Source organism: Pseudonocardia sp. GCM10023141 (genome assembly GCF_042653605.1).
Genome location: NZ_JBHSIR010000017.1, coordinates 1 through 109,773 on the forward strand (window position 1 = coordinate 1; position 109,773 = coordinate 109,773).

115 protein-coding genes and 3 pseudogenes (1 of these 118 only partly in view) are annotated in these 109,773 nt (G+C 72.0%); 76 read left to right on the plus strand and 42 right to left on the minus strand.

Features of this window, described 5'->3' with window-relative positions; all coding sequences use genetic code 11:
- Window positions 1-70: 70 nt before the first annotated feature.
- A pseudogene (locus ACFPFQ_RS08475) lies at window positions 71-259 on the plus strand (integrase core domain-containing protein); the annotation flags it as partial.
- 399 nt (window positions 260-658) lie between these two features.
- On the opposite strand, the gene ACFPFQ_RS08480 reads toward ACFPFQ_RS08475, so the two are convergent.
- Window positions 659-1,426, minus strand: coding sequence for a TetR/AcrR family transcriptional regulator (locus ACFPFQ_RS08480; RefSeq protein WP_379616548.1), 768 nt, complete (start codon window positions 1,424-1,426; stop codon window positions 659-661).
- 87 nt (window positions 1,427-1,513) lie between these two features.
- Here ACFPFQ_RS08480 and ACFPFQ_RS08485 point away from each other — a divergent pair, with 87 nt between their 5' ends.
- A complete protein-coding gene (locus ACFPFQ_RS08485) occupies window positions 1,514-2,374 on the plus strand; it encodes an NmrA family NAD(P)-binding protein (RefSeq protein WP_379616550.1) in 861 nt (286 codons plus the stop codon).
- On the opposite strand, the gene ACFPFQ_RS08490 is transcribed toward ACFPFQ_RS08485, so the two are convergent.
- From ACFPFQ_RS08490 to ACFPFQ_RS08505, 4 genes and pseudogenes are all read right to left on the minus strand, one after another.
- The gene (locus tag ACFPFQ_RS08490; RefSeq protein WP_379616552.1) at window positions 2,361-2,936 is read right to left on the minus strand and encodes a GNAT family N-acetyltransferase; all 576 of its coding nucleotides are present in this window, start codon (window positions 2,934-2,936) and stop codon (window positions 2,361-2,363) included. The two genes, ACFPFQ_RS08485 and ACFPFQ_RS08490, sit on opposite strands and share 14 nt — an antisense overlap.
- A gap of 37 nt (window positions 2,937-2,973) precedes the next feature.
- Window positions 2,974-3,897 (minus strand): FAD-dependent monooxygenase, encoded by a 924-nt coding sequence (locus tag ACFPFQ_RS08495; protein WP_379616554.1) that lies wholly within the window; start codon window positions 3,895-3,897, stop codon window positions 2,974-2,976.
- Between the two features lie 59 nt (window positions 3,898-3,956).
- Window positions 3,957-4,670: a fumarylacetoacetate hydrolase family protein gene (locus ACFPFQ_RS08500; RefSeq protein WP_379616556.1), complete on the minus strand. Its 714-nt coding sequence runs from the start codon at window positions 4,668-4,670 to the stop codon at window positions 3,957-3,959.
- Window positions 4,667-5,284, minus strand: a pseudogene (locus tag ACFPFQ_RS08505) (cupin); the annotation flags it as partial. The pseudogene ACFPFQ_RS08505 and the gene ACFPFQ_RS08500, both read right to left, overlap by 4 nt.
- Before the next feature lie 282 nt (window positions 5,285-5,566).
- Here ACFPFQ_RS08505 and ACFPFQ_RS08510 point away from each other — a divergent pair.
- A complete protein-coding gene (locus tag ACFPFQ_RS08510; protein ID WP_379616558.1) occupies window positions 5,567-6,229 on the plus strand; it encodes an IclR family transcriptional regulator in 663 nt (220 codons plus the stop codon).
- Between the two features lie 37 nt (window positions 6,230-6,266).
- Here the strand turns inward: ACFPFQ_RS08510 and ACFPFQ_RS08515 are convergent, their stop codons facing one another.
- Together ACFPFQ_RS08515 and ACFPFQ_RS08520 are read right to left on the minus strand one after the other, a co-directional pair.
- Complete coding sequence (locus ACFPFQ_RS08515) at window positions 6,267-7,406, minus strand: serine hydrolase domain-containing protein (RefSeq protein WP_379616560.1); 1,140 nt, start codon at window positions 7,404-7,406, stop codon at window positions 6,267-6,269.
- A gap of 30 nt (window positions 7,407-7,436) precedes the next feature.
- Window positions 7,437-8,045 carry a QsdR family transcriptional regulator gene (locus ACFPFQ_RS08520; RefSeq protein WP_379616562.1) on the minus strand — a complete coding sequence of 203 codons (609 nt, stop codon included), beginning with the start codon at window positions 8,043-8,045 and terminating at the stop codon, window positions 7,437-7,439.
- A gap of 133 nt (window positions 8,046-8,178) precedes the next feature.
- On the opposite strand from ACFPFQ_RS08520, the gene proS reads away from it, so the two are divergent.
- The gene (proS, locus tag ACFPFQ_RS08525) at window positions 8,179-9,597 is read left to right on the plus strand and encodes a proline--tRNA ligase (protein WP_379616563.1); all 1,419 of its coding nucleotides are present in this window, start codon (window positions 8,179-8,181) and stop codon (window positions 9,595-9,597) included.
- An 18-nt stretch (window positions 9,598-9,615) separates the two neighbouring features.
- On the opposite strand, the gene ACFPFQ_RS08530 is transcribed toward proS, so the two are convergent.
- The 10 genes from ACFPFQ_RS08530 to ACFPFQ_RS08575 all read right to left on the minus strand — a co-directional run bounded on the left by ACFPFQ_RS08530 (window position 9,616) and on the right by ACFPFQ_RS08575 (window position 19,327).
- Window positions 9,616-10,854 (minus strand): ABC transporter substrate-binding protein, encoded by a 1,239-nt coding sequence (locus ACFPFQ_RS08530; RefSeq protein ID WP_379616565.1) that lies wholly within the window; start codon window positions 10,852-10,854, stop codon window positions 9,616-9,618.
- On the minus strand, window positions 10,854-11,912 hold the full coding sequence (locus ACFPFQ_RS08535) for a branched-chain amino acid ABC transporter permease (protein WP_379616567.1): 1,059 nt from the start codon (window positions 11,910-11,912) through the stop codon (window positions 10,854-10,856). The genes ACFPFQ_RS08530 and ACFPFQ_RS08535 overlap by 1 nt, the downstream gene beginning before the upstream one ends.
- Window positions 11,909-12,787 carry a branched-chain amino acid ABC transporter permease gene (locus ACFPFQ_RS08540; protein WP_379616569.1) on the minus strand — a complete coding sequence of 293 codons (879 nt, stop codon included), beginning with the start codon at window positions 12,785-12,787 and terminating at the stop codon, window positions 11,909-11,911. Before ACFPFQ_RS08540 ends, ACFPFQ_RS08535 begins: the two co-directional genes overlap by 4 nt.
- Before the next feature lie 11 nt (window positions 12,788-12,798).
- Window positions 12,799-13,509, minus strand: a complete 711-nt coding sequence (locus ACFPFQ_RS08545) for an ABC transporter ATP-binding protein (protein ID WP_379616571.1) — start codon at window positions 13,507-13,509, stop codon at window positions 12,799-12,801.
- On the minus strand, window positions 13,506-14,282 hold the full coding sequence (locus ACFPFQ_RS08550) for an ABC transporter ATP-binding protein (protein WP_379616573.1): 777 nt from the start codon (window positions 14,280-14,282) through the stop codon (window positions 13,506-13,508). The genes ACFPFQ_RS08545 and ACFPFQ_RS08550 overlap by 4 nt, the downstream gene beginning before the upstream one ends.
- Before the next feature lie 31 nt (window positions 14,283-14,313).
- Window positions 14,314-15,297 carry a PDR/VanB family oxidoreductase gene (locus ACFPFQ_RS08555; RefSeq protein WP_379616575.1) on the minus strand — a complete coding sequence of 328 codons (984 nt, stop codon included), beginning with the start codon at window positions 15,295-15,297 and terminating at the stop codon, window positions 14,314-14,316.
- On the minus strand, window positions 15,294-16,403 hold the full coding sequence (locus ACFPFQ_RS08560) for a Rieske 2Fe-2S domain-containing protein (protein ID WP_379616577.1): 1,110 nt from the start codon (window positions 16,401-16,403) through the stop codon (window positions 15,294-15,296). Before ACFPFQ_RS08560 ends, ACFPFQ_RS08555 begins: the two co-directional genes overlap by 4 nt.
- Window positions 16,404-16,416: 13 nt before the next feature.
- Window positions 16,417-17,472, minus strand: a complete 1,056-nt coding sequence (locus ACFPFQ_RS08565; protein WP_379616579.1) for a cupin domain-containing protein — start codon at window positions 17,470-17,472, stop codon at window positions 16,417-16,419.
- Window positions 17,469-18,683 (minus strand): FAD-dependent oxidoreductase, encoded by a 1,215-nt coding sequence (locus tag ACFPFQ_RS08570; protein ID WP_379616581.1) that lies wholly within the window; start codon window positions 18,681-18,683, stop codon window positions 17,469-17,471. Before ACFPFQ_RS08570 ends, ACFPFQ_RS08565 begins: the two co-directional genes overlap by 4 nt.
- A 158-nt stretch (window positions 18,684-18,841) precedes the next feature.
- Window positions 18,842-19,327 (minus strand): MarR family winged helix-turn-helix transcriptional regulator, encoded by a 486-nt coding sequence (locus ACFPFQ_RS08575; protein ID WP_379616583.1) that lies wholly within the window; start codon window positions 19,325-19,327, stop codon window positions 18,842-18,844.
- A 160-nt stretch (window positions 19,328-19,487) separates the two neighbouring features.
- Here ACFPFQ_RS08575 and ACFPFQ_RS08580 point away from each other — a divergent pair, with 160 nt between their 5' ends.
- On the plus strand, window positions 19,488-20,345 hold the full coding sequence (locus ACFPFQ_RS08580) for a fumarylacetoacetate hydrolase family protein (protein ID WP_379616585.1): 858 nt from the start codon (window positions 19,488-19,490) through the stop codon (window positions 20,343-20,345).
- A 2-nt stretch (window positions 20,346-20,347) separates the two neighbouring features.
- Window positions 20,348-21,427 carry a mandelate racemase/muconate lactonizing enzyme family protein gene (locus tag ACFPFQ_RS08585; protein WP_379616587.1) on the plus strand — a complete coding sequence of 360 codons (1,080 nt, stop codon included), beginning with the start codon at window positions 20,348-20,350 and terminating at the stop codon, window positions 21,425-21,427.
- A gap of 12 nt (window positions 21,428-21,439) precedes the next feature.
- Here the strand turns inward: ACFPFQ_RS08585 and ACFPFQ_RS08590 are convergent, their stop codons facing one another.
- Entirely contained in the window at window positions 21,440-22,342 is a 903-nt protein-coding gene (locus ACFPFQ_RS08590; RefSeq protein ID WP_379616589.1) for a LysR family transcriptional regulator, read from the minus strand.
- A gap of 82 nt (window positions 22,343-22,424) precedes the next feature.
- Between ACFPFQ_RS08590 and ACFPFQ_RS08595 the strand changes: the two genes are divergently transcribed.
- The 5 genes from ACFPFQ_RS08595 (at window position 22,425) to ACFPFQ_RS08615 (ending at window position 26,069) form a co-directional block, all read left to right on the plus strand.
- Window positions 22,425-23,201: a nitroreductase family protein gene (locus ACFPFQ_RS08595; protein WP_379616591.1), complete on the plus strand. Its 777-nt coding sequence runs from the start codon at window positions 22,425-22,427 to the stop codon at window positions 23,199-23,201.
- Between the two features lie 25 nt (window positions 23,202-23,226).
- Entirely contained in the window at window positions 23,227-24,483 is a 1,257-nt protein-coding gene (locus ACFPFQ_RS08600) for an FAD-dependent oxidoreductase (RefSeq protein WP_379616593.1), read from the plus strand.
- A 21-nt stretch (window positions 24,484-24,504) separates the two neighbouring features.
- Window positions 24,505-24,813 (plus strand): 4Fe-4S dicluster domain-containing protein, encoded by a 309-nt coding sequence (locus ACFPFQ_RS08605; protein ID WP_379616595.1) that lies wholly within the window; start codon window positions 24,505-24,507, stop codon window positions 24,811-24,813.
- A gap of 68 nt (window positions 24,814-24,881) precedes the next feature.
- The gene (locus tag ACFPFQ_RS08610; protein WP_379616597.1) at window positions 24,882-25,676 is read left to right on the plus strand and encodes a potassium channel family protein; all 795 of its coding nucleotides are present in this window, start codon (window positions 24,882-24,884) and stop codon (window positions 25,674-25,676) included.
- A 153-nt stretch (window positions 25,677-25,829) separates the two neighbouring features.
- On the plus strand, window positions 25,830-26,069 hold the full coding sequence (locus ACFPFQ_RS08615; RefSeq protein WP_379616598.1) for a hypothetical protein: 240 nt from the start codon (window positions 25,830-25,832) through the stop codon (window positions 26,067-26,069).
- Window positions 26,070-26,081: 12 nt separating this feature from the next.
- On the opposite strand, the gene ACFPFQ_RS08620 is transcribed toward ACFPFQ_RS08615, so the two are convergent.
- A complete protein-coding gene (locus ACFPFQ_RS08620) occupies window positions 26,082-26,474 on the minus strand; it encodes a PPOX class F420-dependent oxidoreductase (RefSeq protein WP_379616600.1) in 393 nt (130 codons plus the stop codon).
- 82 nt (window positions 26,475-26,556) lie between these two features.
- On the opposite strand from ACFPFQ_RS08620, the gene ACFPFQ_RS08625 reads away from it, so the two are divergent.
- From ACFPFQ_RS08625 to ACFPFQ_RS08650, 6 genes are all read left to right on the plus strand, one after another.
- The gene (locus ACFPFQ_RS08625; RefSeq protein WP_379616602.1) at window positions 26,557-27,051 is read left to right on the plus strand and encodes a DUF1648 domain-containing protein; all 495 of its coding nucleotides are present in this window, start codon (window positions 26,557-26,559) and stop codon (window positions 27,049-27,051) included.
- A 57-nt stretch (window positions 27,052-27,108) separates the two neighbouring features.
- Window positions 27,109-28,080 (plus strand): squalene cyclase, encoded by a 972-nt coding sequence (locus ACFPFQ_RS08630; RefSeq protein ID WP_379616604.1) that lies wholly within the window; start codon window positions 27,109-27,111, stop codon window positions 28,078-28,080.
- A 114-nt stretch (window positions 28,081-28,194) separates the two neighbouring features.
- The gene (locus ACFPFQ_RS08635; RefSeq protein ID WP_379616606.1) at window positions 28,195-28,563 is read left to right on the plus strand and encodes a dihydrofolate reductase family protein; all 369 of its coding nucleotides are present in this window, start codon (window positions 28,195-28,197) and stop codon (window positions 28,561-28,563) included.
- Window positions 28,564-28,606: 43 nt separating this feature from the next.
- Entirely contained in the window at window positions 28,607-28,846 is a 240-nt protein-coding gene (locus ACFPFQ_RS08640) for a hypothetical protein (RefSeq protein WP_379616608.1), read from the plus strand.
- Between the two features lie 56 nt (window positions 28,847-28,902).
- Window positions 28,903-30,024, plus strand: a complete 1,122-nt coding sequence (locus ACFPFQ_RS08645; RefSeq protein WP_379616610.1) for a TauD/TfdA family dioxygenase — start codon at window positions 28,903-28,905, stop codon at window positions 30,022-30,024.
- Complete coding sequence (locus ACFPFQ_RS08650; RefSeq protein WP_379616612.1) at window positions 30,021-30,578, plus strand: HD domain-containing protein; 558 nt, start codon at window positions 30,021-30,023, stop codon at window positions 30,576-30,578. The genes ACFPFQ_RS08645 and ACFPFQ_RS08650 overlap by 4 nt, the downstream gene beginning before the upstream one ends.
- On the opposite strand, the gene ACFPFQ_RS08655 is transcribed toward ACFPFQ_RS08650, so the two are convergent.
- The 4 genes from ACFPFQ_RS08655 to ACFPFQ_RS08670 form a co-directional block, all read right to left on the minus strand.
- The gene (locus ACFPFQ_RS08655; protein ID WP_379616614.1) at window positions 30,570-31,328 is read right to left on the minus strand and encodes a GntR family transcriptional regulator; all 759 of its coding nucleotides are present in this window, start codon (window positions 31,326-31,328) and stop codon (window positions 30,570-30,572) included. The two genes, ACFPFQ_RS08650 and ACFPFQ_RS08655, sit on opposite strands and share 9 nt — an antisense overlap.
- A gap of 57 nt (window positions 31,329-31,385) precedes the next feature.
- On the minus strand, window positions 31,386-32,072 hold the full coding sequence (locus ACFPFQ_RS08660) for an alpha/beta hydrolase (protein WP_379616616.1): 687 nt from the start codon (window positions 32,070-32,072) through the stop codon (window positions 31,386-31,388).
- Window positions 32,073-32,179: 107 nt separating this feature from the next.
- Complete coding sequence (locus ACFPFQ_RS08665; protein WP_379616618.1) at window positions 32,180-32,632, minus strand: SRPBCC family protein; 453 nt, start codon at window positions 32,630-32,632, stop codon at window positions 32,180-32,182.
- Window positions 32,629-32,955, minus strand: a complete 327-nt coding sequence (locus tag ACFPFQ_RS08670) for an ArsR/SmtB family transcription factor (protein ID WP_379616620.1) — start codon at window positions 32,953-32,955, stop codon at window positions 32,629-32,631. The genes ACFPFQ_RS08665 and ACFPFQ_RS08670 overlap by 4 nt, the downstream gene beginning before the upstream one ends.
- Window positions 32,956-33,090: 135 nt before the next feature.
- Here ACFPFQ_RS08670 and ACFPFQ_RS08675 point away from each other — a divergent pair, with 135 nt between their 5' ends.
- The 13 genes from ACFPFQ_RS08675 to serA all read left to right on the plus strand — a co-directional run bounded on the left by ACFPFQ_RS08675 (window position 33,091) and on the right by serA (window position 42,720).
- Complete coding sequence (locus ACFPFQ_RS08675) at window positions 33,091-34,104, plus strand: DJ-1/PfpI family protein (protein ID WP_379616622.1); 1,014 nt, start codon at window positions 33,091-33,093, stop codon at window positions 34,102-34,104.
- Entirely contained in the window at window positions 34,101-34,544 is a 444-nt protein-coding gene (locus ACFPFQ_RS08680; protein ID WP_379616624.1) for a nuclear transport factor 2 family protein, read from the plus strand. Before ACFPFQ_RS08675 ends, ACFPFQ_RS08680 begins: the two co-directional genes overlap by 4 nt.
- On the plus strand, window positions 34,541-35,008 hold the full coding sequence (locus ACFPFQ_RS08685) for a nuclear transport factor 2 family protein (RefSeq protein WP_379616626.1): 468 nt from the start codon (window positions 34,541-34,543) through the stop codon (window positions 35,006-35,008). The genes ACFPFQ_RS08680 and ACFPFQ_RS08685 overlap by 4 nt, the downstream gene beginning before the upstream one ends.
- A gap of 9 nt (window positions 35,009-35,017) precedes the next feature.
- Window positions 35,018-36,550 carry a toluene monooxygenase gene (locus ACFPFQ_RS08690; protein ID WP_379616628.1) on the plus strand — a complete coding sequence of 511 codons (1,533 nt, stop codon included), beginning with the start codon at window positions 35,018-35,020 and terminating at the stop codon, window positions 36,548-36,550.
- Window positions 36,550-36,822, plus strand: a complete 273-nt coding sequence (locus ACFPFQ_RS08695) for a toluene-4-monooxygenase system B family protein (RefSeq protein WP_379616630.1) — start codon at window positions 36,550-36,552, stop codon at window positions 36,820-36,822. Before ACFPFQ_RS08690 ends, ACFPFQ_RS08695 begins: the two co-directional genes overlap by 1 nt.
- Window positions 36,819-37,121, plus strand: coding sequence for an MmoB/DmpM family protein (locus ACFPFQ_RS08700; protein WP_379616632.1), 303 nt, complete (start codon window positions 36,819-36,821; stop codon window positions 37,119-37,121). Before ACFPFQ_RS08695 ends, ACFPFQ_RS08700 begins: the two co-directional genes overlap by 4 nt.
- Window positions 37,118-38,155 (plus strand): toluene hydroxylase, encoded by a 1,038-nt coding sequence (locus ACFPFQ_RS08705; protein ID WP_379616634.1) that lies wholly within the window; start codon window positions 37,118-37,120, stop codon window positions 38,153-38,155. Before ACFPFQ_RS08700 ends, ACFPFQ_RS08705 begins: the two co-directional genes overlap by 4 nt.
- Window positions 38,152-38,487: a Rieske (2Fe-2S) protein gene (locus tag ACFPFQ_RS08710; RefSeq protein WP_379616636.1), complete on the plus strand. Its 336-nt coding sequence runs from the start codon at window positions 38,152-38,154 to the stop codon at window positions 38,485-38,487. The genes ACFPFQ_RS08705 and ACFPFQ_RS08710 overlap by 4 nt, the downstream gene beginning before the upstream one ends.
- Window positions 38,484-39,698, plus strand: coding sequence for an NAD(P)/FAD-dependent oxidoreductase (locus tag ACFPFQ_RS08715; protein ID WP_379616638.1), 1,215 nt, complete (start codon window positions 38,484-38,486; stop codon window positions 39,696-39,698). Before ACFPFQ_RS08710 ends, ACFPFQ_RS08715 begins: the two co-directional genes overlap by 4 nt.
- Window positions 39,699-39,705: 7 nt before the next feature.
- Window positions 39,706-40,104, plus strand: coding sequence for an uL22 family ribosomal protein (locus ACFPFQ_RS08720; RefSeq protein ID WP_379616639.1), 399 nt, complete (start codon window positions 39,706-39,708; stop codon window positions 40,102-40,104).
- A complete protein-coding gene (locus tag ACFPFQ_RS08725; RefSeq protein ID WP_379616641.1) occupies window positions 40,101-40,409 on the plus strand; it encodes a metal-sulfur cluster assembly factor in 309 nt (102 codons plus the stop codon). The genes ACFPFQ_RS08720 and ACFPFQ_RS08725 overlap by 4 nt, the downstream gene beginning before the upstream one ends.
- 95 nt (window positions 40,410-40,504) lie before the next feature.
- Window positions 40,505-41,470: an AraC family transcriptional regulator gene (locus tag ACFPFQ_RS08730; protein WP_379616643.1), complete on the plus strand. Its 966-nt coding sequence runs from the start codon at window positions 40,505-40,507 to the stop codon at window positions 41,468-41,470.
- A gap of 50 nt (window positions 41,471-41,520) precedes the next feature.
- Window positions 41,521-42,720, plus strand: a complete 1,200-nt coding sequence (gene serA / locus ACFPFQ_RS08735) for a phosphoglycerate dehydrogenase (protein WP_379616645.1) — start codon at window positions 41,521-41,523, stop codon at window positions 42,718-42,720.
- Between the two features lie 103 nt (window positions 42,721-42,823).
- On the opposite strand, the gene ACFPFQ_RS08740 is transcribed toward serA, so the two are convergent.
- The 3 genes from ACFPFQ_RS08740 to ACFPFQ_RS08750 all read right to left on the minus strand — a co-directional run bounded on the left by ACFPFQ_RS08740 (window position 42,824) and on the right by ACFPFQ_RS08750 (window position 45,028).
- Entirely contained in the window at window positions 42,824-43,000 is a 177-nt protein-coding gene (locus ACFPFQ_RS08740) for a hypothetical protein (RefSeq protein ID WP_379616900.1), read from the minus strand.
- Window positions 42,915-44,024 (minus strand): DUF222 domain-containing protein, encoded by a 1,110-nt coding sequence (locus ACFPFQ_RS08745; RefSeq protein WP_379616647.1) that lies wholly within the window; start codon window positions 44,022-44,024, stop codon window positions 42,915-42,917. Before ACFPFQ_RS08745 ends, ACFPFQ_RS08740 begins: the two co-directional genes overlap by 86 nt.
- Before the next feature lie 245 nt (window positions 44,025-44,269).
- Window positions 44,270-45,028 carry a transposase gene (locus ACFPFQ_RS08750; protein ID WP_379616649.1) on the minus strand — a complete coding sequence of 253 codons (759 nt, stop codon included), beginning with the start codon at window positions 45,026-45,028 and terminating at the stop codon, window positions 44,270-44,272.
- A 520-nt stretch (window positions 45,029-45,548) separates the two neighbouring features.
- Between ACFPFQ_RS08750 and ACFPFQ_RS08755 the strand changes: the two genes are divergently transcribed.
- Window positions 45,549-47,036 carry a protein adenylyltransferase SelO gene (locus tag ACFPFQ_RS08755; protein ID WP_379616651.1) on the plus strand — a complete coding sequence of 496 codons (1,488 nt, stop codon included), beginning with the start codon at window positions 45,549-45,551 and terminating at the stop codon, window positions 47,034-47,036.
- A gap of 56 nt (window positions 47,037-47,092) precedes the next feature.
- On the opposite strand, the gene ligD is transcribed toward ACFPFQ_RS08755, so the two are convergent.
- Window positions 47,093-48,124 (minus strand): non-homologous end-joining DNA ligase, encoded by a 1,032-nt coding sequence (ligD, locus tag ACFPFQ_RS08760; protein WP_379616653.1) that lies wholly within the window; start codon window positions 48,122-48,124, stop codon window positions 47,093-47,095.
- 93 nt (window positions 48,125-48,217) lie between these two features.
- Between ligD and ACFPFQ_RS08765 the strand changes: the two genes are divergently transcribed.
- Window positions 48,218-49,084, plus strand: coding sequence for an alpha/beta fold hydrolase (locus ACFPFQ_RS08765; RefSeq protein WP_379616655.1), 867 nt, complete (start codon window positions 48,218-48,220; stop codon window positions 49,082-49,084).
- A 173-nt stretch (window positions 49,085-49,257) separates the two neighbouring features.
- A complete protein-coding gene (locus ACFPFQ_RS08770) occupies window positions 49,258-51,870 on the plus strand; it encodes a non-ribosomal peptide synthetase (RefSeq protein ID WP_379616657.1) in 2,613 nt (870 codons plus the stop codon).
- 114 nt (window positions 51,871-51,984) lie between these two features.
- Here the strand turns inward: ACFPFQ_RS08770 and ACFPFQ_RS48410 are convergent.
- The 3 genes and pseudogenes from ACFPFQ_RS48410 to ACFPFQ_RS08790 all read right to left on the minus strand — a co-directional run.
- Window positions 51,985-52,642, minus strand: a pseudogene (locus ACFPFQ_RS48410) (ATP-binding cassette domain-containing protein); the annotation flags it as partial.
- Window positions 52,643-53,287: 645 nt separating this feature from the next.
- Window positions 53,288-54,007 (minus strand): SDR family oxidoreductase, encoded by a 720-nt coding sequence (locus tag ACFPFQ_RS08785; RefSeq protein ID WP_379616663.1) that lies wholly within the window; start codon window positions 54,005-54,007, stop codon window positions 53,288-53,290.
- Window positions 54,008-54,042: 35 nt separating this feature from the next.
- Window positions 54,043-54,552, minus strand: a complete 510-nt coding sequence (locus tag ACFPFQ_RS08790) for an alpha/beta fold hydrolase (RefSeq protein WP_379616665.1) — start codon at window positions 54,550-54,552, stop codon at window positions 54,043-54,045.
- A 128-nt stretch (window positions 54,553-54,680) separates the two neighbouring features.
- Here ACFPFQ_RS08790 and ACFPFQ_RS08795 point away from each other — a divergent pair, with 128 nt between their 5' ends.
- Window positions 54,681-55,199 (plus strand): CGNR zinc finger domain-containing protein, encoded by a 519-nt coding sequence (locus tag ACFPFQ_RS08795; RefSeq protein ID WP_379616667.1) that lies wholly within the window; start codon window positions 54,681-54,683, stop codon window positions 55,197-55,199.
- Window positions 55,200-55,243: 44 nt separating this feature from the next.
- The gene (locus tag ACFPFQ_RS08800) at window positions 55,244-56,047 is read left to right on the plus strand and encodes an MOSC domain-containing protein (RefSeq protein WP_379616669.1); all 804 of its coding nucleotides are present in this window, start codon (window positions 55,244-55,246) and stop codon (window positions 56,045-56,047) included.
- Window positions 56,048-56,053: 6 nt separating this feature from the next.
- On the opposite strand, the gene ACFPFQ_RS08805 is transcribed toward ACFPFQ_RS08800, so the two are convergent.
- Window positions 56,054-56,554 (minus strand): MarR family winged helix-turn-helix transcriptional regulator, encoded by a 501-nt coding sequence (locus ACFPFQ_RS08805; protein WP_379616671.1) that lies wholly within the window; start codon window positions 56,552-56,554, stop codon window positions 56,054-56,056.
- Between the two features lie 110 nt (window positions 56,555-56,664).
- Between ACFPFQ_RS08805 and ACFPFQ_RS08810 the strand changes: the two genes are divergently transcribed.
- The gene (locus tag ACFPFQ_RS08810; RefSeq protein WP_379616902.1) at window positions 56,665-58,056 is read left to right on the plus strand and encodes an MFS transporter; all 1,392 of its coding nucleotides are present in this window, start codon (window positions 56,665-56,667) and stop codon (window positions 58,054-58,056) included.
- Here ACFPFQ_RS08810 and ACFPFQ_RS08815 read toward each other — a convergent pair.
- On the minus strand, window positions 57,986-59,776 hold the full coding sequence (locus tag ACFPFQ_RS08815; RefSeq protein ID WP_379616673.1) for a helix-turn-helix domain-containing protein: 1,791 nt from the start codon (window positions 59,774-59,776) through the stop codon (window positions 57,986-57,988). The two genes, ACFPFQ_RS08810 and ACFPFQ_RS08815, sit on opposite strands and share 71 nt — an antisense overlap.
- A 130-nt stretch (window positions 59,777-59,906) precedes the next feature.
- Here ACFPFQ_RS08815 and ACFPFQ_RS08820 point away from each other — a divergent pair, with 130 nt between their 5' ends.
- From ACFPFQ_RS08820 to ACFPFQ_RS08870, 11 genes are all read left to right on the plus strand, one after another.
- The gene (locus tag ACFPFQ_RS08820) at window positions 59,907-61,100 is read left to right on the plus strand and encodes a cytochrome P450 (protein ID WP_379616675.1); all 1,194 of its coding nucleotides are present in this window, start codon (window positions 59,907-59,909) and stop codon (window positions 61,098-61,100) included.
- A complete protein-coding gene (locus tag ACFPFQ_RS08825; protein WP_379616677.1) occupies window positions 61,097-61,840 on the plus strand; it encodes an SDR family NAD(P)-dependent oxidoreductase in 744 nt (247 codons plus the stop codon). The genes ACFPFQ_RS08820 and ACFPFQ_RS08825 overlap by 4 nt, the downstream gene beginning before the upstream one ends.
- Before the next feature lie 12 nt (window positions 61,841-61,852).
- Window positions 61,853-62,380, plus strand: a complete 528-nt coding sequence (locus tag ACFPFQ_RS08830; protein WP_379616679.1) for a cupin domain-containing protein — start codon at window positions 61,853-61,855, stop codon at window positions 62,378-62,380.
- Complete coding sequence (locus ACFPFQ_RS08835; protein WP_379616681.1) at window positions 62,380-63,333, plus strand: 2,3-dihydroxyphenylpropionate 1,2-dioxygenase; 954 nt, start codon at window positions 62,380-62,382, stop codon at window positions 63,331-63,333. The genes ACFPFQ_RS08830 and ACFPFQ_RS08835 overlap by 1 nt, the downstream gene beginning before the upstream one ends.
- A complete protein-coding gene (gene hpaB, locus ACFPFQ_RS08840) occupies window positions 63,330-64,814 on the plus strand; it encodes a 4-hydroxyphenylacetate 3-monooxygenase, oxygenase component (protein ID WP_379616683.1) in 1,485 nt (494 codons plus the stop codon). Before ACFPFQ_RS08835 ends, hpaB begins: the two co-directional genes overlap by 4 nt.
- On the plus strand, window positions 64,811-65,368 hold the full coding sequence (locus ACFPFQ_RS08845; protein WP_379616685.1) for a flavin reductase family protein: 558 nt from the start codon (window positions 64,811-64,813) through the stop codon (window positions 65,366-65,368). The genes hpaB and ACFPFQ_RS08845 overlap by 4 nt, the downstream gene beginning before the upstream one ends.
- Window positions 65,369-65,373: 5 nt before the next feature.
- Window positions 65,374-66,267 carry an alpha/beta fold hydrolase gene (locus ACFPFQ_RS08850; RefSeq protein WP_379616687.1) on the plus strand — a complete coding sequence of 298 codons (894 nt, stop codon included), beginning with the start codon at window positions 65,374-65,376 and terminating at the stop codon, window positions 66,265-66,267.
- A gap of 60 nt (window positions 66,268-66,327) precedes the next feature.
- Entirely contained in the window at window positions 66,328-66,759 is a 432-nt protein-coding gene (locus tag ACFPFQ_RS08855; RefSeq protein ID WP_379616689.1) for an SRPBCC domain-containing protein, read from the plus strand.
- A gap of 2 nt (window positions 66,760-66,761) precedes the next feature.
- Window positions 66,762-67,091, plus strand: a complete 330-nt coding sequence (locus ACFPFQ_RS08860; RefSeq protein WP_379616691.1) for an ArsR/SmtB family transcription factor — start codon at window positions 66,762-66,764, stop codon at window positions 67,089-67,091.
- A 30-nt stretch (window positions 67,092-67,121) separates the two neighbouring features.
- Entirely contained in the window at window positions 67,122-67,901 is a 780-nt protein-coding gene (locus tag ACFPFQ_RS08865; protein WP_379616693.1) for a DUF899 domain-containing protein, read from the plus strand.
- A 442-nt stretch (window positions 67,902-68,343) separates the two neighbouring features.
- Window positions 68,344-69,720 (plus strand): glycosyltransferase, encoded by a 1,377-nt coding sequence (locus ACFPFQ_RS08870; protein WP_379616695.1) that lies wholly within the window; start codon window positions 68,344-68,346, stop codon window positions 69,718-69,720.
- Between the two features lie 93 nt (window positions 69,721-69,813).
- Here ACFPFQ_RS08870 and ACFPFQ_RS08875 read toward each other — a convergent pair whose 3' ends face one another.
- The 3 genes from ACFPFQ_RS08875 to ACFPFQ_RS08885 all read right to left on the minus strand — a co-directional run bounded on the left by ACFPFQ_RS08875 (window position 69,814) and on the right by ACFPFQ_RS08885 (window position 73,626).
- Window positions 69,814-71,235: an MFS transporter gene (locus ACFPFQ_RS08875; protein ID WP_379616697.1), complete on the minus strand. Its 1,422-nt coding sequence runs from the start codon at window positions 71,233-71,235 to the stop codon at window positions 69,814-69,816.
- The gene (locus ACFPFQ_RS08880) at window positions 71,235-71,750 is read right to left on the minus strand and encodes a hypothetical protein (protein WP_379616699.1); all 516 of its coding nucleotides are present in this window, start codon (window positions 71,748-71,750) and stop codon (window positions 71,235-71,237) included. The genes ACFPFQ_RS08875 and ACFPFQ_RS08880 overlap by 1 nt, the downstream gene beginning before the upstream one ends.
- A gap of 433 nt (window positions 71,751-72,183) precedes the next feature.
- Complete coding sequence (locus ACFPFQ_RS08885) at window positions 72,184-73,626, minus strand: pyridoxal phosphate-dependent decarboxylase family protein (RefSeq protein WP_379616701.1); 1,443 nt, start codon at window positions 73,624-73,626, stop codon at window positions 72,184-72,186.
- Between the two features lie 127 nt (window positions 73,627-73,753).
- Here ACFPFQ_RS08885 and ACFPFQ_RS08890 point away from each other — a divergent pair, with 127 nt between their 5' ends.
- The gene (locus ACFPFQ_RS08890) at window positions 73,754-75,166 is read left to right on the plus strand and encodes an MFS transporter (protein ID WP_379616703.1); all 1,413 of its coding nucleotides are present in this window, start codon (window positions 73,754-73,756) and stop codon (window positions 75,164-75,166) included.
- On the opposite strand, the gene ACFPFQ_RS08895 is transcribed toward ACFPFQ_RS08890, so the two are convergent.
- Window positions 75,161-77,074, minus strand: coding sequence for an NAD(P)/FAD-dependent oxidoreductase (locus tag ACFPFQ_RS08895; RefSeq protein WP_379616705.1), 1,914 nt, complete (start codon window positions 77,072-77,074; stop codon window positions 75,161-75,163). The genes ACFPFQ_RS08890 and ACFPFQ_RS08895 overlap by 6 nt on opposite strands.
- A gap of 124 nt (window positions 77,075-77,198) precedes the next feature.
- On the opposite strand from ACFPFQ_RS08895, the gene ACFPFQ_RS08900 reads away from it, so the two are divergent.
- From ACFPFQ_RS08900 to ACFPFQ_RS08910, 3 genes are read left to right on the plus strand one after another with little or no spacing between them, the layout of a single operon-like run.
- On the plus strand, window positions 77,199-77,846 hold the full coding sequence (locus tag ACFPFQ_RS08900) for a nitroreductase family protein (protein WP_379616707.1): 648 nt from the start codon (window positions 77,199-77,201) through the stop codon (window positions 77,844-77,846).
- 53 nt (window positions 77,847-77,899) lie between these two features.
- Window positions 77,900-79,429, plus strand: a complete 1,530-nt coding sequence (locus ACFPFQ_RS08905; RefSeq protein ID WP_379616709.1) for a class I adenylate-forming enzyme family protein — start codon at window positions 77,900-77,902, stop codon at window positions 79,427-79,429.
- Window positions 79,426-80,040, plus strand: a complete 615-nt coding sequence (locus tag ACFPFQ_RS08910) for a TetR/AcrR family transcriptional regulator (RefSeq protein ID WP_379616711.1) — start codon at window positions 79,426-79,428, stop codon at window positions 80,038-80,040. Before ACFPFQ_RS08905 ends, ACFPFQ_RS08910 begins: the two co-directional genes overlap by 4 nt.
- 8 nt (window positions 80,041-80,048) lie before the next feature.
- On the opposite strand, the gene ACFPFQ_RS08915 is transcribed toward ACFPFQ_RS08910, so the two are convergent.
- A complete protein-coding gene (locus ACFPFQ_RS08915; protein ID WP_379616713.1) occupies window positions 80,049-81,497 on the minus strand; it encodes an amidohydrolase family protein in 1,449 nt (482 codons plus the stop codon).
- Between the two features lie 211 nt (window positions 81,498-81,708).
- Between ACFPFQ_RS08915 and ACFPFQ_RS08920 the strand changes: the two genes are divergently transcribed.
- From ACFPFQ_RS08920 to ACFPFQ_RS08945, 6 genes are all read left to right on the plus strand, one after another.
- Complete coding sequence (locus tag ACFPFQ_RS08920; protein WP_379616715.1) at window positions 81,709-82,515, plus strand: IclR family transcriptional regulator domain-containing protein; 807 nt, start codon at window positions 81,709-81,711, stop codon at window positions 82,513-82,515.
- 89 nt (window positions 82,516-82,604) lie between these two features.
- The gene (locus ACFPFQ_RS08925) at window positions 82,605-83,759 is read left to right on the plus strand and encodes a CaiB/BaiF CoA transferase family protein (protein ID WP_379616717.1); all 1,155 of its coding nucleotides are present in this window, start codon (window positions 82,605-82,607) and stop codon (window positions 83,757-83,759) included.
- The gene (locus ACFPFQ_RS08930; RefSeq protein WP_379616719.1) at window positions 83,752-84,555 is read left to right on the plus strand and encodes a citryl-CoA lyase; all 804 of its coding nucleotides are present in this window, start codon (window positions 83,752-83,754) and stop codon (window positions 84,553-84,555) included. Before ACFPFQ_RS08925 ends, ACFPFQ_RS08930 begins: the two co-directional genes overlap by 8 nt.
- Window positions 84,548-85,408: an extradiol ring-cleavage dioxygenase gene (locus tag ACFPFQ_RS08935; RefSeq protein WP_379616721.1), complete on the plus strand. Its 861-nt coding sequence runs from the start codon at window positions 84,548-84,550 to the stop codon at window positions 85,406-85,408. Before ACFPFQ_RS08930 ends, ACFPFQ_RS08935 begins: the two co-directional genes overlap by 8 nt.
- Window positions 85,405-85,767 carry a hypothetical protein gene (locus ACFPFQ_RS08940; RefSeq protein WP_379616722.1) on the plus strand — a complete coding sequence of 121 codons (363 nt, stop codon included), beginning with the start codon at window positions 85,405-85,407 and terminating at the stop codon, window positions 85,765-85,767. Before ACFPFQ_RS08935 ends, ACFPFQ_RS08940 begins: the two co-directional genes overlap by 4 nt.
- A gap of 13 nt (window positions 85,768-85,780) precedes the next feature.
- Window positions 85,781-86,797 (plus strand): 5-methyltetrahydropteroyltriglutamate--homocysteine methyltransferase, encoded by a 1,017-nt coding sequence (locus ACFPFQ_RS08945; protein ID WP_379616724.1) that lies wholly within the window; start codon window positions 85,781-85,783, stop codon window positions 86,795-86,797.
- A gap of 3 nt (window positions 86,798-86,800) precedes the next feature.
- Here the strand turns inward: ACFPFQ_RS08945 and ACFPFQ_RS08950 are convergent, their stop codons facing one another.
- Window positions 86,801-87,616: a hypothetical protein gene (locus ACFPFQ_RS08950; protein ID WP_379616726.1), complete on the minus strand. Its 816-nt coding sequence runs from the start codon at window positions 87,614-87,616 to the stop codon at window positions 86,801-86,803.
- 805 nt (window positions 87,617-88,421) lie between these two features.
- On the opposite strand from ACFPFQ_RS08950, the gene ACFPFQ_RS08955 reads away from it, so the two are divergent.
- The 6 genes from ACFPFQ_RS08955 (at window position 88,422) to ACFPFQ_RS08980 (ending at window position 94,406) form a co-directional block, all read left to right on the plus strand.
- On the plus strand, window positions 88,422-88,796 hold the full coding sequence (locus tag ACFPFQ_RS08955) for an HNH endonuclease signature motif containing protein (protein ID WP_379616728.1): 375 nt from the start codon (window positions 88,422-88,424) through the stop codon (window positions 88,794-88,796).
- Between the two features lie 9 nt (window positions 88,797-88,805).
- On the plus strand, window positions 88,806-89,924 hold the full coding sequence (locus tag ACFPFQ_RS08960) for an MBL fold metallo-hydrolase (RefSeq protein WP_379616730.1): 1,119 nt from the start codon (window positions 88,806-88,808) through the stop codon (window positions 89,922-89,924).
- Window positions 89,925-90,044: 120 nt separating this feature from the next.
- A complete protein-coding gene (locus ACFPFQ_RS08965; protein WP_379616732.1) occupies window positions 90,045-90,422 on the plus strand; it encodes a PEP-utilizing enzyme in 378 nt (125 codons plus the stop codon).
- Window positions 90,419-91,615 carry a hypothetical protein gene (locus ACFPFQ_RS08970; RefSeq protein WP_379616734.1) on the plus strand — a complete coding sequence of 399 codons (1,197 nt, stop codon included), beginning with the start codon at window positions 90,419-90,421 and terminating at the stop codon, window positions 91,613-91,615. Before ACFPFQ_RS08965 ends, ACFPFQ_RS08970 begins: the two co-directional genes overlap by 4 nt.
- A 3-nt stretch (window positions 91,616-91,618) precedes the next feature.
- Complete coding sequence (locus tag ACFPFQ_RS08975) at window positions 91,619-93,247, plus strand: PEP-utilizing enzyme (RefSeq protein WP_379616736.1); 1,629 nt, start codon at window positions 91,619-91,621, stop codon at window positions 93,245-93,247.
- A gap of 13 nt (window positions 93,248-93,260) precedes the next feature.
- Window positions 93,261-94,406, plus strand: coding sequence for a hypothetical protein (locus ACFPFQ_RS08980; RefSeq protein ID WP_379616738.1), 1,146 nt, complete (start codon window positions 93,261-93,263; stop codon window positions 94,404-94,406).
- A 57-nt stretch (window positions 94,407-94,463) separates the two neighbouring features.
- Here the strand turns inward: ACFPFQ_RS08980 and ACFPFQ_RS08985 are convergent, their stop codons facing one another.
- Entirely contained in the window at window positions 94,464-95,279 is an 816-nt protein-coding gene (locus tag ACFPFQ_RS08985; RefSeq protein WP_379616740.1) for a helix-turn-helix transcriptional regulator, read from the minus strand.
- A 128-nt stretch (window positions 95,280-95,407) separates the two neighbouring features.
- Between ACFPFQ_RS08985 and ACFPFQ_RS08990 the strand changes: the two genes are divergently transcribed.
- The 12 genes from ACFPFQ_RS08990 (at window position 95,408) to ACFPFQ_RS09045 (ending at window position 107,988) form a co-directional block, all read left to right on the plus strand.
- Window positions 95,408-96,118 (plus strand): PEP-utilizing enzyme, encoded by a 711-nt coding sequence (locus tag ACFPFQ_RS08990; protein ID WP_379616741.1) that lies wholly within the window; start codon window positions 95,408-95,410, stop codon window positions 96,116-96,118.
- Window positions 96,119-96,121: 3 nt separating this feature from the next.
- The gene (locus ACFPFQ_RS08995) at window positions 96,122-97,684 is read left to right on the plus strand and encodes a hypothetical protein (protein WP_379616742.1); all 1,563 of its coding nucleotides are present in this window, start codon (window positions 96,122-96,124) and stop codon (window positions 97,682-97,684) included.
- 3 nt (window positions 97,685-97,687) lie between these two features.
- Window positions 97,688-99,193, plus strand: coding sequence for a class I adenylate-forming enzyme family protein (locus ACFPFQ_RS09000; RefSeq protein WP_379616743.1), 1,506 nt, complete (start codon window positions 97,688-97,690; stop codon window positions 99,191-99,193).
- Between the two features lie 15 nt (window positions 99,194-99,208).
- Window positions 99,209-99,817: a hypothetical protein gene (locus ACFPFQ_RS09005; RefSeq protein WP_379616744.1), complete on the plus strand. Its 609-nt coding sequence runs from the start codon at window positions 99,209-99,211 to the stop codon at window positions 99,815-99,817.
- On the plus strand, window positions 99,814-101,565 hold the full coding sequence (locus tag ACFPFQ_RS09010) for a pyruvate, phosphate dikinase (RefSeq protein WP_379616746.1): 1,752 nt from the start codon (window positions 99,814-99,816) through the stop codon (window positions 101,563-101,565). Before ACFPFQ_RS09005 ends, ACFPFQ_RS09010 begins: the two co-directional genes overlap by 4 nt.
- On the plus strand, window positions 101,562-102,074 hold the full coding sequence (locus ACFPFQ_RS09015) for an acetyl-CoA carboxylase biotin carboxyl carrier protein (RefSeq protein WP_379616748.1): 513 nt from the start codon (window positions 101,562-101,564) through the stop codon (window positions 102,072-102,074). Before ACFPFQ_RS09010 ends, ACFPFQ_RS09015 begins: the two co-directional genes overlap by 4 nt.
- Window positions 102,067-103,461, plus strand: a complete 1,395-nt coding sequence (locus ACFPFQ_RS09020; RefSeq protein WP_379616750.1) for an acetyl-CoA carboxylase biotin carboxylase subunit — start codon at window positions 102,067-102,069, stop codon at window positions 103,459-103,461. The genes ACFPFQ_RS09015 and ACFPFQ_RS09020 overlap by 8 nt, the downstream gene beginning before the upstream one ends.
- Window positions 103,458-104,957, plus strand: coding sequence for a carboxyltransferase (locus tag ACFPFQ_RS09025; protein ID WP_379616752.1), 1,500 nt, complete (start codon window positions 103,458-103,460; stop codon window positions 104,955-104,957). The genes ACFPFQ_RS09020 and ACFPFQ_RS09025 overlap by 4 nt, the downstream gene beginning before the upstream one ends.
- Complete coding sequence (locus ACFPFQ_RS09030) at window positions 104,957-105,373, plus strand: Zn-ribbon domain-containing OB-fold protein (RefSeq protein ID WP_379616754.1); 417 nt, start codon at window positions 104,957-104,959, stop codon at window positions 105,371-105,373. Before ACFPFQ_RS09025 ends, ACFPFQ_RS09030 begins: the two co-directional genes overlap by 1 nt.
- Window positions 105,373-106,512, plus strand: a complete 1,140-nt coding sequence (locus tag ACFPFQ_RS09035; protein ID WP_379616755.1) for a thiolase family protein — start codon at window positions 105,373-105,375, stop codon at window positions 106,510-106,512. Before ACFPFQ_RS09030 ends, ACFPFQ_RS09035 begins: the two co-directional genes overlap by 1 nt.
- Before the next feature lie 93 nt (window positions 106,513-106,605).
- A complete protein-coding gene (locus ACFPFQ_RS09040) occupies window positions 106,606-107,196 on the plus strand; it encodes a hypothetical protein (RefSeq protein WP_379616757.1) in 591 nt (196 codons plus the stop codon).
- A complete protein-coding gene (locus tag ACFPFQ_RS09045) occupies window positions 107,197-107,988 on the plus strand; it encodes a class II aldolase/adducin family protein (RefSeq protein WP_379616759.1) in 792 nt (263 codons plus the stop codon).
- On the opposite strand, the gene ACFPFQ_RS09050 is transcribed toward ACFPFQ_RS09045, so the two are convergent.
- Window positions 107,963-108,514: an inorganic diphosphatase gene (locus tag ACFPFQ_RS09050; RefSeq protein ID WP_379616761.1), complete on the minus strand. Its 552-nt coding sequence runs from the start codon at window positions 108,512-108,514 to the stop codon at window positions 107,963-107,965. The two genes, ACFPFQ_RS09045 and ACFPFQ_RS09050, sit on opposite strands and share 26 nt — an antisense overlap.
- Before the next feature lie 101 nt (window positions 108,515-108,615).
- On the opposite strand from ACFPFQ_RS09050, the gene ACFPFQ_RS09055 reads away from it, so the two are divergent.
- Window positions 108,616-109,170 carry a dihydrofolate reductase family protein gene (locus ACFPFQ_RS09055; protein ID WP_379616763.1) on the plus strand — a complete coding sequence of 185 codons (555 nt, stop codon included), beginning with the start codon at window positions 108,616-108,618 and terminating at the stop codon, window positions 109,168-109,170.
- Here the strand turns inward: ACFPFQ_RS09055 and ACFPFQ_RS09060 are convergent.
- Entirely contained in the window at window positions 109,149-109,421 is a 273-nt protein-coding gene (locus ACFPFQ_RS09060; protein ID WP_379616765.1) for a hypothetical protein, read from the minus strand. The two genes, ACFPFQ_RS09055 and ACFPFQ_RS09060, sit on opposite strands and share 22 nt — an antisense overlap.
- A 48-nt stretch (window positions 109,422-109,469) precedes the next feature.
- Window positions 109,470-109,773, minus strand: partial view of a class I SAM-dependent methyltransferase gene (locus ACFPFQ_RS09065; RefSeq protein WP_379616767.1) — the end only. The gene runs 341 nt beyond the window's last position; only the last 304 of its 645 coding nucleotides appear in the window; the start codon falls outside the window, past its right edge; it ends in the stop codon at window positions 109,470-109,472.

Genomic DNA, 109,773 nt, shown 5'->3' on the forward strand with positions numbered 1-109,773 from the left:
GAAGTGTTCGAGGAGCAGCTACGCTCACTCCAACAACCCGGTGTTGCAACGACCGGTTGAACCCAGGGTGGTCTACACGTCCAAGGGCTACGCCGCACTCTGCGCACGGCTCGGGGTGACCCAGTCGATGGGTGCCGTGGGGACCAGCGCCGACAACGCGCTCGCGGAGTCGTTCAACGCGACCCTCAAACGCGAGGTAAGGCCCCGCCCCACGGGCAGCCACAACCCAAAGCCGGCCCGTTCTCAGGCCTGCCGGTGGGGCGGTCGCGTGATAGCCCTCTGGGAGGTCGACGGGAGGGCACGACCCCTCTCGGAGATCTGCCCCGCCGGCGAGGCGGCACGAAAGCCGGGCACGGAACCCAACCGCACCTGACCGGCGGTAAGGCCGGGCACGCCACCCAACGCGACCCGCCAGACCCGTAATCCCGCAACCGTCGACCCAACTCGCGGGCCCATCTGTCGCAACTCGCGGGCCGTTCTGTCGCAACTCGCGGGCCATCGGGCCTTACTCGCGGTGTATCCTGTCCCGACTCGCGCACCCCTCCTCCCCACCGTGTCGAGATCGCGAAATCACCGTGTCGGGATCGCCAAATCACCGTGTCAGAATCGCCAAATCACCATGCCGAAACGGCGAAATCACCGCGCCCGGATGCCGAAATCACCCGTACTCGCGGGTCGATCCGTCGCAACTCGCGGGTCCATCGCTCCCAACTCGCTGGCCCATCCGTCCCAAGCGGGCCGTGATCCGGTCCAGCCACTCGCACAGCAGCGCGCGCTCGCCGTCGCTGAGCCCGGGCAGTTCCGGCGCCACGGCCCGGAACGCGACGGCCGCCGCGGTGGTGTCATCGGTGGGGAGGGCCGGTGCGTCGGTGAGGATCGCGCGCGTCACGGCGTCGTACATCGCGTCGGTCAGCGTGAGATCGCGGTGTTCGGGCGGGCTGGCGAGCAGCGCCAGCACGGCTCCGGTGCCGGCCGCGTGGATGAGCTCGACGGCGCGGGGTTCGGGCACCCTGAGCCGGCCGGCCGCGGCGACGCGGTGCACCCGACCGCGCAGCACCTCCATGCCCGCTGCCGTGGCCGGTGACAGCGCTCCGCGGCGGGGATCGATGAGGAGCCCGAACAGGGCGGCGTTGGCCAGGCCGAAACCGATGTGGGTGTCCCAGCCGGCCCGCAGGTCCGCAACCGGGTCGCCGGCGTCCTCGACGCGGGCCTTCTCCGTGACGTAGGTGGCGAAGACGTGCTCGGCGACGGCGTCGAGCAGCGCGTCCTTGTCCTCGAAGAACCGGTAGATGGTGGGCGCCTGCATGCCGGCCGCCTGCGCGACCGCGCGGGTGGTGACCGCGCCCGCGCCCTGCTCGCCCAGCAGTTGCGCCGCGCACTCCACGATGTGCGCTCGCGTCTCGTGCCTGCTCGCACTCTCCACCATGTTTCCAACGTTAGCAGGTGGTCGATATCGTCGGTTGCAAACGGTGGTAGCTTGTTGATGGGAACGTCGTTATCAAAGGAGTGCGTCATGATCATCGTTACCGGTGTGACCGGACAGCTGGGCTCGCGGATCGTCGATCGGCTGCTCGATCGGGTGCCCGCCGACGAGGTCGGCGTGAGCGTCCGCGACACCGGGGCGGCAGCCGACCTCACCGCCCGCGGGGTGCGGGTCCGGCACGGCGACTTCGCCGACCCGTCGTCGCTGGCCGCGGCATTCGAGGGCGCGGCGCAGGTGCTCGTCGTCTCGACGAGCCGCACGGGTGCGGACGCGGTCGCCGACCACGCCGCCGCGATCGGTGCCGCTCGGGTGGCCGGGGCGCGGCGCATCCTCTACACCAGCCACCAGGCCGCCGCCGCCGACTCGGCCTTCGCGCCCATGCCCGACCACGCCGCCACCGAGCGGCACCTGGCGGCAGCGGGCGTCGCGTTCACGGCACTGCGCAACGGGTTCTACGCCAGCACCATCCCGCACCTGCTCGGTCGCGCGCTGGAGACCGGCGAGCTCGTGGCGCCCGCCGACGGGCCCGTCTCCTGGACGGTGCACGACGACCTCGCCGAGGCGACCGCGATCCTCCTCGCCGACGAGGGCCGGTTCGACGGTCCGACGCCGCCGTTGACGGCACCGGACGCGCTCGATCTCGCCGACGTGGCCGCGATCGTCAGCGACCTCACCGGTCGCACGGTCCGGCGGGTCGTCGTCGACGACGCGGAGTGGACGGACGCGATGATCGCGCACGGCATGCCGGTGGAGCAGGCGCGCCTGCTGCTGGGCATGTTCCGCGCGGCGCGTGCGGGGGAGTTCGCCACCACCGGTCCGGAGTTGGAGAAGGTCCTGCAGCGCCCGGCCACGCCGGTGCGCGCCCTGCTCGCCGGGATCAGTGCAGGGTGACCGTCCGGGTCACGACCCAGCGGTGCGGGGAGATCGGCCGGGTGCGGGTGAAGCCGTGGTTCTCGAACGCGGCCATCGGTCCGGTGTGGAGGAACGAGCCCGACAGCGTGCGGTCGTCGGTCTCCTCGGGGTAGCCCTCGACGACGCCGCCCCCGTGGCGGGCGATCTCCACCAGCGCCCCGCCGAGCGCGGCATCGGCGACGCCCCGGCGCCGCTGGCCCTTGCCGGTGAAGAAGCACGTGACACGCCAGTCGGGCAGGGTCACGAGCCCCTTCTCGTAGAGCCGCCTGCTCTTGATCTCCGGCAGTTCGGCGGTGGGGCCGAACTGGCACCACCCGAGGCACTCGTCGCCGTCGAGCACCAGCGCGGCGTGGGTACGCCCCTCGCGGACGCGCTGCTCCTTCTCGGCCCGGTTCTGCGCCGGGGTGCGACCCTTGCCGAGCTCGAGGTGGAACCCCACGCACCAGCAGCCGCCCCAGACGCCGTTGTTGGCCTCGACGAGCTGGGCGAACGCGGGCCACGTGGACTCGTCGAGGGGCCGGACGGTGTGGGTCTCGGACACGCCCCCAGCATGCCGCACCCACCGCCGGGTGGGGCGATCAGCCGCGGTAGAGCCAGTCGATGTGGCGGTAGTCGTGCGGATCCCGATCCCTGAGCAGCGCGTTGCGGGTGGCCCGGAACAGCCCGTCGCCGTGCCACAGCTCGCCCCACTGCCGCGCGGTGCGCTGCACGTGCGCTGTGCGGGCGGTGCGGGTGCGGGCATAGCCGGCCAGTGCCGCGTCCCAGTCGTCGGGGTGTTTGTCGAGGTGCTCGGCCAGGCAGTCGGCGTCCTCGATGGCCTGGCAGGCCCCCTGCGCGAGGTACTGGAGCATGGGGTGGGCGGCGTCGCCGGTCAGCGCCAGGCGCCCGTCGATCCAGGTGTCGATCGGCTCGCGGTCGTACATGCGCCACCACCGGTCGCGCCAGAGGTCGGCCAGTGCGGCGCGGACGGTCGCGCAGGTGCCCGCGAACGCGGCATCGAGCTCGTCGGGGGTGCCCCAGTCGGCCTCGCCGTCGAGCGCCTTCGGGGAGCGGAAGACGGCGACCTGGTTGAGCAGCTCCCCGCGGCGCAGCGGGTACTGCACGAGGTGACAACCCGGCCCGACGAACACGACGACGTCGGAGAGCGCGAGGCCGCTGGTGTCGGCGAGGTCGGTGACCGGGACAGTCCCGCGGTAGGCGACGTAGGCGGAGCTGACCGGTTCGTCCGCGCTGAGCCGGGCGCGCAGGGTGGAGCCGAGGCCGTCGGCGGCCAGCACGATCCGGCCGGTGTCGCGGCGGTGCTCGCCGATCGCGGTGGCGTGCTCGGGCGCGCCGGCCACGTCGGTGACGGTGGCGCTGGTGACCAGGTCGACGCCGGCGTCGCCGCAGGCGCGGACGAGTATCGCGTGCAGGTCACTGCGGTGGATCACGACGTAGGGCGCGCCGTAGCGGCGGGCGGCGTCGGCGAGGTCGAGGTGGGTCAGCTCGTGCCCGACCGCCACCGCGCCCTCCAACGCATCATCAACCAAGATCAACCGACGGCGGCTTGACACAGGGCAACTCATGCGGGTACCGCCACCGCGGCCTGCGCGGCGTTGCGCTGCACGCCGAGTCCCTCGATCGCGGTGACCAGCCGGGCACCGTCGCGCAGGTAGCGCGGGGGAGTACGGGCGTGGCCGACGCCGCCGGGCGTGCCCGTGGCGATCACGTCGCCGGGGTTGAGGGTGATCATCGTCGAGATGTAGGCGACGAGCTGGACGGGGTCGAACACGAGGTCGGCGGTGTTCGCCGCCTGCACGGTCTCACCGTCGACGGTGCATCGCAGCTCCAGCGCAGGCCGCACGCCCCCCGGCAGCTCGTCGGGTGTGACCAGCTCGGGCCCGAACGGGGTCGTCGCCTCGAACGTCTTGCCCTGCAACCACTGCGCCGAGCGGTACTGCCAGTCGCGCAGGGTGACGTCGTTGAGGACGGCGAAGCCGGCGATTGCCGCGGCTGCCTGCTCCTCGCCGGCCCGCCGGACCGGCGAGCCGATGACGACCGCCAGCTCGGCCTCCCCGTCGATCTTCGCGGACGCCGGGTCGAGCGTGATCGGGTCGCCGGGCCCGTTCAGTGCCTCGGGGAACTTGGCGAACAGCGTGGCGGCCGCGGCACGCTCGCGCCAGCCCGGGTCGGCCAGCAGCGCGCCGAGATCGGGAGCGTCGATCTCCACGGCCCGGGCACCGTCGATGCGTGCGGCGCGGGTGCCCGCCGTCGTGCGCAGGGTCGTCAGCCTCATCGTCGAGCTCCGGGGTTCGTGTCGATCTGGACGCGGTCGGCGTGCAGGCTCTCGAAGATCGGGGTGTCGGCGAAGCGGAAGAGGTCGAGTCCGGTGTCGGCGTGCAGCGTGAGTGGCTGCCAGGACGGGACGGCGACGAGGTCGCCGCGGGCGATCTCCCAGGTGCGTTCGCCGACCTGGACGGTGCCGGTGCCGTCGAAGACCTGCCAGACCGCGGAGCCGACCTCGCGGCGGGTGGCGGTGGTGGTGGTGGGGCGCAGCCGGTGCATCTCGGCGCGGATGGTGGGCATGACGTCGCCGCCGGTGGTGGGGTTGGTGAAGCGGACCGCGGCGTGTCCGGGTTCGACGACGCCGGGGTGGCCCTCGGTCTCGAGGGTGAGCTGGTCGGTGAGTGCGGCGTCGGTGTGTTCCCAGCGGTAGGCCGCGATGGGGGAGCTGGGTGTGGGTCCGGGTTGGGAGACCGGGCGCAGCCCGGGATGGGCCCAGAGGCGTTCGGCGCGGGAGCGGTCGGGGGTGGAGTGGTCGTCGACGGTATCGGGGCCGGTTTCGAAGAAGGCGGATCCGATGTGGTGGACGAAGGGGATGTCGAGGCCGTCGAGCCAGGCCATGGGGTCCACAGCGGTACCAGCAGTTCCTGCTCGAAGCCGCGGTAGAGCTCGTCGAGCTCGGGTGTGGGACGGGTTGTCCGGGGCCTTCGGTGGCATGCAGCGTGACGGGCGAGACGGTCGCGGTCATGCTGCGAACGATAGGTCTCTTCTTCCTGGCGGACGCTGAGGTTCTGGCATGAAGAACAAGCCGGCGTACGGGATCGACTCGGTCGACCACGCGCTGCACCTGGCGGCGATCCTGCAGCAGGAGGGGCCGCTGCGGTCACCGACGCGGCGGTGCGGCTCGGGGTGGCGCGCTCGACCGCGCACCGGCTGCTCGCGATGCTGGTGTACCGCGACTTCGCCGAGCAGGACGACGACCGCCGCTACGTCGCGGGGCCGATCCTGCGTCGCTCTCCCACCCCCGAGCCGGTTGCCGAGCTGCGCCGGATCGCGCTGCCGCACCTGCAGGGGCTCACCGCGCTCACCGACGAGACCACCAACCTCATGGTGGTGGTGGGCGACCAGGCCCGGTTCGTGGCCACCGCCGAGTGCGGGCAGGTGCTGCGGGTTGGGGACCGCGAGGGTCGGATGCTGCCCGCCCACCTCGTCTCGGGTGGCCGGGTGGCGCTGGCCGCACTCCCCGAGCCCGTCGTGACGGCGCTGTACGCCGTGCCGGACTCTCCGGTCGCCGATCTGGCCGCGCTGCTGCGCGACCTGCGCCGGATCCGCCGGCAGGGCTTAGCCGTCAACGACCAGAAGACCGAGGCCGGGGTGACGGCCATCGGCTGCGCGGTTCCCGGCCCGGCAGGCTCCGTCGCAGCCGCCCTCTCGATCGCCATGCCGACGGCGCGCTATCGCCGCGATCGGCTCGCCGGCTGGGTGCAGAGCCTCACCACCGTCGCGGAGCGGATCGGACGGGAGCTGCAACAGCGCTCGGGAGAGGACACGACCGGCGCGACCGTCTCGTAGAACGCGACGATCGCGCCGTTCGTCGTGGGGAACCCGGTCAGCCGAGCGCGGCGTAGACGGCCTGGGTGTAGGCCGCGCTGCGGACCGAGCCGATGATGCCCGCGGCCATGTTGTTCATCATGTAGGACAGCGTCATGCGCCGCTCGAGGTCCATGATGATCATGGATCCGCCCCACCCGCCCCAGAAGCAGATCCTGCCTTCGGGGATCCACGGCAGGGTGTCGGCCTGGGGGAGCCCGTAGCCGATGCCCCAGCGCAGCGGCACGCCCAGCACGAGGTCCACGCCATGGGCCTGCTCCTCGAAGATGAGGTCGATCGTCTCCTGGCCCAGCAGCCGGACACCGTCCACCGTGCCGCCGCGGGCGATCACGGAGAGGATCCGCGCCACGGATCGCGCGTTGCCATGGCCGTTGGCGCCACCGATCTCGGCCCGGCGCCAGCCCGGGGTGTTGGCGTCGGTCGCGGCGGCGACCGGGCCGGTGAACGTCCGGTAGGCGGGGCTGTCGGTGCCCGCGGCCGCGAGGTCGATGTCCAGCGGCGGCGGCGCGATCACGTCAGCGATCCGGCTCCAGTCCGGCTCGGCCGCACCGATCTGGAAGTCGGCTCCCAGCGGACCGGCGATCTCCTCGGCGACGAACTGCTTGAGCGACTTCCCCGTGATGCGGCGGACGACCTCGCCGATGAGGTGGCCGAAGTTGAGCGCGTGGTAGCCGGAAGCGGTTCCCGGCTCCCACCACGGGGCCTGCGCGGCCATGCGCGCGGCGGCCTTGTCCGCGTCGTAGAGGTCCTCGATGACGGCGGGCTGGTCGAGCCCGGAGACGCCGGACGTGTGCGAGAGCAGGTGCCGGATCCGGACGTCCTGCTTGCCGTTGGCGGCGAACTCGGGCCAGTAGTCGGCCACCGGCGCCCGGACGTCGAGGAGCCCGCGGTCGACGAGCATCAGCGCGGCCAGCGCCGTGACGGTCTTGGTGGTCGACCAGACGTTGGTGATGGTGTGCTCGTCCCACGCCGTGGTGCGGGCCGCGTCGCGGTGGCCGCCCCACAGGTCGATCACCCGCTCGCCGTCGATGTCGAGCACCAGCGACGCGCCCACCTCCTCGCCGGTCCCCAGGTTCTGTTCCAGCGCGGCGCGAACGCCGTGGAACCGGTCCTCGCACGTGCCCTCGGTGCTGACCATGTCGGTCTCCTCGTCGGGAGTGGTGGCTTCTCAGCGGTGTTGCGATCCGTGCAGCAGTGCGGCGATCGCGACGTCGGCCTTGTGGGCGTCGGGCTGCTCGCCGGTGATCAGGTCGGTGTAGATGAACGACTCGGCGATCCGCACCACGAGGTAGGCGAGATCCGGCAGCGGGATCGTGGGGTCGAGGTGCCCACGGTCGCGCTCCTGCTCGAGCAGCCGCTCGAACCCGGCGACCACGTGCTGCTGCAGCGGGCTCGCCTTCGTGGTGATCAGGCGCAGCGCGCGCTCGGTCTCGCGCTGCAGGAACGCGTGGTAGTAGGTGGCGTCGATGAGGGACTGGCAGAACAGGCCGACCACCCGCCCGATCCGGTCCGGTCCGGTTCCGGTGGCTGCCTCCGCTGCGCCGCGCAGTGTCGGATCGGCGAGCGAGGTGAGCACGGACACCAGGAGCTGGTCGCGGTTGCCGACCCAGCGGAACAGGGTCGTGCGATCGACGTCCAGCGTGGCGGCGAGCTGCTGCAGGTCCACCCGCTCGCCCGCCATGAACGCCTTCCTGGCCAGCCGCAGTGCCAGCGCGGCGTCCGGTCGGACATCGACGGTGGTCGAGGCCTCGTCCGTTCGGTGACCGGCAGCACTCACTCCTGCATCGTATGCCGACTTTGATGCAACGAACAAGAGAAACGTTGCACATAAGGTTCCCCGTGCCGTTAACGGTTTGCCGGTGTGGTTAGCGTTTTCGGTGTCCCGTTCGCACGCAAGAAGAGGCAGCTCTGTGGCCAAGGCCGTACTCACCCCGCAGGCGGAGAACTTCCCCGCCTGGTACCAGGACGTCATCGCTCGCGCCGAACTGGCCGAGAACGGCCCGGCCAGGGGGACCATGGTCATCCGACCGTGGGGGTACGCGATCTGGGAGCTCATCCAGGCCGACATGGACCGGCGGATCAAGGCGACCGGGGCCCAGAACGTCGCGTTCCCGATGTTCATCCCCATGAGCTTCCTGGAGAAGGAGAAGCAGCACGTCGAGGGCTTCTCCCCGGAACTGGCGGTGGTCACGCACGGCGGCGGGGAGGAGCTCGCCGAGCCGCTGGTGGTGCGTCCCACGTCCGAGACGGTCATCAACCACTACTTCGCCAAGTGGATCCAGTCCCACCGGGACCTCCCGATGCTGCTCAACCTCTGGAACAACGTGGTCCGGTGGGAGCTGCGGCCGCGGATGTTCCTGCGCACCACCGAGTTCCTGTGGCAGGAGGGCCACACCGCCCACGCCACCGCGGCCGACGCGGCGGCGGAGACCGAGCGCATGCTGCAGGTCTACCGGCAGTTCATGGAGGAGTCGCTCGCGATCTCGGTGGTGGTGGGGGAGAAGTCGCCCGGTGAGCGCTTCGCCGGTGCCGACCAGACCTTCACCTGCGAGGCGTTGATGCGCGACGGCAAGGCGCTGCAGATGGGCACCAGCCACAACCTGGGGTACAACTTCGCGCGCGCCTTCGACATCTGCTACCTCGACGCCGACGGCGAGCGCCGCCATGTCGCCACCACGTCGTGGGGCACGTCCACCCGGATGATCGGCGGCACGATCATGGTCCACGGCGACGACCACGGGCTGCGCCTGCCGCCGGCGATCGCGCCGCACCAGGTGGTGATCCTGCAGCTCGACGACGCGGTCGAGACGGCCACCGAGGTCGGGCGCATCGCCGACGCGCTGCGCGCCGCCGGGGTGCGCACCCACGTCGACGCGCGTACCCACACCTCGTTCGGACGGCGCTCGGTCGGCTGGGAGCTCAAGGGCGTGCCCGTCCGGATCGAGCTGGGTGCGCGGGAGCTGGCCGCGGGGCGGGCCACCGTGGTCCGCCGCGACGACCGCAGCAAGACCACGGTCGCGCTCGACGGCGCCGCCCGGGCTGCCACCGACCTGCTCGGCGAGATCCAGCAGGGGCTGCTGGCGGCCTCGCGGAGCTTCCGGGAGGAGCACACCCGGCCGGTCACCGACCTCGGCGAGTTCACCCGGCGGGTCGGTGACGGCGGCCTGTTCCTCGCGGCCTGGTCCGGCACGCCCGAGTCGGAGCAGGCGCTCGGCGAGATCGGGGGCGCCACGATCCGCTGCATCGTCGACGCCGACCCGCCCGCGTCGCACTGCCTGGTCACCGGCGCACCGGCGAAGCACGCGGTGCTGATCGGGCGGGCCTACTGACCGGCGGCGGGTGGCGACTCAGTGGCCGGGCGCCGGCAGGTTCGCCCACCCGCCGTTCTCGAAGTGCTGCAACGTGATCCCGTTGACCGGTGGTGCGGTGCGGTTGGTGCCGTCCACACCGAGACCGGGGAGCAGGATGTCGATGTCGTCGACCTTCAGCGCGTTCAGCGAGTCCATGAGGCCCTGCCGGCTGATCGTCTTCATGCCCTTCAGCGCCTCGACGAGCGCCGCGGCCGCGGCGTAGGTGTAGGGCGCGTTCGAGATCATGGGGTTCGCGTCGGCGGCGTAGCGCTTCATCTGCGCCGTCATGGTCGTGACGGCCGGGTCGTTCGCCCAGAGCGGGTCGTCGGCTCGCTTCACGAACGACGCCGAGTACAGCTCCGGGTAGCCGGTGAGCTTCGCGGGCGCGATGACCTGGCTGATCGACGAGCTGACGCTGGCGATCACGACCTTGGGCTGCCAGCCCAGGGTGAACGCGTGGTTGATCGCGCCGCCGACCACCGACGGGATCGCGGCGAGGTAGAGGACGTCGGCCTTCGTCGCGGCCAGGTTGGTGATCTGGCTGTCGACGGTGGCGTCGGTGGGGGAGTAGGACTCGACTCCTGCGATGGTCACCTGCGATCCGGCCACGCCCTCCTCGAGCCCGTGCAGGTAGACGTCGCCGAGCGTGTCGGACTGGCGCAGCACGGCCACGGTCAGCGGCTTGCCCAGCGACGCGAGGTACTTGCCGTACGCCACGCCCTCGGACGCGTACGTCGGCTGCCACCCGATCGTCCACGGGTTGGCCGTGCGGTCGTTGCTGAACACGGCGTCGCCCGCGTTGACGAAGGCCTCGGGAACGCCGTCCGCGTTGGCCTTCTTCATGATCGCCAGGTTGGTGGCGGTGCCGAACGTCTGGAACAGGCTGAAGACCTTGTCGGACTCGACGAGCTTGCTGTAGTTCTGCACCGCCTTGGCCGGCGTGTAGGCGTCGTCGTAGTAGACGAACGTGATCTTGCGCTGCTTCCCGTCGGACATCATGACGCCGCCGGCGGCGTTGACGGTCTCGAAGTACGCCAGTGCGGCGCCCTTCGAGGCCGTGCCGTTGGCGCCCAGCGGGCCTGACAGGGCGAAGCTCGAGCCGATCGTGACGGTCGTGTCGGTGATACCGGGTACGGCTCCGGCGTCGGTGGTGGCTGCGCGGCCACCGCATGCGGTGAGCGCGAGTGCGAGCGCGGCTGTGGTGGCGAGCAGCCCGACGAGCTTCGGTGATCGCATCAGGGTGTCCTCTGTGGATTCGGGTGGGGGTGATGGCCGACGAGTTCGCCCTCGCGTGCCGGCGAGGGCGCCGCGGTCGCCCGCGGTCCCCCGGCACCCGTCGGTTCCTGCACGTGCGGCGCGCGAGCCGGGAACCGCGCGAGGATCCAGACCAGCCCGCCGTGGATGCCCTTCGGGAAGAAGACCAGCACGACGAGCAGCGCGATCCCGAACACCAGGTAGGAGCGCCCGGGCGCGACCTGGTCGGTGACGGACGGGACCACGACGTAGAAGGCGGCGCCGATGACCGAGCCCAGCGAGCTGCGCAGCCCGCCGACGACCGCGGCCACGAGCATCAGGATCGTGAGGTTGAGGTGCAGCGTCTCCGGCGAGATGAACTGCACCGCCACCAGGCACAACCAGCCGCCGAGCCCGCCGCACAGTGCGGAGACGGTGAAGGCGAGCACCTTGTAGCGGGTGACCGGCACGCCCATCGCGGTCGCGACGATCTCGTTGGTGCGCAACAGGTCCAGGCCGCGCCCGACCCGGCCACGCAGCAGGTTGTGCACCAGCAGGAAGGCCACCGCGGCGATCACGAGCACCACGTAGTAGCGCCACTGGTCATCGGCCAGCCCGGACCACTCCGGTGCGGGCAGCGCCTCGACCGTCCGGCCCTCCGAACCGCCCGTGACGTCCTTGAGCCGCACGGCGAGCGGAACGGCGATCACCGGCAGCGCCAGCGTGATCGTGCCGAAGGCGAAGCCGCGCGTGCGGACGGCGGGCAACGCGATCAGCGCACCGACCAGGCCGGTGCCGCCGATCGCGAGCACGAGGCCGAGCACCACGGGCCAGCCGTTGGCGAAGCCGTACGCGGCGATGTAGCCACCCAGCCCGAAGAAGGCGGCCTGCCCCAGCGAGGCCTGCCCGGCGTGCCCGGTGATCACGTCGAGGCCGCGGATCGCGACGGCGTACGCCGCGACCAGCGCGATCTGCAGGTTGAGGAACGGGCTGGCCGACAGCGGCAGCAGCGCGAGTACCACGACGGCGGCCACGGCGGCGATCCAGCGCAGGCGCCTCATACCCGCACCACCTCGCGGCGCCCGAACAGGCCCTGGGGCCGCACCAGCAGCACCACCGCCATGAGCAGCATCGGCACCAGGATCTGCAGGTCGGATCCGATGGCGGCGATGAACGTGCCGGCGAGGTTCTGCGCGATCCCGATCACCCAGGCGGCGAACACGGCGCCGAGCGGGCTGTCGAGGCCACCCAGCACGGCCGCGGCCAGCGCGTAGACGAGTACGGCGTCCATCATGTCCGGATGCAGCGAGATCGTCGGGGCCACGAGGCAGCCGGCGATCGCGCCGACCACCGCGGCCAGCGCCCACCCGCTCATCAGCAGGGTGCCGACGGGCAGCCCGGACTGCGCGCTGGACTCGGGGTTCTCCGCGACCGCCCGCATCGCCAGCCCGAACCGGGAGCGGTGGAACAGCAGTTGCAGGGCGATGACGATCACGACGAGTGCCGCGACCACGCCGACGTCGGAGGCGGTGACGAAGACGGGACCGATCGCCAGGTTCGCGGTGGGGAACAGCGACGGGAACGGCTTGAGCTCGGCGCCCCAGATCAGCCTGATGAGCCCGTTGAGGCAGATCAGGACGGCCACGGTGACGATGATCGTGATCACCTGGCTGCCGCCCTCGAAGCGGCGGATCAGGTACCGCTCCAGCAGCCCGCCGAGCAACGCCGACGCGACGGCGGCCACGAGGACGGCGGGGATGATCGGCAGCCCGAGGCTCACCACGGTGTAGGCGAGGTAGGTCGACACCACGGCCATCTGACCCTGCGCGAAGTTGACCAACCCGGTGCTGCGGTACACGAGGACCAGCGCGAGTGCCAGCGCCCCGTAGATGGATCCCGACGTGATCCCATCGGCGATCTGTTGCAGGAAGGACATGGGAGGACCCCTCAGGTTCCGAGGTAGGCGCGGCGGACGTCGTCGTGGCCTGCGATCTCGGCGGCGGCGCCTGCCATGGCGACGCGCCCGTTCTCCAGCACGACGGCGTCGTCGGCGAGTGCGAGTGCGAGGTTCGCGTTCTGCTCGACGACGAGGACGGCGGTGTCCCACTCCACGCGCAGCAGCGGCAGCAGGTCGAAGATCTGCCGGGTGATGCCGGGCGCGAGGCCGAGCGACGGCTCGTCGAGCACCAGCAGCCGGGGACGCGCCATCAGCGCGCGCGACATCGCGAGCATCTGCTGCTCACCGCCGGACAGGGTGCCGGCCGCCGAGCGGGCCCGCGTGGCGAGGATCGGGAACAGCGACCGGCACCGGTCCAGGTCGGTGGCGACGCCGCTGCGGTCCCGGCGGCTCAGCGCGCCCACCAGCAGGTTGTCCTGCACCGAGAGCTGCGCGAAGGTGCCCCGGCCCTGCGGGACGTGGGCGATCCCGAGCCGTGCGACCTGGTCGCTCGTGAGCCCCGCGAGGTCGTGCCCGTCGAACGTGACGGTGCCGCGGCGGGCGATCATGCCGGTGATCGCCCGCAGGGTCGTCGTCTTGCCGGCACCGTTGGCGCCCAGCAGCGCCGTGGTGGCGCCGGGTGCCACCGCGAGGTCGACATCGTGGATGACCTCGCCCTCGCCGTATCCCGCGGTGAGCCCGCGGACGGTCAGGAGCGTCATGCGGCCGCCCCCAGGTAGGCGTCGACCACGACCGGGTGGCGCTGCACGTCGGCGGCGGGACCCTCGACGACCTTCGCGCCCTGCACCAGCACGACGACGGTGTCGGTGATCGCGGCGACCATGCCCATGTGGTGCTCGACGAGCACGATGCCGACGCCGAGGTCGGCCCGGACCCGGCGGATCTGCTCGCCCAGCTCGTGCACCTCCTCGTGGGTGAGGCCGGAGGCGAGCTCGTCGAGCAGCAACAGGGCCGGGCGCGACATCAGTGCCCGAGCCAGCTCCACCCGCTTCTGGCTCCCGTAGGGCAGCTCGCCGGCGATCACGTCGGCCAGGTGCGCGATCCCGAGGTGGTCGAGCAGCTCCCGCGCCCGTTGTGTCACGGCCCGCTCCGCCCGCCCGACGGCGATCCGCAGCGCGTAGCGCACCGGCCCGCCCGTCAGCGTGCTGTGCCCGCCGACCACCACGTTCTCCAGCACCGAACGGTCGCGCTGCAGCACGGGGTGCTGGAACGTGCGCGCGATGCCGTTGGCGGCCCGGGTGTGGGGCGTGCTGTGCGTGATGTCGTTGCCCCGCAACAGGATCCGGCCCGCCGTCGGCCGGTAGTAGCCGCAGATGCAGTTGAACAGGGAGGTCTTGCCGGCGCCGTTGGGGCCGACGAGCCCGCAGATGGCGCCCTCGGCGACGGTGAGGTCCACGCCCGAGAGCGCCCGCACCCCGCCGAAGGCGAGGCTGAGCCCTTCGACGCGCAGCAGTGGTGGGTCGTCAATAGGCATGGGTGTCTCCCGGGAGTGGCAGAAGGGCAGGTCAGGGCAGGTCGAGCACGAGCGTCGACAGGCCACCGGTGGGCGACGTGCTGGCCACCCGGCTCACACAGGTGCACAGGTAGTCACCGGCGGCGTGCTGCGCGTCGCTGAGGAAGACGTCGCGGTGGTCGATGACCCCGTCACAGGCGAGGACCCGGACCTCGCACAGGCCGCACTCGCCGCGGCGGCAGTCGAACATCATCTCCGCGCCCGCGGCCCGCAAGGCGTCGAGCACGGTGCTCCGCGCGGCCACGGTGGTGCGCAGCGCGAGCCGCGGCACCTCGACCACGAACTCCTCGGCGGGGTGGGCGCCGCTGCTGCCGAACGTCTCGAACCGCAGGTGAGCGGCGTGTCGCCCGGCCGCGCGCCAGGCCGCCCGCAGCGCCTCGAGCAGCCCGATCGGGCCGCACACGTACAGCTCGTGGGCGGCGGGTACACCGGCGACGAGCGCGGCAGCGTCGATCGTGGCGCCCTCGGCCTCGACGACGAGCTGCACCGGACGGTCGAGCCCGGCCAGCTGGTCGACGAACGCCATGGCGGCCCGGTCGCGGCCCGCGTAGACGAGCCGCACGTCCGCGCCCGCCGCGCACAGCTCGCGGAACATCGGTGCCAGCGGGGTGATTCCGATGCCGCCGGCCACCAGCACGTACCCGGGACGGCCGCGGGTGAGCGGGAAGTACTGGCGCGGTTCGCTGATGCGGAGCCGGTCCCCGGCGGCCAGCCCGTGCAGGTAGCGCGAGCCGCCACCGCCGTCCGCGGCCAGCCGCACGGCGATCTCGAGGGTGCCGGCGGCCGGGTCGCTGCGGACCACCGAGTACGAGCGCGTCCCGGTCCGCCCCTCGACGAGCACCATCACGTCGATGTGGGTGCCGGGGGCAGCAGGCACCGGCCGCTCACAGGACAGCGTGATCGAGCGGATGCCTGCTGCGGCGTCGCGGACCGCGGCGACGGTCACCCACGACCAGGCGGCCCCGGCGGTCGTCATCGGCCGGTGCCCGCGGGGACAGCGCCGGCGAGCTCCCGGTCGACCAGCGCGTCGATCGCGCGCCGGGCCCACATCCCGCCCGCGTCGATGTTGAGGTTGTAGAACGCGTGGCCCGGGTTGGCCTCGATGGCGCGTTGCTGCGCGGTCAGCATCGCCACGTCCTCGGCGAAGACGCGCGTGACGCCGTCGCGCAGCTGCGTGGTGATCCGCTGCTCGCCCAGCCGGTAGTCGCGCGCGATCGCCCAGAAGTAGTGGCAGGTGGTCGCCGTCTCGGGGGTGATCGTGTTGAGGATCCGGTTGGCGACGCCGTGGCTGCGGTCGCCCTGGGGCGCACCGGTTCCCGCCTTCGCGATGCCGACGTCGATGGTGATCGTCGACGGCGCCGCGAAGTTGATGATCTGCCAGCGGTCCACCGGCCCGGCGTAGTCGGGGAACACCGTCTGCAGCTGCGCGGACCAGAACGGCGGCGGCGTGATCCCGAGCATCCACTTGGTGGCCGTGACGGTGCTCCCGTCGTGGACGACGTCGAGCCGCTCGTGGTTGATCTCGGCCTGTGCCAGCGTGCTGCGGTGGACGAACGCCTCGTGGGTGAGGTCCATGAGGTTGTCGAGGATCAGCCGGTAGTCGCAGTCGAGCCGGATCGAGGTGCCGTCACCGGCCCAGCCCGGATCGGCGTTCCAGTGCATGTCGGGCACGCGGTCGGGGTCGGCCCTGGCCGGGTCACCGGTCCAGACCCAGACGAAGCGGTGCCGCTCGACCACCGGGTAGGACCGCACGCAGGCACTCGGGTTGAGGGTCTGCTGCGCGGGCATGAACGTGGCGCGGCCGTCGCCGTCGTAGCGGATGCCGTGGTAGCCGCACTCCACCTCGTCGCCGATCAGCGCACCCATCGACAGCGGCACCAGCCGGTGCCAGCACGAGTCGGCCAGCGCGACGGCCTGGCCGTCGGTGCGGCGGTAGAGCACGAGCGGCTGGTCGGCGACGCGGACGGGGCGCAGCGTGCGGCCGACCTCGTGATCCCAACCCACGGCGTACCAGGCGTCGAGGGGGAAGGCGGGACGGTCGTCGTCCTGCAGCAGCGTCGGCGGTCCTGCGGGCTTCGTCATGGGTTCGCGCCCTTCAGCGGAGTTCGTCGCGGTAGAGGCCCAGCGCCCGTACGACGGGCTCGTTGCTGTAGGCGAACAGGACGGCGTCCGCGGATCGCGACGCGTTGATGTGCTGGTAGGTGGCCCAGGACGGCACCACGAGCACGTCCTTCTCGCCCCAGTAGATCTCCTGGCCGTCGACGACGGTGGTGCCCTCGCCGCGCACGACGTGCAGGATCGTGCCCGCGGTGTGGCGCCGCGGCGCGCCGTGGAAGCCCGGTACCAGCCGCTGGATGCGGCAGGCCATGGTCGGCATGACCGGGCCACCGGTCCACGGGTTGGTGTACTCGAGCTGGATCCCGTCGACGGCACTGCCCGCGGCGTCCTCGGCGATCGCGGCGAAGGCCCGCTCGGTCTCGGCCCACGGGTAGTTGCCGATGGGCGAGCTGACCGTGCGCTCACGGATCCAGGTGGGGTTGAGCCTGCCGTGGATGAACTGCGCCGAGGACAGGCCGTCGGGCACCGAGCTCTGCTGCGCGGTCTCGCCGTGGAGCTCGAAGAACTGCGCGTCCAGCGCGTTGACGATCGGGAAGTCCAGGCCGTCGAGCCACATCATCGGCCCGTCGCCCTCGTGGTAGTGGTCGTGCCACTGCCAGCCCGGGGTCAGCAGCAGGTCGCCGGGGTGCATGTGGACCCGCTCGCCCGCCACCGTCGTGTAGGCCCCGGAGCCCTCGATGATGAAGCGGAACGCGTTGGCCGCGTGCCGGTGGGCCTGGGCCTGCTCCCCGGGCAGGATCACCTGGATGCCGGCGTAGAGCCCGGTGACGGTGGCCGACTCGGCCTGCAGCCCGGGGTTGACCAGCATCAGGACGCGCCGCTGCGCCTCCTCGATCGACAGGACGTCGGCGAAGTGCAGCATGTACGGGCGCAGCGCGCCGTAGCTCCAGTGGAACGGCACCGCCCGCGTCGCGGGCTCCGCGGGGAAGAGGTTGCCGAGGTGGCGCCACAGCGCCCCGACCCCCAGCTCGGCCATCTCCGCGTAGGCCTGTTCGGTGTGACGGCGGAGTGAGGACACGGATGTCGCGGTCATCGGGCGTGCTCCAGTTGGGTCGTGGTGCGTGCGGCGTCGTGGCCGTAGAGCCAGTCGACGGGGGCGAAGTCGTCGGCCGGGCGCTGGGCGAGCAGTGCGGCGCGCATGCTCGCGCCGACCCCGTCGATGTGGAGGATGTCGCCCCAGGTGCGAGCCGTGGTCTGCACGCGGGCGGCGCGGGGTGCTCGCAGTGCCTCGTAGGCCTTGAAGGCGGCCGCGGTGTCACCGGGATGGGCGGTGACGCTGTCGGCCAGCGCGACGGAGTCTTCGATGGCCTGGCAGGCGCCCTGCGCGAGGTACTGCAGCATCGGGTGGGCCGCGTCGCCGACGAGCGCGATGTGGCCCCGCGTCCAGCCGCCGACCGGCTCCCTGTCCACCATGGACCAGCGCCGGGAGCGGTCGATCAGTCCGACGCCGCGGGCCACCTCGGCGCACGTGCCGGTGAAGGCGTTGTCGAGCTGGCGGCCGATGTCGTCGGCGTCGGCGGTGTAGCGGCGGGTGTCGAAGGTGGCCACCTGGTTGCAGAGCTCGCCCCGGCGCACCGGGTACTGCACGAGGTGCAGGCTCGGGCCGACCCAGATCACCATGGCGTCGGGCTCGCGCAACCCGCCGTCGGCGGTCACCGCCTCGATCGGCACCGTGCCGCGGTAGGCGACATAACCGCAGTCCAGCGGCGGGCCGTCGGCGATCAGCAGGTCGCGGGTCAGCGAGTGCAGGCCGTCGGCGGCCACGAGCGCGTCGGTGTCGTAGATGCTGCCGTCGGCGCACGCGACCAGCGCGCCACCGTCGCGCGGGGTCACGGCCGTGACGTGCTTGGAGGCGAGCAGCTCGACGCGTCCGCTCGCCAGGCACGCGGTCATGACGGCCTGGTGCAGATCGGCGCGGTGCGTCACGAAGTAGCGGTAGCCGAAGCGCTCGCGAAAGGTCTCGGCGGTCTCGAGCGCGGTGATCGGCTCGGCGGTCACGGCGTCGCGCAGCACCAGCCGCCGGGGGAAGAACGCGTCGCGGGCGACGTCGTCGAGGACGCCGAGCCGGTCGAGCACCCGGGAGGCGTTGGGGCCGACCTGCAGGCCGGCACCGACCTCGGAGAACTCCGGCGCGCGTTCGAGCACGCGGACGTCGTGGCCGTCCCTGGCCAGCGCGAGCGCCACGGTCAGCCCGCCGATCCCGCCGCCGATCACGAGGTAGGCGCTGTGCTGCGGCTGGGTCATCGAGCAACCCGTCGCGGCACGCTCTCAGCGAATTTCGTCAGCATACTGATGAAAATGACATGGGCGGTTTCGCGTGTCAAGGGGCCGGGTGACGTGCTCCAGTCGTGAGCAATGCTCACGAAAGGACCGCGATGCGCCGCGGTCAGGGGGGCGGGGGTTCAGTCGAGCTGGTAGTCGAGCAGCCCGCGATGGTGGTCGAGCACGGCCGCGAGCAGTGACGTCAGCTGCGTGCGCTGTGGCGCGTCGAGCCCGTCGAGCATGGCCTCGTTGACCTGGACGGCCCGGCGGGTCGCCTCGGCGTGGGCGCCCCGCCCCGCCGCGGTGAGCCGGATGACGCGGCGTCGGCCGTCGGTGGGGTCCTTGACCTGGCTGACCAGCCGGCGCGCGACCAGGCGGCGGATCACGTCGGCGGCGTTGGAGCGGTCGAGCCGGGCATGGGAGCGCAGCGTGGTCTGGGTGAGCTCCCCCTCGTTGGCGAGCGCGTGCAGCACGGCGAACTGCGGCGAGGTCAGCCCGCCCGGGAAGGCCTCGGACCAGATCGCCACGTGCAGCTGCTGGCAGGAGCGCAGCAGGTGCCCGATCATGTCGGTCAGCTCCAGGTCGACGGCGGCCGTCGCCCCCGTCGGAACCGGCCGAGCCACCATGGTTGCCCCTGCCCTTCGCTGCTCTCGTCGATCGGCATCCGGATCGTACAAGCCGACCGGTGGCGACCGGTCGCTTGACCGGCGTGTTGACAGAATCATATCGTCAGCATGCTGACGATTGATCGTAGCGACGAATCCGCGACAGGCGAAGGACGGCACCATGCGACTCGTGACCTATGACGGCGGCCGGATCGGTTACCTGGCCGACGATCGGGTGGTGGACCTCGACGGCATCGTCGGTGCCACGCAGTCGGGCGGGCCGAGCGCCATGCGCCGGCTGCTGCAGCGCTGGGACGAGGTCCGCGACAGCCTCCCGGCACCGACGCCGCACAACAGCATCCCGCTGCGCGACGTGGTGCTCGGCGCCCCGGTGCCGGACCCCACCAAGATCGTCGCGGCACCGGTGAACTACCGCGACCACAAGTCCGAGATGCAGCTGTCGGTCGACATCAGCGACCTGGCGGTGTTCCTCAAGGCCCCGTCCTCGATCATCGCGACCGGTGGCGCGGTCGTGCTGCCCTACTCGGACCGCCGCGTCGACCAGGAGGGCGAGCTCGCCGCCGTCATCGGCAGGCGGGCCCGCAACGTCTCCGAGGCCGAGGCACTCGACCACGTCGTCGGCTACACCGGCCTGCTCGACATCACCATGCGTGGGGGAGAGGACCGCTCCACGCGCAAGTCCTTCGACACGTTCACGCCGATGGGCCCGTGGCTGGTCACCAGCGACGAGGTCGGCGCGGTCGACGCGATCGACCTGGACTGCACGGTCGGCGGCGAGCACCGGCAGAAGACGAGCACCGCCAACCTCATCTGGGGCGTCGCGAAGCTGGTCTCCTACATCTCCACCGTCATGACGCTCGAGGTGGGCGACGTGATCGCCACCGGTACCCCGTCGGGCGTGGGTCCGCTCACGGCGGGCGACCTGATCACGCTGACGCTGTCGCGGATCGGCACCCTGACCGCCACGGTCGTGAGCAACGACCCGGGACCGTCGCCGACCGGCACCCGGAAGCGCTGACGATGGCCACCGTCACCGACGTCCGGACCGGCTGGTCGCAGATCCCGCTCGGTGCGGGCCGCGGCGGCTCCGGGGCCACCAAGGTCGACCTGCTGCACGTCACCGTCACCGACGACGAGGGCGCCACCGGCACCGGCTTCACCTACGCGCTCACCGGTGGCGCCGACGGCGTGCACGCGCTGCTCGGCGGCACCGTCGGAGACCACGTCGTCGGCGTCGAGCTCGACCACTGGCCCCAGTGCTGGCAATGGATCTGGGACGACACCCACCGGCTCGGGCGCGGCGTCGTGCTGCCTGCACTGTCTGCTGTGGACATCGCGATCTGGGACCTGCGCGCCCGCCGGGCCGGCTTGCCGCTGTTCCGCTTCCTCGGTGCCCACCGCGACGACGTCGAGGTCTACGGCAGCGGCCGGGCCACCCATGCCATGACGCCCGACCAGCTCGTCGAGGGGGCGCAGGGCTACCTGGCCGAGGGCTACTCCGCGATCAAGCTGCGCATCGGTGCGCGGCGCGCCGAGGAGGACGTCGCGCGGGTCCGCACCGTCCGCGAGGCGGTCGGCGACCAGGTCCGGATCATGGTCGACTGCAACGAGCGGCTCGACCTGCCGACCGCCCAGTGGGTCGGTTCCCGGCTGCGCGACCTCGACGTGTTCTGGATGGAGGAGCCGCTGCGCTCCGACGACATCGCCGGGCATGCCACCCTCGCCGCCGGGCTCGGGTTGCCGATCGCCGTGGGCGAGCACCTGCACGGCCGCTTCGAGTTCGCCGCCTACCTGCGCGAGCGGGCCGCATCGGTGCTGCAGCCCGACGTCCCGCTCACCGGCGGGGTGACCGAGTGGCTGCGGATCTCCGCGATAGCCGAGGCCTCCGGGGCGACGCTGAGCCCGCACTTCCTGCCGGAGCTGCACGTGCACCTCGCCGCCGCCGTGCCCAACTGCCCGTACATCGAGCACTTCCCGCTGATCGACGACGTGCTGCACGAGACCCTCCCGATCGTCGACGGCCGTGCCGCGCCGCCGGACCGGCCGGGTCACGGCATGGCCTGGAACCTCGACGTGCTCGACGACCTACGGATCCGCTGACGCGGCGGTGACCTACGGATCCGCTGACGCGGTGGCGGTGACCTCACGGGCCGTCTCGACGAAGCGGCGGACCGCGGGTGCGGTGTCGTCGGGGCGCCGGACCAGCCCGGTCTCCACGACGGCATCGCCCGCGTCCGCCAGCGGCCGGTAGCTGACGTCGGGCCGGCACAGCGTGCCCATCGACTCCGGCACCAGCGCCACCCCGAGCCCGATGGCGACGAGCCCGATCATCGCGTGGACCTGCTGGGCCTCCTGGATCACGGAGGGGCTGAACCCGGCGCGCGAGCACAGCCCGACGATGCGGTCGAAGACAGCAGGCTCGCGGCTGCGCGGCACCATGATGAACGGTTCCGGCGCCAGGTCGGCGAGCGCTACGGCAGGGTGCGCGCAGAGCGGATGGCCCTCGGGCAGCGCGACGCACATCGGCTCGGTGAGCACCCGCTCGCAGACGAACCTGTTGTCCCCCATCGGCATCCGCACGAACCCCACGTCGAGCGTGTGCGCGGCGATCCGGTCGAGCTGCTCGGCCGAGGTGAGCTCGTGCAGGCGCAGGTCGATGTCCGGGTGCCGCCCGCGGAAGGCGCGGACCACGGCCGGCAGCACGCTGTAGGTGGCCGGCCCGACGAAGCCGGCGTCGACGTGCCCGCTGCGGCCGTCGGCGGCGCTGCGCGCGGCCTCGATCGCGCTCGTCCGCCGCTCGAGCAGCGCCCGCGCGTCCACCAGCAGGGATCGGCCGGCCTCGGTGAGCTCGACGTGGCGCTTCGTGCGTTCGAGCAGCGTGACGCCCAGTTCGGCCTCCAGCCGCAGGATCTGCTGGCTCAGTGCCGGCTGCACGATGTGCAGCCGGGCGGCGGCGCGGCGGAAGTGCAGCTCCTCCGCGACGGCGACGAAGTACTCGAGGTGGCGGAACTCCATGGTGCGACTGATAGTGCCATGTGATCAGAGAACCATCAATGAGTATTGGACAGTTCTCAGTAGTGGGCGCAGCGTTGCCGCCATGACCGAGACCGTGCAATCCGCAGCCCAGCTCGACAGCGATCGCGCCACCTACGACGAGCTGCTCGCGTTGGCCCGCTACCGCCGCTCCGTGCGGGCGATCGACCCGCACCGCGAGGTGCCAGACGAGCTGGTCGAGAAGGTGCTGGAGGTGGCGCGCTGGGCGCCGTCGGCCGGCAACGGGCAGCCGTGGGAGTTCCTCGTCATCCGCGACGACGACATGCGCCGCCGCATCGCCGAGCTCTACGCCAAGCAGATGGCCGACAAGCGGGAGATGCAGGAGGCCGTGTGGGGGCACCGCAACCACATCGGCTTCACCGGGTTCCGCAACTCACCGGTGTTCGTGCTGGTGCTCGGCGATCCCCGGGTCATCGACGCGTACCCGGTGCGCACCGCGATCGAGAAGGGCGAGAACCACTTCATCTCCAGCCTCGCCCAGGCCACGGTCCTCGCCCACCTCGCCGTCGCCTCGCTCGGGTTGGGCTCGCAGTGGGTGAGCGACGTGAGCTCGCCCTACATGAGCACGATGCTCAAGTCGTGGCTCGGGATCCCGCGCGGCATGAAGATCTACGACATGTTCGGGATCGGGTACCCGGCCGTCGTCCCGGAGCCCACGAGCAGGCGGGCGCTCGAGGAGATCATCCACCGCGGGCAGTACGAGCCGGGCAAGGGCCGCGACGCCGCGGCCGTCGAGCGCTTCCTGTGGGACGACACACTGCTCGGCGGCTGGGGCGCCACCGGTGCGGCCAAGGCGCGCCGCACGCAGGCCGAGGCCTGAGGTGGTCGCGCGGCCCGTCGCGGTCGTGGGCGCAGGTCCGTCCGGGATCTTCGCCACCGCCGAGCTGCTCAAGCGCACGGATGTGCACGTGGACGTGTTCGACGCGGCACCCACCCCGTTCGGCCTGGTCCGCTACGGCGTCGCCCCGGACCACCCCAGGATCAAGTCGGTGACGGCCACGCTGTCGGCGGTGCTCGCCGATCCTCGAGTGCGCTTCCACGGCAACGTCCGGTACGGCACCGACCTGCACCTGCCGGACCTGCAGCGGGCCTGCGCCGCGACGCTCTTCGCCACCGGCGCGCCGCGGTCGCGGCGGCTCGGGATCCCGGGGGAGGACCTGCCCGGCAACCACGCCGCCGCCGACCTCGTGTCCTGGTACAACGGCCACCCCGACGGCCGGCAGCCGGGGTGGGACCGCCCCGCGCGCACCGTCGCCGTCATCGGCGGCGGCAACGTGAGCCTCGATGTCGCGCGGGTCCTGCTCAAGGGCGGTGCCGGGCTGGCGACCACCGACGTCCCCGACGACGTGCTCACGGCCCTGGACCGGTACCGCGTGTCCCAGGTGCACGTCATCGCGCGGCGCGGCGCCGTCGACGTCCGGTTCTCACCCGCGGAGCTGCGCGAGCTCGACGCGCTCGGGTGCGACATCGTCGTCGACCCCGCAGACCTCGAGCTCACCCGGGACGAGCAGGCGCGCTGTGTCACCGACCGGGCGGCGACGCAGCGTCGGGAGATCTTCGCGACCTGGGCGGCGCAGTCCAGGGCCGGTACCCCGAAGCGGCTCACGTTCCTGTTCCACCGCCGTACCGTGGCGGTCACCGGACCCGGCCGGGTGGGCTCGCTGCAGCTCGAGGGGCCCGGCGGCAGCGAGGAGCTCGCCGTCGAGGCCGTCGTGCGCTCCATCGGCCACCACGGCGAGCCACTGCCCGGTCTCCCCTTCGACGCGGAGCGCGGGCTGGTGCCGAACGTCCGCGGCCGCGTCGCTGCCGGCATCCACGTCGCGGGGTGGATCAAGCGTGGTCCCAGCGGGGTGATCGGGTCGAACAAGGCCTGCGCCATCGAGTCGGTCCGGGAACTCCTCGCCGAACTCGACGAGGGACCCGCCCCGGACGTCCCGCTGGGGTCCGTCCTGCGCGATCGCGGCTGCCACGTCGTCGACTGGCCGGGCTGGACCGGCATCGACGCCGCCGAGATCGCACTCGGCCGGGAACGGGGCCGCGCCCGCACCAAGATCGTCGACCGCGGCCGGCTCCTCACCGCCGCGGCTGCAACCACCCGCTGACCGACGAACGAGGAGAACCCGATGCCCTACGTCATCACCGATGCCTGCGTGGACGTCATGGACCGCTCGTGCGTCGACCAGTGCCCGGTCGACTGCATCCGGGAGGGCACCCGGATGCTCTACATCGACCCCGAGGCCTGCATCGACTGCGGCGCCTGCGAGCCGGCGTGCCCGCAGGAGGCGATCTACCTGGACCTGAGCCTGCCGGAGCCGCTCGACCACTTCCGGGCGGTGAACGCGGCCTTCTTCAGCGGTACGGGACACGACCCGGCAGGTGCCGACCCGCCGGCCGTCCGGGACCTGCCCCGGCGCGATCCAGAACCGCGGTGAAGCCGACACCCACGGGGCGCTGACCTCCTGCAACAGTGTTCGACAGCGCGCGGCTTAGGCTGCGCGGCATGACAACCGCCCCACCTACCGCTGCGCCTCCCGAGCCGCGGATCGCGGCGTGGGACCGGTACGTGGACTGGCCGCTGACCGGGCTCGCGGTCGTCTTCCTGATCGCCTACACCGTGTCGGTCCTCGACACCACGATCACCCCCGACGGGCACGACCTGATCGAGGTGCTGCTCACCGGCACCTGGGTCGTGTTCGGGCTGGACTACCTCATCCGCATCGCGCTGGCGGAGCGCCGGTGGTACTACGTCGGCACGCACCTGCTCGACCTGCTGATCCTGTGCCTGCCGATGCTGCGCCAGCTGCGGGCGCTGCGCGTGATCACGGTGCTCACCGTGCTGAACCGGCAGCTGCGCGACGACGTGCGGGGCCGCGTCGCGTTCTACGTCGCGGGCACGGTGCTGCTGGTCGGGTTCGTGGCGTCCGTCGCCGTGCTCGACGCGGAACGCGACGCTCCCGGCGCCACGATCACGACGTTCGGGGAGGCGTTGTGGTGGACGGTCACCACGATCTCGACCGTCGGCTACGGCGACCGCTATCCCGTCACCGTCGAGGGCCGGGTGGTGGCCGGGTCGCTCATGGTGGCGGGCATCGCCCTGCTCGGCGTCGTGACGGCATCGATCGCGAGCTGGTTCGTGGAGAACCTGCGGCAGGCGAGTGCGGCAGCGGTCCGCGACATCGAGGGGGACATCGGCGAGGACGTGGACCGTGCCGAGGCGAAGCTGGACCGGGTGCTGACCGAGCTGCAGTCGATCAGCGCCCGCCTGGACGCACTGGAGCGCGACCGGACCGGGTGACGAGGCCCCCCGAACGTGCCGCGATCGGTGCCGCCACCGGGTGAGGCTCGATCGGGTGACGCAACGTCTCGCCGTTCGCCGCGTTGAACCGGTCAACGGATCGAGGCGGTGACGCCGGGGCGGGCGAGGGTTGTGATGACGGGCTGGAGCATTGTGGGGGCTGGCTTCCTCGTCGCGGCCATGGGGGCGCTCGTGCTGGATCCGGATGTCGGCAGTGCCGGGATCCTGCTGATCGGAGCGTCCGGCTGCTGGGCGTGCGGGCTGACCCGAGCGGTCATGCGGCGCCGCGGGGCGACCGCTGCGGTGCCGCCGGAGCGTGCCGCGGTGGCGGCCGAGCCCGTACCCGTCGCCGAGCGGGCAGCACCCGGACGGCCCGCCACCGCTCAGGCGTGAGCCCGGGGAAGCTCAGGCTTCCCGCTCGACCGTGCGGATGTTGCTGCCGGGCCCGTCGATGTTCCAGGCCACGATCCGGCGCGGATGGATGCGCAGCAGGTCGTTGCCGAACCCGTCGATCATGGGTGAGTCGATCAGCAGCGTCTCGACGCTGCCGCGGACCTCGAGGCCGCGCCCGCGCTGCCCGCCCGGCCCCACCGGGTGCGGGGCGTCGTCGACGACGAACGAGACCCGTGGGTCGGCCTGGATGTTGCGGAACTTCGGCGATCCGGCCAGGTTCGGCCCGCCGATCTCGATCGTTGCGGTGCGCTCGTCGAGCCGGTAGGTCACCGGATGGTTCTGGGGTGCTCCGGTCGGGCCGATCGTCGCGAGCCTGCCCAGCGCCTGCGCACGGAGGTAGGTCACCCCGTAGAGGTCAAGGGTCGCTGGACCGGCGCCCGCTCAAGGAGTAGTACTGCGCGACCGGCAGCATCCAGAGAGGATCATCATGCGTCCCTGGGGGATCCTGTTCGTCGGCGCCGCCTGGTACGCGGCCGTCGCGGTGTGGGCTGCCGTCCGCATCCCTCCCGGCGAGGTGCCGGTGCATTTCGGGATCGACGGCACCGCCGACCGGTTCGGATCGGCGGGTCAGGCGCTGACCCTCGCACTCCTCCCCGGGATCATCGTGCTGCTGCTGGGGGTCGGTCTGGTCCTGCTCGTGCGCCGCGGGCCGTTGCGGGTGCTGAACATCCCCCACAAGGACTACTGGCTCACCGCTGCCCGGGAGCCGCTGCTGCGGCGGATGCTCGCCGTGGACGTGGCGTCGCTCCTGTGCGCGACGCTCGTGTTCCTCTCCCTGATCCCGGTGTGGATCGTCGAAGGCGCAAGGGGTGGCGCCGGGTCGTCGTCGCCGCTGGTCCTGTTGCCGGTCGCCGTGTTCGTCGTCGCCGTGCCGGTGTGGTCGGTGTGGCTGGTGCGCGTCCGCTACCGGCGTCGGGGCTGACCGGGACCGGTGTCGTCGGCCGGTCTCGCTGTCGGCCGGTCTCGATAGGGTCGCGCCGTGGCGATCGAATCGGTGACGTCGTGGCTGCAGGACTCCGATCCGGCACTGCGCTGGCAGGTCGAGCGCGATCTGCTGGGCGCACCCGCCGAGGCCTGGGAGGCGACGCGGGCGCGGGTCGCCACCGAGGGCTTCGGCGCCCGCCTGCTCGCGCTCCACGATCCCGACGGGCAGTGGGCAGGTGGCGCGTTCTTCCCCGCACCCGGTCGCGGCCCGGCAGCGCCGGAGGAGGCCGGGCAGCCCTGGACGGCCACCACGTGGACGCTCAACGCGCTGCGGGAGTGGGGAGTCGACGCGTCCGCCCTGCGCGGCACGGCCGCACTGCTCGCCGCGAACAGCCGCTGGGAGTACGACGACCTGCCGTACTGGGGCGGCGAGGTCGACTGCTGCATCAACGCCTGGACGGTCGCCAACGGGCTGTGGCTCGGCGCCGACATCGCCGGGATCGTCGACTGGTTCGTCGAGCACCGCCAGCCCGACGGCGGCTGGAACTGCGAGTGGGTCGAGGGATCCACGAGGTCCTCGTTCCCGTCCACCCTCAACTCGCTGACCGGCCTGCTCGCCTACGACGTCGCCACCGGGGGCACCGACGCCACGCTCGCCGCCCGGCGTTCCGGGGAGGAGTACCTGCTGCGGCGCGCCCTGCTGCGCCGCGCCTCCACCGGCGAGCTGGTCGGGCCGTGGGTCAGCCGGTTCACCTACCCGTTCCGCGCGAGCTACAACGCGCTCGTCGCCACCGACCACTTCCGCCGCGCCCGCCTGTTCGACGGCCGCGCGCCGGATCCCCGCATGGCCGAGGCGATCGAGCTCGTCCGCGCCGCCCGGCAGCCCGACGGCACCTGGCTGCAGGGCAGCCGGCTGCCCGGGCAGGTGTGGTTCGAGGTCGACGTGGCGGAGGGGGAGCCCTCGAAATGGCTGACGCTGTACGGCATGCGCGTGCTCGCGTGGTGGGACGCGCACGGGATCGGGTGAGGGCCCGTTCGTGCGCCCCGTGCACGAAGGTGATGCCGGATCGGACTTTCCGTCGACGACGGGGGCCGGGCGAGGATCGATCGATCGCCTCCCCCCCTCGAAACGGAGCACGCCATGAGGAAGATCATCGCGGAGCTGTTCAGCTCGCTCGACGGCGTCGTCTCGGCGCCCCAGCATCGGCACGGCCCTACTTCGACGAGGAGATGGGCCGTCGCACCGAGCAGCTCCTCGCCGCTGACGGCCGAGCAGGTGACGGAGCTGAAGCAGGCTCCCGGCGGCGACATCGTGGTCACCGGCAGCGTCGCACTGGTCCAGGCACTGATCCGACACGGCGCGCTGGACCAGCTGCGGCTGATCACCGACCCGGTCCTGCTCGGCGAGGGAACCCGGCTGTTCGACGGCGCCGCCCCCGCCGCACTGCGACTCGTCGACACGCACACGTCCGCCACCGGGGCGCTCTCGGCGACCTACGCCGTCGGATGAGGCCGCCGGTGTCGTCGTCAGCGGTGCCCGTCAGCGTTGCCCCATGACAACCGAGACAACGCTCACCCCGTCACCCACCGCCCGCCTACGCCGTGCCGCGCGCTGGATGGTGACCTTCGCCGGATTCCCGCTGGGCGGGCTCGCCGCGATGCTGCTCGTCGGCCCCGTCGACGGCCCTTGGCCCGCGCTGGCCGGCGGCGCGCTCACCGTCACGGTCCTCACCGCCGTGCTGCCGATCGTCCTGCACCGCACCGACCGGGCCGTGCATGACCCCCGCGCCTGAAATCAACATGGCTGTACATGTTGTATCGTGGCCACACACGTTGACCCGGAGGATCCATGAGTGCCGCGCTCACGACCGACCCGACCCGACAACGGGCCCGACGACTCGACCGCTGGCCCGCGATCTGGCTGCGGGACAACTGCCGGTGCACCGACTGTCGCGATCCCCGCAACGGGCAGAAGCTCTTCGGGATCACCGACCTGCCGGCCCGACCCGAGATCGTCGGCGTCACACTCGCCGATGACGAGCGCGACGGCCCGGTCGCGATCGTCGAGTTCGCTCCGCCGCACCGCGGCAGCTACCCGCTGAGCTGGCTCGACGCCGTCGAGAGCACGCCCGTCGACGACGGCCGCACCGAGAACGGCAAGGCGCTGTGGGCCGCCGGTGATCTCGACGGGCGACTGCCCTCGGCAGGGTGGCAGGACCACCGCGACCGGCCTGCCGAGCGGCTGCGCGTGCTGGACGCCGTGCGCAGCCTCGGGTTCGCGCTGCTGCGCGACGTCCCGACGCGGCCGGGCACCGTCCTCGACGTCGCCGCGACGTTCGGGTTCGTGCGCACCACCAACTACGGCGACCTGTTCGACGTCCGGGTGCAGGCCCAGCCGAACAACCTGGCGTTCACCAGCTCCCGCATCACCCCGCACACCGACAACCCCTACCGCGACCCCGTCCCCACGATCCAGCTGCTGCACTGCCTCGAGAACGCCGCCGTGGGCGGCGACAGCGGGCTGGTCGACGGGTTCCACGCCGCCGCGCTGCTGCGGGCCGAGCACCCCGAGGCGTTCGCCGTCCTCACGCGTACCCCGGTGCCGTTCCGGTTCGCCGACGCCGACACGGTGCTGCTCGCCGAGCGCCCGATGATCGACGTCGACCCGCTCGGCCGGATCCGGGAGGTCCGGTTCAACAACCGCTCGATCCAGCCGATGGTGTTGCCGGCCGAAGAGCTCGTCGCGTTCTACGACGCCTACCGGACCTTCGCCGAGCTGATCGACCGGCCGGAGCTGCGGCTGGACCTCCGGCTGGAGCCGGGTGACTGCCTGGTGTTCGACAACGTCCGGCTGCTGCACGCCCGCACCGCCTACGCCGAGTCGGGCGCCCGCCACCTGCAGGGCTGCTACGCCGATCTGGACGCGTTGCACAGCTCGGCAGCCGTGCTGCGCGCGGCGGTGACCGCGTGACCAGCACCGCGATCGTCGACGAGCTCGAGGGCCTGTTCTCCTCGCAGGGCGCGCAGGAGTACCTCGGCGAGGAGGTCAGCATCGCCACCCACATGCTGCAGGCCGCCGACTGCGCCCGTGCGGCCGGCGCGGCGCCGGCGCTGGTCGTCGCCGCGCTGCTGCACGACGTCGGCCACTTCACCGGCCTGCGCACCGGGGCCGAGCTCATGAGCGGCACCGACAACCACCACGACGAGCAGGCTGCCGCGTACCTCGCGCAGTGGTTCGGGCCGGAGGTGGTGGAGCCCGTGCGGCTGCATGTCGCCGCGAAGCGCTACCTCTGCGCGGTGGAGCCGGAGTACTTCGCGCAGCTCTCGCCCGCGTCGGTGTACACGCTCTCGCTGCAGGGCGGCCCGATGAGCCCGGCGGAGGTCGCCACCTTCGCGGCACACCCACATGCCGCCGACGCCGTGCTGGTGCGGCGCTGCGACGACGGCGGCAAGGACTCGGAGCGGGAGACCCCGACGTTCGCGCAGTTCCGCGCGACCATCACCGGGGTCCTCGAGTCACTGTGAGGGGACGGGCCGCTCCACCCGCGCCAGCGCCGTGAGCGCGGCCGAGTTGTGCACGACGAAGACCGCGGCGTCGCTGCGGTAGGTGTCGGCGGACCACTCGATCGGGTCGCCTGCCTGGTCGGTGGTCCGCCGCCGCGTCCGCAGCAGGGGTGAGCCGGCCGCCACGTCGAGCAGCGCCGCGTCCTCGGTGCCGGCCGCCACCGCGTCGATCCGGTGCTCGGCCTCGGTGAGCACGATGCCGAGCGCGGCGAGCCGTTCGGTGACCGACTCGGTGGCCATGTCGATGCCGGGCAGCAGCGCCCCGACCCGCTCGACGTAGGCGGTGCGCTCGATCATCACCGCTCGTCCCGACAGGGTGCGCACGCGCGTCAGGTGGTAGATCGGTGCGTCGTCGTCGACGTCGAGCTGGGCGGCCTCCACCGCGGACGCGGGCCGGCGCAGCAGCTCCACGACCCGGCCGCCGGGCACCTCGCCGACCGACCGGGCCCATGCCGAGAAGCTCATCAGCTCCGCGAAACCCTGGGTGCGTTCACCGCCGGTGACCACGCGGCGAGCGCCGCGGCGCGACGCGATCAGCCCCTCGGCCCGCAGCACGGCGAACGCCTGCCGGACGGTGCCGCGCGAGACCGCGAACGCCGCGGCCAGCTCGCTCTCCGACGGCAGCCGGGCACCGGTCGCGTACTCGCCGCCGGCGATCCCGTCACGCAGGGACCGGGCCACGGCCTGGTAGCGCACCTCGCTGGACTCCACGCCCAACTTGTACAGCCAGGTGGCCCGCGCGTCATGCGGGACACGCCGCCCGCGCGCTCAGCCCTGGGCCGAGAACTGCTCCCGGATGATGGCGGCCAGCTCCGCGGGCCGCGTCAGGAACGGGGAGTGCGAGGTGTCCATCCGGACCACCCGGTCAGAGCGCTTCGCCATCGCCTCCTGGGCGACTGCCGGGATGGCGTTGTCCTGCTCGCACACCACGTAGGTGCTGGGGATGTCGTGCCAGGCTGCGGCGGTCTGCGGCTGGGCGAACGCGGCGAGGCCTTGGTGGCGCAGCTTGCCGATCGCGTCGGCGACGGTGGCCGCGTCGACGCCTCCGTAGAAGATCTCCTCGGGGCGCAGGGTGTCGACGTAGCCCTGCTCCTCGTGCATGTCCCACCAGTCCGGCGCCGAGCCGCCGACCGCGGCGGCGAGCGACTCGCCGACGTCGAGCTGGAAGGCGCAGACGTAGACGATGCCGGAGACCTGGGGGAGGCCCACGAGCCCTTCGGAGACCGGGGCGCCGCCGTAGGAGTGCGCGACCACGACGACGGGGCCGTCGAGGGCCGCCACCGCCGCGCGCACCGCGGCCGCGTCGGCGTAGAGGTCACCGAGCGCGGCCGGATCGCTGCCGACCGACGGCAGCTCGACGGTGCGGGTCTCCAGATCGGACAGCTCCGGGAGGAACCTGTCCCATGCCCAGGCGCCGTGCCAGGCGCCGTGCACGAGAACAACGGTTGACGGCATCGTCGAACCTCCAGGGATCGATGTCGGGGAACGGGAGTTCATCGGGCCGGGTCGGTTCGCGGCAAGGTTCCTTCCGTTGTGCGGAAGGCGCCGGCCGGATCCCGGTGCTACAGCGCCTTCTCCAGCAGGTCGAACCATTCGCCGAAGCCCGCCTGCAGTCCGGCGTAGTCCGACGGCTCGCACTCCGGCCCGGTCCACGTGTTGACGAGGGTGAGCTCGGTGCGTCCGGGTCCGATCTCGCGGAAGGTGACCGTCACCGTCTCGTCGCTGATCCGGTGGGCCGGGGTCTGGGCGATGTGGGTGAAGGTGAACGCCACTGCCCGGCCGGGTTCGAGGGTGAGGTACTCCCCGACGAACCCGTTGACGGTGCCGTCGGCCTCGACGATCTCCACCCGGTACCGGCCGCCGATCCGCACGTCGGCGGTGACGGTCGTGCCGAACCACCGGCGCAGCTGCTCGGGTTCGGTCCAGGCGCCGTAGAGCGCTTGCGGGCTCGCGGCGATCACGCGGCTGACCGTGACGGAGTGCGCGGTCACGGGACGGGTGGGCTGCTCGGTCATGGATCCTCCTCGGAGCCGGTGACGAAGGATTCGAGCGCGTCGAGGCGGTCGTTCCAGAACCGCTCGTAGTGGCGCAGATGGGCGGTGGCCGCGGCGAGCGAGGCGGGTTCGAGCCGGCACATGCGCCGGCGGCCCTCCGTGCGCCTGCTGAGCAGCCCGGCCCGTTCCAGCACCGTGACGTGCTTGGACGCGGCGGCCAGCGAGATGGGATGCGGCGCCGCCAGCTCGCTCACCGAGCGCTCGCCATCGGCCAGGGTGGCGACCATCGCGCGCCTGGTGCCGTCGGAGAGGGCGTGGAACACCGCGTCCAGAAGTTCAACCACACGGTTAAGCTTAACCGGATGGTTGAGTAATTGCCAAGGCCCGCAGGAATCCGCAACTTCTCCGCAGGAATCCCGGTAACCCCCTCGCGGTGCTGTTCCTAGTGTTCCCGATCACACCACCACACGGGAGCGCTCATGCCACGACTGCTCTATCTGGTCACCAGTGCCCGCGAGATGCGACTCGCCGACGGGACACCGCACGAGACCGGCTACTTCGCCGAGGAGGCCGCCGTTCCGTACCGGAGGTTCACCGCGGCCGGAGTGGATGTCGTCGTCGCGACGCCGGACGGGCAGCAGCCCCACGCCGACTCCTACGGCCTCCAACCGATCTTCCACATGCCCGACGAGGACGAGGACTTCCTCGGCTCGATCACCCGCACGTTCGCTCCCGACGTCGACGACATCCGGCTCACGCTGCGCCACCTCACCGGGCTCGGGCTCGGCGCGTCGCGGCGGATCGTGCTCGCGCTGCGCGACACCGGCATGCCGCTGGAGGAGGCCCGCGCGCTCGTCGGCCGGGCGGCCAAGGAGGCGTGGCGACAGGACCGCCAGCTCGCCGACGTCCTCGCCGGCCAGGACACCCCGCTCTCACCCGCCGACATCGAGGCCGCGGCCACGGCCCACCTCGATGCGAGCCAGGCGATCTCCGACGGGCTCGCCGCCGAGCTGGCCGCGATCCCCGGCTTCCAGGACCCGGTGGCACTCTCGGACATGACCGAGGACGAGATGGCGAGCTTCGACGCGGTGTTCGTGCCCGGTGGGCACGGCCCGATGGTCGATCTCGCGGACAACCCCGACGTCACGCGGTTGCTGCAGATCCTGCACCGCAAGGGCGCCACCATCGCGGCGCTGTGCCATGGCCCGGCCGCGCTGCTCGCGGCCGGCGGGCGCGACGACGGCGAGTGGCTCTTCGAGGGCTTCCGCCTCACCAGCTTCACCGACGAGGAGGAGGACCAGACCGTCGCCGGGAAGCTGGGGATGTCCTGGTACCTCGACACGGCGCTGAAGAACGCCGGCGCCGTCTTCGACGACGCCCCGTCGGCGTGGGTGTCGCACGTCGTGGTCGACCGCAACCTCGTGACCGGGCAGAACCCCGGCTCGTCCGGCGCCACGGCCGATGCCGTCCTCAAGACTCTGGAGGTGCTGTGAGCGACGTCGTGACCGCGTTCTTCCGCGCGCTGGGTGACCGCGACAGCGCCGCCGCGCTGGCGCTGCTCGCGCCGGATGCCGATGTCGAGGTTCTGCCGTCGGAGGGGACGATCTCGATGGATCCCGCGGGGTCGGGGCGGGCGTACTTCGCCGCGACGGTCGCCGCGTTCCCCGACCTCATGGTCACCGTCCGCGCCATCACGGAGCTCGCCGACGGCGCCGTGCTCGCCGAGATGTCGATCGAGGGCACCCAGGCCGCCGACTACCTGGGTGCGATCAACCAGGAGAAGCACCTCGACCTGCGCCAGGCCTGGCTGCTGACCGTGCGCGACGGCCTGATCGTGCAGGTCAGGGGCTTCTGGGACGAGAACCAGCTGTTCCGGCGCCTGGCCGTGAAGCGGCTCGACCGGATCGCGATCGCGGAAGGGGCGTCCGCATGAGCACCATCGAGGTCGGAGTGCGCTCGCCCGCGCAGACGGTGGAGGCGTTCTTCGACGCCTACCGCCGCCACGAGATCGACGAGATGGTCGATCTCTGCACCCCCAACGCCGACTTCTCCTACGTCCCCGTCGAGATCTGGGGCCGCCAGCGGGTGGTGCGCGGTGACGGCAAGGTCGCGACCATCGGCAAGACGCTGTGGACCGGGCTGATCACCTCGTTCCCGGACCTGTGGAACACCGTCGCGGCGGTGCGCCCGAGCGTCGACGGCAGCCGGGTCGTCGCCGAGGTGACGATCGGCGGCACCCAGGCGAGCGCCTGGGCCAACATCTCCGCCCGCGGGGGCAGCTTCGCCGAGCCGCACCTGTTCGTGTTCCGGACGACCGACGGCCCGATCGACGGGGTCACCGCCTACTGGAACAACGCCAGCATCAGCCGCCAGCTCGGCCATCTCGAGATCGACTGAGGAGCATTCATGTCTCTGCTGAAGCGCGAGGAGTGGCAGCACCTCGTCCGCGATGTCGACTGGACGCTGTCCTACGTGGACGACGATGCCGTCTACCCGGAGTGGATGTCGGGCACCGGCAAGGTGCCGCGTGAGGCGTGGGCGTCCTGGGAGGAGGACTACAAGGTCTCCTACCCGGAGTACGTGGCCACGCAGCGGGAGAAGGAGAGCGCGGCCTACGCCGTCAAGGCGGCGCTGCAGCGCTCCACCGCGTGGGAGAACCTGTCTGAGGGCTGGAAGTCCTCGACGAAGATGCACTACGGCGGCATCGCGCTCGTCGAGTCCGAGGCGGTGCTCGCCGAGCTGAAGATGGCGCGTTTCGGGCTCAACGCCTCGTGGCGCAACATGGCCGCGTTCGGTGCGCTCGACGAGATCCGGCACGCCCAGATCACGCTGTTCTTCGGCCACGAGTTCGTGGGCAAGGACCCGCAGTTCGACTGGACGCACAAGATGTTCCACACCAACGACTGGGTCGCGGTCTCGCTGCGCAACCTGTTCGACGGGATGATGGTGACGTCCAATGTGGTCGACATCGCGATCCAGCTCCCGCTGACGTTCGAGACAGGGTTCACCAACCTGCAGTTCGTGGCGCTCTCGGCCGACGCGCTGGAGTCCGGCGACGTCAACTTCGCCAACATGATCTCGTCGATCCAGACCGACGAGGCCCGCCACGCCCAGCAGGGCGGCCCGACGCTGGAGATCCTCGTCGAGCACGACCCGGTGCGCGCGCAGTGGGTGATCGACAAGGCCTTCTGGGGCTCGGCCCGCGCCTTCGCCGCCCTCACCGGCCCCGCCATGGACTACTACACCCCCGTCGAGCACCGGAAGCAGTCCTACCGGGAGTTCATGGAGGAGTGGATCATCGATCAGTTCGTCCGCACGATCGAGGACTACGGCCTGAAGAAGCCCTGGTTCTGGGACGAGTTTATGAAGGGCCTCGACACCTGGCACCACGCGCTGCACATGGGGCTCTGGTACTGGCGGCCCACGCTGTGGTGGAAGCCGACCGCTGCGGTCTCGAAGGACGACCGCGACTGGTTGCGGGAGAAGTACCCCAACTGGGAGAAGGTCTTCGGCGACAAGTGGGACGTGATCATCGACAACGTCAACCGTGGCGACATGGAGGCGACACTGCCGGAGACGCTGCCCTGGCTGTGCAGCACGTGCCACCTGCCCTGCTGCAACGCCACGTTCGGCTACGACGGCAAGTGGCGGGTGCGTGACCACTCGCTCACCCACAACGGCGTCACGTACCACTTCTGCACCGCGGGCTGCCGGCAGATCTGGTGGAAGGACCGCGACAACCTCAACCACCCCACGGTGATCGATCGGTTCCTCGCGGGCGAGATCCAGCCGATGGACGTCGGCGGCATCCTCGGCTACATGGGCCTGACGCCCGACGTCATGGGCGACGATCCCGACTACAGCTGGGCCGCGGAGTACAAGGACCGGCTGATCGTGCCCGAGTCCGCCTCGCTGGTCGTCCCCGTGGCAGGTGCCTGATGGCCACCGCCGAACCGTCGCTGGTGCCGCTCAACGCGATCTTCGCGGAGGACTTCGTGCAGATACTGGTGCCGGTCATGTCGAACAACACGATCGCCGAGCTCGCCGAGGCCGTCGCGCACCACACCGAGGGCAGGCGGGTGCCCAAGCGGGACCTGCCCAAGATCGTCTTCCATCAGGGCAGGCGCCTCGACCCCTCGATCACCGTGGCGGACGCGGGCATCGGGCCGCTCGACCACGTCCGCGTCGAGTACGACGGGAGCCCGACGTGACCGATCATCCGGTGGGACCGGTGCTGCGCATGTGCGACGAGGTGGAGTCGGTGATCGCGGCGATCCGCGACGACAACCCCGACATCGACATCGAGGTCATCGACCGCGGTGCCTACGTCCGGGTGCAGGGCCCCGGCCGGGTGCGGGTCACCGAGGAGTCGCTGCAGCGCCACCTCGGTCCGGCGTTCGAGCTGCGCTCGCTGCAGACGATGCTCTCGTCGTTCGCGGGCCGCATCCACACCTCCAGCGACGAGATCTACTGGGAATGGGCGAACAAGCGGACGGGAGCACCGGCATGACCACGCCAGCGCGGAAGCGGCGCACCTGGAGCGCGTTCGGCGACGTCCGCCGCGTCCCCAGCGAGTACGAGGTGATGACCCACAAGACGAACTGGACGCTGCGCGAGGGCCGCAAGGTCCCGTTCGAGCAGAACCCGTCGTCGCCTGCGAACCTGTGGTTCCTCACCTACCGCGAGGGTTCGCCGCTGAAGGTCGACGACTGGGACGCCTTCCGCGATCCCGACCAGATGACCTATCGCACCTACGTCTCGCTCCAGAACGGCGAGGAGACCAAGGCCGACGGCCTGCTCACGCAGTACGCCGACGCGGGCGCCGACGCGACGCTGTCGCCGGAGTGGGTCGGCGTGCTCGCCACGCTGTTCGCGCCGGCGCGGTTCCCGCTGCACGGCGCGCAGCAGGTGCAGGCCTACCTCGGCCACATCGCGCCGTCGTCCTACATCACGAACACCGCGGCGTTCGCCACCGCCGACCTGCTCCGCCGCGTCACGCGCACCGCGTACCGCACGCGGGAGTTGCAGCTCGCGCACCCCGGAAGCGGGATCGGCGAGCGCGAGCGCCAGATCTGGGAGACCGACGCGGTCTGGCAGGGCGTACGTAAGGCCGTGGAGACGGCGCTGATCGCCTACGACTGGGGCGAGGCGTTCACGGCGCTGAACCTGGTGCTGCTGCCCACGCTCGACGACGTGCTGCTCACGCAGTTCGGCACGGTGGCCAGGGCCTCTGGCGACGAGCTGGCCTGGCTGCTGTCGAACCTGCTCGCCGCCGATTCGCGTCGCCGCGAGCGGTGGAGCACCGCGCTCGGGGCGTTCGCCGTGGCGCAGCGCCCCGGCAACGCCGACGTGCTGCGCAAGTGGGTGGACCGGTGGTCCGCGCGGGCCGACGAGGCCGTCGCGGCGCTGGCCCCCGTGCTGGCCGCGGCCCCGCAGGGGGCACCCACCGTCGACGCCGTCCTCGCCTCGGCGCAGGCCGCGCGCGGACGCGTGCTCGAGGCCGCCGGGCTGGGTGCGCAGAAGCCCGCTGCCGAGGCGGGGTGAGCGTGGAGGAGATGACCGCGAGCTGGTTGCCCGCGCTGGCTGCCGACGATCTCTGGGAAGGGGAGATGACGGCCGTCACGGTCGGTGCGACGAAGGTCCTGCTCGTCAACGTCGGCGGGGACGTGAAGGCCTACCGCAACCGCTGCCCGCACCAGGAGTGGGCGCTGGACGAGGGCGACTTCGACGGCGAGATCATCACCTGCTCGCGGCACCTGTGGGAGTTCGAGGCGTGCAGCGGGCAGGGCCGCAACCCGGCAACGGCCTCGCTGACCGGCTACCCGTGCCGGGTGGCCGACGACGGGATGATCCAGGTCGACGTGGGGCCGGGATGACGGGACGACGGCGGTTCGTGATCGTCGGGGCCGGGGTGGCCGGCGCGACGGCGGCGGCCACCCTGCGCGAGGAGGGCTTCGACGGGGAGGTCCTGCTGGTCGGCGACGAGCCGCACCTGCCGTACGAGCGGCCGCCGCTGTCCAAGGCGTGGCTCGGTGAGACCGCCCCCGAGATCGACGTCCATCCCGCGCCCTTCTACGCCGAGCAGTCCATCGAGCTGGTGTCGGAGACCCGCGCGACCGGACTTGACGTCGCGGCCCGTCGGGTGACGCTCGGCGGCTCCACCATCGACTACGACGCGCTGCTCATCGCCACCGGCGGGCTGGCCCGCCGGTTGCCGGGTGTGTCCGGCGACCGCGTGCACCACCTGCGCACCCGCGCCGACGCCGACGCGCTGCGCGAGCGGCTCGTGCCGGGGGAGCGGCTCGTCGTGCTCGGCGCGGGTTTCATCGGGTGCGAGGTGGCGGCCACGGCGCGTGGGCGGGGCGTCGACGTCACGGTGCTGGAGATGGCGGGCGCCCCGATGGAGCGGGTGCTCGGCGCCGAGCTCGGCGCGCTGTACGCCGGGATCCACCGGGCCGCCGGCGTCGACCTGCGGTGCGGGGTCCGGGTCGAGTCGGTGCAGGAGAGCGGCGCCGGGCTGCTCGTCCACACCGATGGCGACACCGTCGAGTGCTCGGCACTGCTGGTCGCGGCCGGGCTGGTCCGCGACACCGAAGTCTGGGCGGCGGCCGGGATCCCCTGTGACCAGGGGGTGCTCGTCGATGCGGGCTGCCGCACCGCCGTGCCGGGCGTGTTCGCCGCGGGCGACGTGGTGGCGCACGACCATCCGCGCTACGGGCGGACGCGGGTGGAGCACCACGACACCGCCGTGCGGCAGGGCGCGGTCGCGGCACGGGCGATGCTCGGCGGCGACGTCGCCTACGACATGCCGAACTGGTTCTGGTCCGACCAGTACGTGCACACCCTGCAGAGCTGCGGCGCGCCCGCGGACGCCGACGAGCTGGTCGTCCGAGGGAACGTCGCCGAGGCGTCCTTCGTACGGTTCGGGCTCCGCGGCGGCCAAGTGGTGTCCGTGCTCGGTCTCGGTCGCCCGGCGGAGGTGATGGCCGGGCGCAAGTTGCTGCTCGCCGGGCATCCGGTCACGGCCGAGCAGCTGCGCGACGAGTCCGTCGACCTGCGCCGGGTCATGCGCCCGGCCCGGGCGTAGGAGCGCCATGGAGATCTCCGTGGAACCGGTGCTCGTCACCGCCGAGGCGGCCCAGGCCCGCATCGAACCCGGCGCCGCGATCCGAGCGCTGGACCGGGTGCGGGGGATGGTGGGCACGGATGCGCTGGCCGTGCTGATGCGACCCGGGCCGGGCACGTGCGAGCCGGTGGCGCGGGTCCTGCAGGGCGCGCTGGCCGCGGCCGACCGGCTGGGGGCCCCGGCTGGTGTCTGCGTCGTGGTCGGCGGCGAGGTGGGCGACGGCGAACCGGTGACCCGCGTGCGTCGCCAGGCACACGGGCTGGCCACCTGGATCACGACCGAGACCACCCGGATCCGGGTGGAACTGCAGGTCCCGGCCCTGCGCGTGGTGCAGGGCGGGCACGGGAGCGAGGAGGCGTTGCGATGACGGTACTGGCGGTGGACGTGCTGGACGCCCTGCGCGAGGTGATCGACCCCGATCTCGGTGTGAACGTGGTCGACCTCGGTTTCGTCCGTGACATCGACCTCGACTCCGATCCAGCGGTGCTGACGATGACGCTGACGTCACCCGCGTGCCCCCTGACGGGGCTGATGGAGGACCAGATGACCACCGCGTTGGCGGGGATGTTGCCGGGCTACGAGGTGCGGTGGGTCTTCCGGCCCGCGTGGTCGCCCGCGCTGATCAGCGCGGAGGGCCGCGATCAGCTCGCCGCGATCGGGTTCCGGCTCTGACGTTCGGGCAGCGGGCCTCGGCCGGCGGTTGTGCCGGGCCGCCTGCCGGGGCCACGATCAGTGACGGCAGTGTTGCCGACGGGAGCGGAGAGCGCGTGGACACCCGGGAGACATCGACGGAGGAACGGCTCGCGCCGGGCGACCTCATCGCCACCCTCGCCGCCCAGACCCCGAACATCGGTCCCAACCCGACGGAGTGGCCGGGGCTCACGCTCTACCGGTTCACCTCGCCGTCGGCCCGCCAGTGGGACGGCGTCGGCGCGCTGTCGATCTGCATGGTCGCGCAGGGCCGCAAGATCGTCACCGTGGACGGCGTGCAGCACTGCTACGACCCGTTCCACTACTTCGTGCTCCGGCGGAGCCTGCGCTTCGAGGTCGAGATCGTCCGGGCGAGCATCGAGAAGCCGTTCCTGTCGTTCGTCCTGCAGGTCGACCCGTCGATGGTCCGGAGGATCAGCGGCGACATGCTGGAGCGGGCGGCCACGACGTTCCACCGGCCGCTCCCCGAGGACCGCCGCGACGCGTACGTCTCCCCGCTGGACCTCGACCTGCTCGGCGCCGCGCTGCGCTTCGTCAAGGCGGTGGCGCACGGGCCGGACCGGCGGGTGCTGGCGCCGATCTACCTGCAGGAGATCGTCTACCGGGTGCTGCAGTCGCAGCAGTGCGACCGGTTGGTGGAGGCCGCCGCCCAGGACAGTGCCCGCAACCCGGTCGCCGACGTGATCCACTTCGTCAAGGAGCGGATCGCCGAGCCGCTCACCATCGCCGACCTCGCCGAGCACGTCAGCATGAGCCCCTCGACGTTCGCGCACCTGTTCCGCGACGTCACCGGGATGTCGCCCTACCAGTTCGTGAAGCGGATGCGGCTCGACCACGCGCGGGGGCTGCTGGTCGACGGCTCGCTCAACGCCAGTGAGGTGGCCAAGAGCGTGGGCTACTCGAGCCTCTCGGCCTTCATCACGGAATTCAAGCGGCACTTCGGGGTGACGCCACGGGCCTACGCCGACGCCCAGCACGGCGCCGTGTCGTTCCGGGTCGATCGGGCGACCGCCCCGCTCTGACGGGCGGGGCCCGTGCCAGGTCACAACCGGTCGGCACCTAGAATTCAGCCGTGAAGGTACTGCTGCTGGAAAACATCCACCCCGTCGCGGCAGACGCGTTCCGGCGGGCCGGCTTCGAGGTCGACGTGCGCTCCGGCGCGTTGAGCGAGGACGAGCTCGTCGAGCAGCTGCCCGGGGTGTCCCTGCTCGGGATCCGGTCCAACACCAAGCTCACCGCGCGGGCGCTCGACGCTGCCACCGACCTGCTGGCGGCGGGGTGTTTCTGCATCGGCACCAACCAGGTCGACCTGGCCGCCGCCGCCGACCGGGGTGTGGCGATCTTCAACGCGCCGTTCTCCAACACGCGCAGCGTCGTGGAGCTCGTGATCGGCGAGATCGTGGCGCTGGCCCGCCGGCTGCCGGAGAAGACCCAGCGGATGCACGACGGCATCTGGGACAAGTCGGCGAAGGGCAGCCACGAGGTCCGCGGCCGCACGCTGGGGATCGTCGGCTACGGCAACATCGGCACCCAGCTGTCCAACGTGGCCGAGGCGATCGGCCTGCGCGTGATCTTCTTCGACACCGCCGACCGGCCCGCGCACGGCAACGCGCGGCAGGTCGGCTCGCTCGACGAGCTGCTGGCCGAGTCGGACGTCGTGAGCCTGCACGTCGACGGCCGCCCCGGCAACGCCGGACTCTTCGGTGCCGAGCAGTTCGCGCTGATGAAGCCGCGGTCGGTGTTCATCAACGCCTCGCGCGGCATGGTCGTCGACGACGACGCCCTGCGCGAGAACATCCTGTCCGGCCACCTGGCGGGCGCCGCGATCGACGTCTTCCCGATCGAGCCGAAAGCGCAGGGCGACACCTTCGAGTCCCCGCTGCGGGGCCTCGACAACGTCATCCTCACCCCGCACGTCGGCGGCTCCACCCAGGAGGCGCAGGACGAGATCGGGCACTTCGTCGCCAACAAGTTGCTCGGGTTCGTCACCTCGGGTGGCACGGCGCTGTCGGTGAACATGCCGGAGGTGGCGCTCCCGCAGACCCCCGGCGTGTTCCGGATGGGATACCTGCACGCGAGCGTCCCCGGCGTACTGGCCGGCATCAACCGCCTGCTCGCCGAGGTGGGCGCCAACGTCGTGGGCCAGTCGCTGTCCACCCGCGGCGAGCTCGGGTACGTCCTCAGCGATACCGACGTGGAGCTCAGCGACGCCACGATGTCGGTGCTGCGCGAATCGCCGCACACCGTCTGGCTGCGTTCCTGGAAGCGCTGAGCCCTGGAGCCCTGGGCAGCCCAGCAGCCCTGATTTGAGGAAGGGCGCCTCGCCGGTGGGCAGGTCTCGGGGAGGGCACGACGGCCCAGGAATGCGCGCTCATTCAGGCGCTCATGGGCAGATCGATGCGATGCACCTGATTGCGGCGCGGGCCACCCGGAATCCACGGTGGTGGGCGGAACAGTGGGAAACCATCAGTGATGGTGACTTCCCATTCTTCTTTGTGCATCACCAGGTGATGATGCGTGCACAACAACACCAGATTGCTGAGCGCAGTGATGCCACCGCGAGCCCAATGCACGATGTGATGCGACGAGCACCATTGTGCTGCGGCTGCGCAGCCGGGGAAGGCGCAGCCGCTGTCGCGTTGGGCTAATGCGCGGCGCATCCAGCGGGGTACAACCCGTTGGGCGCGGCCGATATCGAGTGGTTCGCTGTTGCCGACGAGGACGATGGGGATGATCTCGGCGTCGGCCGGTCATGGACCCGTCGCCGAAGTCGCGCAGGCCAGCACCGAGGCGGCTTTCGAGATCTTCCAGGGAGATGGTGACGTTGACGTGGGGGCGTTCCCCGCCATCAACGGGGAGCTGTCCCCAGGTCAGGGATCGGCGAGCGAGGTCGACGAGTGCGTCACCGTCGCGTTCGGTCTTGGTCCGCGGATCCGGGGTGCCGTCCTCCGCCGGTTGGGGTGCGGCCAGGGATGAGAGCGCGGTGTTGAGGTCGGCAGCGGATTCGGTGCTGAGCCAGCCGCGCAGGTCGAAGCCGTCACCGTTCGCAGTGAACGCGAGATGATCCCGCGTGGGTGGGGTGTCGCGGGGTTCGGCGCCGTCGGGGTCGAGGAACGCCAACCGCCGGCGCGCGAGAACGCCCAATTCGTAGGGGTTGAACACGCGGGCGTGCGCGGCGAGATAGGACTCCAGCTCGCCACGGTGTGGTTCGAGGTCCGGCTTCAACCCGCCCAGCGTCCGTTGGATCACCGCGACGTGGTCAGCCGAGATCGAGCCTTCGGCGAAGGCTTTCGCGGTCTCCGGCAATACCGCAGGCAGCGCGTCGCCGCTGGGTGAGCGTCCGGGTAGGACGTCCTTGGCGGTAGTGATCCGGCGTCGCGCTTCGGCTTTGGTGATGTTCTGGGTGCACTGCAACAATTCGTTGGTGGTGTTGTAGCCGTGCGCGCCGGCGAGCCCGCGCAGCTCGGCTTCACGAACCAAAGCGAGCCCTTCGAGGCGCAGAAGGTTCGTTTTCTTCTCTATCGTGGCGAGCCCGTGCAGGATCTCCTCATCGGAGGCCTGCCAGGCTGTGCTCATGCTCCCGATTCTATCCGAACATGTGTTCCATCGCCAGTCTGGAAATTGGCGTCGAGAACGAAGTTGTGATGATCAAATGATCCTGTTGATCGCATTAACCTCGATGTTTCGTACGGTCGTACGGTGATCTTCGTTTGCCGGTGATGATCGTGCTGGTGGTGTCGTCGGTGGGTGGGCGTTGTTGTTCCCCGGCCCTGCTTGCTGACCGGTGCTCCGGTGGTGTTTGTCGGTGCCGGATGGGCTGGTCAGGGAACGGGCAGCGCGACGAGGCGGTCGTGCGCGGTGGTGATCACGGTGGCCCATGGCCAGGCTGGGTCGATCTTGAGCAGGCGGCGGCGTGCGGTGCGCACGATCCGTCCGGCCACGGCGAGGATCCGCAGTCGCAGTCGTTTGGGTTCGTAGGCCGCCGCCGCGGTCGGCAGTGCGAGGCGTGCGGTCGCGGCCAGCAGGTCTGCGGCGAGCGCGGCGATGGCGACCCAGATGCGGTTTTGGGTGAGGTCGTGGAGGGGCAGATTGCGCAGCCCGGTGTCTTTCGCAGCCCTGATCCGGTCCTCGACCCGAGCATGGCGACGGTGGCGTAGTTCGAGATCGGCGAGTTGGTGCCCGGGTCCGGCGGGGGTGGTGTTGGTCAGGAAGCCGGTGATGCGCAGACCGTCAGCGTCGGTGATCCGCAACTGCGCACCAGGGTGCGGTCGCTGCTTGCGCAGGATCAGGCGGGTGCCCGGCGGCCGGGACGACATATCGACACATCCGGTGGCGTCGGTGACCCAGGCGCCGTCACGGATCTCGATCTGCACGCCGTGCTCGGCGGCGCGGGGCTTGCGGGCCTGATACGCCGGGGTCCACGCCGCCGCGGGCAGCAGCGCGAGAGCGGTGCGGATGTCGGTGTGGATGTCGGGGTGCCCCAACGATGCCCCTATCGAGAATTCGACCCCGGACTGGGCGAGGTGCGCGGTGAACGGGGCGCTGGCACCGGCGGCGTCGGTGCGCACCGGCACCGCCACCCGCCCGTTCGTGTCGGGGTGAAAGCCCGAGGTTAACTTCGTTCTCGACGAAGCCCTGCCGGCCGGCCGGGAGACGCCGCCGTACATCTGTCGCATCGGTTGGAGTGCCGGCCATGATCGCCGGGTGCGGTACCTGAGGTGCAGCGATGCAGCTCAGGTACCGCATTCGCTGATCATGCCCATCTGGCCGTGCAACGCGACCCCAACTCGCGGGTCATTCCGTCGCAACTCGCGGTGCGTTGGAGCGCAACTCGCGGCAAGCCCTGCGTCTGCTGCCCCGTGCCCTGCCGGGCGGAGAGCCCGGGCGCGCGCTGCGCGCACACCGGGAGCTGGTGTGTCCTCCCGTCGACCTGCCCCGCCGGCGAGGCGGCCCTGGAAGCCGGGGCACACAACGCAACGCGACCATTCGGCCACCCCGACTCGCGGTGCGTTCCACCCCGACTCGCGGGATGACCAACATCCCACCCCCACCGGCTCCCATCCCGCAGCACCGGCAGCCATGCCGGGTTAACCTCGAACCATGAGCGTCGCGGTCCGGTCGTTGTTCACGTTCGAGAACTCCTACTCCCGCGAACTGGCGCCGCTGTGCGAGCCGTGGCGCGCGGCGCAGGCTCCGGCGCCGCGGTTGCTGGTGCTCAACGACGCGGTGGCCGCCGAGCTGGGCGTCGACGCGGAGGCGCTGCGGGTGCCCGAGGGCGTCGCGGTGCTCGTCGGCAACACCGTCCCCGACGGCGCCACCCCGGTGGCGCAGGCCTACGCGGGCCACCAGTTCGGCGGGTTCGTGCCGCGGCTGGGCGACGGCAGGGCGTTGCTGGTGGGGGAGGTTAGCGACATCCACGGGCAGCGGCGTGACCTGCACCTCAAGGGTTCGGGCCGCACGCCCTTCGCCCGCGGCGGCGACGGGAAGGCCGCCGTCGGGCCGATGCTGCGCGAGTACGCCATCAGCGAGGCGATGCACGGGCTCGGCATCCCCACCACCCGCGCGCTGGCCGTGATCGCCACCGGCGAGGAGATCGTCAGGGAGACGCTGCTGCCCGGCGCCGTGCTGGCCCGCGTCGCCGCGAGCCACATCCGTGTCGGCACCTTCCAGTACGCGGCCAACCAGGACCACGCCGCTGCGAGCCCGGATCTCGTGCGCAGGCTCGCCGATCACGCCATCGCCCGCCACCACCCGGATGTCGCCGGGGCGGCGAACCCGTACGTCACGTTCTTCGAGCGGGTCGTCGACGCGCAGGCCGATCTGGTCGCGCGGTGGATGCTCGTCGGGTTCCTCCACGGCGTCATGAACACCGACAACATGACGGTGTCGGGGGAGACCATCGACTACGGCCCCTGCGCGTTCATGGACGCGTTCGACCCGACCACCGTGTTCAGCTCGATCGACCACGCCGGTCGCTACGCCTACGGCAACCAGCCCCGCATCGCGGCGTGGAACCTGGCCCGGCTCGGTGAGACGTTGCTGCCGCTGCTCGACCCGGACGTCGACACCGCGGTTGCGGCGGCCACCGGCGTCCTGCAGACGTTCGCCACGCGCTACAGCGCCTACTGGGACGCCGGGATGCGCGCCAAGCTGGGTATCGCCGAGACCGGGCCGGACGACCCGCAGCTGGTCGACGACCTGCTGGCGCTGCTGCAGACCGACGCCGTCGACTTCACCACGTTCTTCCGGGCCCTGTCCTCGGCGGTCACCGGCGACGCCGCGCCCGCGCGGTCGATGTTCGTCGACCCGGCGCCCTTCGACGCGTGGTCGGTGCGGTGGCAGGAGCGGGTGGCCGCGGCCGACCCGCAGGCGACCGCGGCGGCCATGGACCGCGTGAACCCCGTCTACATCCCCCGCAACCACCTGGTGGAGGAGGCGCTCGCCGCGGCCACCGAGGGTGACCTGGCCCCCTTCACGGAGCTGCTCGACGTCATCACCCGCCCGTTCGACGTCCGCCCCGGGCTGGAGCGCTACACGCGACCGGCGCCATCGGTCGCCGGTGGCTATCAGACCTTCTGCGGCACCTGAGCCGACCGCGCCAACCTGATGGCCACCGCGCCGATGCTGCGACGTCGGCGCGGTGGCTACTCGGTTGGCGCGGTGGGCTTGCGGGCGCGGCTCGGCGCCACCCGCGACGGCTCGTTGGGCATCTTCGGGTAGACCGGCGGCCACGGGGCGTCCATCATCCCGGCGGCCATGTCCTTCTCGTGCAGTGCCAGCAGCGGTTCGAGCGACTGCGGGGCGGTCGCCGTGTCCGCCCACGGGTCGCCCAGCCGCGCGACCCGCGCGGGCACCGTGGCCAGCGTCAGATCGGCCGGTGTGATGCCGGCGAGCTCGTTCCACGAGAACGGCGTGGACACCTGCGCGTGCGGGTTCGCCCGCACGGACCACGCGCCGAACACGGTCTTGTGCGGGGCGTTCTGGTTGAAGTCGACGAACACCCGGCTGCCGCGCTCCTCCTTCCACCACGCGCAGGTCAGCAGGTCCGGACGGCGGCGCTCGAGCTCGCGGGCCAGCGCGACGGCGGCGGCGCGGACCTGGTAGCCGTCCCAGCGGGGCTGCAGGCGGACGTAGACGTGGATGCCGCGGCTGCCCGTGGTCTTGGGATGGCTCGCCACGCCCAGCTCGTCGAGCAGCGCCTTCGTCTCGGCGGCACCCTCCCGGATCATCGCGAACGTGACGCCGGGGCTCGGGTCGAGGTCGATCCGCAGCTCGTCGGCGTGCTCGGGATCGGCCGCCGTGGTGGGCCACACGTGGAAGCCGATGCACCCCATGTTCACCGCCCACAGCACGTGCGCGAGGTCCACCGCGACGAGGGCGGTGGCCGTGGTGCCGTTCGGCGTGGACACCACGGTGGTGGTCAGCCACGGGTCGGCCTTCGTCGGCGTCACCCGCTTCTGGAAGAACGACGGCCCGCCGGCACCGTCGGGGAACCGCTGCAGCAGCACCGGGCGACCGCCCATGGCGGCCATCAACGGCTCCGCGACGGCCAGGTAGTAGCGCGCGAGGTCCAGCTTGGTCTCACCGCGCTCCGGGAAGAACACCTTGCCCGGGCTGGTGATCCGGACCTCCCGCCCGGCTACCTCGAGTACCTCGACGTCCACGCTCGTGGCCATCGACCGACCGTACCCGGGACGGGAAGGTTCGACCGATCCGTCGCGTGGGACGCTTCGCCGATGAGTTCCCCGCACGGAGGCGGTCTACCGGCCATGACCACTCACACGCTGGTGACCCCCGAGGTCGACCTCGCCTACGACGTGCACGGCCCGCTGCCGACGACCGACGGCCGCCCGCCGCTGCTCATGATCGGCCAGCCGATGGACGCCGGCGGGTTCACGGAGCTGGCGGCGCAGTTCCCCGACCGCACTGTGATCACCTACGACCCGCGCGGGCTCGGGCGCAGCGTGCGCAAGGACGGTCGCACCGACAGCGTTCCGCAGGTGCAGGCCGGCGACGTGCACGCCCTGATCGTGGCGCTCGGCGCGGGCCCGGTCGACCTGTTCGGCAGCAGCGGCGGTGCGGTCACGGCGCTCGCACTCGTCGCGGCGCACCCCGACGACGTCGTCACGCTGGTGGCGCACGAGCCGCCGCTGCTCCCGCTGCTGCCCGACGCGGCCGCGGCAGCGCGTGCCAACGCCGGAGTCCGGGAGGCCTACGAGGCGAAGGGCGCGGGTGCCGGCATGGCCGCGTTCATCGCGATGACGTCGTGGCCGGGCGAGTTCACCGAGGCCTTCTTCGCCCAGCCCGCGCCCGATCCGGCCGCGTTCGGGATGCCCACCGACGACGACGGCACCCGCGACGACCCGCTGCTCTCGGATCGGTCCGCCGCCGTCACCAGCTACCGGCCCGACTTCATCGCGTTGGCCGCGGCGTCGACGCGGGTCGTCATCGCGGTGGCCGAGGAGTCCGGCGAGACGATGACGGGACGCACCACCGCCGCGACGGCCGCGGCGCTGGGTCAGCAGGCCACCGTGTTCCCCAGCCACCACGGCGGCTTCACCGGCGGCGACAACCCCTATGCGGGCAAGCCCGAGGAGTTCGGCCGGAAGCTGCGGGAGGTGCTCGACGCGGGCTGAGCACCGGCGATGGAGTGGCCAGGGTCAGTTGGTTAGCCTAACCTTCGTCTGAGAGGATGATCCGCATCAGGCTGTGCTGCCGGCGCTCGAGAGGATGACGATGGCGAAGGTGTTCCCCTCCCGACCACAGATCGAGCCGGTGATCCTCGCGGTCGCTCCCCGCTGATCCGCCCATGCCTGACGACCAGCTCCTCGGATTCCCGCTGACGGCCGCGCAGGCCGGGATCCGCGCGGCGCAGCCGATCGGCGCCGATGATCCCGGCCGCCATGTCGGCGCGTGCGTCGACATCGACGGGGATCTCGACGTCGAACGGTTCGCGCAGGTGGCGACGGGGATGCTGGCCGCGGCGGCCGCGCTGCACGTACGTGTCGTGGACGGCCCCGACGGGGTCGGCCGGCAGTTGCCCGTGCCGCCGAGCGGCCACGAGCTGCGGGTCCTGGATCTGCGCGACGAGCCGGACGCCGATCAGGCGGCACTGTCGCGGATGGACGAGGTGCTCGACACCCCGCTGGATCCGGCGCGCGACGCGCTGGTCGGGCAGGTGCTGTTGCGTCGCGGCGAGGATCGCTGGACGTGGCTGATCCACGGCCACCCCATCGTGCTCGACGGTCACGGACTGATGGCGTTGTTCGCGGCGGTCGCGCACGAATGCGTGACCGGCGCCGCCGCCGGCCGCGACTGGTCACTGCGACCGATCATCGCCGCCGATGCCGCCTACCGTGGCTCGGCGGCGTTCGCCACTGACCGCGCGTTCTGGCGCGACCGGCTCGCCGGAGCGCCCGAGCCCGCGCGACTCGCCGCCGAGTGCACGGGCAACGGGCTCGTGCGCAGGCACGCCCGCGTCCTGGACTGGGACGCCGCCACCACCGAGTGCTGGTTCGCGCTGGCCGCCGAGCTCGGGATCACGGTCTCGCGGCTGCTCGTCACGGCACTCGCGGGGTACGTCCGGCGCATCACGGGTGCCGCCGACATGCTCGTGGCCCTGCCGACGAGCGGGCGCACCGGCACCGGCCTGCACGGCGTCCCGGCGATGCTCGCCGGCGTGCTGCCGCTGCGGCTGCGGGTCGGTTCGGACGTGTCGCTGCGGGAGCTGGTGGACATCGTCGGCGCGCAGCTGCGCGACCTGCACGTCCACGATCGGTACCGCGGTGGGGACGTGCTGCGTGACCTCGGCCTCCCGGGTTCGCCCGCCGGCGCGTTCGGCACCGCGATCAACGTGCTCACCCTGCCCGGTCCGATGCTGTTCGGCCGCGCCACCGGTGCCGCCCGGATGGTGCGCTCGGGGCCCGGCAGCAGCCTGGATCTGCACGTGGAGGTCGACCTGGGCGCCCGCACGATCGCGGTGACGGTGCAGGCCGCTCCCGATGTCGTCGGCGACGCCGAGCACGACGGGCACGCGCGCCGGCTCGCCCGGTTCCTCGGCGCCGTGCTGCGTGATCCGGACGGGCCCGTCGCCCGCGCCGAGCTGCTCGGCGCCGACGAGCGCGCCGTGATGTTCGCGATGGGCTCCGGAGGCGCGCACGAGTACGTCGCGGCGACGTTCGGTGACCTGTTCGCCGAGCAGGTGCGGCTGCACCCCGGCGCGATCGCCCTGGTCTGCGAGGGCACCCGGCTGACCTACGCGGAGCTGGCGGCGCGCACCGGTGCGCTGGCCCGCGAGCTGCAGGCGCGCGGGGTCCGGCCGGGTGCGACCGTCGCGGTCGCGGTGCCCCGCAGCGTCGACCTCGTGATCGGCCTGGTCGCGGTGATGCTCGCCGGCGGGGCCTACCTCGGCGTCGACATCGAGGAGCCGCTCGAACGGATCGCGCGGATGCTCGCTGACGTCGACCCCGTCGCGGTGGTCGCGACGCCGGGGACCGCGGCCCTGTTCTCGCGGCCCGCCGTCATGGTGGACGCCGGGATCGGTGCACCGATCGGCCCCGGCCCGGCCCGGCTGGCCGATCCCGCCTACGTGGTCTACCCGTCGGGTTCGACCGGCCGCCCGAAGGGTGTGGTCGTGACCCACGACGGGGTGGCGAAGCTGGTGGCCACGGCGGCCGACCGGATGGGCGTCGGCCCGTTCAGCCGGGTGCTGCAGTTCGCCGCACCGGGCTTCGACGTCGCGTTCTTCGAGCTGTGTCAGGGGCTGCTGCTCGGTGCCACGCTCGTCGTGACGCCTGCCGAGCTGCGGGTCCCCGACACGCCGCTGATCGACTACCTGGTCCGGCAGCGGATCACGCACGCCTCCCTGCCGCCGTCGTTGCTGGCCGCGCTGCCGGCCTGGTTGCAGCTCCCCCCGGGGCTGACGCTCCTGGCCGGCACCGAGCGCGTCACCACCGACCTGGTCGCGAGGTTCGCGCCGTGGTGTCGGATGTTCAACGCCTACGGGCCGGCCGAAGCCACCGTCAACGCGACGCTCGGGCGGTGCCACGCCGGACGCGTCTCGGCGCCGATCGGGCGGCCCGACCCCGGCGTGCAGGCCTACGTGCTGGACGGGGTGCTCCGACCAGTGCCCCCTGGGGTGCCGGGGGAGCTGTACCTGGGCGGGGAGGGGCTCGCCCGTGGGTACCTGCACCGGCCGGGGCTGACCGCCGAGCGGTTCGTCGCCGACCCCTACGGCGAGCCGGGCGCGCGGATCTACCGCACGGGTGACCTCGTCGCCTGGAACCTGGCGGGGGAGCTGGAGTTCCGCGGCCGCACCGACGAGCGGGTGAAGGTGCGCGGGTACCGGATCGAGCCCGGTGAGATAGAGGCCGGTGAGATGGAGGTCGCGCTGGTCCCCGGCACCGCGGCAGCGCACTTCTAGCGTCACCTTGCCGGCCGGGAGGGGTCGGCAAGTGGACGTCGCGAAGGTCCGGTCGCCGTTGCAGCCCACGCGGCGACCGGGCCGCGTCCCTGCTGGGCCGCCGCGGGGGCACGGTCAGCGGTTGTCGCTCCACGCCGCCCAGAGGTGGGCACAGCGCCCGCCCGCCGCCACCAGTTCCTCGTGGGTGCCGTGCTCCACCACCGAATCCGCGCCGGCGGCCTGGGTGAGCCGTGGGCCACCAGCAGCCCGGTGCGGCCCGCGGTCGCCCGCTTCGCCGCGGCCTCCAGCACCCGGGCCCCGGAGCTGCCGGCCTCGGCCGTGGCCTCGTCGAGGATCGCGACGGGCGGGTCGGCCAGCACCAGCCGCGCCAGCGCGAGCTGCTGCGCCTGCACCACCGTCAGCGAGTGCCCGCCCGATCCGACCACCGTCTCCAGGCGGCGGGCAGCGCCTCGGCCCACCCGAGCGCGTCGACGGCCACGAGCGCGTCGCGCAGCTCCCCGTCGGTGGCGGCGGGCTTCGCGAGGCGCAGGTCGGCCGCGAGCGTCCCGGCGAAGACGTGCACCTCCTGCGTGATCAGCGCGACGGTCCGCCGGACCACGGCCGGGCCCTGCTCGTCGAGCGGGGCGCCGCCGATGTCGACGCAGCCGCGGGTCGGCCGGTGCACGCCCGCCACGAGCTTCGCCTTCCCGGCCCCGCTGGCCCCGACGAGCGCGACGGTGCTGCCCGCGGCGATGTCGAGGTCGACGTCGGCGAGCACGTCGTGGCCCCCGACGTCTGCCAGCGCAGCCCGGATCCGGCGGCCGTCGGCGACGGGCAGCAGCGTGCCCGTCGAGCTCCACGGTGCGGTTGACCCAGCCGAAGATCTGCAGCGGGCCGACCAGGAACTGCGCCAACCCAACCGCCGCGACCAGCCCCCCGATCGAGATGGCGCCGTCGGTGGCGAGCCGCCCGCCGACGAGCGCCGCCAGCGCGAGGAACAGGCCGTTGGCCGCCAGCACCGCGCCCTCGTACCAGGCCTGCGCCCCGGGGGCGCGCAGTGTCGCCCGCAGCGCGTCCTGGCTCGTGCCGATGTAGCGGCGCACGGCAGCGGGCTCGGCGCCGATGCCCTTGAGGACGCGCACGCCTGCGAGGACGCCGACCCGCTTGGCGTCGGAGACCGCGATGGTGGCGAGCCCACCGGGCAGCCGTCCGGCCTCGGCGTCACCGCCTGGTCGATCACCACCCCGACCAGCACCGGCACCAGCGCCTCGCCCGCCTGGTGCGCGCAGAGCAGCGCAGCGGCCGCACCGACGCGGCGCCCGTGTCCGGTGACGGCCCCGCGCAGCACGGCGGCCCCCGTGATCTCCCTCATCGTCGTGATCCGGAGGATATCCTCGCCTAACCTGCTGGGGGTCCTGTCCGGTCCGACGGGATCGGGTCAGGTGAGCGCCTCCCCACCGTCGACGGCCAGCGTGACGCCCGTGAGGAACGTGTTGGTGAGGGCGAACAGCACCGCGCCTGCGATGTCGTCGGCGGTGCCGACGCGTCGCGCCGGGTTGCGCTCGCTCTGCTCGGCGAACATCGCCGCCTTGCCCTCGTCCCCGAGCGCGTCCCAGGCGCCGGTGTCGATCACCCCCGGCGAGATGGCGTTGACGCGGACCGGTGCCAGCTCGACCGCGAGCGAGCGGGTCAGGGTGTCGGCGGCGCCGTTGGTGACGGCCACGGCGAGGGTGCCGACCGCGATCTTGAAGGCGGCCACCCCGGAGAACAGGACGAACGAGCCACCCGCGTCGATCCGTGGCCCCAGGTGCTTGGCCAGCATGAGCGGCCCGATGACCTTGGTGTCCAGCGAGGCCCGCACCGACTCCCTGCTGAGGTCCTGCAGCCGGCCGCGGGCGCGCGCCGACGCCGTCGACACGACGTGGTCGATCCGGCCGAGCCGCTCCCCGAGTGCGGCGATCGTGTCGTCGTCGGTGACGTCGACGGTCTCGGTGGTGATGCCGGGCTCACCGGCGTAGGCGGCGGCCAGTGCCTCGGCGTCCCGCCCGGCCGCGACGACCCGGGCGCCCGCGTCCCTGGCCGCCAGCACGACGGCGCGGGCGATGCCGCTGCCGCGGCCGATGACCAGGACGGTCCGATCCTGCAGCGATCCGGTCATGGGAGGTGCTCCGTTCTTGGTGAGTGCGGATCGGCCTATGCGGCGGCCGTGGTGCGGCCGAGGAATCCGCGGAGGTAGCCGACGACGGTGTCCAGCGCGCTCTCGAGCAGGAAATGGCCGCCGTCGATCAGGTGGATCTCGGCGTCGGGCAGGTCCCGGGCGAACGCCGTGGCGCCGTCGCGGCCGAAGGTCAGGTCGGGCTCCGCGACACCCGTGACGTACTGCCAGCGCGCGGCATCGAGTCCGAACACCTCGCGGATCGGGGCCTCGGTCTCCGGACCGGGATCGGACGCGTAGGCCCACGGTCCCGCCCAGGAACCCGGGACGAAACCGTCGTCGTAGGCGTTGCCGTTCTGGCTGATGATCGCCGTCACCGCCGCCGGGCGGCGCAGCGCCAGTCGCCAGCCGATCGGCGCGCCGCGATCCGCGAGCGCGGGGATGAGATGGCGGAACATGCTCGAGCTGGTCGGGTAGCCGTGCAGGAGCAGCAGCACCGGCGCGTCGGCCGGACCGGCTTCCCGGTAGAAGACCCGCTGACCGTCCACGGTCGTGACGCGGTGGTGGACATCACCATATCTAACTCCTTAGTGATGGTTTACCGGTTATTCGCCCGTTGATGAGACACGGCCCTGACTAACTTGTCAAATCGGATTTCAGGGTTAGACTTCGGCTCATGTCACCACTGCCGGACCCGGAGGCGGAGCGCGTTCTCCTCGAGCTGCTCAACAGCACCCCCGTGCTCGAGGGCGTCGGTGTCGACCTGCTGGGGCGCGACGACGAGGCCGCCGCATGGGCGCGCCCGCTGGGCGGCACCGGCTCGGTCGCCGAGGCCGGGCACCTGCGCCGCGTCCGCCACCAGCTGCAGGCGGTCACCCGTGGTGGAGAGCCGGCCGCGACGCTGGCCCCGTTGCTGCGTGGTGTGCGCCTGCTCCCGCACGTCGCGGAGGGCGGGGTGGACTGGGTGCTCGACGTCGTCGACGACCGGCGGCTCGCCACCCGCGCCGTGCTGGCCTGGGGGAGGGTGCAGGAGGAGCTGCCCGGTCGGCTGCGCCCGTGCGCCAACGACGAGTGCCGCCTGTTCCTGCTCGACCGCAGCCGGCCCAACACCGCCCGCTGGTGCTCGATGAAGGTCTGCGGCAACAGGCTCAAGGCACGCCGTCACTACCAGCGCACCCAGCAGGCCGAACCCTGACCGACCCTGTCCCTCCCCGCGATCCGTCCACGAGAAAGAGTTCGATGCGAATCACGACGATGTGGCGCTACCCCGTGAAGTCCATGCTCGGGGAGCGGCTCGACGAAGCCCGCCTCGCGGAGGCCGGGTTGGAGTCCGACCGCGGCCTGGCGCTGATCGACGCCACCACGGGGCTGGTCGCCACGGCCAAGCATCCCCGCCTCTGGCGGGACCTGCTGAAGTACTCGGCCACGGTCACCGGGCACGGCGTGGTGATCACCTCACCCGCCGGGTGGACACGAGACGCCCGTGACCCGGGTGTCGACGAGCTGCTCTCGGTCGCGCTGGGCCGCGCCGTCCGGCTCTCGGCAGAGCGCCCGGTCGACGCGACGGTGGAGCGGCCCGATCCCGAGGACGTGCTGGACCGGGGCGTCGAGGCCGAGGTGGCGGCGGCGACGCTCGAGATCGGGCAGGGCACACCCGGCACCAACTTCGTCGACTACGCGCCGGTGCACGTGATCACCACCGCCACGCTGGACCGGATCGGGACCGAGCAGGTCCGGTACCGCCCCAACCTCGTCGTCGAGACCCCACCCGGCACCGAGCCGTTCGTCGAGAACAGCTGGATGGGCCGCGAGCTGCACATCGGCGGCGCGATCGTGCTGCGCATGACGCTGCCCACCCCGCGCTGCTCCGTGCCCACCCTGGAGCACGGCGAGCTCCCGCGCGCCCCGCACGCCGTCCGGATCCCGATGCGGGAGAACCGTGTCGACGTCACCGGCTTCGGGGTGCTCCCGTGTGCAGGCGGCTACGCCGAGGTCGTCCGGGCCGGGGTCGCGCACATCGGCGACGAGGTCACCCTGCGGTAGGCCCTCTCAGCTGCGCTGCGCCGGCCGGGGCCACGGGCTCGCCTGCAGCTCCTCGATGCGCTCGTTGAGGCGGCGCAGCGAGTCGAGCAGGGTGGCGCGGTCGTCGGGTGTCCAGGTCTGCAGGACGACGGCGATGCCGCAACGGTGCACGTCGCGGTCGGCGGCGAGGCTCGCCAGCCCCGCGGGGGTCGGCCGGATCTTGCGGGCCAACCCGCCGTCCGGGTCGGGGATGCGCTCGACCAGCCCCGTGCGGAGCATCGCGCTGATCTGTCGGGTGACGGTCGAGATCTCCAGCGTCAGCGCAGTGGCGATCTCCCGCGCCGACAGCGCCCGGTCGGCTTCGAGCCGGTTGAGGATCACGTAGGCCGAGCGGTCGAGTGCGACCGGAGCGCGCGAGTGGACGGGCGAGAGGTGGTGGCGCCCGAGCAGCATCAGCTCGCGCTCGATCCCGGCGGTGGTCTGTTGCGCATCGACCACCTGCACGTCGGCTTGCCGTGTCTCCACCATGGAAGTGTAGGATACACAAGATATGTACGGTACATAAAAGGGGAACGGTGACGTTGTTCAGCCATTCGAGGTCACCGCAAGCGCCGTCCCCGCAGCTCGTGACCGCGGTCATGTGCTTCGGCGGCATGATCGCGTCGTTCATGCAGACGCTCGTGATCCCGCTGATCCCGAGCCTGCCGCACCTGCTCAGCGCCTCCCCGGCCGATGCGTCGTGGGTCATCACGGTCACGCTGCTCACCGCCGCGGTGATGACGCCGGTGGCCGGGCGGCTCGGTGACCTCTACGGCAAGCGACTGGTCATCGTCGCCAGCCTCGCGGTGCTGGTGGTGGGCTCGGTCGTCGTCGCGCTGAGCGACACCGTGATCCCCGCGATCATCGGCCGCGGCCTGCAGGGTGCGGCGATGGGCCTCATCCCCGTCGGCATCAGCATGATGCGCGACGTGCTGCCCGCCGAGCGGGTCGGCTCGGCCATCGCACTGATGAGCGCGACGCTCGGGGTGGGCGGTGCGATCGGCCTGCCGGTCTCGGCGTTCGTGGCGCAGAACGCGTCCTGGCACGCGCTTTTCTGGCTCGCCGCCGGGCTGGGCGCGCTGGGCATCGTGCTGGTGCTCGCGGTCGTGCCGGAGTCCCCGGTCACCACCCCCGGCCGGTTCGACGTCGTCGGCGCCATCGGGCTGGCGATCGGGCTGGTCTCCCTGCTGCTGGCCATCACGAAGGGCTCGAGCTGGGGCTGGGGCAGCCCGGCCACGCTGGGCACGGCCGCGGCGGCCGTGGTGGTGCTGCTCGCGTGGGGCGTGCTGCAGTTGCGCACGCGTGAGCCGCTGGTGGACCTGCGGGTGTCCGCCCGCCGTCCGGTGCTGTTCACCAACCTGGCCTCCGTCGTCGCCGGGTTCGCGATGTTCGGTACCTCACTGGTGTTCCCGCAGGTGCTGCAGGCACCGATGGCGAGCGGGTACGGGCTGGGGCGCTCGCTCCTGGAGGCCGGCCTGCTCATGGCGCCCGGCGGACTGATGATGATGGTGATGTCGCCGCTGTCGGCACGGCTCACGCGCCTGCGCGGCCCCCGCGTCACGCTGCTGATCGGGCTGGGGGTCATCGCGTGCGGCTACGTGCTGGCGGCGTTCATCACCGGCACCGTCGTCGGCGTCGTGGTGGCCACGATCGTCATCAGCTCCGGTGTCGGGATCGCCTACGCTGCGATGCCGGCGCTGATCATGGGTGCGGTCCCGATCGGCGCGTCGGCCGCCGCCAACGGCCTCAACTCGCTGATGCGGTCGGTGGGCACGTCGGTGTCCAGCGCGGTCGCGGCCACGGTGCTCGCCGGGATGACGATCTCCGTCGGTGCCGCGGTGCTCCCGTCGGCCACGGGGATCCGGGTGGTGCTGCTGATCTCGGCGGCCGCGTCCGTGGTCGGGTTCGCGGTGGCGCTGCTCATCCCGAAGCGCGAGGTACAGCCGACCCCGGCGTCGCCGGTACCGGCCGCGGCGGCAGTGCAGGGCTGATCGGCCGCTCGCTCCCGAGCGTGCCACCGATCTCGGCGACGGTCAGCGCGAGGTGCAGCTGGATCACGTCGGACGGACGCAGCGGCTGCAGCCCGGTGATCTCCCCGATCCTCCGGAGCCGGTAGTTGATCGTGTTGACGTGCACGAACAGCGCGCGGGCGGTGTCCTGCGCCGCCATGTCGTGCGCCAGCCAGGTGCGCAGCGTCGCGAGCAGGCTGGCGCCGCGCTCGCGGTCGTAGCGCACGAGGGGCCCGAGCGTGCGTTCCGAGAGGTCGCGCAGGCCGTCGGCCGCGGCGGACTGGAGCAGCAGTCCCGGCACGCCGAGGTCGGTCATGTCGATCACGGCGGGTGAGTCGCGCGTCAGCAGTTGGACGGCGCGCGAGGTGATGTCGAACCCGTGGTGGGCGTCGGCGAGCGTGTCGGCCCGCGGGCCGATCAGGATCCGGGCCGTCGCGGGCAGCGACCGGGCCAGCCGCGCGGCGAGCTCGCGGGTCGCGGCGGCAGGGCGCACCGTCTCGGCCGGAACCGGGTTGAGCACCACAACCTGCGTACCGACGGATCCGACGACCGGGAGCGGGGTGACGTCGCGAGTCAGCCGCTCGACATCGCGCCGGGCCCGGCCCACGCCTGCCGGATCACCGATCAGCGCGACCATGACGATGTCGTGCGGGTGGTGCGGCCGGTGGCCCAGTGCCACGGCTCGGCCGAACACGGCGTCCTGGTGTCGCATGGCGGCGGGGGACAGCAGGTCGGCCACCAGGTCCTTCGTCAGGCGCGACCCGATGTCGGCATCGCGGTCCAGGCGCCGCAGCTCCTGCTCGATGATCAGGGCGGCACCGTCGATCGACCACTGGACGACCGCATCGGTGGTGGGGGCGTTCACGCGCAGCGTCGCCGGCTGGTCCTCGTCCGCGCGCAGCTGCCGGACGGCCACCGCGCCCGCAGCCACACCGGGCGAGCCTGCGGCGGGGGTGGCCACGGCGAGCGTCTCGCCCCCCGCGCCGTCGACGGTCACCGTGGCGTCGAGCCCGTCGGCGAACGCCTGCGCGATCGGACCGATCCCCGACTCCGCTGCCGCGAGCCGCAGCGCGTCGTGCTGCACGGCCCCGAGCCGGTACAGGTCGCGCAGTTGCCGGTCGCCGGCTTCCAGCTCCGACCGGACCGCATCGCGGTGGCGAACGAGCACGGTGAGCGCCGCGGCGAGCTGCCCGAGCTCCTGCAGCGTGGCCAGATCGGCCTGGTCCGGAGCCGCGCCGTCGTCGAGGTAGGCGGTGAGCGAGCCCAGCACCGACCCGGCTGCATCGACGAGCGGCACGGCCGCGATGCCGCGGAAGCCCTGCGGGCGGAACAGCCGCACCCACGGCGCGAGCTCGGGCTCGGCGTACACGTCGCGCACCAGGATCGTGGTGGCGGTCAGTACGGCACGCGCGTTCGGCGGCCCGCTCGCGGCGGTGGCCGTCGTGAGGTCGAGCGGCAGGTCGCGCATGACCTTGAGGTAGTCGGCGGTCAGCCCGTGCCAGCCCTGCAGCTCGAGCGTGCGCCCGTCGGCGGCCAGCAGGTAGATGCCCCCGTAGAGCACCCCGGACAGCCCGACGACCGACCGGGCGACACCCGAGAGCACCTGTTGCAGGCTCGCACCGGCGGCCACGTCGAACCCGAGCGTCACGAGGTCGCGCAGCGCACTGCCGCTGGGGCCCCACGGCGCGCGGTCGGCGGCCATCGGGTCCTCCCGCGAGTTGTGAAACGAACAGATGATCAGGCAGGTGTCTGTGTGCGGAACATAGCCGCCTGTGAGCCCGGCCACCAGACTTCGACCTCGCAGGCACCGTGTCCGGCGAGGGAGAAGCCACATGACCACCACCGCACCCCACCGACTGCCCGCCGGGATGGACCCGTTCCGGCCGGAGAACCTCGCCGATCCGTACCCCTACTACGCGCAGCTGCGCGCGCTCGGCCCGGCGACCTACCTGCCCGAGCGCGACGCGTGGTTCGTCGCCACCTACGACTCGGTGTCACAGGTGCTGCGCAACTACCGCGAGTTCGTCTCCGGGCTCGGCTCGTCCTACCACCGCGTCGCGGAGAGCGGGTTCCGCTTCCCGTTCATCGACAACGACCCGCCGGAGCACACCCGGATCCGGCGGTCGGTGCAGGGGCACTTCGGCAAGGGCCCCATGGCCGAGCTCGCGACGGCGGTCCGTGCGGACATCGCGCAGCTCGCCGAAGCCGCACTCGCGACCGGAACGGTCGACGTGGTGACGGCGCTGGCGCAGCCGATCCCGGATCTCACCATCGCGCGGGTCACGGGCATCCCGTCGCCGGGGACGCAGCGCATGGCCGCCTGGGCCGACGCGGCGTTCCACGTCGTCGGGCCCGAGCCCGATCCCGCGCACCTCCAGCTGATCATGGAGAGCCTGGGCTGGCTCGGGAACGAGGGGCTGACCGGCATGCCCGCGCACTGCCTGGGCCGGATGATGATGGAACAGGGCGGCGACAACGGGCTGCTGGCCGCCGAGGGCACCGAGCGGCTCTTCGCGATCGCGTCGATCTGGGTGGCGGGCGTCGACACCACCAACAGCCTGATCTCCAACATGATCCACGCCTTCACCCTGTTCCCCGAGCAGTGGGAGATCCTGCGGGCCGATCCGTCGCTGATCCCGGCGGCGGTCGAGGAGGTGCTGCGCTGGGACAGCCCGGTGCGGGTCTTCGTCCGCCGGACCCTGGAGGACGTGGAGCTGCAGGGCGTCACCATCCCGGCCGACTCCGACGTCTGCGCGCTGTTCCCCGCGGCCAACCGCGACCCGGACGCGTTCGACGACGCCGACACGTTCGACATCACGGCGCCCCGGGCGAAGATGCACCTCGCGTTCGGTGCGTCGATCCACCTCTGCCTCGGCGCGCCCGTCGCCCGGCTGGAGGCGGCCACCCTGCTCGAGCACCTCGTCGAGCGGGTGGTGCGGTTCGAGGCGGCGGGAGAGGCCCGGCGCGGGATCAGCCGGACGGTGCGCAACTTCGCCGCCCTGCCGACCCGGTTCGTGACGACATGACCACCGGTACCGACGACCGGCCCGTCGCCATCGTGGCCGGGGGGTCCACGGGGATCGGGGCATCGGTGGCGCGGCGGCTCGACCGCGAGGGCTACCGGGTCGTCGTGGTCGGCGCGAAGAGCGTCGACGAGGGCAACGCGGTGGCCGCCGAGCTGGACGGCGCGACATTCCTGCAGGCCGATCTCAGCGACGCCGGCGCCCCGGCGCAGGTGGTGGCGCACGTGGAGAGCGCCCACGGTCGGCTCGACGCGCTCGTCTACGCCGCGGGGCGCACCGCCCGGATCCCGCACCCCGACATCCACGCCGTCACCGACGACGTGTGGGAGCCGATCCTGCGGCTCAACGTGCTGGGGCCGTGGCACTTCGTGCAGGCCGCCGAGCCGCTGCTGCGCAAGAGCGGCAACGGCAACGTCGTGGTGGTCGGCGCGCTGGCCGGCGTCGACGTCGGCGGCAGCAGCATCCCGTACGCGGTCAGCAAGGCCGCGGTGCACCACATGTGCAAGCTGCTGGGCGGTGCTCTCGGGCCCGAGATCCGCGTGAACGCCGTCGCGCCCGGCTTCATCGAGACCCGCTGGACGGCGGACTGGGACGACTTCCGCGCCCAGATCACCGAGAAGGCCCCGCTTCGCCGCACCGGGCACCCCGACGAGGTGGCCGAGCTCGTCGTCGGGCTGATGCGGGCCACCTACGTGACCGGGCAGGTCGTCGTCGCCGACGGCGGCCTGTCCCTGCTCCCCTGATCGGAGTTCCCCGTGCCCGAGAACATCCCCCTGTCCGAGCGCGCCGTCATGGCCGCGGTGCGGCCTTACCGGCGCCTCGTCACCGGCCTCGACGCGGCCGGTCGCTCGACGATCGTCTCCGACGCGCCGTGCCCGCACGTGCAGGTCATCGCCGACACCCCGACGTTCGCGATGACCGACTTCTGGCGCCACGAGGAGGTGCCCGTCGACAACGCGGGAACCCCCGAGGACGGCCTGTCCGGCCGTGCCGAGATCTCCCCGCCCGCCAACGGCTCGGTGCTGCGCATCGTCGAGTTCCCGCCCGACGCCGACTGGGACACCGACGGCGGCGAGCGCCGGAACCGGATGTTCCACAGCACGGCGTCGCTGGACTACGCGCTCGTCCTCGACGGCGCGATCTGGTCGGTGCTCGACGCCGACGAGCGGGAGCTGACCGCGGGCGACGTGCTGGTGCAGCGCGGCACCCGGCACCGCTGGTCCAACCGCTCCACCGCGCCGTGCCGGGTGGCGTTCGTCCTCATCGGAGGGACGGCGCTCTGATGGCGACGGTCGTCGGGTGCGTCGCGCTGTCGCACTCCCCGTTCTGGACCATCGCCCCGGCCGCCACCCCGGACGCGCCCGGCGGGCACTTCAGCGCCGCCGCCGAGCGGGTGCGGGCCGCGGTCGCCGACCTCGCCCCCGACGCCGTCGTGATCTTCGGCCCGGACCACGCCCGCAACCTGTTCTACGACTGCATGCCCCCGTTCTGCATCGGCGTCGAGCGCGTCAGCGGGGTCGGTGACTACGACACCCCGGCTGGCCCGTTGCCGCTGGCAGCAGACCTCGCGCGGGCCGTGTTCGACGGCGTCACCGCGCGCGGGTTCGACCCGGCAATCTCGCTGGACCTGGGCATCGACCACGGCATCGCCCAGGTCTACGCGAAGCTGTTCCCCGCACTCGACGTCGCGATGGTGCCGATCGTCGTCAACGCGGGCTGCCCGCCGCTGCCGTCCTTCGCCCGCTGCGCCGCGTTCGGGCGAGCCGTCGGCGAGGTGCTGCGCGCGGCCGGCGGCGGCACGCGGGTGCTGCTCGTCGGGTCCGGTGGGCTGTCGCACTGGCCGGCGTCGATCTCGGCGGAGGACCCGGACGTCACGCCGCAGTGGCGGGAGTTCCTCGTGCACGGCCGATCCCGCGTCGCCGAGCTGGAACCCGTGCGGCGGGCCCGGACCGAGCAGCTCGCGGCCGGCGCGGCCACCGGGCGCGTCAACGCCCCGTGGGACCGCGCCCTGCTCGACCGCCTGATCGAAGACCCGGCGCTGCTCGCCCATCAGACCGACGCCGACGTCCACCGCGACGCCGGACCCGGCGCGCTGGAGCTGCGCACCTGGGCCGCCGCCCTCGCCGCCTGGGGTGGGCCGTTGGCCGTATCCGACTACGAGCCCGTCGGTGAGTGGATCACCGGCATGGGCCTTGTCTCGAGCATCGCGCCCCCGGCGCGGGAGGAGCCAGCATGACCGTCCGGACCGGCGCCCAGTACCTGGAGCGCCTGCGCACGACCCCGCGCGAGGTGTGGCTGCGCGGCGAACGGATCGAGGACGTCACCAGCCATCCGGCGCTGCGGCGTCCGATCCAGCAGATCGCCGCCCTCTACGACATGCAGCACGACCCGCAGTTCCGGGACGTGCTCACCCGACCGGGCCCCCACGGCCCGGTCGGCACCGCGTTCGTCGCGCCCACGTCCTACGACGACCTGGTGGCCCGCCGCGAGGCCTACCGCGTCTGGTCGGAGGCGACGCTGGGCCTGATGGGCCGCTCACCGGACTTCCTCAACACCACGCTGCTGGCCTTCGCCGAGGAGCCCGGCGTCTTCGCCCGGCTCGGGCAGCGCTACGCCGACAACGTCGCGCGCTACCACGCGTACGTCCGCGACAACGATCTCTTCCTCACCCATGCCCTGATCACGCCGCAGATCGACCGGTCCCGCAGCTCGGCGGAGCAGGCCGAGGAGTTCCTGCACATGGGTGTGGTCGCCGAGACCGCCGACGGCCTGATCGTGCGTGGCGCCCGGATGCTCGCCACCCTGGCACCGATGGCCGACGAGATCATCATCTACAACCTGCCCGGCCTGCGGCCCGGCGACGAGAAGCACGCGGCCGTGTTCGCCGTGCCGATCGAGACCCCGGGGCTGCGCCTGATCTGCCGCGAACCGTTCGACGACGGCACCCGCAACGCGTTCGACCACCCGCTCTCGGCCCACTTCGAGGAGGCCGACGCGCTCGTCGTGTTCGACGACGTGCTGGTGCCGTGGGACCGCGTGTTCCTCCACGGCGACGTCGCGCTCGCCAACGCGCTCTACACCGACACGAACCTGCGCCAGCACACCGCGCACCAGACCGGTGTGCGGGGGCTGGTGAAGATGCAGTTCATCACCGGGGTCGCGATGGCGCTGGCGCAGGCCGTCAAGATCGACGGGTTCCTGCACGTCCAGCGGCAGCTGGGGGAGCTGATCGCCGCCACCGAGACCTGCCGGGCGCTGATCCGGGCGGCCGAGGTCGACCTGGAGACCTCCGCGTCGGGACGGTCGGTGCGGCCGGGCTTCCTGCCGCTGCAGACCCTGCGGATGCACCTCTCGGGGTGCTACCCGAAGGCCGCGGAGGTGCTGCAGACCCTCGGTGCGGGCGGGCTGCTGATGATGCCGTCGGCGGCCGACTTCGACAGCCCGATCGGCGCCGACATCGCGCTGTACTTCCAGGGTGCCGACGGGCTCGACGCCACCCAGCGCGTGCGGCTCTACAAGCTCGCCTGGGACCTGTGCGGCGACGGTTTCGGGCAGCGCGCGGTGCAGTACGAGCGCTACTACGCGGGCGATCCGGTGCGCCTCTACTCGTCCAACTACCTGTCCTACGACAAGGCGCCCGCGCTGCGGCTCGTCGACCGCGCGCTGGCGCTGGCAGGCGATCCGCGGCCCGCCGTCACCGCGGCGGCCCGGTCGTGACGGCGACGGTGGGGCTCGCCGGCCCCGACACCGGGGCCCTTCGGGACGCGCTGGGCCGGTTCGCCACCGGCGTCACGGTGATCACCACGGTCGACGGTGGCGGGGAGCCTGTCGGGTGCACCGTGAGCGCGTTCTGCGCGCTGTCGCTGGAACCGCCGCTCGTGCTGGTCTGCATCGGGCGGGGTCGGCGGATGCACGAGACGCTCACGACGGCGCCCGGCTTCGCCGTCAACGTGCTCGGCGCCGACCAGCGCGCCGTCGCCACGGCCTTCGCCCGCAGCACGGGCGACCGCTTCGCCGCCGTGACGAGCACCCCCGGCCGCCACGACAGCCCACTGCTCGACGGCACCATCGCCCGTTTCGAATGCGACCGGGAGAGCGTGCTCGACGGCGGTGACCACGCCGTTGTCGTCGGGCGGGTCCGCGCGCTCGCGACGTCCGATGGTGAACCGCTGCTCTACGTCCGGGGCGCGTTCCTCGACGTGGCCCGGCCGGCCTGGGACCGGGCGGTGGCCGACGCCGCGCCCGAGTGGCTGCTCTCGGCGCCGTGGTGACCGGGATGGGGGTGACCGGGCCCGGGGTGACGGGAATGCCGGTGCCGGTGTGGGTCGCGCTCGCCGAGGTGGAGCACACGATCCGCTTCGTCGACGTCGGTGGCTGGCGCACGCGCATCCTGACGGCAGGCGACGGTGACGCGGTGCCGGTGGTGCTGATGGCAGGCACCGGCGGGCACCTGGAGGCCTACGCCCACAACATCGCGGCGCTGGCGGCGGACCGGCGGGTGATCGCCTACGACTATCCCGGACACGGGTACTCCACCACGGCCACGTCCGACCTGGAGATCGGCGCCTACGTCGAGCACCTGCTGGGGCTGCTCGCCGTGCTCGGCATCGACCGGGCGCACCTGTGCGGGGAGTCCCTCGGCGGCTGGGTCGCGATCAAGGTCGCGGCCGCGCATCCCGGCCGCGTGGCCAGGCTCGTGCTCAACACCCCCGGCGGCACGATGGCCACACCCGAGGTGATGGAACGGATCCGCAGCCTCTCGCAGGCCGCCGCCGACGACCCCACCCCGGAGCGCGTCCGCGCCCGCCTCGAATGGCTGATGGCCGACCCCGCAACCGTCACCGACGAGCTGGTCGCGATCCGCAGGGCCATCTACTCCCGGCCGGGGTTCGCCACGTCGATGCGCCACATCCTGTGCCTGCAGGACCCGGCGATCCGGCGGCGCAACCTCGTCACCGCGCCCGAGCTGGCCTCGATCGCCGCGCCCACGCTCGTCGTCTGGACCAGCGACGACCCGTCCGGACCGGCCGGGGCCGGGATGGACATGGCCGCCGGGATCCCCGACGGCCGCTTCGAGCTGATCATCGGGGCCGGGCACTGGCCGCAGTGGGAGCAGCACGCCACGTTCAACCGGCTCGTCGGGGGGTTCCTCGCCACCCAGGGCATTTGACGCAACTGGACGGTTGCGATACGATTGCAACCGTCAAGTTGCAACGAGGTGGAGGTTCTCATGGGATTCCCGGATCGCATCGAGCGGGTCGTGGAGATCGCTCATCCACCTGCCAAGGTCTGGGCCGCGATCACCACGGCAGAGGGACTGGGCAGCTGGTTCGGCCACACGGCGACGATCGATCTGCGTCCCGGCGGTGCCGCACGCATGACCTGGAGCGACGGGCACGTCGCCGACATGCGGGTCGAGCGCGTCGAGGAGCCCTCGGTGTTCGGCTTCACGTGGACCCTGGACGCGCACTGCGACGACGACGCTCGCCGCACCTACGTCGAGTTCACGCTCGAGCCGGTGGGTGTCAGCACACGGCTGACCGTGGTCGAGACGGGCTTCGCGCAGCTGCCCGACGATCTCCACGGCAAGGAGTACGACAGCCACGTCCAGGGTTGGGCGAACGAGCTGGGTGAGCTCGTCGACCACCTCGATGCCGCCTGACGATGCCGCCCGACATGGAGGCGGTCGCCGAACAGGTCTTCGTCGCGCTGGCCGACCCGAGCAGGCGTTCCATCCTTGCCGCGCTGGCCGCCGGTGGTCCCGCCACCGCCACGGACCTGGCCGAACGGCTGCCGATCACCCGGCAGGCGATCGCGAAGCACATCGCGCTGCTGGCCGAGGCCGGCCTCGTCACGGCCGAACCGGGGGAGCGGCGGCGGGTGCGCTACCGGCTGCGCTCCGCGCCGATGCAGGTGGCGCAGCAGTTCCTGGCCGCGCTGGCCCGGGACTGGGACGGCCCGCTCGACGCCCTGCTCGATCATCTCGGCCGGTGAACCCGGCCCGAACCGAAAGGTGGAACGACCATGAAGACGCCTTCGATCGTCTCGGCGCAGGAGTGGGACGCGGCGCGCCAGGAACTGCTGGTGAAGGAGAAGGTCCTGACCCGTGCCCGGGACGCGATGGCCGCCGAGCGCAGGCGGATGCCGTGGCTGGCGGTGGAGAAGGAGTACCGGTTCGAGGGGCCTGAGGGTTCCCGGAGCCTGCTGGAGCTGTTCGAGGACCGTCGCCAGCTGATCGTCTACCGGGCGTTCTTCGACCCGGACGTGTACGGCTGGCCCGACCACGCGTGCCACGGCTGTTCCATGGTGGCCGACCAGGTCGCGAACCCGGTCCATCTGAACGCCCGCGACACCACGCTCGCGTTCGTCTCGCGCGGATCGCAGCCCGACCTCGCGCGCCTCAAACCGCGGATGGGGTGGACGTCGATCCCCTGGTACACGCTCACCGACGACTTCGACCGCGATTTCGGCGTGGACCAGTGGCACGGCACGAACGCGTTCGTGCGCGACGGCGACGCGATCTACCGCACCTACTTCGTCGACAACCGCGGCGACGAGGTCATGGGCGGCACGTGGAGCTACCTCGACATCACCGCGTTCGGACGCCAGGAGTCGTGGGAGGACTCACCGGAGGGATACCCCCAGTCGGCGCCCTACGACTGGTGGAACTGGAACGACGAGTACGACCACCCCGAGCTGGAACAGGGCCGCAAGGCCGAGTTCGCCGCGTCCCGGCTGGCGCTGGCGGGTGGCGCTCCTGCTGCCGTGCCGGCGACGGGGGAGGCGACCTGCTGCTCACCCTGAACCCCGCGAGACGTCCGGATCGCGGGATCGCGGCAGCCAGCTCGGCTGCTTCGGCGAGCGCGAGCGACCGCTGTCCGTGCCGGTGCCGGGGCCGCTGAGTGTCCTCCCGCCGATCTGCTCCTCCGGCGAGAGGGCATCGCCGGGGCCGGGCACGCTCATGAGCCCGACTCGCGGGCCCATCCATCCCAACTCGCGGGTCAATCTGTCCCAACTCGCGCTGACTTGCCCCGTCACGCGCCCCCTTCGCTGCGACCGCGCCAACCGGTTGGCCACCGCGCCGATGTCGGGACGTTGGCGCGGTGGCCACGGGGGTGGCGCCGTCGCGACCCGACCTGCAGGAGAGCGGCAACCGACGTCCCCGCACCCCCTGTGACCCCCAGCACTAGTCTCCTGCGGCGTGGATCGATGCGATCTGCGATGGCGGAGTGAGCGGGAGGCGTGGATGGGCGACCGGCTGATCTTTCAGCTCGGCACCAACAACTGGCAGCGAGGTGGGGAGTTCGCCCCGGGATCGGGGATCCTGCACGAGGCGCACCACCACGCCTACAACGCCCTGCCGGGGTGGCGCTGCTACTCGATGTACCCGTCGCGTCGCCAGCGCTTCCGCGAGGAGGACGTGCGGGTCTTCGCGCTCGAGCACGACATCCCGATCTGCGAGTCGATCTCCCCGGTCAGCAACTACCGCTGGCACGGCATGAGCGAGGCGGAGGTCGACGCCTACCGCGCCCGGCTGACGGGTGAGGTCGCGGAGTGGATCGACGAGATCGAGGCGGCGGGGGAGGACCGGTTCGAGCTGGCGATCGCCCATCACGGTTTCATGAACACGGTGGTGATGCGTGACGTCATCCAGCGCCGGGCCGCCGCCGGACGCGGGACGATGCCGCTGCTGTGCTTCGCCCACGGCACCGAGCTGAAGATGTACGCGAACGAGCGGCGGGCCGATCGTCTCGACGAGTTCCCGCTGCGCTTCCTGCCCTTCATGCAGCGCGAGAAGATCTTCGACCACGCCGATCCGGCGCACGCTGTCGATGTGGTGGCCTCCATCTCGGGTGAGCAGATCGAGGCGCTGCTCGACGTCTTCCCGGAGTTCCCGCGCGACCGCGTGGTGCTCTCGCCCAACGGCTACAACCAGGATGTCTTCCAGCGGATGACCGATCCGGTCGACGTCTACGCCGACCGGGCGAACGTGCTGGCCGGCTTCCTGACCCATCCGGCCGAGGGCACCGACGGGGTGCCCGTGCCGGTGGCGCCGCCGGACGGGTTCGACGCGGTGGTGGCGTTCTGCGGCAAGTTCGCCGACTGGAAGCGGCTCGACGCGCTCCTGCACGCCGCGGCGAGCTACGAGCAGGCCGAGGGAAAGCGGATCCTCACGCTGGTGATCGGTTCCGGGCCGCCGGAGGCGCAGGTCGAGATGCAGGACCTGGCCGCCGAGCTCGGCCTGCAGCGCACGTACTTCGTCGGCCCGCGCCCACAGGACGAGCTGGCGGTGCTGTTCAACTGCGCCGACGTCGGCTGCTTCCCGTCCTACCGTGAGCCGTTCGGGCTGGTGTTCATCGAGTCCATGGCGTGCGGCACCCCGGTGATCGGCGCCGACTCCGGTGGCCCCCGCGACTTCGTGACGCCCGAGGTCGGCGTGCTCGTCCCGGAGACCGACGACCGGGAGGCGCTCGCCGCGTCGCTGGCGGCCGCGGTCGTACGGGCCGTCGACGAGGACTGGAAGAGCACGAAGGGGGTGGCCGCCGAGGCCTACGCGAAGCAGAACTTCAGCGTGGTGAGCCAGGTGTCGAAGCTGCTGGAGGCGGTCGAGCGCCTCACCTGACCTCCCCGACCGGGTTGCAGGAAGGCCACCTTCCCGCAAGACTCTTGCGGGAAGGTGGCCTTCCTGCCACGTCGCGGCCGAGCCGGGTGCAGGTCACCGCGTCCGGACGCTGGCCGCCGCGGCGACGAACGCCAGCGCGGCGAGGCCGCCGGCGATGAGGAAGCCGTTGTCGAACCCGTACAGCAGGGCGTCGCGGACGACCGCCGGTGTCGGCGGAACCGCTGCAGCGGTCAGCCACGAACCGGTCGCCGAGGCCGCCACGGAGGCCAGCGCGGCGACGCCGATCGTGCCGCCGATGGCCTGGAACGTGCTGAGCAGTCCGGCGGCGATGCCCGCGTCCGACTCGGCGACGTCGGTCATGGCCGCCGCGGCGTTGGCGACGAACGTCGTGCCGACCCCGGCACCGAGCCCGATCAGGCACGGCAGCAGCAGCGCCGCGTACGGGCTGTCGGCGTCGAGCAGCACGAGCGCGAGCGAGGCCACCGCAGTCGCGGCCGTCCCGCCGAGCACGAGCAGGCGCGGTCCGGCCACGAGCACCAGCCGCCGGGTGACGATGGCGAAGATCAGGACCCCGAGCCCGATCGGCAGGAACCGCAGCCCCGCCTCGATGGGTCCCTGGCCGAGCACGTCCTGCATCGTGCGGCTCAGGAAGAAGAACGACGGGTAGAGGCAGGCGAAGAGCAGGCAGGCGACGAGGTAGGCCCCCAGCCGGGTGCGGTGGCGCAGCAGCCCCAGCGGCAGCATCGGCTCGGCGACCCGGTGCTCGACCAGCACGAACGTCACGAGCAGGACGGCCGCGACCCCGAAGGCGATCGCGGCTGTCGCGTCGCCCCAGCCGTCGGTGCCGATCCGGATGACGCCGAACACGAGGCTCGTCAGTGCGGCGGTGCCGAGCAGGGCCCCCAACACGTCGATGCGACGGCGCACGCCGGTGGACTCCGGCAGCACCCGCGGCGCGACGGCGAGCAACGCGACCCCGATCGGCACGTTCACGAGCAGGACCCAGCGCCACGACGCCGTCTCGGTGAGCACGCCACCGAGCACCAGCCCGAGCGTGATGCCGACCCCGGCCATCGCCCCGTAGGCGACCATCGCCTTCGTGCGGGCCGGGCCGGCCGGGCGCAGCGTCGTGATCAGCGCCAGCGTGCTGGGCGTGGCCAGCGCCGCGCCGATGCCCTGGCCCGCGCGGGCGGCGAGCAACTGCCCGGCGTCCTGGGCGAGCCCGCCGAGCAGCGAGGCCACCGTGAAGATCGAGATGCCGATCAGCAGGGTGCGGCGGTGCCCGAGCAGGTCGCCCGCCCGACCGCCGAGCAGCAGCAGCCCGGCGTAGGCGAGCGTGTAGGCGTCGATCACCCACGCCAGCCCGGCGTTCGACATCCCGAGATCGTGCTGGATCGCGGGCAGCGCCAGGTTGACGATCGTGACGTCCAGCGCCGCCATCAGCTGCGCCGCGCAGACCAGCGGGATGGCGAACCTGCTCAACCGCTGTCTCTCGAGCAGGGCGCCCGTGGACATCAGCGCGCCTGCCGGACGTGCGCGAACCAGGCGTTCGACCGCGGGCGGAACATGAACACGATCGCCGCGACGATGAGCAGCATCTGCACGATCGCCAGCACCGCGTAGATCGTGCCGGTGGTGCCGATCGCGAGGTAGTCGCCGAAGCTGCGGACGTGGACGATGACGATGCCCAGCACGGTGAGCGCGCCGAACACGGTCAGCAGGATCCGCGCCCAGTTCTTGCGGTTGCGCATCTGCATCACGAAGAACAGCGTCAGTGCCACCGCGACGGCGCTGGCCACCACCTGGGTCACGATCTGCGTCTGCCCGGCCGACTGCGCCGCGTCGCGCACCGCGGCCGCGAGGCCGTCGTCGATCCCCGCTTCCTTGATGGCGATCTCCACCAGCGCGCTGACGAACGTGAACGACAGCACCGCACCGATCACGCTGCAGGCGATGTTCGCCAGTAGCAGCTGGAAGGCGGTCTGCACCTCCCGCGGCCGCGTCGCCGCAACGATGTGGGGGTCAGGCATCCGGGGGTCGGGCATCCGGGGGTCGGGTGCCGGCGGACGCACCTGCTGGGGCCGCCCGGCCGGAACGGGGCCGCCGTACGGCTGGCCCATCGGGGGGCCCGCAGGTGGCGGCCACGCGCCCGGCGTCGGACGGGGACCACCCTGGTGGGTCCCGGGGGCCTGCGGGCGGTTCCCGTACGGGTTCTGGGGCCCGAGGTTCTGGGGCCCGAGGTTTTGGGGCCCGAGGTTCTGGGGTCCTGTGTTCTGGCTCGGGTAGCTGTTGGGGAAGGACATGCCGGTGCTCCTGAGTCGTCCGGATCGGATGCGCCCGCCGGGTGACCCGGTACCGCGCCGGAACAAGCCTCATCGAAAAAGTCATCAGATGACATCGCTCGCCGGGGAGGTGACCAGACGATTCCGACATACCTTCCTTGCCGAACGGCAACCCCGGGCGTCAGGCCGTCTCTGCTGTCTCGCGCAGGAGCTGCCAGACGGCGTCGACGTCGGCCCGCTCGGTGCGCTCGGCGCCGATGGAGACCCGGACCGACCAGTGGCCGTCGAGGATCGACGGGGTGATCAGCGTTCGCCCGGACGCGTTGACGGCATCGGCCCAGGCGAGCGTGTGGGCGTCGAGGCGCTCGCCGTCGAGCACCTCGCCCGCGGTGTCGACGAGCCCGATCGGCTCGTGGCGCAGGCAGACGGTCTGCAGCGTCACGGGTGCGAGGACGCGCCAGCCCGGCGTCGCCGCCACCTGCGCGGCCAGGTGCTGGGCGTTGGCGAGGTCGCGCCGCAGCCGGGCGCGGATCGCCTCGACGCCGTCGAGGCGCAGGTGGAACCACAGCTTGAGCGCCCGGAAGCGCCGTCCGAGCGGGATCCCCCAGTCCTTGTACTGCGTGACCTCGCCGTCCACTGTGGAGCGCAGGTAGGACGGGTCGCTCGACATCACGCGCACCAGGTGCTCCGGGTCGGCGACGTAGAGCAGTGCGCAGTCCAGGACCGTGCCCATCCACTTGTGGGGGTTCCAGGCCAGCGAGTCGGCACCCTCGACGCCCTCGACGAGCCACCGCATCTCGGGCAGCAGCAGCGCCGATCCGGCCATCGCCGCGTCCACGTGGATCCACAGGCCGTGCGCCTGCGCGATCGGCACGATCGCCGCCAGCGGGTCGACGGCGGTGGTTCCCGTGGTGCCGACGCTGACCACGACGGCGGCCGGTCGCCGCCCGGCCGCGACGTCCGCCTCGATGGCGGCGGTCAGCGCCTCGGGGCGCATCGCGCGGGTGACCGGATCCACCTCCACCAGGCGGAGGTTGTCGCGGCCGAAGCCCGCGAGCAGCGCCGCCTTCGGCACGGACGAGTGGGCCTGGGCGGTGGTGTACACCGTCAGCGGTGCGGGTTCGGCCTGCAGGCCGCCGCGGGTCTCCGAGTAGTCGGTGGCCCGTTCGCGGGCGGCCAGCAGTGCCACCAGGCAGGCCGTGGAGGCCGTGTCGTGGATGGCTCCGCGCCACGACGGCGGGAGCCCGGTCAGCTCGCGCAGCCAGCCGACGACGACCTCCTCGACCTCGGTGAGCGCGGGCGCGGACTGCCAGGTGATGCCGAGCGAGCCCAGCCCGGAGGACGCGAGGTCGCCAAGCACCGAACTGAGGGTGGCGTTGGACGGGAACCAGCCGAAGTAACGGGGGTGCTGGATCTGGGTGATGCCGGGCACCACGACGTCCTCGAGGTCGGCCAGCACGGCGTCGAAGCTCTCGGGCTGATCCGGGGCCACCGGGGCCAGCCCCGCCGCGACCTCGCCGGGCTGCACCTGTGCCTGCACCGGGAGGTCCGGGATGCGCAGGCGGTGATCGGCGATCCAGTCGATCAGCACGTGGCCGGCGGCGCGGAACTCTTCTGGCGTCACCGCCGCGAGTATAGGGAGCGACGACGGTATCAACTGGACGGAGCACTCAATCAATCATCTGATTGACACAGTCGTTGCGATGATTGACGATGGGCGTGCATCGGGCATCGAGCCAGGGGGAGACGTCATGGAGAAACATCCGCTCAGGTGGTGGGCGCTGGCGGTGGCCGTGCTGGCCGTGCTGGTGGACATGATCGACAACCAGATCGTGGCGGTGGCGCTGCCGACCATCCAGCACCAGCTCGGCACCGGGGAGTCCGCGCTGCAGTGGATCTCGGCCGGTTACACGCTGGGGTTCGCGCTCACGCTGATCACCGGCGGCCGGCTGGGCGACCGGTACGGCCGCAAGCGCCTGTTCGTGCTGGGCATGGCCGTGTTCACGGTGTCGTCGCTGGCGGCGGGCACGGCGTCCGACGTCGGCGTGCTGATCGCCGCGCGGATCGTGCAGGGCATCGGGTCCGGGCTGATGGTGCCGCAGGTCCTGTCGTTCATCTTCGCCGAGTTCGACGAGGCGGAACGGCCCAGGGCGATGACGTGCTACGCGGCCGCGTTCCCGCTCGGCGGGGTGGCGGGCCCGCTGCTGGGTGGCGTGCTCACCGAGGCCGACCTCTTCGGCTCGGGCTGGCGCGCGATCTTCCTGATCAACCTGCCGATCGGGGCGCTCGCGGTGGTCGGCGCGCTGCTGACGATGCCGACCCGGCCGCGAACGGGCGGGGCGCGCCTGGACCTGGGTGGTCTCACCCTGCTGGCGGCCGCGCTGTTCGCGATCTTCTACCCGCTGGTGCAGGGCCGGGAGCTGGGTTGGCCCGCGTGGTCGATCGTCCTGTTGGTGGCCGCCGTCCCGCTGCTCGGGCTGTTCGCGCTGCAGCAGCGGGCGCTGGCCCGTCGCGGAGGTGAGCCGCTGAACGTCCCCGGGCTGCTGCGCCACCGGAGCCTGGCGGCCGGGCAGGCCGTGATGTTCGTGGTCAACACCGCGCTCGGGGTGTTCTTCGTGCTCACGCTGCACCTGCAGTCGGGGCTCGGGTTCTCCCCGCTGCAGGCGGCGCTGACGTTCGTGCCGGCGACGCTGGGCATCGTCGTGGGCAACGTGCTCGCGATGCAGCTCGCGCCGCGGCTGGGCCGGGTGTTCACCGCGGCGGCGATCGGGGTGCTGCTGGTCGGGTTGGCGGTGATCGCACTGCTGGTCGGCGCGCTGAGCGCCGCGCTGTCGGGCTGGGCGCTGGTCGCGCCGGTGGTCGTGTTCGGACTGGGCATGGGTGCGGTGCTCAACGCGCTGTTCGGCACGTCGATGTCGGAGATCCGCCCCGACCAGGCAGGCTCGGCGTCCGGGATCATGAACACCACCGTCCAGCTCGGGACGGCCGCCGGGATCGCCCTGTCCGGCACGGTGTTCTTCTCCCGGCTGGGGGAGGGGTCGGTCGCCGCGACGGTCGGCGCGCTGGCGGTCAGCGTCGGGCTACTGGCCGGGGGGCTCGTGCTGACCCTCGCGCTGCCGGCGCGGGTGCCCGCCGAACGCTCACGGGTTCCGGTTGGATCATGAGCCGGTGGGCGCTCGGGCGGGTTCGGTGGTGAAGTCGGCGAGGTCGGCCGCGCGCGTCATGCCCCAGTAGTCGACGATCCGCCACGGCAGCGTCGAGACCACACGGCCCGCGTCGTTGCGGTACCAGTTGTCCATGCCCGGGTGGGTCCAGATCATCCGGGCGTGGGCGGCGTCGTGGCGTCGGACGTACTCGTCCTCGACCTCTGGCCGGCACTCCACGGCGCCGATCCCGTTCTCGATCATCGTGACCAGCAGGTCGACGATGTAGCGCACCTGGCACTCCGCGATCGTGATGTAGCTGCCGCCGTGGCCGAGCACGGTGCCCGGGCCGCAGGTCAGGAACAGGTTCGGGAACCCGGGGGTGGTGATGCCCAGGTGCGCGGTGGCGTCCTCGGGACCCCAGACGTCGTGGATCTCCCGCCCGGCCCGGCCCCGGACGTCGACGGGGTGCAGGAACTTGTGCGTCTCGAAGCCCGTGGCCAGCACGACGACGTCCACGTCGCGTACCGTGCCGGCCACGCCGCGCACCCCGGTCGGGGTGATCGCCGCGACGGCCTCGGTGATCAGCTCGACGTTGTCGCGGCGCAGTGCCGCGTACCAGCCGTTGTCCAGCAGCATGCGCTTGCCGAAGGGCGGATAGGCGGGCAGCGCCTTCTCGATGAGGTCGGGCCGGCCGTCGAGCTCGCTCTCCAGGTAGCGGGTGAACACTCGGCGGTGGGCGTCGTTCACGGCGTTGACCGACTGCCGCGGGTGCTCCCACTCCGGGTCGACCTGCAGCGACGGGTGGACGCGGTCGTTGATGTTCCAGGCCAGCCGGGCGCGGTACCACTGCCGGTAGAACGGCACCCGGTCCATCAGATGGTGCACGGCGTCGCCGATGGCCGTGAAGTAGACGTCGTTGGCCGCCACCCACTGCGGCGAGCGCTGGAACACCGTCAGCCGCGCGACGTCGGCGGCGATGGCGGGCACCACCTGCATCGCGCTGGCGCCGGTGCCGATCACGGCCACCCGCTTGCCGGTGAGGTCGAGATCGGCGGGCCAGTGCGCGGTGTGGAAGATCGGGCCCCGGAACGCCTCCAGGCCCGGCAGCGGCGGCACCTTGGGCCGGTTGAGCTGCCCGGTCGCGGTGATCACGACGTCGGCGGTGAGCTCCTCGCCCGCGGTGGTGCGCACCGTCCAGCGCTGCCGGTGCTCGTCGTAGTCGGCCGCGGCGACCTCGGTGTCGAACCGGATCCGCGAGCGCAGCCCGTGGTCGTCGGCGACGTCGCGCAGGTACTGCAGCACCTCGTCGCGCTTGCCGAAGTGCGTGCTCCAGGCGCGCGGCGCGAACGAGTACGAGTAGAGGTGGCTCTGGGTGTCGACGCCCGCCCCGGGGTAGGAGTTCTCCAGCCAGGTGCCGCCGACGTCGTCGTTCTTCTCCAGCACGACGTGGTCGATGCCGGCCTCGGCGAGCTTGATCGCCGCGAGCATCCCGGAGACGCCCGCGCCGATCACGATCACCGAGAGGTCGTTGGCCGGAGCCGTGCGCACGGCCTCGGGTGCGAAGCCCATGTCCTCGGCGAGCATCGCGGCGAACTCGGCGGGCACGGTCTCGCCGACGGCCACGCTCAGCATCTCGACGAGCGGGGCTCCGACGGGAGCCGGCACCGCGACGGTGCCCTCCTGCGCCCACGCGGCCACGGCGTCGACGGTGGCGGCCCGGATCTGCGCGGCGACCTCCGGTGCGAAGCCGCCACCGTCGTTGTCGTCCATGCCGCGGCTGCGGGTGGGCCGGAAGGGGGCCTCCAGCCAGCGCCGCTCACCGGTGAGCTGGTGGAGCACCGGCACGAGCGTGGGCAGGTTGGCGTGCTCGAGCGCCGCGGTCAGGCGATCGCGATCGAATGGGGCGGCCGCTCCGGCGTCGATCACGGGATCCTCCTGCATCGGGCTAACCGCTGTTAGTCCTCATCGGCGACTGCTTGACAGGTTTACCTGGGTCGCAGCATGCTGCCGAGCCTCAGCCTAACCGTCGACAGGTGAAGGACGTCCAGCAATGGAGCTGACCGAGGCCATGCGCACGACCGGGACCTGCCGCTACTTCCGCCCGGACCCGGTGCCCGACGACGTGCTGCGCGTGGCGTTCGACGCGGCCCGGTTCGGCCCGCAGGGCGGCAACCGCCAGCCCGTGCGCTGGATCGTCGTCCGCGACGGCGCGCGCAAGAAGGCGCTCGCCGACCTGTACCTGCCGATCTGGAAGGCCTACCTCAACGGCATCACCGAGGGCTCGGTCGCGGTCTCCGCGCTGCCCACGACGGTGCAGGACGCGGACCACTTCGCCGAGCACCTCGGCGAGGTACCGGCCATCGTGGTGGTCTGCGCCGCGCTCGACGGGCTGCACCCCACCGACCACGAGCTCGGCAGGCTCTCGGTGGTGGGCGGTGCCTCGATCTACCCGACCGTCCAGAACTTCTGCCTCGCGCTGCGGGACCAGGGTGTGGGCAGTGCCGTGACCACACTGCTCTGCTTCGAGGAGCAGCGGGTGCGCGAGCTGCTGGAGATCCCCGACGAGTACATCACCGCGGCGCACGTCGCCGTCGGCTTCCCCGAGCGGCCGTTCCCCCGCAAGCTCACCCGCGATCCCGTCGAGCAGATCGTGGGATCCGAGACGTTCGGGCAGCCCCTGTTCGCGGTCGCGCCGTGACAGGTGGCCGGGGGACTGGTGGCCGGGGGACAGGTGGCCGGGCGCTACCCGACGTGCACCGGGCGCGCATCGGCCGCGCCACCCTCGGCGACCAGCTCCGCCGCCACGGCCGCACCCAGCCCGACAAGATCGCTTTCCTCAGCTACCCGGCCGACGGCTCGCGCGTCGCGCTCACCTACGGCGAGCTCGACCGCCGCGCCAACCGGTTCGCCCACCTGCTGCTGCGGCTCGGCGTGGGCCGCGGCGACGTGGTCGCGTCGATGGCCCGCAACTCCGTCGACGTGGTGGCCGCCTACTACGGCGCGCTGAAGATCGGCGCGGCGTTCACCGGCATCAACGCCCTCTACCGCGCCGCCGAGGTGGCGCACCAGCTGGGCCACGCGGAACCGGCCGTCGTGTTCGTCGATCCGGGGTTCGCGGAGCTGGTCGGCTCGGTGCTGCCTACTGGGACGGCGCTGGTGGCCTACGGTGCCGACGCCGAGGCGCGGCTGGCCGCGGAGCCCGACGGCGAGCCCGATGCCGACGTCGACGAGAACGACGTCGCGCTGATCGTCTACACCAGCGGCACCGAGGCACTGCCCAAGGGCGTGCTCATCCCGCACCGCAACTACCTGATCTCCACCGCGCCCGCGTGGAGCTGGGGCCTGCAGACCGGGCCGGACGACACGTGGCTGTTCGTCATGCCGTTCCACACCATCGCCGGCCTCGGCTCGATGACGACGCTGACGATGATGGGGGCGACGCTGGTGCTGCCCTCTGCGGTGGAGCCGGGGCTCGCGCTGGAGATCATCGCCAGGGAGGGGGTCACGGTCGTCGCGCAGACACCCACGTTCTACCTGGCGCTGGCCGCGCACCCCGGTTTCGGGCCCGCGGCGGTCGGGCAGATGCGTCGCTGCATGACCTACGGCGGCGTCGTGCCGCCCACCGCCGTCGCGGCGTGGGGCGAGGCCGCACCGGAGGTCCGCTGGGGCACCTACTGGGGCCAGTCGGAGCTCTCGCAGCTGGGCACCGTCGGCTTCTTCCGCACGCTCGACGACATCCCCGGCGCCGACCCGTCGTGGATCGGCAGGCCGGTCAGCCACCTCGAGGTCCGGGTCGTCGACGCCGACGGCAACGACGCCGAGGTCGGCGAGCTGATCTGCCGCTCGCCCTCGACGATGCTGGGCTACCACCGCGACCCGGAGCGCACCGCCGAGGTGCTGCGCGATGGCTGGGTGCACACCGGTGACGTCGTGCGACGCGACGATGCCGGCAACCTGTTCTTCCAGGACCGCGTGAAGGACATGATCAAGTCCGGTGGGATGAACGTGTCGTCGCAGGACGTCGAGCGCGTCCTGCACGCCCATCCCGACGTGCTGCGCGCCGCGGTCGTCGGGCTGCCCCACGAGTACTGGTCCGAGGCCGTCACGGCGTTCGTCATCCCGCGGGCGGGCGCCCCAGTCGACGCCGACGTGCTGATCGCCCACTGCAAGGAGCAGCTCGCCTCCTACAAGGTGCCCAAGGCGGTGCACCTCGTCGCCGAGCTGCCCGTCGACGCGCAGGGGAAGATCCTCAAGCGCGAGCTGCGGGCGAGCCCTCCGTGACGGTGCCCGACCTGTCGCGCGAAGCCCGCACGCGGCTGCGCCGCGCCGACATCATCACGACGGCGGCGCGGATCTTCGCCACCGACGGGTACGCGGGCGTCGGGATGCGGGAGATCGCCGACGCCGTCGGCATCCGGGGCGCGAGCCTCTACCACCACCACGCGTCCAAGGAGGAGATCCTCTACGCGATCTGCCTGACCGTCACCCGCGAGCCCAACGAGGAGAACCTGCCGCTGCTCGACGCGCCCGGCACCCCGTCGCAGCGGATGGCAGCGCTGGTGCGCGGGCACCTGCGCCACCTGCACCGCCGCCGCGTCGAGCACCTCGTCGGGCTGCACGAGCTGGCGTCGCTCACCCCGGAGCACCGGGCGGTGATCGACGACCACCGCCGGTACTACCAGCGCCGCGTCCGCGACGTCATCGCCGCCGGCATGCGCACCGGCGAGTTCACCGTGCCCGACGCGCGGCTGGCCACGTTCGGGCTGCTCGACATGCTCAACGGCATCAGCAACTGGTTCCACACCGACGGCGACCTGTCGCTCGACGACGTCGTCGACGGCTACGTCGAGCTGATCGTCGGCAGGCTGCTGGGTGCCTCCCTGGCCGGCTGAGCGCCCCGTCAGGCGCTGTGCGTGCTCGTGCTCTGGTAGGTCGTGTAGGTGTAGGGGTTGTCGAGCACCTTGGTCTCGGGGATGTCGGGGTTCATGCCCTGCTGCCAGGCCTCCTCGCCGAGGGTGGAGCGCAGGTGCGCCACCGTGTCCTCGACGGCGCTGCGGGCCGCAGCCAGGTCGACGCCGACGAGGCGGTGGTCGCGCTTCACGATCCGGCCGTTCACCAGCACCGTGTCGACGTCGCCGCGCTGCGCCTGGAACGCGACGTGGCCGTGCGGGTGCAGCAGCGGGAACGACACGGGGGAGTGCTCGTTGCGGATCAGCACGATGTCGGCCTTCTTGCCGACCTCGATGCTCCCGAGGTCGGCCTCCCGCCCCAGCGCCGCCGCCCCGCCGCGGGTGGCCCAGTCGACGACCTGCTCGGCGCGCAGCGCGGAGTGGGTGACGGTGTTGCCGTCGACGTGCGCGGCCATGTGCTCGCGGGAGCGGTCGGCGCCCAGCGTGGCGCGCATGGCCGAGAACAGGTCCCCGCTCCACCAGACCGAGGTGTCCATCGACAGCGACACCGGGATGCCGTGGCGGCGCAGCGCCCACGTGGGCGGGTAGCCCTGCCCGGCGCTCTGCTCGCTCTCGGTGGACACCGAGACGGATCCGCCGGTGGCGGCGATGCGGTGGTAGGAGTCGGCCGAGAGCGACGCGCTGTGGACGTAGACGGTGTCGGGCGTCATGAAGCCGTTGTCGTACATCACCCGGATGCTGTCGTCGCCGGTGGCGCCCCAGACACCGGCGTGGGTGGTGACCGGCACACCGAGGTCGCGGGCCACCTCGAAGGCCGGCCTCTCGGGGAAGGTCGGTTCGCCGGTGACGTCGAAGGCGAGCTGGAAGCCGAGCATGTCCCAGCTGTCCAGGCTCTCGAAGCGGCGGCGGGCGAAGTCCCGGAACTCCGGGGTGCCGGTCCAGTTCGCGGGCGCGTCCTGGATGTTGCCGTAGGCCAGCACGAACCGGCCCGGCACGGCCTGCAGCGCGTCGACGGCGGCGTCGGCGTGCTCGGTGGTCTGCAGCCCGTGCGACCAGTCGACAGTGGTGGTGACACCCGCGTCGATCGCCTCGATGGCGCCGAGCAGGTTGCCCGCGTACACGTCCTGCGGCCGGAAGATCTTGCCCCACTCCAGGTAGTACCAGACGAAGTACTGGGTCAGCGTCCAGTCGGCGCCGTAGCCGCGCATCGCCGTCTGCCACAGGTGCCGGTGGGTGTCGATCATGCCGGGCATCACGATGCCGCCGGCGGCGTCGATCTCGACGGTGCCTTCCGGGACGGACAGCCCGACGCCGATCGCGGCGATCCGGTCGCCCGTCACCAGCACGTCGTGGCCGGCGAGCACCTGGTGGGTGGCGTCGACGGTCAGCACCGTGCCGCCGCGCAGCACGACCGGCCGGTCGTCGGTTGGCTCACTCATCGCGTCACTCCCAGTCTTTCGGACGAACGTCCGACACACGGTCATCATCGGCTCGCGTCACTCTCGGCCAGCCCAGGCGTGGTGTCAATCGGCCCTTCAGCGTCGATCCGTCGGCTGGTCGGGCGAGAGTGTCCGCCATCCGGACACCGGCGGGCTAGGCTGCGGGGTCCGTGGCGCTCCGGGGAGACGCCAGCACGGGGAGGGGTCGTTCATGCCGCGCGAGGGAACCGGGCCGGACTTCATCGAGGCGCTGGCGCGCGGGCTCGAGGTGATCGCCGCGTTCCGGCCGCACCGCCCGGCGATGACGCTCGCCGAGGTGGCCACGGCCACGGGACTGGCCCGGCCCACCGCCCGCCGGATCCTGCTGACGCTGGAGGAGCTGGGGTTCGTGCGCGCGGTCGACCGCGGGTTCACGCTCACGCCGCGGGTGCTCGACCTGGGTGTGGCCTACGTGCGGTCGATGGGGCTGTGGGACGTCGCCCGCCCACACCTCGAGCGGCTGGTGGCGCAGACCGACGAGTCGTGCTCGATCGCTCAGCTCGACGGCTCCGACATCGTCTACGTGGCGCGGGTGGCCGTTCCGAAGATCGTCTCACTCACCGTGCAGATCGGCACGCGCTTCCCGGCGTTGTCCACGTCGCTGGGAAAGGTGCAGCTCGCGGCGCTGGCACCCGCCGAGCTGGAGCGCGTGCTGGCCGAGCCCACCCGCTCCGGGCTCGTCCCGCGGTGGCAGCCGGAGCCTGCGGAGCGTGACGCGGTGCTGCGCGAGGTGCGGGCGCGGGGCTGGGCCGCCACCGACGAGCAGTTGGCGCTCGGGATCCGTTCGGTCGCGGCCCCGCTGCGCGACGGGGACGGCCGCGTCATCGCCGGCGTCAACGTCAACTGCCATGCCGCGGAGACGTCGATGGAGCGGCTCGTCGGCCACCACCTGCCGCTGCTGCTGCAGGCCGCGGGCGACATCAGCGCCGACTTCGCCCGGTTGGAGGCGGTGCCCCACATCACGGCGTCGGCCTCCTGATCCGCGACCGTTCGGGGTTGACGGTCCGGAGTTCGGCGCGAAGGATCCAGATCGACGGACACTTGTCCGCCTGACGGAGGTGAGTGACCATGTCCGGTGCCGGACCCCTGGAGGGGGTGCTGGTCGCCGACTTCTCCCGGATCCTTGCGGGCCCCTACGCCACGATGCTGCTGGCCGACATGGGCGCCGAGGTCGTCAAGGTCGAGGGACTCCAGGGCGACGACACCCGCACCTGGATGCCGCCGGTCCGCGAGGGCGTCTCCACGTACTACCTCGGGATCAACCGCGGGAAGCGGTCGATCGCGCTCGACCTGCGCGACCCCGCCGACGCCCGGGTGGCCCGGGAGCTGGCGCGGCGTGCCGACGTGGTGATCGAGAACCTGCGGCCGGGCGGGATGGCCAAGTACGGCCTCGACTTCGCCGCCGTGCAGGAGCGCAACCCGGGCGTGGTCTACGCGTCGATCAGCGGGTTCGGGTCGGGCGCTGGTGCCCACGTGCCCGGCTACGACCTCATGGTGCAGGCGATCTCGGGGCTGATGAGCCTCACCGGCGACCCGGACGGCCCGCCCTACCGGGCCGGGATCTCCGTGTTCGACGTGATGGCCGGCAACCACGCCGTGATCGGCATCCTCGCGGCGCTGCGCCACCGCGACGCCACCGGCGAGGGACAGCACGTCGAGGTGAACCTGCTGTCCTCGGCGCTGACGGGGCTGGTCAACCACAGCTCCGCCTACGTCGCAGGCGACGTCGTGCCGTACCGGATGGGCAATGCGCACCCGAGCGTCTTCCCCTACGAACCGCTGCCCACCGCCGACAACGACCTGATCGTCGCCGCGGCCAACGACCCGCAGTTCCGCAAGCTCTGCGACGTGCTCGGCGTACCCGCGCTCGCCGACGACCCGCGCTTCGCCCGCAACGCCGACCGCACGGTGCACCGCGAGGAGCTGCGCCCGCTGCTCACCGAGCAGCTCCGGCGCCGCGGGGCCGTCGAGTGGTTCGACCTGCTGGTGGCCGCGGGCGTGCCGTGCGGCCCGATCAACACCATCGACGGCGGGTTCGCGATGGCCGAGAAGTTCGGTCTCGACCCGGTCGTCGTCGTCGGGGAGGGCGATCGCGCGATCCCGACCACCCGGCACCCGATCCGCTTCTCCGCCACCCCCGCCGGCTACCGGCTGCCGCCGCCCGAGCTGGACGAGCACGGCGCGGAGCTGCGGGAATGGCTGCAGGAGGCCACCGATGCCTGAGTACCGGACCGCGCTGGGCGCGTCCACCCGTGATCGGATCACGCTGCTGGGCCAGGACCTCGCCGCAGACGTGATGGGCAGCGTCGGGTTCGGCGAGCTGGCGTTCTGGTTGGCGACGCAGCGGCGCCCCACACCGTCGCAGACGCGGGTGTTCGAGGCGGTGCTCGCGGCGCTGGCCGACCACGGGTTCACCCCGACCGCCATCGTCACGCGCCTGACCTACCTCTCGGCGCCCGACTCGGTGCAGGGCGCGCTCGCGGCGGGGCTGCTCGGCGGGGGGTCGCGGTTCCTGGGCGTCACCGAGGACTGCGGCCGGTTCCTGCACGACGTGCTCGACGCGGCGGGCGAGCTGCCCACCGACGACGCCGGCTGGGACGCGCTGGCGCTGGCCACCGTGAGCGCCCAGCGCGCAGCGCGCCGGTTCGTGCCGGGCCTAGGCCACCACGTCCACAAGGACGGGGACCCGCGCACGCCGCGGCTGTTCACGATCGCCGCCGAGGAGGGACTGGTCGGACCGCACCTGGAGCTGTTCGCGGCGATCGGGCGCGTCCACCCGCAGGTGCTCGGGAAGACGTTGCCGCTCAACGGCGCGGGTGTGAGCGGGGCCGCGCTCGCCGACCTCGGGCTGCCGCTGGAGCTGCTGCGCGGGTTCGCGCTGCTCGCCCGCACCGCGGGGCTGATCGGCCAGCTGGCCGAGGAGCTGCGCCACCCCGTCGCGAACGAGATCTTCCTGTCGGTGGACCTGAACAACACCTCTGTCGAGCCCGACCCGTACCCGGGAGGTTCCCATGGCTGACCTGGTCGCGGTGATCGCGTCCACCCACCACCCCTTCTACCATCGGGCGAGCACGGCGGTCGGGGACGATCGGCCCCCGTTCGCCGACGAGTGGGTGCGCAAGGTGGAGGCGTTCCGCGCGACGCTGACGCGGGCCCGGCCGGACGTGCTGGTGATGGTCGGCTCCGACCACTTCCACCAGCTGTGGCTCGACAACATGCCGCAGTTCCTCGTCGGCAAGGCGCCGTTCTACGACGCCAACTGGTACAACGAGGAGCGCGAGTTCGGCCTGCCCCGGATGCTGCTGAAGGGCCAGGAGGACCTCTCGGCGTACGTGCTGCGCGAGGGGCTGGACGCCGGGTTCGACCTGGCGTTCTCCAACGAGCTGCGCATCGACCACTCGATCACGTGCCCGATCATCACGCTGCGCCCCGAGGCCGACCTGCCGATCGTGCCGATCTACACCAACATCTTCGCGCCGCCGCTGCCCCAGCCCAAGAGGTTCGTGCAGCTGGGCCGCACGATCCGGCAGCTGATCGAGTCCTGGCCGTCGGACAAGCGGGTGGCGGTGATCGGCACCGGGCACCTGTCGTTGGAACTGGGCGGCCCGCGCCAGTTCGGGCCGCACGGGCCGGACCCGGTGTTCGACCAGAAGGCCGTCGGCTGGATCGCCGGGGGTGACATCGAGCAGTGCCTGGCCGAGGTCAGCCTCGAGAGCCTGCACCTGCCGGGCAACGCCACCCACGGCTTCATGGACTTCATGCTGATGATGGGGGTGGCGGGGGAGGGGATGAAGGCTGACTACGTGGACACGTTCGACCTCTTCCACACCATGGAGGCGTACTTCACCTGGTACCCGGGCGGTGCGTCATGAGTAAGTACCTGCTGGACAAGTTCCTGTTCACGATCGACCGCGACGCCGAGCTCGTCGAGCGCTACCGCGACGACCCGGCCGGCACCGTCGCGTGGTGGGAGGAGACGCAGGCCAACCGGCTCCTGAACTGCATCGATGCCGAGCGCTCCACCTGGCTGGCCTTCGAGGAGACCGAGCGCGCCGCGCTGGTGGCCCACGACTACCCGACGCTGTTCGAGCTGGGCGCCCACCCGTTCCTGACGTTGACGCTGTTCATCGCGATGTTCGAGCGTGACCACGCCGAGCCGCTGGGGTTCCAGCTGGAGTACGCGCGGCGCACCGCACACGTGACCATGCCCTATCCCGACATCGCCACCTGACCTGGAGGAATCCGTGTTGCCCACCTCGCTCGTCGGCAGCTACGCCCAGCCGGACTGGCTGATCGACCGGGAGAAGCTCGCCGGCCGGTTCCCGCCGCGGGTGCGCGCGAAGGAGCTGTGGCGCGTTGATCCCGCGTACCTGACCCAGGCACAGGACGACGCGACGCTGCTCGCGATCCGCGCGCAGGAGGAGGCAGGGCTCGATATCGTCACCGACGGCGAGATGCGCCGCGAGAGCTACTCCAACCACTTCGCCACCGCGCTCGACGGCGTCGACATCGACAACCCCGGCACGGCGCTGGACCGCAGCGGCCACCCCAACCCGGTGCCGCGGATCACCGGCCCGATCCGGCGTCCGCACCCCGTCGAGGTCGAGGACCTGCGGTTCCTGCGCGCCCACACCGACCGCACGATCAAGATGACGGTGCCGGGACCGTTCACGATGAGCCAGCAGGCGCAGAACGACCACTACCCCGACGCGGAGGCCGCCGCGATGGACTACGCGGCCGCCGTCAACGCCGAGATCAAGGACCTGCACGCCGCGGGCGCCGACATCGTCCAGATCGACGAGCCGTACATGCAGGCCCGCCCCGACGCCGCCCGCGCCTACGGCCTCGCCGCGCTCAACGCGGCGCTCGACGGCGTCGCCGGTACCACGGCCGTGCACATCTGCTTCGGCTATGCCGCGATCATCCACGAGCGGCCGGAGGGCTACTCGTTCCTGCCGGAGCTGGCCGGCTGCCCGGCGGACCAGGTGTCGATCGAGACCGCTCAGTCCGGGCTCGACCTCGGCGTGCTCGCCGACCTGGCGGGCAAGACGATCATCCTCGGGGTCATCGACCTGTCCGACCCGGCCGTCGAACCCGTCGACGTGGTGGCCGCGCGGGTGCGTCGGGCCTTCCCCCACGCCGCCCCGGAGCGGATCGTCATCGCGACCGACTGCGGCATGAAGTACCTGCCGCGGGCCAGCGCCGAGGGGAAGATGCGGGCGATGGCCGGGGCGGCAGCGGTGCTGCGCGCGGAGCTGTGAACCTCAGCGGGTGGTCGTCGTCCGGTGCGCCGGTGATCCGGAGAGCACCACGACCCCGGCCACCGCGACGGCGAGCCCGGCGATCATCGGGATCCACCAGCCCGGCCGCGGGCCCTCGCCGAGCACCGCGATGCCGACGAGGCCGGGCACGATCGTCTCCGTGACGACCAGCACGGCCGTCACCTGCGCGAGCGTGCCCAGTCCGAGTGCGCGCGTGTAGGAGATCAGCCCGATCGCCCAGAAGGCGACCACCAGGTACGTCGCCGGCTGGGAGAGCAGGAACAGCACGACGTTCGTCCCGCCCGGGTCACCGATCGCGCGCACCGCGAGCGAGGTACCGCCGAACCCCAGGCCTGCCACCAGCGCCGAGGGCCGGCTGCGGCCGCTGTCGCGCAGGGCGACGAGCGCGACCACCAGCAGCCCGGCCGCGACGAACAGCATGATCAGCGTCGTGGGCGACACGGCTGCCGGCCGCTCCTCGCTCGCGCTCGCGGCGACCAGCGCCAGCCCGGCCACGCAGCCGCCGACGGCGATCCGGTCGCGCGCCCGCAGCGTCGTGCCGTGCACCAACCGGGCCCCGACGGCCGTCACGGCGATCGCCCCGCCGAGCACGGCCTGCACGACGAAGACGGGGAGGTGCCGCAGTGCGACGACCGTGGCCGCCCAGCCCAGCGCGTCCAGGATCATGCCGGCGACGTACTCGAGCCGGCTCAGCTCCCGGTGGCGGCGGGGGACGCGGCGGGTGGCACCGGCCTGGAGCAGCCCCGCGGCGCTGTTGAGCAGCGTCGCGGTGAGGGCGAAGAGCAGGCCGAGCAGCACCTGAGGAGGGTGTCACCTCTGGTGGCGGGGTGGGCGGGGGTGGGTACCGTGTTGCGGCGGGGGGCCGGGTGATCTCGCGATCTGGGCACGGTGATTTCGCGGTCTCGACACGGCTCGGCAGCGGGCTGTCGTGCAAGCCAGGACGCGAGTCGGGACAGATGGGCCCGCGAGTCGGGATGAACGGTCGTGTCGGGTCGCGTTGGGTGGCGTGCCCCGGTTTACCGCCGGTCGGGTGCGGCCGGGTTGTGTGCCCGACTTTCGTGCCGCCTCGCCGGCGGGGCAGGTCTCGGGGAGGGGGGTCGGCCCGGTGTGCGCGCTGCGCGCGCTCGGGCTCTCTTGCCCGGCAGGGCTCCCGAGAAACCTGGCCAGGCGTTTCCCGCAGCTACGGGTCAGTGCAGGTCAGCGCGCGAGTTGCGACGGATGGGCCCGCGAGTTGGGACGGATCGACCCGCGAGTTGGGACGGATGGCGCTCGTTGACGCGCTTCCGATGGCGCGGGCGGAGGATTTCGCCGTTTCGACACGGCGTTTTCGCGATCTCGACGCGTGATTTCGCGATCTCGGCACGGCGATGAGGGGATCCGTCGCGCCGGCGGTGGGGGGTCACGGCGCGAGTTGCGATGGATGGGACCGCGAGTTGCGACAGATCGGCCTGCGCGTGGGGACGGATAGGCCCACCGAAACCGGAGCAGGTGTTGTCGGCGTGGGGTCCGGTCTGACGGCGCCAACCCGTTGGCCACCGCGCCGATGTCGGGATGTTGGCGCGGTGGCTACGAGATTGGCGCGGTGGGGACGGTGTCGGGTCGGGTGGCGAGTTTCAAGATTTTGCGCACCGAGCTGGACCACACCCGTGACTACGTGTTCGGCGGCCGGACGGTCGAGGAGAACCTGGACTGCCTGTGCGCGTTTCATCATGCGCTCGAACACCGCGGCGGCTGGCGGCTGTGGCAGCCGGTGTCGGGGCAGTTCGTGTGGCGCTCCCCGCTGGGGCGGGTCCATCGCACCCGGGGCGCCCCGATCGGTCCGGACCTACCCGAGCCGATCTCGCGGGAGGAGGAACCCGAGGTGACCGACCGCTCGGGCGCGAAGCTCGACCTGCCGATCCTCGAGCCACCCTGTGCCCGCGAGCCCGATCCACCGCCGCCACCAGCGGTGGATCTCGACGACCTCCCACCGTTCTAGGCTGGTCCCGTGCCCCGCACCCCCGGCCGCGCGTTGCTCGCGGTGCTCGCCTCGTTCGTGCTGTTCCGGTTGGCCCAGGCCGCCCGTGGGGTGCCTCGTGCGATCGGGGCGGGTGGGCCGCGGCTGCGGGTCAGCTCGGTCGGATCACCGCATGCGGTGAACGGGCGATTCGCCAACAGCGAGCCCGGAGCGGTGATCGAGGCGGGGAGCGGGCCTGCGCTCATCGGACGGCTCTTCGCCCGCGACCGCATCGGCCGGCCCACCGGGATGGTGCCGCTGGCCACCACCGCGCCCGACGGGCCGGCGGGGGAGTTGGCGGTCACGTGGTTCGGGCACTCCAGCGTGCTGCTGGAGGTCGACGGGCAGCGCGTGCTGGCCGATCCGATGTGGTCGGAGCGGGCCTCGCCGTCCGCCGCGATCGGGCCGCGCCGCCTGCACCCGGCCCCGCGGCCGCTGGCCGAGCTGCCCGCCGTCGACGCGGTGCTGATCTCGCACGACCACTACGACCACCTCGACGTACCGAGCGTCCGCGCGCTGGTCGAGCACAGCGCGGCGCCCTTCGTGGTGCCGCTCGGGATCGGCGCCCACCTGCGACGCTGGGGGGTGCCCGCGGACCGGGTCGTCGAGCTGGACTGGACCGGGACCACGCAGGTCGGCGGGCTGACGCTGGGCTGTGCGGAGGCCCGCCACTTCTCCGGCCGCGGGCTCACCCGCAACACCACGCAGTGGTCGTCGTGGGTGGTGGCCGGGCCGCGGCACCGCACGTTCTTCGGTGGCGACACCGGCTACACCGCGGCCTTCGCACGGACCCGGGTGCAGTACGGCGCCTTCGACCTGACGCTGCTGCCCATCGGCGCGTACTCCGACCACTGGCCCGACATCCACATGACGCCCGAGGAGGCGGTGCAGGCCCACGTCGATCTCGCGGGCTCCGGCGCCGGGCTGCTGGTGCCGGTGCACTGGGCCACGTTCGACCTCGGGTTCCACGCCTGGGCCGAGCCCGTCGAGCGACTACGGGCCGCGGCGGCCGCAGCGGGCGTCGCGCTCGCGCTGCCGATCCCCGGCGAACGCATCGACGCGCAGACTCCGCCGGCGGTGCGGGACTGGTGGACGTCCCTGTCCCCCTGAACTTCACTGTCCCCCTAAGTGCACTGGGTCACACCCAGGTCCCGCTCCTACCGTCCGACCAGCGCAGAAGCGTGCCCGAGTCGACGGTGATCACCCCGGGAGGGGTGGGACGGAGCGGTGATGAGCGAGGACCTCAACGAGGTGGGAACCGGCGTCAACCTGTTCACAGCAGGCCAGGTGCGCGGTGTGGCCCGCTGGTTCAACGACACGTCCGACGTGCTGTCGATCGACGACGACGACCTCGAGGAGACCATCGCGTTCGTCAGCAAGGGCGGTATGACGTTCCTGTCGCCGATCCTGCCGGACCTGAAGGGGATCGTGTGCACGGCCGGGAGCCGGGAGTCGCACCTCGCGATCCTCTCCCGCGAGTCCGACGTGCCGTGCGTGCTCGCGGCGAACCTGTCGGGCACCGTGTCCGACGGTGACACGGTGGTGCTCGACCTGACCGACACCGACACCGCCCGGATCACCGTGGCGGCCGGGGCGGTGACGGCATGACCGCCCAGCTGACGACGCCGAGCGATCTCAAGGCCCTGTTCACCGACGCCTCCTACGAGCCGACGCTCGACGAGTGGAACTGGCTCGTGCACGAGGGCGGCGCGGCCTACAAGTCGGAGCTCTCGGCGCGCACGGTGTTCGAGTCGGAGCTGTTCGGGATGAACACCTACATCCTGATGTCGATGATGGAGGACTACCTCCGGGTCCCCGACCGGATCCGCACGATCCTGCAGCACGCCACGCCCGCCGAGCTGGTGCGCAAGGCGCTGCCGATCGGCAACAAGCGCAGCTTCATCAACCTCGCCGCGATGCCGCTGCACTACCTGACCGGGCGCGAGCTCTACGTCGACCTGGGCGAGAACACGCTGGCCGACGGCCTGGAGGACCAGCTCACGGTCCTGAAGTTCTGGCGCGACGCCACCATCGCGATGCGCACCGACGGCGTGCTCTACAACATGCACGCCGAGCCAACCAACAGCTCGCACGTGGTGAGCGACGCCCTGCTGGCCGAGATCCGCGGTCATCTGCTGCCTGCCGACGGCGAGCACCGCTCCGCGATCCGCAAGTTCGGCGCCCGGCTGACCGCGTACGCGTTCCTGGAGAACTGCGACGCCCGCACCGCGGTCTGCGACACCGGCCCCTACGAGCTGGGAGACGGCACGTTCCTCGCGCTGCGCGAGACCTGCGCCGACGGCGACGGTGACTTCCCGTGGCTCGACGGCATCCGCGAGACGCTGCCGTTCCACCACTTCGTCATCGCCCACCGGCTGCCCGCGAGCGTCAAGATGGACAACAACGTGTGGGGCACCGCCTGGTTCACCCCGAGCGACTACCAGGCCGACATCATCGAGACCCGGGTGTTCTGCACCGACGGCGGCACGCTGCGCCCATTGGAGCTGGCCGATCTCGCCGAGGCCACGGCGGCCATCCGCAAGGCGCACCGCGCGTTGTATCAGCGACTCGCCGAGACCGACCCCGAGGAGCGCAACCTCTACGCCACCTCGATGTACGCGTGGAAGCTGAAGGCGTGGGCGCGGCTCGCCGGCTGCTACGACGAGATCGACTGGTCGGTGTCGCCCTCGATCACGCGGTCCTACGAGAAGTTCCAGGACCCGAATCTGGCGCTGCAGCTCATCGGTGGCGTGTTCGTGCCGCAGGACCGCGACAGCTGCTTCCGTCCGCTGGAGGGCTGAGCCATGCCCACCATCGGCACCGGCACGCCGTCCTACACGTTCGCGCCCGTGACCGGGCGGATCCACCACTTCCGGTCCCCCTCGGACGTGATCGCCTCGCTCGACGGCGACCTCGAGTCGACGATCGCGCTGGTCGAGTCGGGCGGCACCACGTTCCTCTCCCCGATTCTGGGGCGCCTGGGCGGCATCGTCTGCCGCGACGGCACGCTGCGCTCCCACCTGGCGATCGTCTCGCGCGAGTTCGAGCTGCCGTGTCTGGTGGGCACCGCGCTGACCACCGACGTCGAGGACGGCGCGCAGGTGGTGCTCGACATCGTCGACGGCGCGGGGGTCGTGCGCTCCGCAGACGATGCCGACGATGCCGACGATGCCGACGGTGCCGAGGTCGGCTCGGCCTGGTGGGACTACGTCCGCCGCGTCGGCGACGAGATCGCGGTGAAGGACTTCGACGTCGAGGTATCGCCCGCTGCACTGGACGCGCTGCTCGCCGAGGAGCTCACCGACGACCGGCTCGACGACCTCGTCGGGCACATGGGCCGGGCGTTCAAGCCGGAGATCACCCGCCGGTCCGGGTTCACCTCCGAGCTGTTCCCGATGCTGCCCTACATGACGCTGTCGGTGATCGACGACTTCCACACCTACGCCGAGCGGATCGCGATCATCGACGCGGCGCTGCCCGCGGAGGAGATCGGGCGGCGGTTGCGGGCGCAGCCGGGCCTGGTGAGTCCGTTGTGGATCTGGATGGTGGGCTACCACTACCTGACCGGGCGCGAGTGCCTCATCCAGATGGGCAAGCTCGGTCGCGACGAGCGGCGCGACGAGATCCGCACCGTCGTCGACTTCTGGCGGCGCCTCACACTGGCCCACCGCGGCGACGGCACGCTGGACTACAAGGACGCCGCCTTCACCAACCGCTACCTCCCCGCCGAGGTCGTGGACGGGCTGGTGGCGCAGGGATCGCCGCTGGACCCCGCTGCGGCCAAGGCGTTGAAGCGGCTCAACGCCACCGTCACCGGGTACGGGTTCCTCTACTTCACCGACTCCCGGGTGGGGATCTGCGACTCGGGCCCGTACCCGCGCCCGGATGGCCGGGCGACGATCGTGCGCGACTTCCTGTCGCTGGGCAGCGGCGAGTTCGCCTACCCCTGGGCGGCGAAGCTCGACCCGCCGTACAAGGGGCTGACGCTCGCGCTGACCTACGACCCGGCCGCGTTCACCGAGTTCGAGATCAACGACTGGGGCACCACCTTCACCGAGCCGGATCAGCTGCTCTCCGCGGTGACGGAGGCGGCGGTCGTCGGCCACCGGTCCGACGGCACCACCGAGCTGCTCGGCCCGGACCGCTGGGCCGAGCTGATGACCGACATCAGCCGCACCCACATGGACCTCTACCAGGTGTTCGCCGACATGGGCCGCGAGGAGCGGATCTGGTCGGCCACGCAGATGTACACGGCGGGCCTGCGGCCCTTCGCCGCGCTCGCGGGCGTCACCGACGACGTCGACTGGTCGATCTCGCCGGACACCCGGGCCCTGTACCCCGATCCGCTCGACGACGACACCGCGGCCGCGACGATCTTCGGAACGGCCGTGGTCGCCAACGACCTGCCCGGATCGTTCTCCCCGATCCGCTAGAAGGAGCGGCTCCATGCGACAGTCCCAACAGCGGCTCGTCCCCGCCGACGAGCTCCTGTGCCACCAGACGCCCGAGACCTTCGCGACGATCAGCCACGCCGACATCTCCTGGACCGAGAAGCTGTGGGGTTCCCTGTTCGCCAGGGACGGCTCGCTGCAGGTGGACGTGGGGATCGGCAAGTACCACAACCGCAACGTGATCGACATGTTCGCCGGGATCTCCCGCGGGAAGGAGCAGCTCACCGTCCGGGCGAGCCGGCAGCTCGACCTCGACCCCGAGCGGGTCGGGGTCGGCCCGCTCGACTACGAGGTGCTCGAACCGCTCAAGAAGGTGCGGTTCACGCTGCGGGAGAACCACATGCTCCCGATCCGGTTCGACCTGACGGTGACCGGTGTGCTGCCGCCGTTCCTGGAGTCCAAGGACGCGCAGCGGGAGCCGCACGGCTTCCGGATCCAGTCCGACCTGCTGCGCTACCACCAGTCCTCGACGGTCAGCGGCCGGATCTGGATCGACGGCGAGATGATCGAGGTGCGCGACGAGGAGTGGTTCGGTTTCCGCGACCACTCCTGGGGCGTGCGGATGGACGTCGGGGAGCCGGCACCGGACGTGTTCAAGCCGCAGCGGCTCGACGGTGACTTCATCCTCACCTGGAGCCCGATGTACCTGCAGCGCCCCGACGGCACCAGCTACGAGATCCACCACTACCTGCAGTGGGTCGACGGCGAGGCCACCTACTTCTCCGGCTTCGAGAACCATCCCGACGGGCGGCAGGTGCGGCTGCTCGGGGTGGCCGACGAGCTGAAGTACGACCCGGTCAACCGGCGGCTGCTCGGCGGGAAGATGACCTTCGACTGCGGCTGGGGCAAGACCCGCACGATCGAGATCGAGGCTGCGAGCGACACCGGGTTCCACCTCGGCACGGGGCTCTACTTCGGCTTCAAGGGCCAGCGCCACGGCCAGTGGCACGGCGCGTCGCACCTCGACGGGGAGCGCTACGCCGACATGTCCGACCTGGCGACCGTGCGGGAGGCGCACCAGCTGCGCGACTGCGTCATCCGCGTGCGCGAGGGTGATGCCGTCGGGTACGGCATCTTCGAGTCGATGATCATCGGGGAGCACGAGCGCTACGGGCTGACGCGCGCCACGTCGTTCCTGTAGCGCACGCCTGACCAGCGGGCCGTGGCGTCGTCACGGCCCGCTTCGGCGTGCCCGGACTCAGGCCCGCGACCGGGCCAGCAGCGCCAGCTCCATGCGCGACTGGCAGCCCGTGGCGCTCAGGATGCGGCTCACGTACTTCTTGACGCTGTCCTCGGCCAGCGAGAGCGTCTCGGCGATCTGGGCGTTGGACAGGCCGTCGGCGACGAGGTGCACCACCTGGCGCTGCCGCTCCGAGAGCCCCGCGATGGCCGCCTTGGGCCGCGAGATCGGCAGCCCGCGGGCGATGGCCGAGAGCTGGCGGCTCAGCGTGCGCAGGGTGGCGAGCTCCGGGGGTCCGAGCCGGTCGGCGGCGGGGTCGAACATGCCGATGAGCGCGGTGTGCCCGCCGGGCAGCTCCAGGCGCATCGCCGCCGCGGTCTCCATGCCCCAGGTGGCATTGAGGAAGTGGCGCACGTAGGCGTTGGCCGATGCCGGGAGGGCACCGAGCGTCCGCAGCTCCGCCAGCGACGACACCCCGCTCGACACGAGCTGGCGCATCGCTGCGGGCGTCGAGAAGACGTCGTAGCGCGACCACCGATCCTGGTACTCCGGCAGCATCTTGCGGGTGGTGCCCTCGGTGAGTGGGGCCAGGTCGCCGAACGTGTTGTGGAACGTGGCGCCCGCGAAGAACGAGACGTGCTTGAGCTCGAAGCGGGTGATGAGCGCGTCGACGAGCTGCTCGCGGAAATCGGGCAGCGACGGCGCACCGTCGCAGCTCTCCAGTACGTCGAACGCGCGCTCGTAGTCGATCTTGCGGAGTGCGGAACGAGCCCGGCGAGTGGGCGTGGCAGTCGTCGTCGACGCCGGACTGTCCACCAACGTGGACTGGGTCACATCTCCCACGCTACCTACCTTTCACCTCTGTGAACAACCGCAGAACGGGGCCTGTCAGCTCCGCGATGTGGCGGGTGATCCGCACCAGCCGGTGGCGCCACCGCCGACACGATCACGGAGAGGTGACCATGTCCGATTCCGCGGTAACGCCCCCGAAGTGGGGATCGACCGAGATGCTGCCCCTGCCGGGCCGCTTCAACTCCGCCGTCCGAGCGCTCGCCGCGAAGCGGTTCGCCGCCACCGGCGCGGCGTGGAAGGACGTGGTCTTCGACCGGCAGTTCGACCTGTTCTCCCTCGCCGACGCCCGCGCCGTCGAGCAGGAGGCGCTGGACTCCGGCTACCGCTTCGACTTCTCCGCGACGGTGTCGCTGGAGTCCGAGCCCGACAAGTACAAGCGCCCCGACAAGGCGGCGTCCGGGTTCGCCGACGGGGCCGTCACCGACGGGCGGCGCCAGGTCGGCGTCGGCGACAACGTCATCCGCAAGACCGCGACGGTGTCCGGGCCGGTCGCGCTGATCTCGAAGGTCGAGCAGGTGATGGTGCTCCTCGCCGACGGCGTGCCGGCCGGCACCATCGCGGTGATCGACGACTCCGGCGGCACGCTGACCGCCCCGATCATCGAGGGCTTCGCCGGCGTCATCTGCCTGGGCGGCTCGGTGCGCTCGCACCTGGGCATCCTCGCCCGCGAGTACGACGTGCCCACGCTGATGAACTGCAAGATCGACACCCTCGTCGACGGCGATGTCGTCGAGATCGAGGTGACGGCGGCGCCGCCGGCGGCCGACGCGTACGAGACCGGGGACACCGGGCACGCCCGGATCTGGAAGATCGAGGGCTGAGCCGTGGCGAAACTGGACTACCGGACCCTGCTGGAGAGCAACAACTACCTGCGGCAGCTCAGCGACACGACCTACTGGCTGTGCATCACGCGCACCGTCCAGGAGTCGAAGCTCTTCCCGATGAACCCGTACATGCTGCTGAGCTACCTCAACACGTTCTACCGGCTCCCCACGCAGCTGCGCGAGATCGACGCCGCGACGCCCGCCGAGGAGCTCGGGGACCGCGCCCGCGAGGTCAGCCTGAAGGTCGACACCGTCAACGCGGCGTGGGGGATGCCCGCGTTCTACCTCATCGGCCGCGAGATGCTGATGAACTGGGGCCTGCTCGGCCCGGCCGACGCGGTCGAGGACGTCGTCGACGTGCTGGACTTCTCCCGGCGGTTCAACCTGGCGTACCACCGCAACGACGGGCACATCACCAACAAGGAGTTCGGCGACCGCAGCCAGTTCCTGCCCGAACGCACGCTGCAGGTCTTCGAGTCCGACCTGCACGGGGTCGTCCCCGGCGACCGCCTGCACACCGCGGCGACGAAGCTCGTCGCGCAGCTGTCGCAGTACGCGTTCCTCGCCCACTGCGAGTGCCGGATCGGTCTGCACAACAGCGGCCCGTACAACTTCGGCGACAACCGCCAGCTCGTCGTCCGCGACTTCTTCGATCTGACCGAGGGCGACTACCCGTGGCTCGACGGCATCGCCGTGCAGCTGCCGCACGCCAACCTGACGATCCCGATCGTCTTCTCCGACACCAACTTCCACCTCATGGACGACTGGGCGTCGTTCGAGGCAGAGCCCAGCTACGACGCGGCCAACATCGCGGCGGTCGGGATGTACACCTCCGATGCGCTCACCGACGGCTACCTCCCCGTCGGGATGGAGAACGCGGAGCAGCTCGCGGAGACGATGGAGTCCTACCGCGAGATCCTCAACCAGGCCACGGCCGATCTGTGGAAGCGGATCGCGGGCTGGTCGCGCGAGCAGATGATCGATGCGGGCGCGCTGGTGTACTCCTCGGTCGCGAAGGACTTCGCGCACCTCGCGGGCACCTACCGGCAGGACGACTGGTTCCAGCTCGACGACCGCGTGCAGCGGTTCAAGCCGCTGATGAACGACGAGTACGGCCGCGACAACCTCGGCGAGATGGTGGGCCTGCTGGGCTTCCCGCACCAGAAGGCCAACGAGTACACGATGGCCCGCTACTCGGGGCTCAACCAGAACATGCTGACCGGCGTGCCGTACTCGGTGCTCGCCGACGACGACTTCGCGCCGACGGCGGGCGACCGGCTCTCGGGATCGAGCAGCCTCGACCCCAAGACCGGGCTCTGGACGACCAGTGCCGGGCGCCTCGAGCTCGATGAGTACAACCGCCGGGCCCGCGAGTTCACCCCGGCCGTGCTCGCCGACGGCAACCGCTACCTCGACGAGGAGTGGGTCAAGCGGCACTACCCGACCCAGCGGGCCGATGAGCTGTACAAGCTGGCCCAGCGCGGGTCGCGCACCCTCGAGGGCCGGGGCGCCGGGCTGCGCCGCGCCGACCTGCCCGGGCACAGCGCGCCAGGGAGCGGCTGAGCCGTGCAGATCGGTGACCTGATCCGGCGCGCGGGGCGGCAGTACGGCGCCGCCCCCGCGCTGGTCGACGGCGACCGCGTGCTGTCCTTCGCGGAGTTCGACGAGCAGACCGACCGGCTGGGCACCGCCCTGCTGGCCAGCGGGCTGGAACCCGGCGACCGGGTGGCTGTCGTGTTGCCCAACGGGATCGACGGCGTGGTCGTCTACTACGCGCTGGCCAAGGCCGGGCTCGTCCGGGTGCCGCTCAACACCCGCGAGACCGCGCACGAGCACGCCTACAAGATCGACGACTCGCAGGCGCGGGCGCTGGTGTTCGCCGGTGACCCGCCCGCCCGCACCGAGATCATGATCACCGCGGCCGAGCTGCCCGCCATGATCGCGACCGCGCCCCCGGGGCCGTGCGACGAGCGTCGCGACCAGGACGCGCCGCTGCGGCTGGCCTACACCGGCGGCACCACCGGCAAGCCCAAGGCCGTGGTTCTCACCACCCGCAGCGAGCTGGCCGAGGTGGCGAACTTCCTCGTCGACCTGCTGCCGAACCTGCACCCGGGCTCGGTGATGCTGCACGCCGCCCCGATCACCCACGGCAGCGGCGCGTTCTTCCTGCCGCACCTGGTGAAGGGCGCCCCGAACGTCATCGTGGCGACGTTCTCGCCCGCGGCGTTCCTGGACGCCGCGCTGCGCCACCGCGCCACGTCGACGTTCATGGTGCCGACGATGATCGCGATGCTGCTGGAGGAGCCGGCCACGGCGGCGGCCGTGGCCGCGGGCGACCTGGCCCTGGAGCGGCTCTGCTACGGCGGCGCACCGATCGCCACCACCGTGCTGCAACGCGGGATCGACGTGCTCGGGCCGGTGTTCGCGCAGCTCTACGGGCAGGCCGAGGCGCCGCTGGCGATCACCTGCCTGCAGCCGTGGGAGCACACTCCCGAGCGGCTGACCTCGGCGGGCAAGCCCTACACGTTCGTCGAGGTGCAGGTCCGCGACACCGCGGGCCGGGTACTGGGCACCGACGAGGTCGGCGAGATCCTGACCCGCGGCCCGCACACGATGAGCCGCTACTGGCGCCGTCCCGAGGCCACCGCCGAGACGATCGAACCCGACGGCTGGCTGCACACCGGCGACATCGGCCGCTGGGACGCCGAGGGCTACCTGCACCTGCTCGACCGGCGCCACGACGTGATCATCAGCGGCGGCTTCAACGTCTACCCGCGCGAGGTCGAGGACGCCCTGCTCAGCCATCCCGCGGTCGCCCAGGCGGCGGTCGTCGGGATCCCGGACGAGAAGTGGGGCGAGCGCGTCGCCGCCGCGGTCGTCGTCCGCTCTCCCGCGGACGCGGCCGAGATCGTCGCGTTCTGCGAGGGCCGGCTGGCCGGGTTCAAGCGGCCCCGCGCCGTCGAGATCTGGCCCGAGCTGCCCACCAGCCCCGTCGGCAAGTCGTTGCGCCGCGAGGTGCGCGACCGCATGGCAGGGATCCCCATGACCGCTGCGACCACCGCAACGCCCTGACCCGGAGGACCTCCGATGCTCGACCCCCACCAGCTCACCCTGCACTCGCTGACCCTGCGCCAGCTGGCCTCGGCCGAGCAGCTCGCCGACGTCACCGGGCAGCCGGTCATCGACGTCGAGGCCGCGCTGGAGCAGGCCGTCGCCGACGGTGCGGTGCTCGCCGCCCGCGGCTCGTTCATGATCGGCCCGGCTGGTCGCGAGCAGCTCGACGCCCTCTACCCGGCCGCGTTCGCCGACCTGCGCGCCACACCCGCCGTGACCGACGCGATGGACGCGTTCGAGACCGGGGTGAACAAGCAGGTCCTGACCGTGACCACGGACTGGCAGACCGTCGAGGTCGGCGGCGACCGGGTCCCGAACGACCACGGCGACGCCGACTACGACGCGAAGATCATCGATCGGCTCGGCCGGATCCACGAGAAGCTGCCCAAGGTGCTCGCGCCGCTGGCCGCGGCCGACCCGCTGGTCGCCCGGTTCGTCGACCGGCTCGGCGCTGCGCTGACACGGGCCGAGGGCGGCGAGACCGACTACGTCAGCGGTGTGCGGGTGGACTCGTTCCACACCGTGTGGTTCCAGATGCACGAGCACCTGCTGCGCCTGACCGGGCGGGAGCGCCCGGAATGAGCACCAGCACCACCTTCCGCTGGCTGGTCGTCCCGGACGACCCGGCCGTCGAACCGAGCCGGGACCTGGTGGGTGGCAAGGCCTGGAGCCTCTGGCGGATGCGGTCGCTGGGCCTGCGCGTGCCGCCCGCGTTCGTGGTGACCACCGACGCCTGCGCGGCGTACTTCGACGGCGGGTCGAGCCTGCCCGCCGGGCTCGTCGACGAGCTGGCCGCCGGGATCGGTCTGCTGGAGCGGGAGCTGGGCCGCACCTTCGGTGGCGGCGAGCGCCCGCTGCTCGTGTCCGTCCGCTCCGGTGCCGCGATCAGCATGCCCGGGATGATGGACACGATCCTCGACCTGGGCTGCACCGTCGACGTCGAGGCCGCGCTCGCCGCCGAGAGCGGCGACCCGGCGTTCGCCGCCGAGGTGCACCGCCGGTTCACCGGGTTCTACGGGCGGTTGGTGCTGGGCTGCACCGAGGAGCTCGACGAGTTGCCCGACACGGCCGCCGTGCGCACCGCGATCGCGGCCGACGGCGCGGGCACCGTTCCCGCCGACCCGTGGGAGCAGCTGCATGCCGCGGTGGCATCGGTCTTCGCGTCCAGCCGGTCGCGACGCGCGATCGCCTACCGCAAGCACTACGGCATCCCCGCCGACCTGGGCACGGCCGTCACGGTGCAGGCGATGGTCTTCGGCAACCTCGACGACGACTCCGGCACCGGTGTGCTGTTCACCCGCAACCCGGTCGACGGCGCGCGCCGCGCCTACGGCGAGTACCTGCAGCGCGGCCAGGGCGAGGACGTCGTGTCGGGCCGGGTCACGCCGAAGCCGCTCGACCACCTCGCCGAGCGCAACGCCGCGGTGCACGCCGAGCTGCTCGCCGCCGCGGAGCGCCTCGACGCCCACGGCCGCGACGCCCAGGACATCGAGTTCACCGTGCAGAGCGGCACCCTGTTCCTGCTGCAGTCGCGGCCGGCCAAGCGCACCGCGCGGGCGGCCGTCCGGATCGCGGTGGCGCTGGTCGACGAGGGCACGATCACCGGCGCCGAGGCCGTCGGGCGCGTCACCGCCGAGCAGGTGCGCGTGCTGCTGCGCCCGGAGATCGATCCCGGCGCCGCCGCGGCCGCCGAGGTGCTCGCCACGGGCACCGCGGCCAGTCCCGGCGTCGCCACCGGGCTCGCCGTCGGGACCCCTGAGGAGGCGCAGGCCCATCCCGGCGCGATCCTCGTGCGCCGCTCCACCAGCCCCGACGACGTCCACGGCATGATCGCCGCGGCCGCCGTCGTCACCGAGCAGGGCGGCGCCACCTCGCACGCCGCGGTCGTCAGCCGGGCGCTCGACACCCCGTGCGTCGTCGGCTGCGGTGCCGGCACCGTCGCGGCGCTGCTGGGCCGTGTCGTCACCGTCGACGCCACGTCGGGCCGCGTCCACGCGGGCGAGGTCGCGACCACCGCCGTCGACGAGGCCGAGGACGGCGACCTGCGCCGGTTGTGTGGATGGGCCGAGCAGGCCGCGGCCGGTGTCACGGTCGTGGAACCGGGCGCGTCGGTCCCGGAGCCGGTGTTCGACGCCGACGCGATCGCCCCCGCCGACCTGGGGGAGCAGCTGTCCGAGATCCCGCCCGGCACCCGGACGGTGCGCGGTGCCCTGTTCACCACACCCGACGGGGTGCGCCACGCCCTCGATGCGGGCGTCACGGTGATCGTCGTCGCACACCGGTTGCCGGTACTCCTGACCGCTGCCGCCCACCGGGGAGACAAGCCATGACCACCGAGCCCGACACCGCGATCCCCGACAGCGTGACCCACCGCGAGGTGCAGGAGATCCTGCGGACCTTCGCCGCGTCCGGGTGGACGGCCATGACGCTCGAGGTCCGGGGCATGACCATCACCGTGGGGAAGCAGGGGCCGCCGGCGGCCGCTGCCCCGACCAGCCCGCCTGCCTCGGTGCCTGCCGCCCCGGCCCCGGCGCCCGTTGCGGCGCCTGCCCCGACCGCCCCGGTGCCGACGGCACCGATCGACACCACCGGCCTCGTCGAGGTCCGCTCACCCGCGGTCGGCGCGTTCTGGGCGGCTCCGGGACCGGGCGAGCCGCCGTTCGTCGCGGCCGGGCAGCTGGTCGCGCGCCACGACCAGCTCGCGATCGTCGAGGTCATGAAGCTGATGAACCCGGTGGTCGCGTCGTCGGCGGGCGAGATCGCGCACGTGCTCGTCGCGAACGCCGAGATGGTGGAGTACGACCAGGTCCTGTTCCTGATCAGGCCCAGCGATGGGTAGGACCGGCACCGCTGCTCCGACCCCCATCCGGCGCGTGCTCGTCGCCAACCGCGGGGAGATCGCCGTGCGGGTGGTGCGGGCGTGCCGCGCGCTGGGCATCGAGACGGTGGTGGTGGTCTCCACCGTCGACCGCGACGGGCTCGCCGCCCGGCTGGCCGACCGCGCGGTGTGCATCGGCCCCGCCCCGGCCACGCAGAGCTACCTGCACATCCCGTCGGTGCTCAGCGCCGCGCTCGGCACCGGCTGTGACGCCGTGCACCCCGGATACGGCTTCCTGTCGGAGAACCCGGCGTTCGCGGCGGCCTGCGTCGAGGCGGGGCTCACGTTCGTCGGCCCGCGGCCCGAGGCCGTGGCACAGGCCGGGGACAAGGCCCGCGCGCGCGAGCTCGCCCGCTCGGCGGGGATCCCGGTGCTGGCGGGCTCGGACATCCTGGACTCCGCCGAGGCCGCCGTCGCCGCGGCCCGCGAGATCGGCTACCCGGCGCTGGTCAAGGCAGCGGCAGGCGGTGGGGGCCGGGGCATGTCCGTGATCGAGGACGAGGCGGCGATGCGCGCCCGCTGGACCGGCGCCGCGGCCGAGGCGCAGTCCGCCTTCGGCGACGGGCGGCTGTTCGTCGAGCGGTTCATCCGCAACGCCCGGCACATCGAGGTGCAGGTACTCGGCGACAAGCACGGGCACGTGATCCACCTCGGCGAGCGCGACTGCACGCTGCAGCGCCGCCACCAGAAGGTGGTGGAGGAGTCGCCGGCCCCGAACCTGCCCGAGCAGGTGCGGGCCGACATCCGCGCGAGCGGGGTGGCCTTCGCGAAGGCGCTGGGCCTCGACAGCGCCGGCACCGTCGAGTTCATCTACGACGCCGACGCCGGGGACTTCGCGTTCCTGGAGTTCAACGCCCGCATCCAGGTCGAGCACCCGGTCACCGAGATGGTGACCGGTGTCGACCTGGTGGCCGAGCAGCTGCGCTGCGCCGCGGGCGAGCCCATGAGCCTGACCCAGGACGACGTGGTGCTCGACGGCCACGCCATCGAGGTCCGGATCACCACAGAGGACCCGGCCCGCGGGTTCACCCCGCACCCGGGCACCGTCACGGTGTGGGAGCCACCGACCGGCGCCGGGATCCGCGTCGACACCCACTGCGAGCCCGGCTACGTCGTGAGCCCGTACTACGACTCGCTCCTCGCCAAGATCATCGCGCACGGTCCGGACCGGGACACCGCCGCCGACCGGCTCGGCGCCGCGCTGGGGCGATTCCGCGTCGAGGGCGTGCCGACCACCGCGGGCTTCGTCCGCGCCGCGCTCGGCCATCCCGACTTCCGCGCCGGCGTCGTCACCACGGACTGGATCGCCCGGCGCGGCCTGCCCGACTACCTGGAGAGCCCGACATGAGCTACCTGGACTGCGCCCCGCGCAACGCCGACGGCAGCAAGCGGCGCGTCGAGATCATCGACCAGACGCTGCGGGACGGCCCGCAGAGCTGGTGGGGCATGCGCCTGCGCAAGGACATGGGCCTGCCGATGGCCGCCGAGCTGGACCGCACCGGCTTCCACACGATCGACCTGGTCGGCAGCTCGATCTTCGAGGTGCTCGTGCGGCACTGCCAGGAGGACCCCTGGGAGCAGCTGATCTCGCTGTCGAAGGCGATGCCGCGCACCACGGTCCGCGCGGGCACCCGCAGCAACGGCATCGTGACGTTCGGGCTCACCGCCGACAGCGTGATGGACCTGTGGGTGCAGCGGCTGTGCGCGCACGGCATCGGCAGCTTCTGGATCTACGACGGCCTGTTCAACATCGACAAGATCGGCCGGCTGGTCAAGACGGTGCAGGCCGAGGGCGCGCAGGCGCTGCCGTGCATCCTCTACGCCGACAGCCCGTTCCACACCGACGCGTACTACGCCGAGCGCACCCGCGAGCTCGTGTCGCTGGGCGCCGACGGCATCGAGCTGGAGGATGCCGCCGGGCTGCTGACCCCCGAGCGCACGCGCACGCTCGTCGCCGCGATCAAGGGCGCCGCCGGGGACGTCCCCGTCGAGATCCACTTCCACAGCAACAACGCGCTGGCGCCGCTCAACTACCTGGAGGGGCTGCTCGCAGGCGCCGACCGGGTGCACACGGCCAGCAGGCCGCTGGCGGCGGGCGTCTCGCTGCCGTCGACGGAGAACACGATCGCCAACCTGCGCTACGCCGGGTTCGCCGTCGACCTCGACGAGTCGCGGCTCTCGCCGGTGGAGCAGCACCTGCTGCGCGTCGCGGAGTACGAGGCGCTGCCGGTCGGCACGCCCGCTGAGTACTCGCTGTTCCAGTACCGCCACCAGCTGCCCGGCGGGATGGCGGGCACGTTCAAGGACCAGCTGCGCGCCCGCGGGATGGAGGAGCGCTTCGAGGAGGTCCTCGACGAGATGTCGCGGGTGCGCGAGGAGCTCGGCTACCCCGTGATGGCCACGCCGTTCTCGCAGCTCGTGGGCACCCAGGCGGTGCTCAACGTCGTCACCGGCTCGCGCTACTCGGTGGTGCCCGACGAGGTGCTGATCTACGCGCACGGCTTCTACGGCACGCCCGTGACGCCGCTGGACCAGAACGTCCTCGACACGATCATGAGCTCGCCCAAGGCCGCGAGCTACCGGGACTGGCAGCCGCCGCAGCCGAGCCTGGCCGAGCTGCGCCAGAAGTTCGGCGCGTCGATCTCCGACGACGAGCTGATCCTGCGCCTGCTGGTGCCGGGCAACGACATCGACGTGATGCGCGCGACGCCGCAGCGCCACCGCGACTTCGCCCCGACGACGAAGGAGATGCGGTTCGTCCGCGAGCTCGTGGAGACCTCCGTCGGGGCGTACCTGCACATCGAGGCGGGCGACTTCTCCCTGACGCTGGAAGGTGATCACTGATGACGGCACCGGGCGAGCTGGGGGTGGGTCGGCCCACCAAGCGCCGGGCGGGCTCGGTGGTGGGCGGGCTCCCGGTCGCCGACTCGCGGCCGGTCCTGGGCGAGGGGGCGGTGCTCGGCGTGCGCTGCACCGCCTGCCGCTACCCGGCCGCGCAGCAGGAGCTGCCGTGGTGCCCGGTCTGCTACGCCCCGGTCGAGCCGGCGCGGTTCGCCGCGACCGGCGCGGCCTGGTCCTCGACGGTGGTCGCGATCCGGGTGGGGGACCGGCGGCCGCCGTTCGGCCTCGCCTACCTCGACCTCGACGACGGCCCGCGCGTGCTCGTGCACCTCGCCGAACCCGCGGTCGTGCCGATCGGTGCCCGGCTGCGGATCACCGGTGTCGACCTCGGCGACCTCGTCGCAGCGGTGGAGGCGTGATGACCCAGCCGATGGTGTGGGGTGTGGGGACGTCGGACTACGGGCTGTTGCCCGACCGCCGCGTCGAGTCGCTGGCCTGGGAGGCGGTGGCCGAGGCCGTCCGCGACGCCGGGATCGGTCCCGGCGAGATCGACGCGGTCATCGTCGGGTCGGTGTTCGGGCCGCCGGGGGTCGCCACCCGCGTCCAGCGCGGGCTGGGCCTGCCCGGAATTCCGATGTGGACGATCGAGAACGCCTGTGCCAGCGGCACCAGCGCATACCACGAGGCGGTGGAGGCGGTGCGGCTCGGCCGGTTCGGCTGCGTGCTGGTGCTGGGCGTCGACCAGATGTCCACGCTGTTCTCCGGCGCGATCGTGCCGGAGGCCACCGACCCGGAGGGCGCGTCGTCGCTGCCGCTGCCAGGGCTCTACGCCCTGCAGGCGCAGCGCTACGTCGGCGAGTTCGGCGTGACGCCCGAGCAGCTCGCGGCGGTGGCCGTGAAGAACAAGCGCAACGGCCTGGACAACCCGCGGGCCCAGCTGCGGACCGCGGCGCCGACGATCGAGGAGGTGCTGGCCTCCCGGATGATCGCCGAGCCGCTGACGCTGCTGCAGTGCTGCCCTACCAGCGACGGCGCCGGTGCCGCGATCATCGGCCCCGACCGCGGTCACCGCGACGACCTGATCGTCGAGGCCTCCGCGATGGTGTCAGGGGCGCTGTGGGACCAGCGCAGCGCCGACGTCTGGGGCTACGCCAGCGTCGCGCGCGCCGCGGAGCGGGCGTTCGCGCAGGCCGGGCGCACCCCGGCGGAGATCGACGTGCTGGAGGTGCACGACGCCTTCACCATCGGCGAGATCCTCACCCTGGAGGCGCTGGGGATCGCACCGCGGGGCAAGGGCGCGGAGCTGGCGCCGTCCGGGCACACCGCGCGCGACGGCGCGCAGCCGGTGAACCCGAGCGGGGGCCTGCTCTCGCGCGGGCACCCGCTGGGCGCCACCGGCACCGCGCAGCTGGCCGAGATCGCCTGGCAGCTGCGCGGGCGGGCCGGGGCACGGCAGGTGGCGCGCCACGGCGTCGGGCTCGTGGAGACGATGGGTGGGGGAGCGGCCGGGATGGACGGTAACGCCTGCGTCGTGACGATCCTGTCCACGCAACCGTGACCGCCTACGCGGGGCTGCTCGGAGTACCTGCTCACCGCGGCGGTGTGGATCCGCGGCATCCTGGCCGACCGGCACGACGTACCCGTCGCCTCCGTGCGCTACCGGACCGGCGGGATGCATCAGCCCGGCCGGGTGGAGAAGCAGCGGCTGAACCTGCCCGCGGAGATCGACATCAGCGCCATCGCCCCGGACCGGACGCTGGCCGACATGCTGGTGACCGGGGAGATCGACGCGCTCTACGCCCCGCGGACCCCGCGTCCGCTCCTGGACGGCAGCCCGCACGTGCGGCGGCTGTTCGCCGACCCGCGCGCGGTCGAGGAGCAGTACTTCGCCGAGACCGCGATCTTCCCGATCATGCACGTGGTGGCGCTGCGCCGCGACGTCCACGAGGCCCATCCGTGGATCGCCCGGTCGCTGTACTCGGCGTTCGAGCAGGCCAAGGCGCAGACCGTCGCGCGGATGGCCGAGACCGCGGCCAGCCCCTACCTGCTGCCGTGGCTCTACGCGGAGGTGGAGCGCACCACCCGGCTGCTCGGCGCCGACTTCTGGTCCTACGGCCTGGACCGCAACCGTGCGACGCTGGCGGTGTTCCAGCGCTACGCCCACGAGCAGGGGCTCATCGGTCGCGTGCTCGACCCGGGCGAGCTGTTCGTCCCCGAGACGCACGAGAGCTACGTGATCTGAGTGACGGACGAACCCTTCGCCGATCAACCCTTCGCCGACCAACGCAGCGCCATCGCCGAGGCCTGTCGGGTCATGGCCGCCCGCGGTCTCGCCGACGGCATCCTCGGCCACATCAGCATGCGGGTCGACGCCGAGCACCTGCTCGTGCGCTGTCGCGGCCGGCACGAGCGCGGACTGGCGCACACGGTGCCCGACGACGTCCGGCTGGTCGATCTCGACGGCCGGGGCGAAGTCGGGGGCGATCTCGGCTACCGCGTGCCCGCCGAGCTGCCCCTGCACGTCGAGGTGCTGGTGCGCCGGCCCGACGTCGACGTCGTGGTGCACGCCCACCCGTTCGCGGTGGTGGCCGCGGACCTCGCCGGGCACCCGATCCGCCCGTTGCTGGGCGCCTACGACATCCCGGGCGCACACCTCGCGGCCGGCGGGGTGCCCGTGCATCCGCGATCGGTGCTGATCCGGACCCGGGAGCTGGCCGCGGAGATGGTGGACTCGATGGGGGAGCGACCCGTCGTGGTTCTGCGTGGCCATGGGCTGACCGCTACCGGCGCCGGCCCGTCACAGGCCGTGCTGCGCGCGATCAGCGTCGACACGCTCGCCCGGATGACGCTGGCCGTCGCCGCGGCGGGTGGGGTGCCCGTGGCCATCCCCGCGTCGGACCTGGCTGAGCTGCCCGACCTCGGCAGCGCCTTCAACGACACGGTCGCCTGGCGCCACGAGCTCAGCAGGCTCACCCCCGCACCCGAGAGCGGCGCGGTGCCGCAGCCGCTCAGATCGCGGCGGGCGGATCGCTGACCAGCGCGTGGTCGGCTTCGTTCTCCTGCGCCTGCAGCCGCTGGCGGGATCGCACGATCTCCGCCTCGGCGTCGGCGCGACCGGCCCAGGAGGCGCCCTCGACGCTCTTGCCGGGTTCGAGCTCCTTGTAGATCTCGAAGAAGTGCTGGATCTCGAGGCGGTGGTACTCCGGCAGATGGTGGATGTCGCGCAGGTTCTCCAGGCGCGGGTCGTGCGCGGGCACGCACACGAGCTTGTCGTCACCGCCCGCCTCGTCGCGCATCCGGAACATGCCGATCGTGCGGCAGAGCACCAGTACCCCGGGGAAGAGCGGCTCCCCGACGGTGACGAGCAGCGCGTCGAGCGGATCGCCGTCCTCACCGAGCGTGTGCTCGACGAAGCCGTAGTCGCCCGGGTAGTGCGTGGCGGTGAACAGCGTGCGGTCCAGCCGGATCCGGCCGCTGACGTGGTCGACCTCGTACTTGTTGCGGCTGCCGCGGGGGATCTCGATCAGCACGTCGAACTCGAGGGGATCGGCTGCGGTCACCGGGTGACGCTACCCCGGTAGTGCCCGGTGATCGACGGGCGGTGGGCGGGCTCCGAGGCGACCATGATCTCATCGGCCCCCACCGAGACCCGGAGGCCATCATGGGCAAGATCACAGTGCACGAGTTCGTCAGTCTCGACGGCGTGTTCGAGGACCCGAGCTGGACGGCCGAGTTCGGCTTCACCGAAGGCATGGGCGCGGCGATCGGCGCCATGACGGGCGCGTGCAGCGCGCTGCTGCTGGGCCGCCGGACCTACCAGATGTTCGCACCGGCCTGGTCGGCGCGCTCCTCGGAGGACGACCCCGGCGTCGCGTTCTTCAACGAGTCCCCGAAGCACGTCGTGTCGTCGACACTGACGGCCGCCGACGAGTGGCAGAACTCGAGCGTGCTCGGCGCCTACGACCCCGCGGTGGTGCGCACGCTCAAGGACGAGGCCGACGGCGATCTCTACATCAGCGGCAGCGGCACCCTCGTGCGGGCGCTGCTGGCCGACGGGCTGGTGGACGAGCTGCACCTGCTCGTCTACCCGGTGGTGCTGGGTTCGGGTGCCAAGCTGTTCCCGGAGGGCTCGCAGCGCACGCCACTCGCGCTGGCGGCACAGGAGGGCTTCGAGAACGGGGTGCTGCACCTGACCTACACGCCGCCGGTGGCCTGAGGGCCCACCCGCCGGTCGACCGTCTCGCGATACCGGGCGTGCTCGACGTCGTCGCGACCCGCGGTGGCCCACTCCATGGTCAGCGGGTGGATCAGCTCGGGCCGCCGCTCCTCCCGCAGGTACGCGATGACCGAGCGGATGCGCTGGTGCGCAGCGTCCATCGTCGGGTAGTCGCGCAGGGCGGCGGCACGACGGTGCGTGAGTGTCGCATCACGGTACGCGCGGACGGCATCCTCGAGGCTTTCGAACATGTGGTCGAGTATGCGGGTGAGGTAGGCGCGCGCACCAACCGGCTCGCGTCACGGTCGGTGGAACTGGGCGCGCCAGCGCAGGACACCAGGCGCCTCCTGCGGGCCGCGGATGGCGACGGCCGCGAGGCCGTCGCGAGCGAACGCGTTGAGCTCGTCGTGCGCGAGTCCCCACGGCGGGCCGATGCCGGGGTCCGGGACGAGCCGGGCGAGCGCGATGACCAGGAGCGTGCCGCCGGGTGCCACGAGGTCGCGCACGTGGGCGATGGCGGCGGCGCGGACCGAGACGGGCATCGCCTGCACCGTCATGATCTCGACGACCAGGTCGAACCCGTGGCGCCACTCGGGTGGGGGC

Excerpts from the sequence above, each read along its gene's own strand:
- ACFPFQ_RS08480 (WP_379616548.1), bottom strand. The coding sequence starts at position 1,426 with ATGGTGGAGAGTGCGAGCAGGCACGAGACGCGAGCGCACATCGTGGAG.
- ACFPFQ_RS08485 (WP_379616550.1), top strand. The coding sequence starts at position 1,514 with ATGATCATCGTTACCGGTGTGACCGGACAGCTGGGCTCGCGGATCGTC.
- ACFPFQ_RS08500 (WP_379616556.1), bottom strand. The coding sequence starts at position 4,670 with ATGAGGCTGACGACCCTGCGCACGACGGCGGGCACCCGCGCCGCACGC.
- ACFPFQ_RS08515 (WP_379616560.1), bottom strand. The coding sequence starts at position 7,406 with ATGGTCAGCACCGAGGGCACGTGCGAGGACCGGTTCCACGGCGTTCGC.
- ACFPFQ_RS08530 (WP_379616565.1), bottom strand. The coding sequence starts at position 10,854 with ATGCGATCACCGAAGCTCGTCGGGCTGCTCGCCACCACAGCCGCGCTC.
- ACFPFQ_RS08535 (WP_379616567.1), bottom strand. The coding sequence starts at position 11,912 with ATGAGGCGCCTGCGCTGGATCGCCGCCGTGGCCGCCGTCGTGGTACTC.
- ACFPFQ_RS08540 (WP_379616569.1), bottom strand. The coding sequence starts at position 12,787 with ATGTCCTTCCTGCAACAGATCGCCGATGGGATCACGTCGGGATCCATC.
- ACFPFQ_RS08545 (WP_379616571.1), bottom strand. The coding sequence starts at position 13,509 with ATGACGCTCCTGACCGTCCGCGGGCTCACCGCGGGATACGGCGAGGGC.
- ACFPFQ_RS08550 (WP_379616573.1), bottom strand. The coding sequence starts at position 14,282 with ATGCCTATTGACGACCCACCACTGCTGCGCGTCGAAGGGCTCAGCCTC.
- ACFPFQ_RS08555 (WP_379616575.1), bottom strand. The coding sequence starts at position 15,297 with ATGACGACCGCCGGGGCCGCCTGGTCGTGGGTGACCGTCGCCGCGGTC.
- ACFPFQ_RS08560 (WP_379616577.1), bottom strand. The coding sequence starts at position 16,403 with ATGACGAAGCCCGCAGGACCGCCGACGCTGCTGCAGGACGACGACCGT.
- ACFPFQ_RS08565 (WP_379616579.1), bottom strand. The coding sequence starts at position 17,472 with ATGACCGCGACATCCGTGTCCTCACTCCGCCGTCACACCGAACAGGCC.
- ACFPFQ_RS08570 (WP_379616581.1), bottom strand. The coding sequence starts at position 18,683 with ATGACCCAGCCGCAGCACAGCGCCTACCTCGTGATCGGCGGCGGGATC.
- ACFPFQ_RS08575 (WP_379616583.1), bottom strand. The coding sequence starts at position 19,327 with ATGGTGGCTCGGCCGGTTCCGACGGGGGCGACGGCCGCCGTCGACCTG.
- ACFPFQ_RS08580 (WP_379616585.1), top strand. The coding sequence starts at position 19,488 with ATGCGACTCGTGACCTATGACGGCGGCCGGATCGGTTACCTGGCCGAC.
- ACFPFQ_RS08585 (WP_379616587.1), top strand. The coding sequence starts at position 20,348 with ATGGCCACCGTCACCGACGTCCGGACCGGCTGGTCGCAGATCCCGCTC.
- ACFPFQ_RS08590 (WP_379616589.1), bottom strand. The coding sequence starts at position 22,342 with ATGGAGTTCCGCCACCTCGAGTACTTCGTCGCCGTCGCGGAGGAGCTG.
- ACFPFQ_RS08595 (WP_379616591.1), top strand. The coding sequence starts at position 22,425 with ATGACCGAGACCGTGCAATCCGCAGCCCAGCTCGACAGCGATCGCGCC.
- ACFPFQ_RS08605 (WP_379616595.1), top strand. The coding sequence starts at position 24,505 with ATGCCCTACGTCATCACCGATGCCTGCGTGGACGTCATGGACCGCTCG.
- ACFPFQ_RS08610 (WP_379616597.1), top strand. The coding sequence starts at position 24,882 with ATGACAACCGCCCCACCTACCGCTGCGCCTCCCGAGCCGCGGATCGCG.
- ACFPFQ_RS08625 (WP_379616602.1), top strand. The coding sequence starts at position 26,557 with ATGCGTCCCTGGGGGATCCTGTTCGTCGGCGCCGCCTGGTACGCGGCC.
- ACFPFQ_RS08635 (WP_379616606.1), top strand. The coding sequence starts at position 28,195 with ATGAGGAAGATCATCGCGGAGCTGTTCAGCTCGCTCGACGGCGTCGTC.
- ACFPFQ_RS08640 (WP_379616608.1), top strand. The coding sequence starts at position 28,607 with ATGACAACCGAGACAACGCTCACCCCGTCACCCACCGCCCGCCTACGC.
- ACFPFQ_RS08645 (WP_379616610.1), top strand. The coding sequence starts at position 28,903 with ATGAGTGCCGCGCTCACGACCGACCCGACCCGACAACGGGCCCGACGA.
- ACFPFQ_RS08660 (WP_379616616.1), bottom strand. The coding sequence starts at position 32,072 with ATGCCGTCAACCGTTGTTCTCGTGCACGGCGCCTGGCACGGCGCCTGG.
- ACFPFQ_RS08665 (WP_379616618.1), bottom strand. The coding sequence starts at position 32,632 with ATGACCGAGCAGCCCACCCGTCCCGTGACCGCGCACTCCGTCACGGTC.
- ACFPFQ_RS08675 (WP_379616622.1), top strand. The coding sequence starts at position 33,091 with ATGCCACGACTGCTCTATCTGGTCACCAGTGCCCGCGAGATGCGACTC.
- ACFPFQ_RS08685 (WP_379616626.1), top strand. The coding sequence starts at position 34,541 with ATGAGCACCATCGAGGTCGGAGTGCGCTCGCCCGCGCAGACGGTGGAG.
- ACFPFQ_RS08690 (WP_379616628.1), top strand. The coding sequence starts at position 35,018 with ATGTCTCTGCTGAAGCGCGAGGAGTGGCAGCACCTCGTCCGCGATGTC.
- ACFPFQ_RS08695 (WP_379616630.1), top strand. The coding sequence starts at position 36,550 with ATGGCCACCGCCGAACCGTCGCTGGTGCCGCTCAACGCGATCTTCGCG.
- ACFPFQ_RS08705 (WP_379616634.1), top strand. The coding sequence starts at position 37,118 with ATGACCACGCCAGCGCGGAAGCGGCGCACCTGGAGCGCGTTCGGCGAC.
- ACFPFQ_RS08715 (WP_379616638.1), top strand. The coding sequence starts at position 38,484 with ATGACGGGACGACGGCGGTTCGTGATCGTCGGGGCCGGGGTGGCCGGC.
- ACFPFQ_RS08720 (WP_379616639.1), top strand. The coding sequence starts at position 39,706 with ATGGAGATCTCCGTGGAACCGGTGCTCGTCACCGCCGAGGCGGCCCAG.
- ACFPFQ_RS08725 (WP_379616641.1), top strand. The coding sequence starts at position 40,101 with ATGACGGTACTGGCGGTGGACGTGCTGGACGCCCTGCGCGAGGTGATC.
- ACFPFQ_RS08745 (WP_379616647.1), bottom strand. The coding sequence starts at position 44,024 with ATGAGCACAGCCTGGCAGGCCTCCGATGAGGAGATCCTGCACGGGCTC.
- ACFPFQ_RS08755 (WP_379616651.1), top strand. The coding sequence starts at position 45,549 with ATGAGCGTCGCGGTCCGGTCGTTGTTCACGTTCGAGAACTCCTACTCC.
- ligD (WP_379616653.1), bottom strand. The coding sequence starts at position 48,124 with ATGGCCACGAGCGTGGACGTCGAGGTACTCGAGGTAGCCGGGCGGGAG.
- ACFPFQ_RS08765 (WP_379616655.1), top strand. The coding sequence starts at position 48,218 with ATGACCACTCACACGCTGGTGACCCCCGAGGTCGACCTCGCCTACGAC.
- ACFPFQ_RS08770 (WP_379616657.1), top strand. The coding sequence starts at position 49,258 with ATGCCTGACGACCAGCTCCTCGGATTCCCGCTGACGGCCGCGCAGGCC.
- ACFPFQ_RS08785 (WP_379616663.1), bottom strand. The coding sequence starts at position 54,007 with ATGACCGGATCGCTGCAGGATCGGACCGTCCTGGTCATCGGCCGCGGC.
- ACFPFQ_RS08795 (WP_379616667.1), top strand. The coding sequence starts at position 54,681 with ATGTCACCACTGCCGGACCCGGAGGCGGAGCGCGTTCTCCTCGAGCTG.
- ACFPFQ_RS08800 (WP_379616669.1), top strand. The coding sequence starts at position 55,244 with ATGCGAATCACGACGATGTGGCGCTACCCCGTGAAGTCCATGCTCGGG.
- ACFPFQ_RS08805 (WP_379616671.1), bottom strand. The coding sequence starts at position 56,554 with ATGGTGGAGACACGGCAAGCCGACGTGCAGGTGGTCGATGCGCAACAG.
- ACFPFQ_RS08810 (WP_379616902.1), top strand. The coding sequence starts at position 56,665 with ATGTGCTTCGGCGGCATGATCGCGTCGTTCATGCAGACGCTCGTGATC.
- ACFPFQ_RS08815 (WP_379616673.1), bottom strand. The coding sequence starts at position 59,776 with ATGGCCGCCGACCGCGCGCCGTGGGGCCCCAGCGGCAGTGCGCTGCGC.
- ACFPFQ_RS08820 (WP_379616675.1), top strand. The coding sequence starts at position 59,907 with ATGACCACCACCGCACCCCACCGACTGCCCGCCGGGATGGACCCGTTC.
- ACFPFQ_RS08825 (WP_379616677.1), top strand. The coding sequence starts at position 61,097 with ATGACCACCGGTACCGACGACCGGCCCGTCGCCATCGTGGCCGGGGGG.
- ACFPFQ_RS08835 (WP_379616681.1), top strand. The coding sequence starts at position 62,380 with ATGGCGACGGTCGTCGGGTGCGTCGCGCTGTCGCACTCCCCGTTCTGG.
- hpaB (WP_379616683.1), top strand. The coding sequence starts at position 63,330 with ATGACCGTCCGGACCGGCGCCCAGTACCTGGAGCGCCTGCGCACGACC.
- ACFPFQ_RS08850 (WP_379616687.1), top strand. The coding sequence starts at position 65,374 with ATGGGGGTGACCGGGCCCGGGGTGACGGGAATGCCGGTGCCGGTGTGG.
- ACFPFQ_RS08855 (WP_379616689.1), top strand. The coding sequence starts at position 66,328 with ATGGGATTCCCGGATCGCATCGAGCGGGTCGTGGAGATCGCTCATCCA.
- ACFPFQ_RS08860 (WP_379616691.1), top strand. The coding sequence starts at position 66,762 with ATGCCGCCCGACATGGAGGCGGTCGCCGAACAGGTCTTCGTCGCGCTG.
- ACFPFQ_RS08865 (WP_379616693.1), top strand. The coding sequence starts at position 67,122 with ATGAAGACGCCTTCGATCGTCTCGGCGCAGGAGTGGGACGCGGCGCGC.
- ACFPFQ_RS08870 (WP_379616695.1), top strand. The coding sequence starts at position 68,344 with ATGGGCGACCGGCTGATCTTTCAGCTCGGCACCAACAACTGGCAGCGA.
- ACFPFQ_RS08875 (WP_379616697.1), bottom strand. The coding sequence starts at position 71,235 with ATGTCCACGGGCGCCCTGCTCGAGAGACAGCGGTTGAGCAGGTTCGCC.
- ACFPFQ_RS08880 (WP_379616699.1), bottom strand. The coding sequence starts at position 71,750 with ATGCCTGACCCCCACATCGTTGCGGCGACGCGGCCGCGGGAGGTGCAG.
- ACFPFQ_RS08890 (WP_379616703.1), top strand. The coding sequence starts at position 73,754 with ATGGAGAAACATCCGCTCAGGTGGTGGGCGCTGGCGGTGGCCGTGCTG.
- ACFPFQ_RS08900 (WP_379616707.1), top strand. The coding sequence starts at position 77,199 with ATGGAGCTGACCGAGGCCATGCGCACGACCGGGACCTGCCGCTACTTC.
- ACFPFQ_RS08915 (WP_379616713.1), bottom strand. The coding sequence starts at position 81,497 with ATGAGTGAGCCAACCGACGACCGGCCGGTCGTGCTGCGCGGCGGCACG.
- ACFPFQ_RS08920 (WP_379616715.1), top strand. The coding sequence starts at position 81,709 with ATGCCGCGCGAGGGAACCGGGCCGGACTTCATCGAGGCGCTGGCGCGC.
- ACFPFQ_RS08925 (WP_379616717.1), top strand. The coding sequence starts at position 82,605 with ATGTCCGGTGCCGGACCCCTGGAGGGGGTGCTGGTCGCCGACTTCTCC.
- ACFPFQ_RS08930 (WP_379616719.1), top strand. The coding sequence starts at position 83,752 with ATGCCTGAGTACCGGACCGCGCTGGGCGCGTCCACCCGTGATCGGATC.
- ACFPFQ_RS08935 (WP_379616721.1), top strand. The coding sequence starts at position 84,548 with ATGGCTGACCTGGTCGCGGTGATCGCGTCCACCCACCACCCCTTCTAC.
- ACFPFQ_RS08940 (WP_379616722.1), top strand. The coding sequence starts at position 85,405 with ATGAGTAAGTACCTGCTGGACAAGTTCCTGTTCACGATCGACCGCGAC.
- ACFPFQ_RS08965 (WP_379616732.1), top strand. The coding sequence starts at position 90,045 with ATGAGCGAGGACCTCAACGAGGTGGGAACCGGCGTCAACCTGTTCACA.
- ACFPFQ_RS08970 (WP_379616734.1), top strand. The coding sequence starts at position 90,419 with ATGACCGCCCAGCTGACGACGCCGAGCGATCTCAAGGCCCTGTTCACC.
- ACFPFQ_RS08975 (WP_379616736.1), top strand. The coding sequence starts at position 91,619 with ATGCCCACCATCGGCACCGGCACGCCGTCCTACACGTTCGCGCCCGTG.
- ACFPFQ_RS08980 (WP_379616738.1), top strand. The coding sequence starts at position 93,261 with ATGCGACAGTCCCAACAGCGGCTCGTCCCCGCCGACGAGCTCCTGTGC.
- ACFPFQ_RS08990 (WP_379616741.1), top strand. The coding sequence starts at position 95,408 with ATGTCCGATTCCGCGGTAACGCCCCCGAAGTGGGGATCGACCGAGATG.
- ACFPFQ_RS09005 (WP_379616744.1), top strand. The coding sequence starts at position 99,209 with ATGCTCGACCCCCACCAGCTCACCCTGCACTCGCTGACCCTGCGCCAG.
- ACFPFQ_RS09010 (WP_379616746.1), top strand. The coding sequence starts at position 99,814 with ATGAGCACCAGCACCACCTTCCGCTGGCTGGTCGTCCCGGACGACCCG.
- ACFPFQ_RS09015 (WP_379616748.1), top strand. The coding sequence starts at position 101,562 with ATGACCACCGAGCCCGACACCGCGATCCCCGACAGCGTGACCCACCGC.
- ACFPFQ_RS09020 (WP_379616750.1), top strand. The coding sequence starts at position 102,067 with ATGGGTAGGACCGGCACCGCTGCTCCGACCCCCATCCGGCGCGTGCTC.
- ACFPFQ_RS09025 (WP_379616752.1), top strand. The coding sequence starts at position 103,458 with ATGAGCTACCTGGACTGCGCCCCGCGCAACGCCGACGGCAGCAAGCGG.
- ACFPFQ_RS09030 (WP_379616754.1), top strand. The coding sequence starts at position 104,957 with ATGACGGCACCGGGCGAGCTGGGGGTGGGTCGGCCCACCAAGCGCCGG.
- ACFPFQ_RS09035 (WP_379616755.1), top strand. The coding sequence starts at position 105,373 with ATGACCCAGCCGATGGTGTGGGGTGTGGGGACGTCGGACTACGGGCTG.
- ACFPFQ_RS09055 (WP_379616763.1), top strand. The coding sequence starts at position 108,616 with ATGGGCAAGATCACAGTGCACGAGTTCGTCAGTCTCGACGGCGTGTTC.
- ACFPFQ_RS09060 (WP_379616765.1), bottom strand. The coding sequence starts at position 109,421 with ATGTTCGAAAGCCTCGAGGATGCCGTCCGCGCGTACCGTGATGCGACA.